General features: G+C 61.2%; 112 protein-coding genes, 1 tRNA gene and 2 rRNA genes (2 of these 115 only partly in view). 63 read left to right on the forward strand and 52 right to left on the reverse strand.

Annotated features, from left to right (window positions below):
• Both LCH97_RS16670 and rrf read left to right on the forward strand, forming a co-directional pair.
• A 23S ribosomal RNA gene (locus LCH97_RS16670) occupies positions 1-1990 on the forward strand; it begins 901 nt to the left of the window's first position.
• Positions 1991-2095: 105 nt separating this feature from the next.
• A 5S ribosomal RNA gene (gene rrf / locus LCH97_RS16675) occupies positions 2096-2208 on the forward strand.
• Between the two features lie 140 nt (positions 2209-2348).
• Here rrf and LCH97_RS16680 read toward each other — a convergent pair.
• Complete coding sequence (locus tag LCH97_RS16680; RefSeq protein ID WP_227302626.1) at positions 2349-3137, reverse strand: ABC transporter substrate-binding protein; 789 nt, start codon at positions 3135-3137, stop codon at positions 2349-2351.
• Positions 3138-3641: 504 nt separating this feature from the next.
• Complete coding sequence (gene metE, locus LCH97_RS16685) at positions 3642-5921, reverse strand: 5-methyltetrahydropteroyltriglutamate--homocysteine S-methyltransferase (protein ID WP_227302627.1); 2280 nt, start codon at positions 5919-5921, stop codon at positions 3642-3644.
• A gap of 101 nt (positions 5922-6022) precedes the next feature.
• Here metE and LCH97_RS16690 point away from each other — a divergent pair, with 101 nt between their 5' ends.
• Positions 6023-6946, forward strand: a complete 924-nt coding sequence (locus tag LCH97_RS16690; protein ID WP_227302628.1) for a LysR family transcriptional regulator — start codon at positions 6023-6025, stop codon at positions 6944-6946.
• Between the two features lie 73 nt (positions 6947-7019).
• Here LCH97_RS16690 and LCH97_RS16695 read toward each other — a convergent pair whose 3' ends face one another.
• The 5 genes from LCH97_RS16695 to glnA form a co-directional block, all read right to left on the reverse strand.
• Positions 7020-7538 carry a GNAT family N-acetyltransferase gene (locus LCH97_RS16695; RefSeq protein ID WP_227302629.1) on the reverse strand — a complete coding sequence of 173 codons (519 nt, stop codon included), beginning with the start codon at positions 7536-7538 and terminating at the stop codon, positions 7020-7022.
• Complete coding sequence (gene ntrC, locus LCH97_RS16700; RefSeq protein WP_227302630.1) at positions 7535-8998, reverse strand: nitrogen regulation protein NR(I); 1464 nt, start codon at positions 8996-8998, stop codon at positions 7535-7537. Before ntrC ends, LCH97_RS16695 begins: the two co-directional genes overlap by 4 nt.
• A gap of 18 nt (positions 8999-9016) precedes the next feature.
• Positions 9017-10069, reverse strand: coding sequence for a nitrogen regulation protein NR(II) (glnL, locus tag LCH97_RS16705; protein WP_227302631.1), 1053 nt, complete (start codon positions 10067-10069; stop codon positions 9017-9019).
• A gap of 185 nt (positions 10070-10254) precedes the next feature.
• Entirely contained in the window at positions 10255-10746 is a 492-nt protein-coding gene (locus LCH97_RS16710; RefSeq protein ID WP_227302632.1) for a DUF4124 domain-containing protein, read from the reverse strand.
• A gap of 153 nt (positions 10747-10899) precedes the next feature.
• Positions 10900-12318: a type I glutamate--ammonia ligase gene (gene glnA / locus LCH97_RS16715; protein WP_017510235.1), complete on the reverse strand. Its 1419-nt coding sequence runs from the start codon at positions 12316-12318 to the stop codon at positions 10900-10902.
• Positions 12319-12643: 325 nt separating this feature from the next.
• Between glnA and LCH97_RS16720 the strand changes: the two genes are divergently transcribed.
• From LCH97_RS16720 to LCH97_RS16745, 6 genes are all read left to right on the forward strand, one after another.
• A complete protein-coding gene (locus tag LCH97_RS16720; protein ID WP_227302633.1) occupies positions 12644-13093 on the forward strand; it encodes a rhodanese-like domain-containing protein in 450 nt (149 codons plus the stop codon).
• A 100-nt stretch (positions 13094-13193) separates the two neighbouring features.
• Positions 13194-14015, forward strand: coding sequence for a shikimate dehydrogenase (gene aroE / locus LCH97_RS16725; protein WP_227302634.1), 822 nt, complete (start codon positions 13194-13196; stop codon positions 14013-14015).
• A 3-nt stretch (positions 14016-14018) separates the two neighbouring features.
• The gene (gene mtgA / locus LCH97_RS16730) at positions 14019-14702 is read left to right on the forward strand and encodes a monofunctional biosynthetic peptidoglycan transglycosylase (RefSeq protein WP_227305405.1); all 684 of its coding nucleotides are present in this window, start codon (positions 14019-14021) and stop codon (positions 14700-14702) included.
• Between the two features lie 406 nt (positions 14703-15108).
• Positions 15109-16551 (forward strand): magnesium transporter, encoded by a 1443-nt coding sequence (gene mgtE, locus LCH97_RS16735; RefSeq protein WP_227302635.1) that lies wholly within the window; start codon positions 15109-15111, stop codon positions 16549-16551.
• Positions 16552-16554: 3 nt separating this feature from the next.
• The gene (prmC, locus tag LCH97_RS16740; RefSeq protein WP_227302636.1) at positions 16555-17370 is read left to right on the forward strand and encodes a peptide chain release factor N(5)-glutamine methyltransferase; all 816 of its coding nucleotides are present in this window, start codon (positions 16555-16557) and stop codon (positions 17368-17370) included.
• Between the two features lie 8 nt (positions 17371-17378).
• Positions 17379-18092 (forward strand): phosphatase PAP2 family protein, encoded by a 714-nt coding sequence (locus LCH97_RS16745; RefSeq protein WP_227302637.1) that lies wholly within the window; start codon positions 17379-17381, stop codon positions 18090-18092.
• A gap of 69 nt (positions 18093-18161) precedes the next feature.
• Here LCH97_RS16745 and LCH97_RS16750 read toward each other — a convergent pair whose 3' ends face one another.
• Positions 18162-18641: a peptidylprolyl isomerase gene (locus LCH97_RS16750; RefSeq protein WP_227302638.1), complete on the reverse strand. Its 480-nt coding sequence runs from the start codon at positions 18639-18641 to the stop codon at positions 18162-18164.
• A gap of 140 nt (positions 18642-18781) precedes the next feature.
• Here LCH97_RS16750 and LCH97_RS16755 point away from each other — a divergent pair, with 140 nt between their 5' ends.
• Together LCH97_RS16755 and LCH97_RS16760 are read left to right on the forward strand one after the other, a co-directional pair.
• Positions 18782-19903 (forward strand): cupin domain-containing protein, encoded by a 1122-nt coding sequence (locus LCH97_RS16755; RefSeq protein ID WP_227302639.1) that lies wholly within the window; start codon positions 18782-18784, stop codon positions 19901-19903.
• Positions 19904-20135: 232 nt separating this feature from the next.
• The gene (locus LCH97_RS16760) at positions 20136-20381 is read left to right on the forward strand and encodes a hypothetical protein (RefSeq protein WP_227302640.1); all 246 of its coding nucleotides are present in this window, start codon (positions 20136-20138) and stop codon (positions 20379-20381) included.
• A gap of 17 nt (positions 20382-20398) precedes the next feature.
• On the opposite strand, the gene LCH97_RS16765 is transcribed toward LCH97_RS16760, so the two are convergent.
• Entirely contained in the window at positions 20399-20662 is a 264-nt protein-coding gene (locus LCH97_RS16765) for a hypothetical protein (protein WP_227302641.1), read from the reverse strand.
• A 28-nt stretch (positions 20663-20690) separates the two neighbouring features.
• Here LCH97_RS16765 and LCH97_RS16770 point away from each other — a divergent pair, with 28 nt between their 5' ends.
• Positions 20691-21311 (forward strand): DedA family protein, encoded by a 621-nt coding sequence (locus LCH97_RS16770; RefSeq protein WP_227302642.1) that lies wholly within the window; start codon positions 20691-20693, stop codon positions 21309-21311.
• Positions 21312-21376: 65 nt separating this feature from the next.
• On the opposite strand, the gene LCH97_RS16775 is transcribed toward LCH97_RS16770, so the two are convergent.
• On the reverse strand, positions 21377-21703 hold the full coding sequence (locus LCH97_RS16775; protein WP_017510248.1) for an FKBP-type peptidyl-prolyl cis-trans isomerase: 327 nt from the start codon (positions 21701-21703) through the stop codon (positions 21377-21379).
• A gap of 142 nt (positions 21704-21845) precedes the next feature.
• On the opposite strand from LCH97_RS16775, the gene LCH97_RS16780 reads away from it, so the two are divergent.
• From LCH97_RS16780 to LCH97_RS16830, 11 genes are all read left to right on the forward strand, one after another.
• A complete protein-coding gene (locus tag LCH97_RS16780; RefSeq protein ID WP_227302643.1) occupies positions 21846-22625 on the forward strand; it encodes a DUF2189 domain-containing protein in 780 nt (259 codons plus the stop codon).
• Positions 22626-22632: 7 nt separating this feature from the next.
• Complete coding sequence (locus tag LCH97_RS16785; protein WP_227302644.1) at positions 22633-23586, forward strand: D-2-hydroxyacid dehydrogenase; 954 nt, start codon at positions 22633-22635, stop codon at positions 23584-23586.
• Positions 23587-23735: 149 nt separating this feature from the next.
• Positions 23736-25046, forward strand: coding sequence for an NAD(P)/FAD-dependent oxidoreductase (locus tag LCH97_RS16790; RefSeq protein ID WP_227302645.1), 1311 nt, complete (start codon positions 23736-23738; stop codon positions 25044-25046).
• Entirely contained in the window at positions 25043-25801 is a 759-nt protein-coding gene (locus LCH97_RS16795) for a DUF1365 domain-containing protein (protein WP_227302646.1), read from the forward strand. Before LCH97_RS16790 ends, LCH97_RS16795 begins: the two co-directional genes overlap by 4 nt.
• Entirely contained in the window at positions 25801-27021 is a 1221-nt protein-coding gene (locus tag LCH97_RS16800; protein WP_227302647.1) for a cyclopropane-fatty-acyl-phospholipid synthase family protein, read from the forward strand. The genes LCH97_RS16795 and LCH97_RS16800 overlap by 1 nt, the downstream gene beginning before the upstream one ends.
• Positions 27014-27526 carry a chalcone isomerase family protein gene (locus tag LCH97_RS16805; RefSeq protein WP_227302648.1) on the forward strand — a complete coding sequence of 171 codons (513 nt, stop codon included), beginning with the start codon at positions 27014-27016 and terminating at the stop codon, positions 27524-27526. Before LCH97_RS16800 ends, LCH97_RS16805 begins: the two co-directional genes overlap by 8 nt.
• The gene (locus LCH97_RS16810; protein ID WP_227302649.1) at positions 27523-28755 is read left to right on the forward strand and encodes an MFS transporter; all 1233 of its coding nucleotides are present in this window, start codon (positions 27523-27525) and stop codon (positions 28753-28755) included. Before LCH97_RS16805 ends, LCH97_RS16810 begins: the two co-directional genes overlap by 4 nt.
• A complete protein-coding gene (locus LCH97_RS16815) occupies positions 28752-29297 on the forward strand; it encodes a DUF3833 domain-containing protein (RefSeq protein ID WP_227302650.1) in 546 nt (181 codons plus the stop codon). Before LCH97_RS16810 ends, LCH97_RS16815 begins: the two co-directional genes overlap by 4 nt.
• On the forward strand, positions 29294-30067 hold the full coding sequence (locus LCH97_RS16820; RefSeq protein ID WP_227302651.1) for an SDR family oxidoreductase: 774 nt from the start codon (positions 29294-29296) through the stop codon (positions 30065-30067). The genes LCH97_RS16815 and LCH97_RS16820 overlap by 4 nt, the downstream gene beginning before the upstream one ends.
• A complete protein-coding gene (locus tag LCH97_RS16825; protein WP_227302652.1) occupies positions 30064-30477 on the forward strand; it encodes a nuclear transport factor 2 family protein in 414 nt (137 codons plus the stop codon). The genes LCH97_RS16820 and LCH97_RS16825 overlap by 4 nt, the downstream gene beginning before the upstream one ends.
• A 46-nt stretch (positions 30478-30523) precedes the next feature.
• Entirely contained in the window at positions 30524-31435 is a 912-nt protein-coding gene (locus LCH97_RS16830; protein WP_227302653.1) for a MerR family transcriptional regulator, read from the forward strand.
• Between the two features lie 78 nt (positions 31436-31513).
• On the opposite strand, the gene LCH97_RS16835 is transcribed toward LCH97_RS16830, so the two are convergent.
• Complete coding sequence (locus LCH97_RS16835; RefSeq protein WP_227302654.1) at positions 31514-31990, reverse strand: DUF1841 family protein; 477 nt, start codon at positions 31988-31990, stop codon at positions 31514-31516.
• A 53-nt stretch (positions 31991-32043) separates the two neighbouring features.
• Between LCH97_RS16835 and LCH97_RS16840 the strand changes: the two genes are divergently transcribed.
• Positions 32044-32523 (forward strand): glutathione peroxidase, encoded by a 480-nt coding sequence (locus LCH97_RS16840; RefSeq protein ID WP_227302655.1) that lies wholly within the window; start codon positions 32044-32046, stop codon positions 32521-32523.
• Between the two features lie 71 nt (positions 32524-32594).
• Here the strand turns inward: LCH97_RS16840 and trmB are convergent, their stop codons facing one another.
• Both trmB and LCH97_RS16850 read right to left on the reverse strand, forming a co-directional pair.
• Positions 32595-33275 (reverse strand): tRNA (guanosine(46)-N7)-methyltransferase TrmB, encoded by a 681-nt coding sequence (gene trmB / locus LCH97_RS16845; protein WP_017510263.1) that lies wholly within the window; start codon positions 33273-33275, stop codon positions 32595-32597.
• An 82-nt stretch (positions 33276-33357) separates the two neighbouring features.
• Positions 33358-34230, reverse strand: coding sequence for an SDR family oxidoreductase (locus tag LCH97_RS16850; RefSeq protein WP_227302656.1), 873 nt, complete (start codon positions 34228-34230; stop codon positions 33358-33360).
• A 33-nt stretch (positions 34231-34263) separates the two neighbouring features.
• Here LCH97_RS16850 and LCH97_RS16855 point away from each other — a divergent pair, with 33 nt between their 5' ends.
• A complete protein-coding gene (locus LCH97_RS16855; protein WP_227302657.1) occupies positions 34264-35295 on the forward strand; it encodes a CDP-6-deoxy-delta-3,4-glucoseen reductase in 1032 nt (343 codons plus the stop codon).
• Positions 35296-35430: 135 nt separating this feature from the next.
• Positions 35431-36723: an HD-GYP domain-containing protein gene (locus LCH97_RS16860; protein ID WP_227302658.1), complete on the forward strand. Its 1293-nt coding sequence runs from the start codon at positions 35431-35433 to the stop codon at positions 36721-36723.
• Here the strand turns inward: LCH97_RS16860 and LCH97_RS16865 are convergent.
• The gene (locus LCH97_RS16865; protein WP_017510070.1) at positions 36718-36936 is read right to left on the reverse strand and encodes a TIGR02450 family Trp-rich protein; all 219 of its coding nucleotides are present in this window, start codon (positions 36934-36936) and stop codon (positions 36718-36720) included. The two genes, LCH97_RS16860 and LCH97_RS16865, sit on opposite strands and share 6 nt — an antisense overlap.
• Before the next feature lie 103 nt (positions 36937-37039).
• Entirely contained in the window at positions 37040-37834 is a 795-nt protein-coding gene (locus LCH97_RS16870; protein ID WP_227302659.1) for an inositol monophosphatase family protein, read from the reverse strand.
• Positions 37835-37978: 144 nt separating this feature from the next.
• Between LCH97_RS16870 and LCH97_RS16875 the strand changes: the two genes are divergently transcribed.
• The 3 genes from LCH97_RS16875 to LCH97_RS16885 are packed head-to-tail and all read left to right on the forward strand — an operon-like array spanning position 37979 to position 40111.
• Positions 37979-38752, forward strand: coding sequence for an RNA methyltransferase (locus tag LCH97_RS16875; protein WP_227302660.1), 774 nt, complete (start codon positions 37979-37981; stop codon positions 38750-38752).
• A 49-nt stretch (positions 38753-38801) separates the two neighbouring features.
• Complete coding sequence (locus tag LCH97_RS16880) at positions 38802-39659, forward strand: DUF1853 family protein (protein ID WP_227302661.1); 858 nt, start codon at positions 38802-38804, stop codon at positions 39657-39659.
• Positions 39656-40111 carry a flavodoxin family protein gene (locus tag LCH97_RS16885; protein ID WP_227302662.1) on the forward strand — a complete coding sequence of 152 codons (456 nt, stop codon included), beginning with the start codon at positions 39656-39658 and terminating at the stop codon, positions 40109-40111. Before LCH97_RS16880 ends, LCH97_RS16885 begins: the two co-directional genes overlap by 4 nt.
• A 53-nt stretch (positions 40112-40164) precedes the next feature.
• Here LCH97_RS16885 and fnr read toward each other — a convergent pair whose 3' ends face one another.
• A complete protein-coding gene (gene fnr / locus LCH97_RS16890) occupies positions 40165-40905 on the reverse strand; it encodes a fumarate/nitrate reduction transcriptional regulator Fnr (protein WP_026108164.1) in 741 nt (246 codons plus the stop codon).
• A gap of 110 nt (positions 40906-41015) precedes the next feature.
• Between fnr and hemN the strand changes: the two genes are divergently transcribed.
• Positions 41016-42422 carry an oxygen-independent coproporphyrinogen III oxidase gene (gene hemN / locus LCH97_RS16895; RefSeq protein ID WP_017510076.1) on the forward strand — a complete coding sequence of 469 codons (1407 nt, stop codon included), beginning with the start codon at positions 41016-41018 and terminating at the stop codon, positions 42420-42422.
• Positions 42423-42537: 115 nt separating this feature from the next.
• On the opposite strand, the gene bamC is transcribed toward hemN, so the two are convergent.
• Together bamC and dapA are read right to left on the reverse strand one after the other, a co-directional pair.
• Entirely contained in the window at positions 42538-43650 is a 1113-nt protein-coding gene (gene bamC / locus LCH97_RS16900) for an outer membrane protein assembly factor BamC (RefSeq protein WP_227302663.1), read from the reverse strand.
• A 15-nt stretch (positions 43651-43665) separates the two neighbouring features.
• Positions 43666-44541, reverse strand: a complete 876-nt coding sequence (gene dapA, locus LCH97_RS16905; protein ID WP_227302664.1) for a 4-hydroxy-tetrahydrodipicolinate synthase — start codon at positions 44539-44541, stop codon at positions 43666-43668.
• A 170-nt stretch (positions 44542-44711) separates the two neighbouring features.
• On the opposite strand from dapA, the gene LCH97_RS16910 reads away from it, so the two are divergent.
• Both LCH97_RS16910 and fabG read left to right on the forward strand, forming a co-directional pair.
• Positions 44712-46343 carry an ABC-F family ATPase gene (locus LCH97_RS16910; protein WP_227302665.1) on the forward strand — a complete coding sequence of 544 codons (1632 nt, stop codon included), beginning with the start codon at positions 44712-44714 and terminating at the stop codon, positions 46341-46343.
• Positions 46344-46740: 397 nt separating this feature from the next.
• Positions 46741-47481, forward strand: coding sequence for a 3-oxoacyl-ACP reductase FabG (fabG, locus tag LCH97_RS16915; protein ID WP_017510080.1), 741 nt, complete (start codon positions 46741-46743; stop codon positions 47479-47481).
• Positions 47482-47568: 87 nt separating this feature from the next.
• On the opposite strand, the gene cysB is transcribed toward fabG, so the two are convergent.
• Positions 47569-48507: an HTH-type transcriptional regulator CysB gene (cysB, locus tag LCH97_RS16920; protein ID WP_227302666.1), complete on the reverse strand. Its 939-nt coding sequence runs from the start codon at positions 48505-48507 to the stop codon at positions 47569-47571.
• Between the two features lie 111 nt (positions 48508-48618).
• On the opposite strand from cysB, the gene LCH97_RS16925 reads away from it, so the two are divergent.
• From LCH97_RS16925 to ispH, 8 genes are all read left to right on the forward strand, one after another.
• Positions 48619-49323: a phosphoadenylyl-sulfate reductase gene (locus tag LCH97_RS16925; protein WP_017510082.1), complete on the forward strand. Its 705-nt coding sequence runs from the start codon at positions 48619-48621 to the stop codon at positions 49321-49323.
• Between the two features lie 52 nt (positions 49324-49375).
• Entirely contained in the window at positions 49376-51031 is a 1656-nt protein-coding gene (locus LCH97_RS16930) for a nitrite/sulfite reductase (protein ID WP_227302667.1), read from the forward strand.
• Entirely contained in the window at positions 51015-51518 is a 504-nt protein-coding gene (locus LCH97_RS16935) for a DUF934 domain-containing protein (RefSeq protein WP_227302668.1), read from the forward strand. Before LCH97_RS16930 ends, LCH97_RS16935 begins: the two co-directional genes overlap by 17 nt.
• Positions 51519-51750: 232 nt before the next feature.
• Entirely contained in the window at positions 51751-52425 is a 675-nt protein-coding gene (locus LCH97_RS16940) for an OmpA family protein (protein WP_227302669.1), read from the forward strand.
• A gap of 120 nt (positions 52426-52545) precedes the next feature.
• Positions 52546-53481, forward strand: a complete 936-nt coding sequence (locus LCH97_RS16945) for a bifunctional riboflavin kinase/FAD synthetase (RefSeq protein WP_026108168.1) — start codon at positions 52546-52548, stop codon at positions 53479-53481.
• Positions 53478-56258 carry an isoleucine--tRNA ligase gene (gene ileS, locus LCH97_RS16950; protein WP_227302670.1) on the forward strand — a complete coding sequence of 927 codons (2781 nt, stop codon included), beginning with the start codon at positions 53478-53480 and terminating at the stop codon, positions 56256-56258. Before LCH97_RS16945 ends, ileS begins: the two co-directional genes overlap by 4 nt.
• Positions 56259-56268: 10 nt before the next feature.
• The gene (gene lspA, locus LCH97_RS16955; RefSeq protein ID WP_227305408.1) at positions 56269-56775 is read left to right on the forward strand and encodes a signal peptidase II; all 507 of its coding nucleotides are present in this window, start codon (positions 56269-56271) and stop codon (positions 56773-56775) included.
• A 75-nt stretch (positions 56776-56850) separates the two neighbouring features.
• A complete protein-coding gene (gene ispH / locus LCH97_RS16960) occupies positions 56851-57795 on the forward strand; it encodes a 4-hydroxy-3-methylbut-2-enyl diphosphate reductase (protein WP_227302671.1) in 945 nt (314 codons plus the stop codon).
• 82 nt (positions 57796-57877) lie between these two features.
• On the opposite strand, the gene LCH97_RS16965 is transcribed toward ispH, so the two are convergent.
• The 16 genes from LCH97_RS16965 to LCH97_RS17040 form a co-directional block, all read right to left on the reverse strand.
• On the reverse strand, positions 57878-58777 hold the full coding sequence (locus tag LCH97_RS16965) for a DMT family transporter (RefSeq protein WP_227302672.1): 900 nt from the start codon (positions 58775-58777) through the stop codon (positions 57878-57880).
• Positions 58774-60252 carry an NAD(P)H-hydrate dehydratase gene (locus tag LCH97_RS16970; RefSeq protein ID WP_227302673.1) on the reverse strand — a complete coding sequence of 493 codons (1479 nt, stop codon included), beginning with the start codon at positions 60250-60252 and terminating at the stop codon, positions 58774-58776. Before LCH97_RS16970 ends, LCH97_RS16965 begins: the two co-directional genes overlap by 4 nt.
• Entirely contained in the window at positions 60249-60863 is a 615-nt protein-coding gene (locus tag LCH97_RS16975) for a flavin prenyltransferase UbiX (protein WP_227302674.1), read from the reverse strand. The genes LCH97_RS16970 and LCH97_RS16975 overlap by 4 nt, the downstream gene beginning before the upstream one ends.
• Entirely contained in the window at positions 60833-61384 is a 552-nt protein-coding gene (locus LCH97_RS16980; protein WP_227302675.1) for a Gx transporter family protein, read from the reverse strand. The genes LCH97_RS16975 and LCH97_RS16980 overlap by 31 nt, the downstream gene beginning before the upstream one ends.
• Positions 61365-61736, reverse strand: a complete 372-nt coding sequence (locus tag LCH97_RS16985) for a NusG domain II-containing protein (RefSeq protein ID WP_227302676.1) — start codon at positions 61734-61736, stop codon at positions 61365-61367. The genes LCH97_RS16980 and LCH97_RS16985 overlap by 20 nt, the downstream gene beginning before the upstream one ends.
• Before the next feature lie 2 nt (positions 61737-61738).
• Entirely contained in the window at positions 61739-62590 is an 852-nt protein-coding gene (gene rapZ / locus LCH97_RS16990; protein WP_227302677.1) for an RNase adapter RapZ, read from the reverse strand.
• On the reverse strand, positions 62571-63527 hold the full coding sequence (hprK, locus tag LCH97_RS16995; protein WP_227302678.1) for an HPr(Ser) kinase/phosphatase: 957 nt from the start codon (positions 63525-63527) through the stop codon (positions 62571-62573). The genes rapZ and hprK overlap by 20 nt, the downstream gene beginning before the upstream one ends.
• Positions 63520-63978, reverse strand: coding sequence for a PTS IIA-like nitrogen regulatory protein PtsN (gene ptsN, locus LCH97_RS17000; RefSeq protein ID WP_017510097.1), 459 nt, complete (start codon positions 63976-63978; stop codon positions 63520-63522). Before ptsN ends, hprK begins: the two co-directional genes overlap by 8 nt.
• A 110-nt stretch (positions 63979-64088) precedes the next feature.
• Positions 64089-64289, reverse strand: coding sequence for a hypothetical protein (locus LCH97_RS17005; RefSeq protein ID WP_227302679.1), 201 nt, complete (start codon positions 64287-64289; stop codon positions 64089-64091).
• Between the two features lie 29 nt (positions 64290-64318).
• Positions 64319-64639: a ribosome hibernation-promoting factor, HPF/YfiA family gene (gene hpf, locus LCH97_RS17010; protein WP_227302680.1), complete on the reverse strand. Its 321-nt coding sequence runs from the start codon at positions 64637-64639 to the stop codon at positions 64319-64321.
• A gap of 59 nt (positions 64640-64698) precedes the next feature.
• Positions 64699-66102 (reverse strand): RNA polymerase factor sigma-54, encoded by a 1404-nt coding sequence (locus LCH97_RS17015; RefSeq protein WP_227302681.1) that lies wholly within the window; start codon positions 66100-66102, stop codon positions 64699-64701.
• Positions 66103-66107: 5 nt separating this feature from the next.
• Entirely contained in the window at positions 66108-66836 is a 729-nt protein-coding gene (lptB, locus tag LCH97_RS17020; protein WP_227302682.1) for an LPS export ABC transporter ATP-binding protein, read from the reverse strand.
• On the reverse strand, positions 66833-67333 hold the full coding sequence (gene lptA, locus LCH97_RS17025) for a lipopolysaccharide transport periplasmic protein LptA (RefSeq protein WP_227302683.1): 501 nt from the start codon (positions 67331-67333) through the stop codon (positions 66833-66835). The genes lptB and lptA overlap by 4 nt, the downstream gene beginning before the upstream one ends.
• On the reverse strand, positions 67323-67886 hold the full coding sequence (lptC, locus tag LCH97_RS17030) for an LPS export ABC transporter periplasmic protein LptC (protein WP_227302684.1): 564 nt from the start codon (positions 67884-67886) through the stop codon (positions 67323-67325). Before lptC ends, lptA begins: the two co-directional genes overlap by 11 nt.
• Positions 67883-68407 (reverse strand): 3-deoxy-manno-octulosonate-8-phosphatase KdsC, encoded by a 525-nt coding sequence (kdsC, locus tag LCH97_RS17035; RefSeq protein WP_147683046.1) that lies wholly within the window; start codon positions 68405-68407, stop codon positions 67883-67885. Before kdsC ends, lptC begins: the two co-directional genes overlap by 4 nt.
• Before the next feature lie 8 nt (positions 68408-68415).
• Entirely contained in the window at positions 68416-69390 is a 975-nt protein-coding gene (locus tag LCH97_RS17040) for an SIS domain-containing protein (protein ID WP_370630738.1), read from the reverse strand.
• 102 nt (positions 69391-69492) lie between these two features.
• Here LCH97_RS17040 and LCH97_RS17045 point away from each other — a divergent pair, with 102 nt between their 5' ends.
• On the forward strand, positions 69493-71460 hold the full coding sequence (locus LCH97_RS17045; RefSeq protein WP_227302685.1) for a cation:proton antiporter: 1968 nt from the start codon (positions 69493-69495) through the stop codon (positions 71458-71460).
• A 222-nt stretch (positions 71461-71682) separates the two neighbouring features.
• Here the strand turns inward: LCH97_RS17045 and LCH97_RS17050 are convergent, their stop codons facing one another.
• Positions 71683-73857 carry an AsmA family protein gene (locus LCH97_RS17050; protein ID WP_227302686.1) on the reverse strand — a complete coding sequence of 725 codons (2175 nt, stop codon included), beginning with the start codon at positions 73855-73857 and terminating at the stop codon, positions 71683-71685.
• 36 nt (positions 73858-73893) lie between these two features.
• Positions 73894-73967 (reverse strand) — tRNA-Gly (locus LCH97_RS17055).
• Between the two features lie 377 nt (positions 73968-74344).
• Here LCH97_RS17055 and LCH97_RS17060 point away from each other — a divergent pair.
• The 15 genes from LCH97_RS17060 (at position 74345) to greB (ending at position 86575) form a co-directional block, all read left to right on the forward strand.
• Entirely contained in the window at positions 74345-75667 is a 1323-nt protein-coding gene (locus LCH97_RS17060; protein ID WP_227302687.1) for a sodium-dependent transporter, read from the forward strand.
• A gap of 62 nt (positions 75668-75729) precedes the next feature.
• Positions 75730-76728, forward strand: coding sequence for an asparaginase (locus LCH97_RS17065; protein ID WP_227302688.1), 999 nt, complete (start codon positions 75730-75732; stop codon positions 76726-76728).
• Positions 76729-77206: 478 nt separating this feature from the next.
• Positions 77207-77767, forward strand: coding sequence for an AAA family ATPase (locus tag LCH97_RS17070; protein WP_227302689.1), 561 nt, complete (start codon positions 77207-77209; stop codon positions 77765-77767).
• Between the two features lie 218 nt (positions 77768-77985).
• The gene (locus LCH97_RS17075; protein ID WP_227302690.1) at positions 77986-78204 is read left to right on the forward strand and encodes an RNA-binding S4 domain-containing protein; all 219 of its coding nucleotides are present in this window, start codon (positions 77986-77988) and stop codon (positions 78202-78204) included.
• The gene (locus LCH97_RS17080) at positions 78201-78437 is read left to right on the forward strand and encodes an oxidoreductase-like domain-containing protein (protein ID WP_227302691.1); all 237 of its coding nucleotides are present in this window, start codon (positions 78201-78203) and stop codon (positions 78435-78437) included. The genes LCH97_RS17075 and LCH97_RS17080 overlap by 4 nt, the downstream gene beginning before the upstream one ends.
• Positions 78424-79308, forward strand: a complete 885-nt coding sequence (locus LCH97_RS17085; RefSeq protein ID WP_227302692.1) for a 3',5'-nucleoside bisphosphate phosphatase — start codon at positions 78424-78426, stop codon at positions 79306-79308. Before LCH97_RS17080 ends, LCH97_RS17085 begins: the two co-directional genes overlap by 14 nt.
• A gap of 4 nt (positions 79309-79312) precedes the next feature.
• A complete protein-coding gene (locus tag LCH97_RS17090; protein ID WP_227302693.1) occupies positions 79313-79933 on the forward strand; it encodes an L-threonylcarbamoyladenylate synthase in 621 nt (206 codons plus the stop codon).
• Positions 79934-79951: 18 nt separating this feature from the next.
• Positions 79952-80596 carry a site-2 protease family protein gene (locus LCH97_RS17095; RefSeq protein ID WP_227302694.1) on the forward strand — a complete coding sequence of 215 codons (645 nt, stop codon included), beginning with the start codon at positions 79952-79954 and terminating at the stop codon, positions 80594-80596.
• A 20-nt stretch (positions 80597-80616) separates the two neighbouring features.
• A complete protein-coding gene (locus tag LCH97_RS17100) occupies positions 80617-81813 on the forward strand; it encodes a tryptophan--tRNA ligase (protein WP_227302695.1) in 1197 nt (398 codons plus the stop codon).
• A 236-nt stretch (positions 81814-82049) separates the two neighbouring features.
• Entirely contained in the window at positions 82050-82868 is an 819-nt protein-coding gene (locus LCH97_RS17105) for a ScpA family protein (RefSeq protein WP_227302696.1), read from the forward strand.
• 156 nt (positions 82869-83024) lie between these two features.
• Positions 83025-83345, forward strand: a complete 321-nt coding sequence (locus LCH97_RS17110) for a YnfA family protein (RefSeq protein ID WP_017510120.1) — start codon at positions 83025-83027, stop codon at positions 83343-83345.
• Positions 83346-83404: 59 nt separating this feature from the next.
• Positions 83405-83917 carry a GNAT family N-acetyltransferase gene (locus LCH97_RS17115; protein WP_227302697.1) on the forward strand — a complete coding sequence of 171 codons (513 nt, stop codon included), beginning with the start codon at positions 83405-83407 and terminating at the stop codon, positions 83915-83917.
• 75 nt (positions 83918-83992) lie between these two features.
• Entirely contained in the window at positions 83993-84583 is a 591-nt protein-coding gene (gene scpB, locus LCH97_RS17120) for an SMC-Scp complex subunit ScpB (protein WP_017510122.1), read from the forward strand.
• Between the two features lie 101 nt (positions 84584-84684).
• A complete protein-coding gene (gene rluB / locus LCH97_RS17125; RefSeq protein ID WP_227302698.1) occupies positions 84685-85953 on the forward strand; it encodes a 23S rRNA pseudouridine(2605) synthase RluB in 1269 nt (422 codons plus the stop codon).
• Between the two features lie 61 nt (positions 85954-86014).
• Positions 86015-86575 (forward strand): transcription elongation factor GreB, encoded by a 561-nt coding sequence (gene greB, locus LCH97_RS17130; protein WP_227302699.1) that lies wholly within the window; start codon positions 86015-86017, stop codon positions 86573-86575.
• A 69-nt stretch (positions 86576-86644) separates the two neighbouring features.
• Here greB and LCH97_RS17135 read toward each other — a convergent pair whose 3' ends face one another.
• Complete coding sequence (locus LCH97_RS17135) at positions 86645-87082, reverse strand: MarR family winged helix-turn-helix transcriptional regulator (protein WP_227302700.1); 438 nt, start codon at positions 87080-87082, stop codon at positions 86645-86647.
• A gap of 79 nt (positions 87083-87161) precedes the next feature.
• On the opposite strand from LCH97_RS17135, the gene LCH97_RS17140 reads away from it, so the two are divergent.
• Positions 87162-88313, forward strand: coding sequence for a PLP-dependent aminotransferase family protein (locus LCH97_RS17140; protein WP_227302701.1), 1152 nt, complete (start codon positions 87162-87164; stop codon positions 88311-88313).
• 100 nt (positions 88314-88413) lie between these two features.
• Here LCH97_RS17140 and LCH97_RS17145 read toward each other — a convergent pair whose 3' ends face one another.
• The 4 genes from LCH97_RS17145 to minC are packed head-to-tail and all read right to left on the reverse strand — an operon-like array spanning position 88414 to position 91188.
• Positions 88414-89352 carry a LysR substrate-binding domain-containing protein gene (locus tag LCH97_RS17145; protein WP_227302702.1) on the reverse strand — a complete coding sequence of 313 codons (939 nt, stop codon included), beginning with the start codon at positions 89350-89352 and terminating at the stop codon, positions 88414-88416.
• Between the two features lie 2 nt (positions 89353-89354).
• A complete protein-coding gene (minE, locus tag LCH97_RS17150) occupies positions 89355-89612 on the reverse strand; it encodes a cell division topological specificity factor MinE (RefSeq protein WP_017510129.1) in 258 nt (85 codons plus the stop codon).
• 3 nt (positions 89613-89615) lie between these two features.
• Positions 89616-90428, reverse strand: a complete 813-nt coding sequence (gene minD / locus LCH97_RS17155) for a septum site-determining protein MinD (protein WP_017510130.1) — start codon at positions 90426-90428, stop codon at positions 89616-89618.
• 31 nt (positions 90429-90459) lie between these two features.
• A complete protein-coding gene (minC, locus tag LCH97_RS17160) occupies positions 90460-91188 on the reverse strand; it encodes a septum site-determining protein MinC (RefSeq protein ID WP_227302703.1) in 729 nt (242 codons plus the stop codon).
• Positions 91189-91546: 358 nt separating this feature from the next.
• Between minC and LCH97_RS17165 the strand changes: the two genes are divergently transcribed.
• Complete coding sequence (locus LCH97_RS17165; protein WP_227302704.1) at positions 91547-92125, forward strand: phasin family protein; 579 nt, start codon at positions 91547-91549, stop codon at positions 92123-92125.
• Positions 92126-92172: 47 nt separating this feature from the next.
• On the opposite strand, the gene LCH97_RS17170 is transcribed toward LCH97_RS17165, so the two are convergent.
• Together LCH97_RS17170 and LCH97_RS17175 are read right to left on the reverse strand one after the other, a co-directional pair.
• On the reverse strand, positions 92173-92838 hold the full coding sequence (locus LCH97_RS17170; RefSeq protein ID WP_227302705.1) for a hypothetical protein: 666 nt from the start codon (positions 92836-92838) through the stop codon (positions 92173-92175).
• Positions 92839-92846: 8 nt separating this feature from the next.
• Positions 92847-93737 carry a LysR family transcriptional regulator gene (locus LCH97_RS17175; RefSeq protein ID WP_038298095.1) on the reverse strand — a complete coding sequence of 297 codons (891 nt, stop codon included), beginning with the start codon at positions 93735-93737 and terminating at the stop codon, positions 92847-92849.
• A 234-nt stretch (positions 93738-93971) separates the two neighbouring features.
• Between LCH97_RS17175 and LCH97_RS17180 the strand changes: the two genes are divergently transcribed.
• Positions 93972-94526, forward strand: a complete 555-nt coding sequence (locus tag LCH97_RS17180) for a flavodoxin family protein (RefSeq protein WP_227302706.1) — start codon at positions 93972-93974, stop codon at positions 94524-94526.
• 62 nt (positions 94527-94588) lie between these two features.
• Here the strand turns inward: LCH97_RS17180 and ppa are convergent, their stop codons facing one another.
• Positions 94589-95119, reverse strand: a complete 531-nt coding sequence (gene ppa, locus LCH97_RS17185; protein ID WP_017510136.1) for an inorganic diphosphatase — start codon at positions 95117-95119, stop codon at positions 94589-94591.
• Positions 95120-95228: 109 nt separating this feature from the next.
• Here ppa and coq7 point away from each other — a divergent pair, with 109 nt between their 5' ends.
• Positions 95229-95849, forward strand: a complete 621-nt coding sequence (gene coq7, locus LCH97_RS17190; protein WP_026108177.1) for a 2-polyprenyl-3-methyl-6-methoxy-1,4-benzoquinone monooxygenase — start codon at positions 95229-95231, stop codon at positions 95847-95849.
• Between the two features lie 94 nt (positions 95850-95943).
• Here the strand turns inward: coq7 and LCH97_RS17195 are convergent, their stop codons facing one another.
• The 4 genes from LCH97_RS17195 to eat all read right to left on the reverse strand — a co-directional run bounded on the left by LCH97_RS17195 (position 95944) and on the right by eat (position 101248).
• Positions 95944-97353 carry a sodium:proton antiporter gene (locus LCH97_RS17195; RefSeq protein WP_227302707.1) on the reverse strand — a complete coding sequence of 470 codons (1410 nt, stop codon included), beginning with the start codon at positions 97351-97353 and terminating at the stop codon, positions 95944-95946.
• A gap of 226 nt (positions 97354-97579) precedes the next feature.
• Complete coding sequence (gene eutC / locus LCH97_RS17200) at positions 97580-98407, reverse strand: ethanolamine ammonia-lyase subunit EutC (RefSeq protein WP_227302708.1); 828 nt, start codon at positions 98405-98407, stop codon at positions 97580-97582.
• Entirely contained in the window at positions 98404-99783 is a 1380-nt protein-coding gene (locus tag LCH97_RS17205) for an ethanolamine ammonia-lyase subunit EutB (RefSeq protein WP_227302709.1), read from the reverse strand. The genes eutC and LCH97_RS17205 overlap by 4 nt, the downstream gene beginning before the upstream one ends.
• Before the next feature lie 43 nt (positions 99784-99826).
• A complete protein-coding gene (gene eat / locus LCH97_RS17210) occupies positions 99827-101248 on the reverse strand; it encodes an ethanolamine permease (protein ID WP_227302710.1) in 1422 nt (473 codons plus the stop codon).
• A gap of 356 nt (positions 101249-101604) precedes the next feature.
• Here eat and LCH97_RS17215 point away from each other — a divergent pair, with 356 nt between their 5' ends.
• Positions 101605-102582, forward strand: coding sequence for a helix-turn-helix domain-containing protein (locus tag LCH97_RS17215; RefSeq protein ID WP_227302711.1), 978 nt, complete (start codon positions 101605-101607; stop codon positions 102580-102582).
• A 60-nt stretch (positions 102583-102642) separates the two neighbouring features.
• On the opposite strand, the gene LCH97_RS17220 is transcribed toward LCH97_RS17215, so the two are convergent.
• Positions 102643-103494, reverse strand: a complete 852-nt coding sequence (locus tag LCH97_RS17220) for an AraC family transcriptional regulator (RefSeq protein ID WP_255619244.1) — start codon at positions 103492-103494, stop codon at positions 102643-102645.
• Positions 103495-103569: 75 nt separating this feature from the next.
• Entirely contained in the window at positions 103570-104502 is a 933-nt protein-coding gene (locus LCH97_RS17225) for an IS5 family transposase (RefSeq protein ID WP_227301451.1), read from the reverse strand.
• A 118-nt stretch (positions 104503-104620) separates the two neighbouring features.
• Here LCH97_RS17225 and LCH97_RS17230 point away from each other — a divergent pair, with 118 nt between their 5' ends.
• Positions 104621-109579, forward strand: coding sequence for a hemagglutinin repeat-containing protein (locus tag LCH97_RS17230; protein ID WP_255619245.1), 4959 nt, complete (start codon positions 104621-104623; stop codon positions 109577-109579).
• Between the two features lie 157 nt (positions 109580-109736).
• Positions 109737-110549, forward strand: a complete 813-nt coding sequence (locus LCH97_RS17235; RefSeq protein WP_227302714.1) for an ABC transporter substrate-binding protein — start codon at positions 109737-109739, stop codon at positions 110547-110549.
• 54 nt (positions 110550-110603) lie between these two features.
• Here the strand turns inward: LCH97_RS17235 and cysN are convergent, their stop codons facing one another.
• On the reverse strand, positions 110604-110677 hold the final stretch of the coding sequence (gene cysN, locus LCH97_RS17240) for a sulfate adenylyltransferase subunit CysN (protein WP_227302715.1). The gene runs 1360 nt beyond the window's last position; only the last 74 of its 1434 coding nucleotides appear in the window; the start codon falls outside the window, past its right edge; it ends in the stop codon at positions 110604-110606.

Consider the following 110677-nt stretch of genomic DNA (forward strand, 5'->3'; position numbering starts at 1 on the left):
CAAACTCTGAATACCGGAAAGTGCAAGCATGGGAGACAGACGGTGGGTGCTAACGTCCATCGTCAAGAGGGAAACAACCCAGACCGCCAGCTAAGGTCCCAAATGATCAGTTAAGTGGTAAACGAGGTGGGAAGGCCTAGACAGCCAGGATGTTGGCTTAGAAGCAGCCATCATTTAAAGAAAGCGTAATAGCTCACTGGTCGAGTCGTCCTGCGCGGAAGATGTAACGGGGCTCAAACTGATAACCGAAGCTGCGGATGGGCACATTAATGTGTCCGTGGTAGGGGAGCGTTCTGTAGGTCTGTGAAGGTGGTGGTGTAAACCCTGCTGGAGATATCAGAAGTGCGAATGCTGACATGAGTAGCGATAAAGCGGGTGAAAAGCCCGCTCGCCGAAAGCCCAAGGTTTCCTACGCAACGTTCATCGGCGTAGGGTGAGTCGGCCCCTAAGGCGAGGCTGAAAAGCGTAGTCGATGGGAAACGGGTTAATATTCCCGTACTTTTATGCAGTGCGATGTGGGGACGGAGAAGGTTAGGTTAGCGGCCTGTTGGAATAGGTCGTTTAAGCCGGTAGGCTGGTGCGGTAGGCAAATCCGCTGCACCTTAAGGCCGAGAGGTGATGACGAGGGTCTACGGACCTGAAGTAACTGATACCACGCTTCCAGGAAAAGCCACTAAGCTTCAGCTGCATAAGAACCGTACCGCAAACCGACACAGGTGGGCAGGATGAGAATTCTAAGGCGCTTGAGAGAACTCAGGAGAAGGAACTCGGCAAATTGACACCGTAACTTCGGGAGAAGGTGTGCCTCTGTTGGTGTAGGACTTCGCGTCCGAAGCTAGTAGAGGTCGCAGAGAATAGGTGGCTGCGACTGTTTAACAAAAACACAGCTCTGTGCCAACACGAAAGTGGACGTATACGGAGTGACGCCTGCCCGGTGCTGGAAGATTAAATGATGGGGTGCAAGCTCTTGATTGAAGTCCCAGTAAACGGCGGCCGTAACTATAACGGTCCTAAGGTAGCGAAATTCCTTGTCGGGTAAGTTCCGACCCGCACGAATGGCGTAACGATGGCCACACTGTCTCCTCCTGAGACTCAGCGAAGTTGAAATGTTTGTGAAGATGCAATCTACCCGCTGCTAGACGGAAAGACCCCGTGAACCTTTACTGTAGCTTTGCATTGGACTTTGAACAGACTTGTGTAGGATAGGTGGGAGGCTATGAAGCTGGAACGCTAGTTTCAGTGGAGCCGTCCTTGAAATACCACCCTGGTGTGTTTGAGGTTCTAACCTTGGTCCGTGATCCGGATCGGGGACAGTGCATGGTAGGCAGTTTGACTGGGGCGGTCTCCTCCCAAAGTGTAACGGAGGAGTTCGAAGGTTACCTAGGTACGGTCGGAAATCGTGCTGATAGTGCAATGGCAAAAGGTAGCTTAACTGCGAGACCGACAAGTCGAGCAGGTGCGAAAGCAGGACATAGTGATCCGGTGGTTCTGAATGGAAGGGCCATCGCTCAACGGATAAAAGGTACTCCGGGGATAACAGGCTGATTCCGCCCAAGAGTTCACATCGACGGCGGAGTTTGGCACCTCGATGTCGGCTCATCACATCCTGGGGCTGTAGCCGGTCCCAAGGGTATGGCTGTTCGCCATTTAAAGTGGTACGTGAGCTGGGTTCAAAACGTCGTGAGACAGTTTGGTCCCTATCTGCAGTGGGCGTTGGAAGTTTGACGGGGGCTGCTCCTAGTACGAGAGGACCGGAGTGGACGAACCTCTGGTGTACCGGTTGTGACGCCAGTCGCATCGCCGGGTAGCTAAGTTCGGAAGAGATAACCGCTGAAAGCATCTAAGCGGGAAACTTGCCTGAAGATGAGACTTCCCTGGAGGCTTGACCTCCCTGAAGAGTCGTTCGAGACCAGGACGTTGATAGGTCGGGTGTGGAAGCGCTGTGAGGCGTTAAGCTAACCGATACTAATTGCTCGTGAGGCTTGATCCTATCATTTGAGTTGCTTTGTTGATGATGAAGCGCTGGTTGATACAAGAAAATTCTACCGGCTGGAAGGTTTCCAGCCTGGCTTCTTCAAGTTTGTGACAGTTTATGTCTGGTGGCCATAGCGAGGTGGTCCCACGCCTTCCCATTCCGAACAGGACCGTGAAACGCCTCAGCGCCGATGATAGTGCAGATTCCTGTGTGAAAGTAGGACACCGCCAGACGCCCCATACCGAAGCCCAGCTCATACGAGCTGGGCTTTTGCTTTGGTGCCGCGAAAACACCGCATGCACCCCGCGGCCAACCTTGGCCGCAGCCTGCCCACCCAACATAAAGCCCGCTTTCGCGGGCTTTATGTTGGGGGTCAGAAACAGCCAGTGTCTTTGCTTTCTGCATAAATGTTGACCCACTTTTTTAGCAATGCCGTTGAGGCGCCGTTATCGGCCATTTTTCTCAAGGCCTTGTCTATTTCTTTGATCACCTCGTCAGGTACGTGCTTACCGAAACCGATGTGAATCTTACTGACCGAAACCGGTTGAGGTAGATCCACAATAATGTTGGCGAGTTGCCGTTGCTTGAGATAAGCGACACCGACATACCTGCCGGTGATGAAGTAGTCGATACGGCCTAGTTCGAGTTTCCTGAAATTGCTCGCCATATCTTGTGCACTTTCTACCGTAAGGTTGGCCGCCAGATACTGGTCAAAGCCATCGCCAAAAATGTCACCCAAGCTGATGCCGCCACGATAGGGTTTAAGGCTATGCCAGCCCTGATAGGGTATGTTTTGACCTTTACGGACAAAAATGGCAATAGGGTTTTCGAAAGCGGGATTTTGGCTGAAGCGTAGATAGCGGGCGCGCTCGGCATTGATGCGCAAAGGCAGGACAATGTCTATTTGGCCATTTTCGGCACGTTGCAACACCCGCTTCCATGGGTAAAGTTGAGGGCGTAGTTTGACCTTTGCAGGCAAGATCAGTTGAAGCTGTTCTACGCTGGCACCGGTCAGGCCCTGATTGTCGCGGCACCAGTGATAGGGAGGGTAGTCGGGATTGCCGGAGTAGCTCAGTACTATAGCGTCTGCCGCACTTGCCACCCAAGCAGAGCATGCCAGGGTGGACAGTACGATGGCACGACTCACCAAGTTAACACCCATCAAGCCTCCTTCGGTTTCTCCTGGCGAGGGCTGGTCGTTATACGCCAGACCATGCAAAGAGCTGATGCTATTTCAGCATGCCTCGGCTGATTATAGTGAACACTTGCCGATATTGGCTGCGGGGATGCTGATTGGTTAGGCGGGTGTGGAAAGGCTTTGGAGGTGTGGTGGACGTCGAAGCGGGCGTATACGGTAGGCAAGATGCGGCACTACTGGCGATGCGCTATCCGTACCTTGTCGTGTTGGGCGCAGTGGCCAATGTTGGCTTAACGGCAGACTACGTGACCGTCTGCCTTCTGTTGCATGAGGCGACCAGCTAAATGCTTGTCAACGCAAGCAAACTGGCTGTGAGTGTGTCAAGCACAGGCATGGATCAGCTGCGTGCTCGCCATCAATAAGGCCCCCGTTTGCATGGCAAACGAGGGGGCGCTGTAAACGGTAAGGTTTTTTCCTCCGACCTGTAGACTGCCCTTTTTGGCGCAGGCTACAGGCTCGGTGGCGTGTCTATACGGTAGTGGCCAGTTTGCTGCGCAGGCGCTGTGTGACGGTCACCATGCGTTGCAGTGCTGCTTCGGCTTCGGGCCAGCCGCGGGTTTTCAGGCCGCAGTCCGGGTTGACCCACAGCCGTTGCGCGGGGATTACATCCAGTGCCTTGTTGAGCAGTTTCTCCAGTTCGTGTTCGGCTGGAATGCGCGGGCTGTGGATGTCGTACACGCCGGGGCCGATTTCGTTGGGGTAGGCAAAGCTGGCAAAATCACGCAGCAGTTCCATGTCCGAGCGCGAGGTTTCTATGGTAATCACGTCGGCGTCCAGTGCGGCGATGGCCGGCAGGATGTCGCCAAACTCCGAGTAGCACATATGGGTGTGAATCTGCGTGCTGTCATCGACGCGGGCGCACGACAGGCGGAACGCTTCGCCAGCCCAGGCCAGGTAGGCATCCCAGTCGGCACGCTTTAGCGGCAGGCCTTCGCGCACGGCTGGCTCGTCGATCTGGATCACTTTGATGCCGGCGTTTTCCAGGTCCAGTACTTCGTCGTTGATGGCGAGCGCAATCTGGCGGCACACCTCGCTGCGCGGCAGGTCATCGCGGACAAAGCTCCACTGCAGGATGGTTACCGGGCCGGTGAGCATACCTTTCACCGGGCGCGGGGTCAGGCTTTGGGCGTACACAGACCAGGCCACGGTCATGGCTTGCGGGCGGGCGACGTCGCCAAAAATCAGCGGCGGTTTCACGCAGCGGCTGCCATAGCTTTGCACCCAGCCGTATTCGGTAAAGGCAAAGCCTGCCAGCTGTTCGCCAAAGTACTCCACCATGTCGTTACGCTCGGCTTCGCCGTGCACTAGCACATCGATATCCAGTGCCTCCTGCTTGCGGATCACCAGCTCGATTTCGGCTTTCATGGCTTGTTGGTAAGCGGCGGCATCGAGCTCGCCGCGTTTGAAGGCGGCACGTGCGCTGCGGATCTCGGCGGTCTGCGGGAACGAGCCAATGGTGGTGGTAGGTAGCAGCGGCAGCTTCAGCCAGGCGGCCTGGGCAGCGGCGCGTACCGGGTAAGGGCTGTGGCGGCGGTCGCTGTTTGCCGGCAAGCTGGCCACGCGTTCGGCGACATCGGCACGGTGGATACGCGGGTGCTGGCGGCGTTGCTGGCTGGCAAAGTCGCTGGCGGCCAGCTCGTTGCTGATGCTGTCTTGCCCTTGCTGCAGGCCGCGTTTGAGCAGTTTGAGTTCGTTGAGCTTTTGTACTGAAAACGCCAGCCAGCTCTTCAGGTCTACATCCAGCTGCACTTCCTGCGCCAGATCTACCGGGGTATGCAGCAGGCTGCAGCTTGGGGCCAGCCATAGCTGATCGCCCAGCAGTTCGCGCAGCTTGGCGGCACTTGCCAGCGTGGCGGACAGGTTATTGCGCCAGATATTGCGGCCATCAATCAGGCCTGCCGACAGCACGCGGCCTTGCGGCCAACCTTGCAGCAGGGTGGCCAGCTGTTCCGGTGCACGCACCAAGTCCAGATGCACGCCGGCTAGTGGCAGGCTGTGCAGCAGGTCGGCATGCTCGGCCACGCTGCCGAAGTAGGTGGCCAGTAGCAGCTTGAGCGGCGTCGCCGCCAGCGTTTGATAGGTGATGTGGAAGGCGGCGAGCCATTCGGCCGGTAGGTCCAGCGCCAGGATGGGTTCGTCCAGCTGCACCCAGTCCACTTTCGCGTCGTTCAGCGCGCCCAGCAGCGCCTGGTAGCTGCGCAGCAGGGCCGGCAGCAGGCTGAGGCGATCGAAGTCGGCGCCTTTGCACTTGCCCAGCCACAGCAGGGTAAGCGGGCCGACCAGCACCGGCTTGGCTTTCAGGCCCAGCGCCTGCGCTTCGGCTACTTGTGCCAGCAACGGGGCGGGGTTGGCCGCAAAGGGGGTATTGGCGTGCCACTCCGGTACCAGGTAGTGGTAGTTGGTATCGAACCACTTGGTCATTTCCAGCGCATGCTGGCTGGCATTACCGCGTGCTAGCTCAAAGTACTGTGCCTGGCTGAGGTTGGCCGCATCGAAGCCGAAGCGCGGCGGGATAGCGCCAACCAGAATTTGCGCATCCAGTACGTGGTCGTACAAGGAGAAGTCGCCTACCGGGCTCAGGTCGACGCCGGCGCCTTTTTGCAGCAGCCAGTGGCGCTGGCGCAATTCGCGTGCGCCTTGCTGTAGCGCTTGCTCGCTGACGTCGCCACGCCAGTATTGCTCCAGCAGGAATTTCAGTTCGCGCTTGGCGCCGATGCGGGGAAAACCTAAAAGATGAACTTGGCTCATGTGGAATGCCTTTCGTGATGAATGTTGTGCATTCAGCATGCGGCAACTACAATCATGAAGCAATTTCATTATTTTAACGTTGATCATTAAGGTGGTTCATAATGCAAAGCCAGCTGGAACTCCGCCATCTAAAAACCCTGCTGGCGCTGGCCGAGTGCGGCAGCGTGTCGCAGGCGGCCAAGCGCGTATTCCTGACGCAGTCGGCGCTATCGCACCAGCTCAAAGCGCTGGAAGAGGCTTATGGCCTGGCCTTGTTCGAGCGCAAAACGCAGCCGCTGCGCTTTACCCCGGCTGGCGAGCGCTTGCTGGCGCTGGCGCGCGACGTGGCCGCGCGCGTGACGCAGGCCGAGCGCGACCTGGCACGGCTGCGTGAAGGCGAGGCGGGGGAGCTGCGCATTGCAGTGGAGTGCCATACCTGTTTTGACTGGCTGATGCCGGCGATGGACGCCTTTCGCCAGCACTGGCCGGCGGTGGAGCTGGATATCGTGTCCGGCTTTCACGCCGACCCGGTGGGTTTGCTGCTGACGCGGCGTGCCGACCTGGCCATTTGTTCGGAGGCGGAGCAGCAGGATGGTGTGGTCTACCAGCCCTTGTTTGCCTACGAGATGGTGCTGATCATGGCGAAAGATCATCCGCTGGCCGCCAAGCCGGTGTGGCAGGCCGGGGATTTTGCCGACGAAACGCTGATCCACTACCCGGTGCCGGATGTGATGCTGGACCTGGTGCGCAAGGTGCTGAAGCCGGCAGGGGTGAACCCTGCACGGCGCACCTCGGAGCTGACGGTGGCCATTATCCAGCTGGTGGCCAGCCGCCGCGGCGTGGCGGCCATGCCGTTCTGGGCGGTGAAACCGTATCTGGACCGCGGCTATATTGCCAGTGCGCGCATTGGTGATGCAGGTTTGCAAAGCGAGCTGTACGCGGCATTACGCCAGGATGATGCGGGGCTGGCGTATATGCATGATTTTCTGCATACCGTGCGCGAGCAGAGTTTTGCCACGCTGCCCGGCTTGAGCGTGCTGGCCTGAGGCTAGCCTGCCACCAGTAAAAACGGCACGTCCGCAAGCTGCGGCGTGCCGTTTGCGTGTTGGCTGCCAATGGCTACTGGGCACCTAGCAGCTTGTAGAAATAGCGGGTGGTATGCAGGCTGCCATCCGGGCTGGCGGCGTAGGCCGGAATGTCACCGGCGTGTACCCAGCCCAGCTTGGGGTAGAGGCTGGCCGCTACCGATGTGCTATCGGTATCCAGCACCAGCGTGCTGCAGCCGGCAGCCCAGGCTGCGTGTTCCGCCTGCTGCATCAGCTGGCGCGCTATACCCTGGCCGCGTGCCGTGCTGTGTACCATCAGTTTCTGGATTTCGCCACGGTGGCGGCCGTTGGCCTTACCGCATAGCGCCAGCTGGATGGTGCCGATAACCCGGCCTTGATCTTCTGCCACCCAGCAATGCAGCAGCGGGCCCAGCGCAGCTGCGACAGCTTGCCAGTAGTGTTGTGCTTCTTCGTGCGCTAGCGGTGCCAGAAAGCCCACCGAGGCGCCACCGTGTACGCTGTCTTGCAGTAGCGATACCAGTGCGGCCAACTGTGGCTCAGCGATGCTGTACAAAGGGCGGATGGTGATCATTCGTGCTCCAGCCCCAGCTCCTGGATTTTGCGCGTAAGCGTGTTGCGGCCCCAGCCCAGCAGCTGTGCAGCTTCGACTTTACGCCCGCCGGTGTGTGCCAGGCCGCTCTTGATGCAGGTGCTCTCGAAGCGAGCGGTCAGGTCGTCGATGATGCCGGTTTCCCCTGCGGCCAACCTTTGGCTGACCTCGCGTGCCAGCAGCTGCAGCCAGTCGCCCTCTGCCTGTGCGGCTGCAGCAGGCAAGGGCGTGGCGGGCTGGGCGCTGGCCTCGGCGTCATGGCTATGGCTTGACGGCACAACCTCGACAGGCAGGCGGAACTCTAGCGGCAGGTCGGCGCTTTCCACGGTCTGGCCCGGCGCCATCACGGTAATCCACTGGCACAGGTTTTCCAGCTGGCGCACGTTACCGGGGAAGGCGTACTGGCGCACAAAAGCCATGGCGCTATCGGACAGGCGCTTGGGCTCCACACCCAGGTTGGCCGCACTGCGCGACAGAAAGTGGCGTACCAGCAGCGGGATATCTTCGCTGCGTTCGCGCAGCGGCGGCAGGCGCAGGCGGATCACGTTCAGGCGGTGGAACAAGTCCTCGCGGAACTGGCCTTGCTTGACGCGCTCCTCCAGGTGCTGGTGGGTCGCGGCGATGACGCGCACATTGGCCTTGATCGGCGTATGGCCGCCTACGCGGTAAAAGTGGCCATCGGACAGCACGCGCAGCAGGCGGGTTTGCAGCTCGGTGGGCATGTCGCCGATTTCATCCAGAAACAGCGTGCCACCTTCGGCCTCTTCAAAGCGGCCGCGGCGGCTGCCTACGGCGCCGGTAAAAGCACCTTTTTCGTGGCCGAACAGCTCGGATTCCAGCAGGTCTTTCGGAATCGCCGCGGTGTTCAGCGCGATAAACGGTTTGCTGGCGCGTACCGAGTGGCGGTGCAGCGCCTCGGCTACGCGTTCTTTACCGGTGCCGGATTCGCCGGTAATCAGCACCGTCACGCTAGACTGCGACAGGCGGCCAATGGCGCGGAAAACGTCCTGCATGGCCGGCGCCTGGCCCAGCAGGGCCGGCATGGCTTCCGGGCTTTCGCCGACAGCGTCGCCGCTGCGGCTTTCGGCTAGCGCGCGTTCGATCAGCGCCACCGCCTGGTCTACGTCGAACGGCTTGGGCAGGTACTCGAACGCCCCACCCTGAAAGGCCGAGACAGCCGAGTCCAGGTCGGAATGCGCCGTCATGATGATGACCGGTAGCGCGGGGTAGTCGGCTTTGACTTTGCCCAGAAATTTCAGGCCATCGGTGCCCGGCATGCGTACATCACTGATGATGACGCTGGGGATGGTGTCGTACAGGGCGTTCAGCGCATCGTCGGCGCTGGCAAAGCTCTGGTAGGCGATATTGCTGCGCGAGAGCGACTTTTCCAGCACCCAGCGGATGGCTTTGTCGTCGTCGATGATCCAGACCGTTTGCGTCATGTTGGCTCGCCTTGTGGTTTATTGATCGGGGCCGAACGGCATCAGTACCGTGAAGCAGGTGTAGCCCGGCCGCGATTCGAATTCGATGGTACCGCCATGCTGGTGCACAAAAGTTTGCGCCAGCGTCAGTCCCAGCCCGGTGCCCTCTGCCCGGCCTGTGACCAGCGGGTAGAACACATGGTTGCGGATTTCTTCCGGAATGCCGGGGCCGTTATCGATGATCTGCAATTTTAGTGCCAGGTTGTGACGCTTTCGCGCCAACGTGACCTGGCGTGCCACGCGGGTGCGAAAAACCAGCTCGCCGTTGCCTTGCATGGCTTGTACCGCGTTCTTGCCGATATTCAGTACCACCTGGATGAGCTGCTCTTTATCTGCGGCCAACATGGGCAGGCTGATGTCGTAGTCGCGCTTTACCAGCAAGCCTTGCGGGTATTCGGCCAGGATGATGCTGCGCACGCGCTCTAGTACTTCGTGAATATTCACGTCGTTGGCAATGTGGCGACGGTGCGGTGCCAGCAGCCGGTCTACCAGCGACTGCAAGCGCAGGGCTTCTTCGCGAATCACGCCTGTGTACTCCAGCAGCTCGGGGCGATCGGCGATTTCGTGTTCCAGTAACTGGGCGGCACCACGGATGCCACCCAGCGGGTTCTTGATTTCATGCGCCAGGTTGCGGATCAGCTCGCGGTTGGCTTGCTGCTGCAGTAGCAGGCGCTCTTCGTTGACGATGCGCAGCTGTTGCTCGATAGGCCGCATTTCTACCAGCGCCAGGCGTACCGGCCCGTCGATCGGTGTCACGGTGAGGCCGATATGCAGCGGGTGGTCGCCTTCCGGCGAGATTTCCAGGTCGTGCTCGATGAAGCTGCCAGCGTGATCCAGCGCCATTTGCACGGCGTTTTTCAAGGCACGCGGGTGGTGGAAGTGCTCGTATAGCGTGTGTTTTTTCAGCCCTTTGTGGCTGATGCCCAGCAGGTTTTCACTGGCCGGGTTGGCATAGTGAAGCTGGCCGTTGCGCTCGACAATCATCACCGGCGTATCGAGCAGGTCGAGTCCGGCATACGGGTGTAGGGGCATGGTGTTGGTCCGGTTTGCCTGTAGGGCTACCTGCGCCAGGGTGGCGCGGGTATGACTGTTGCCTTAGCAAAAGCCGCGCCCGTGAGCCGGGCGGGTTGTTGCCGGTGCGGACACGCTATGTGCTACAAAACGGCGCACAAACAGAAGTGTTCGGGTGGGGGCATCGTTCTGGTGAGTTTACTGCACTACTTTGGTGCGGTGCTATTGCCTAGTTCTTTATTCAGCGCATCGATATTGCGTTCGCGGTCGGTGACCGCGTCTTGCAGGCGTTGTAGCTGCGCTGCGGCGGTGCCTGGTTTGCGGCGGGCTTCGCTCAAAGCGGTGCGCGCGTCGCTCAGGGCTTTTTGTTCGTTCTCCAGCTCGGTTTGCAGGATACGGCGGCGCCCCTCGTCGCGGTTGCGTTGCGTGCCGGCGTCTACCGACGGTACGGCTACGTTGGCCGCAGGCGCGCGTTGGCGTACCGAGCCGTTGCGTGGCGTGATGCTGCCACGCGTACCTCCATCCGTGTTGGCCGGTGTAATCGAGATGGCCTGGGCCCCTGGCTGCGGCATATTGGTAAACGTAACGTGCCCGTCTTTATCAACATAGCGATAAATGGTGCTGGCCTGAGCTTGGGGTAGGCTGCAAAGGAGCAAGATGAACAGAGTACGACGCATGGGGAAATAGGCGATAGTCATTGCAAACGCATGATAATTCAATCTCTTGCCGCTTGGCAGTGCCAATGCAAAAAAGCCGGAGCTGGCTGCGTGCTGCGGTTTGCCAGGCCTTGAGTAAATGAAAACCCCGCACCGTTGCCGGTGCGGGGTTGCAGCGTACGCGGGTCGAATCGCTTACAGGCTGTAGTACATCGCAAATTCTACCGGGTGGGTAGTCATGCGGGTCAGGTTCACTTCCTTCATCTTCAGGTCGATGTAGGCGTCGATCCATTCGTTCGAGAACACACCGCCACGGGTCAGGAACTCGCGGTCGGCGTCCAGTGCGGCCAGGGCTTCATCCAGCGAGGCGCACACGGTCGGGATCAGTTTGTCTTCTTCCGGCGGCAGATCGTACAGGTTCTTGTCTGCGGCATCGCCTGGGTGGATCTTGTTCTGGATACCATCCAGACCAGCCATCAGCAGGGCGGAGAAGCACAGGTACGGGTTAGCCAGCGGGTCCGGGAAGCGTGCCTCGATACGGCGGCCTTTCGGGCTTGCTACGTGCGGGATACGGATGGAAGCGGAACGGTTCTTGGCGGAGTAGGCCAGTTTTACCGGTGCTTCGTAGTGCGGTACCAGACGCTTGTAGGAGTTGGTGCCCGGGTTGGTGATGGCGTTCAGTGCCTTGGCGTGCTTGATGATACCGCCGATGTAGTACAGGGCGATGTCGGACAGGCCTGCGTAGCCGTCACCGGCAAACAGGTTTTTGCCATCTTTCCAGATGGACTGGTGCACGTGCATGCCGGAACCGTTGTCGCCAACGATAGGCTTAGGCATGAAGGTGGCGGTTTTGCCGTAGCTGTGGGCGACGTTGTGTACCACGTACTTCAGGATCTGGGTCCAGTCAGCGCGCTGGGTCAGGGTGCTGAACTTGGTACCGATTTCGTTCTGGCCGGCAGTCGCCACTTCGTGGTGGTGTACTTCTACCGGTACGCCCAGCTCTTCCAGCAGTAGCACCATGGCCGAGCGGATGTCTTGCGAGGAGTCTACCGGTGGTACCGGGAAGTAGCCGCCTTTCACGCCAGGGCGGTGGCCGGTGTTGCCGCCTTCGAATTCTTCAGCGGAAGCCCAGGCAGCTTCTTCTGCCTTGATCTTCACGAAGCAGCCGGACATGTCGGTGCCCCAGGTGATGCTGTCGAAGATGAAGAATTCCGGCTCCGGGCCAAAGAAGGCGGTGTCGCCAATGCCGGAAGCTTTCAGGTAGGCTTCGGCGCGTTTGGCAACCGAGCGCGGGCAGCGGTCGTAACCCTTGCCGTCGGCCGGGTCGATCACGTCGCAGCTCATGAATACGGTCGGCTCGTCGAAGAACGGGTCGATTTTGGCGGTAGCGGGGTCGGCCATCAGCAGCATGTCGGAGGCCTGGATGCCTTTCCAGCCGGCTATGGAGGAGCCGTCAAACGCGTGGCCGCGCTCGAACCACTCGTCAGCGTCTTCCAGCAGAACGTGTGCCGGAATGGTTACGTGCTGCTCTTTACCCATTGTGTCGGTAAAGCGCAAGTCGACAAATTTTACGTCGTTTTCGGTAATGAGCTTGACTACGTCTGCAACCGCCATGGATATCTCCTAGAGAAAAGCTAAGTGCATCAAACGAGATGGCACAAATACAGGTGTGCCGGACTAAAAGCATGAACCGTGCCAGCCATCAGGCGCGGTTTAGGGTACTGCATTCACCCGCCTGGCGTGCCAGTCTAGGCTATTTGCGAGCTATTTTGGTGCGTGCGCTAATTTGGTGCGCGTTTTTGGTGCATGGCAACGCTTGCCTGCCTGCTTGCCACGCTGCATGATGGCCAACATTATTATGCAAATCGTGCCGTGATGTCGTGATGACAATCAATAGACAGCCGTGGCCCTGACCCCATCCCTATTGAAGGAGAGCAAAATGACTGTCGAAACCATTCTGTCCACCGCCCGTAACCGTGGTGGCGAGCTGGGCCTGGCTTATAGCGGTGCGGTATTGCCCGCCGAGGCCTGGGCGCTGCGCCAGGGCTTGCCTGGTGTGGTGATGGTGGACGTGCGTAGTGCTGCAGAGTGGCAGTTTGTCGGTGTGGTTCCCGACGCGGTGCGTATCGAGCTGCGCAGCTACCCCGGCATGGTGCCCAATGCCGCCTTTGTCAGCCAGCTGCAGCAGCAAGTGGACAAGGCCGCGACGGTGCTGTTTATCTGCCGCAGCGGCGCCCGCTCGGACGAGGCAGCCAGGTTGGCGGTAGAGGCTGGCTATGCGGAGGTTTATAACGTGCTGGAAGGTTTTGAAGGCGATCGTGATGCACAACAGCACCGCGGCCAGCTCAATGGCTGGAAGGCCGCCGGCTTGCCATGGATTCAGGGCTGACAGCGCGGGTTGCAGTTTCCTGTCCGACAAGGCAAAGTGTGCTTTCGGCCAAGCGGCTGCCACCGGCTTGCCTGACTTACCCTATATAGAGAAGTGAATCATGACTGATCGTTACGCTGTAATTGGCAACCCTATTTCGCATAGCCAATCGCCTTTCATCCATAACGAATTTGCCAGCGCCACCGGCCAGGCTCTGCAGTACGAAAAACTGTTTGCCGATATCGGCAAATTCGACGAAGTGGTATCTGCGTTTGTCGCTGCGGGTGGCCGCGGCCTGAACGTGACGCTGCCGTTCAAGGGCGATGCTTTCCGTTTTGCCCAGGAAGTCAGCGAGTGCGCCCGCCTGTCCGAGGCGGTCAATACCCTGAGTTTCCGTGATGGCAAGATTTACGGTGACAACACCGATGGCGTGGGCCTGGTACGTGACATCGTCGACAACCTGGACGTCGCCATTGCCGGCAAGCGCGTACTGCTGCTGGGGGCGGGTGGCGCGGTGCGCGGCGTACTGCCGACGCTACTGGCAGAAAAGCCGGCTACCCTGACCATTGCCAACCGTACCGTGGCCAAGGCCGAAGCGTTGGCCGCACAGTTTGCCAGCCTGGGCCAGATCGAGGCGGCAGGCTATGAGGCGCTGGCTGGCCGCCAGTTCGATATCGTCATCAATGGCACGTCCACCAGCCTGCAGGGCGAGTTGCCACCTATGCCTGCCGGCATTTTTGCAGCGGGCGCGCTGGCTTACGACATGGTGTACAGCCGTGGTCTGACGCCATTCCTGCGCCGCGCCCAGAGCGAGCAGGCCGGTATGCTGGCCGATGGCCTGGGCATGCTGGTGGAGCAGGCGGCCGAGTCGTTCCGCATCTGGCGTGACGTGCAGCCGGAAACGCGCAAGGTGACCAATATGCTGCGCGAGGTACTGGCCTAAGTGTTGCGCTGGACCTTACGCATCGGGGCGGCCCTGTTGGCCGCCCTTTTTCTGTACAACCTGTGGATCTTCGGCCACATCGTGTACTGGCGCAGTTTTAACCCGTCGGCCAGCGCGTTCATGACCGAGCAACTGGCGCGGCTGCAGGAAGACGACCCCGAGGCCGAGCTGCGCCACAAATGGGTACCGTACGAGCGCATTTCGCCCAACCTCAAGCGCGCGCTGATCGCCTCTGAGGACGCCAAGTTTGTCGACCACGAAGGTTTTGACTGGGATGGTATCGAGGCGGCGTTCGAGAAGAACATGAAACAAGGGCGCATCGTGGCCGGTGGCTCGACCATTAGCCAGCAGCTGGCCAAGAACCTGTTCTTGTCCGGCCGCAAAACCCCGTGGCGCAAGCTGGAAGAGGCCATGATCACGGTGATGCTGGAGGCGGTGATGGACAAGCGACGCATCTTCGAGATCTACCTGAACGTGATCGAGTGGGGCAATGGCGTGTTTGGTGCCGAAGCTGCAGCGCGTTACTACTACCGCACGCCCGCATCGCGCTTATCTGCCGGCCAGGCCGCCAAGTTGGCCGCCATGGTGCCTAACCCGCGTTATTACGATGAGCACCGTAATGCACCGGGCCTGGCGCGCAAGACCCGCATTATTTTGCGGCGCATGCCGATGGCGGATACGCCGTAGCTTTATGCAGCCTTATGGTATGTGGACTGGCCTCGCTTGCGGGGCCAGTTTGCTTTTGGCCGTTGCAGCAGGCCTGGCGACCATGCCGCTATCGGTGTCGTACCACCGCCTGGCTATGAGGGCGTGTATGGCAAGCTTTTGCCTGCTGCCCGATACGTACAAGGCAAGCATTTTTCTTATTGAAGCCACCTTGCCGGATGGCTGGTTTTCGCCCCCGCCTGCGCTGGTTGCCCGCAGCATCGCATGCTACAATTCCGCCTCTTTCGTGATAGCTGCGCAGGAGCGCGGTGTAACTCATGGACTTACCCAGTTATTACTCATCTGATTTAGCCATTCAGGCTCACAACTAGCCTCGCCTTTTTGCCGGATGCAGCGTCATTCCCGCCAAAGGCGGAAGGAGACGTGCATGACGGTTGTCGACAAGAAACAACCCACCGATCGTCTGCAGGACAGCCTCACCCAGGTGCAGCGCCTTATCGAGCGCCATCGTCTGGTGGAGGACCTTGTGCATCGCCAGGATATGCCGCGCCATGACCTGGTGGAGTCGCTCGTTCACAAACAAAACCTGGCCGAGCTGGAGCACAAGCTCGAAGCCTTGCACCCGGCGGATATCGCCTACATTCTGGAAGCCCTGCCACTGGAAGACCGCCTGCTGGTGTGGAATCTGGTGCATAGCGACGACGAAGGCGACATCCTGCTGGAGGTGTCTGACGCTGTCCGCGAATCGCTGATCGAGTCGATGGAGCAGCACGAGCTGGTGGCCGCTGCCGAGCAGCTGGACGCCGACGAGCTGGCCGACCTGGCCGCCGACTTGCCGCGCCAGGTGGTGTACGAGGTGATGGGTGGCCTGGACGAAGAAGAGCGCCAGCAGCTGCAGTCGGTACTGTCGTACGAAGAGCACCAGGTCGGTGCCCTGATGGACTTCGAGCTGGTGAAGATCCGCGCCGATGTTAGCTGCGAGGTAGTGTTGCGCTATCTGCGCCGCTTTGACGAGCTACCCAGCCAGACCGACAAGATTTTTGTGACCGACGAAGACGGCGTGCTCAAGGGCGTGCTGCCGGTGCGCAAACTGCTGGTGTCCGACACCGACGCGCTGGTGGCTGACGTTATGGCCACCGAGGTGGTGAGTTTCCGCCCGGAAGAAGACGCCGCCGACGCCGCGCTGGCCTTTGAACGCTATGACTTGGTAACGGCGCCGGTGCTGGACGAGCACGGCGTGCTGATTGGCCGCCTGACGGTAGACGAGATGGTGGATCTGATTCGTGAAGAATCGGAAACCGAAGCGCTGAACCTGGCCGGTCTGAAAGAAGAGGAAGACCTGTTTGCCCCGGTGATCGACTCGGTTAAAAACCGCTGGGCCTGGCTGGCCATTAATCTGTGTACCGCCTTTGTCGCCAGCCGTGTGATTGGTGCCTTTGAGGGCAGTATCGAAAAGCTGGTCGCCTTGGCCGCACTGATGCCGATTGTGGCGGGGATTGGCGGTAACTCCGGTAACCAGACCATCACCATGATCGTGCGCGCCCTGGCTATGGGCCAGCTGCAGCCGGGGCAGGCCAACCGCCTGTGGCGCAAAGAGCTGGGTGTATCGGTGATTAACGGTGTGGTCTGGGGCGGAGCGCTGGGCGTGCTGGCCTGGATGCTGTACGGCAATTTCTCGCTGGGCTTGGTCATGTTGGCCGCTACCACGCTGAACCTGATGCTGGCGGCGTCCATGGGGGTGCTGATTCCCACCATGATGGAGCGTTTCGGCAAAGACCCCGCGGTGGGCAGCAGCGTGCTGATTACCGCGTGTACCGACTCGGGCGGCTTTTTCATTTTCCTCGGCCTCGCCAGCCTGTTCTTGCTGTAAACCATGCCTACGCTAAACGAAGTATTACGCCATTTTGACCTGCCACGGCTGGAAGCGCGGCTCTTGCTGGCGCGCGTCAGCGGGCTGAGCCACAGCGCCATGGTGTCGGCAGGCCCCGAGCTGCTGCCGGATGCGCAGTGGCAAGCGTTTAGCCAGCTCGCCCTGCGCCGCCTGGCGGGTGAGCCGGTGGCCTATTTGCTAGGCGAGCGCGAATTCTATGGCCGCTGCTTTGCGGTATCGCCGGCGGTGCTGATTCCTCGCCCCGAAACCGAGCATCTGGTAGAGGCTGCGCTGGACAAGGTTGGCCGCAAGGCGGCTGCCCGTGTGGTAGATCTGGGCACCGGTAGCGGCGCCATCGCGGTAACGTTGGCGCTGGAAGCCCCTGGCTGGCAGGTGGCAGCGGTCGACCTGTCGTCCGACGCATTGGCCATGGCGCGCCGTAATGCCGGGGCGCTGGGTGCGCGCGTGGCATTTCACCACGGTAGCTGGTTTGCCCCGTTGCCTGTGGATGCGCAGTACGAGCTGATTGTCAGCAACCCGCCGTATATCGACGCCGCCGATCACCATCTGGGTGAAGGCGACGTGCGTTTCGAGCCGCGCATGGCGCTGACCGACGGTAACGATGGCCTGGACTGCCTGCGCGCCATCGCCGCTGGGGCACCCGCCAGGTTGGCCGCAGGCGGCTGGCTGATGGTGGAGCACGGTTACGACCAAGGCCCGGCGTGCCGCGAGCTGTTCGAGCAAGCCGGCCTGCTGCAGGTACACACGCTGCAGGATCTGGCCGGTCTGGATCGTGTCACGCTGGGTTGCAAGCCATGAGCAGGGGCATGGCCGTGGTGTTTGGGGCATTGGCGCTGCTGGTGTGGCTGACCGGCGTGAACCAGCCATTATTCATTACCCTGCATCATGCTCTTGCCGTCGTACCGGGCATCGTATGGCGGTTGCTGAGCATGGCCGGCGAGTGGACGCTGGTGATTGGCGTATTGCTACTGTTGGCCGCCAGGCAGCCTGCCTTGTTGCCGCGCATGCTGGCGTTGGGCTCGGCGGGTATTTTGGCCAGTATCGCCTTGAAAGCAGGTTTTGATGTGCTTCGCCCGCCGCTGGTCTTGCCTGCGGGTACGGTGCATCTGCTGGATGTGTTGCCGGGTAACCGCTCGTTCCCTTCCGGGCACGCTGTTGCCGTGGGGGTGTTGGCAGGTGCGCTGATGCCACGTTGCTCGCTCCCTGCGCAGCTGTGCTTGGCTTTGCTGGCGGTGTTGGTCTGCCTGTCGCGGCTGGCGATAGGGGTGCACTGGCCGCTGGATGTGCTGGCCGGTGCCGCTTGCGGCTTTGCCTTGGCTCATCTTGCCGGGCGGGTGCGCAAAAGTAGCTGGCCAGATGCCTTGTTGTTACAGGCAATAAAAGCGCTGGCACTGGTGCTGCTGGTCGTTACGGTGTGGAAACTGGGGCAGGCGAGGCCGAACGAGGCTTATGTACTTTATAACCTGATCACGCTGGCACTGTGCGCGGTGGTGTTGCGCGGGAAAATGCCCGCTGTTTGAAAAAGGCGGGGCGCAAAAAAAAACGGGGCGTGCGCCCCGTTTTGTCATCTGCCTGCCATGTGCAATGGCTTAGTGATGGTGACCGTGCTCGCCGTGGGCGTGGCCGTGGGTGATTTCGTCCGGGGTGGCCTGGCGAACTTCTGCCACGGTAGCCTGGAAACGGATGGTCAGGCCGGCCAGTGGGTGGTTGCCGTCCAGAACGGCTTTGCCGTCGGCTACGTCAGTCACGCGGAACAGGATAACATCGCCGGTTTCCGGGTCGTCTGCTTCGAACATCATGCCGACTTCAACTTCTTCCGGCAGAACGTCCAGCGGCTCTACGCGCACCAGCTCTTCTTCCGGCTCGCCAAAGGCATCGTCCGGGGTCAGGGTGACGGTGATGGATTCACCCACGGCTTTGCCGTGCAGTGCTTCTTCCACCAGCGGGAAAATGCCGTCGTAGCCGCCATGCAGGTAAGCAATTGGCTCTTCAGTTTTGTCGAGCAGGGTGTTGTCGGCGTCGTACATTTCGTAGTGAATGGTTACGACCGAGTTTTTAACGATTTGCATGAGGCGGTACCGTCGTAGAGAAAAGAAAGGGAATCTTGATGCATCGCAGGCCGGCAAGCCTTGGGCTGCAGCAAAATCCGGCGCGAAACAGATATCCCCGTATTGTAAACCATTGCCTGAATGCGTAACGAGAATCTGCCATGAAACCAATCGAACTTCTGGGCGGCATGACCGCCGAGACCTTTTTAAAAGAGTACTGGCACAAAAAGCCTTTGCTCATCCGCGGTGCGTTGAAAGATGTCGGCGAGCATGTGGATTACGCCTGGCTGGCCAAGCTGGCTGCCGATGAGGACGTGGAATCGCGCCTGATAGAGTACAAGCAGGGCAAGTGGCACCTGGAGCGGGGCCCTTTTCGTGCCGGCCGCTTGCGCCGCCTGCCGGAAACCGACTGGACCATCCTGGTGCAGAACGTCAACCACCACCTGCCGCATATTGCCGACATTTTGTGGCGTTTCGATTTCATGCCGTACGCGCGGCTGGATGACCTGATGATCAGCTACGCGCCGCCTGGCGGTACGGTTGGCCCGCACTTCGATTCTTATGATGTGTTCCTGCTACAGGTGGGTGGGCGCAAGCGCTGGCAGATTTCGTCGCAAAAGGACGAGTCTTTTATTGAAGATGCACCGATCAAAGTATTGAAAGACTTCCAGGTTGAAGAGGAATTCATCCTAGAGCACGGCGACATGCTGTACCTGCCGCCCAAATGCGCACATTACGGCGTGGCGCTGGAGCCGGGCATGACGTACTCCATCGGTTTCCGTGCGCCATCAGCGCAGGAAATTGCCACCGAGTTCCTGGTGTACCTGCAAGACCGCATTTGTGTGCAAGGCCGTTATGCCGACCCGGACCTGCAGCAACAGGCAGCGCCGGCACAGATCAGCGATGCCATGGTAGAGCAGGTCAGCCAGATGCTGCAGCAGATCAGCTGGGATAAAAAAGTGGTGGCCGACTTCCTGGGGCATTACCTCACTGAACCCAAGCCGCACGTGTTTTATGAGGGGGCCGAGGACGAGCTGGATGAAGACGACTTTGCCGAACAGGCCAGAGCAAATGGCATTGTTCTGGATTTGAAAAGCCAGATTCTTTATGTTAATGACATGCTGTACTGCAACGGACAGCTGTTGGAATGCGAACCCGCGCAGTTGGCCGCATGGCAGAAACTGGCGAATACCCGCCAGCTAGATCCTGCCGGATTGTCAGACAGTATGATGCCTTTGTTGTTCGAGGGTTATCTGTCGGGTTGGTGGCATATCGCGGCCTAGTGTCATCCTGCTGTCGCATGAATGAGGCAAGGTAAGTGATCGTAAACGAAGATTTTTTATCGAAAACACGGGGTTTTGCCTTGGTGAAATGTTGCGATGCAGCATCGCCGATGCAAATATCCGCAATAAATTAGCGTTTACCCCCTTCCCAACAATTTTATTCGTGCTAGAATTTGCGCACTGACAGTATCTACACTGCTTTCTCTGTCTGGAATTTTTTTGAGAGAGAGTAGTGAACCAGACGTCTTGTTCAACACTTACTTTCAAAGGTAATACACAAATGAAACAGTCGCTCATCGTTGCTGCCCTGCTGGCCGTTGCTCTGTCCGCTTGCGGTAAAAAAGAAGAAGCTCCAGTTGAAGCTTCCGCTCCTGCTGTTGAAGCCTCCGCTCCTGCTGTTGAAGCTTCCGCTCCTGCTGCTGACGCTTCCGCTCCGGCTGCTGACGCTTCCGCTCCGGCTGCTTCCGCTGCTCAGTAATCACGTTTTTTACGTGCTTACATGAAAACCGGCCTTCGGGCCGGTTTTTTCTTGCCTGTCGTTTCTGTCTTGTTTCTTTCCGCGTTTCTTGCGTTGTCTTTGGCAAAGACAGCTTGTGTCGCCGCTGCTCTGTCGTAAAATATTTTCATACAAAATGGATTTTGCCCGTCCGGGCCCGTTTCGGCTGTGCCTCGATCTTGGTGGCAGGCCGCTTGCTGGGGCTGTGATATGATGGCTGCCGTTTTGAACCGCTGCGCCGGGGGCCGGTCGAAGTGGCTCACTTAATCTTTTCCAGCACCTCAGGCAGACATGGATATCCTGCAACTCCTTCTCGACTTCTTTACCGGGTATGGCTACTTCGCCGTATTCATCGTGTTGTTGGTCTGTGGTTTTGGCGTCCCCATACCTGAGGACATTACGCTAGTCGCCGGTGGCATCATTTCCGGCCTGGGCTATACCAATGTGCACTGGATGTTTGCGGTGGGTATGGCGGGTGTACTGGCCGGCGATGGCATCATGTTTGCAGCGGGCCGTTTGTACGGCGAGCGCGTGCTGCGTTTCCGCCCTGTGGCCAAGATCATGACCCCCGAGCGTTTTGCCGCTACCCAGGAAAAGTTTGCCCGCTACGGTAACTGGGTGCTGTTTGTTGCCCGTTTTCTGCCTGGTCTGCGCTCGCCCATCTTCCTTACTGCCGGCCTGACGCGGCGTATCCCTTACTGGCGTTTTCTGATGATGGACGGTTTTGCCGCGCTGATCTCGGTGCCGGTGTGGGTGTATCTGGGGTATTTCGGCGCGCGTAACCGCGATTGGCTGATGCACATGGTGCACCGTGGCCAGGCCGGTATCCTGATTGCCTTGGCGCTGGCCGGGGTGGTGCTGGGTGTACTGTACTGGCGCAAGAAGCGCCTGGCAGTAAAGGCGGATGCCTGAGTTGGCCGCATGCATGAAAAACGCCCCGGGCTAAAGCGGCGGGGCGTTTTTCATGGCAGGCCGGCTTAGCCTACCTGTAGCAGTTCCACTTCGAATACCAGGGTGGCATTCGGCGGGATAACGCCGCCAGCGCCGCGTGCGCCATAACCTAGCTCGGATGGAATGGTCAGTTTGCGTTTGCCACCTACTTTCATGCCCAGTACACCCTGATCCCAGCCCTTGATCACGTAGCCTTCGCCCAGCGGGAAGCTGAACGGCTGGAAACGGTCTTTGCTGGAGTCGAATTTGGTGCCGTCAGTCAGCCAGCCGGTGTAGTGCACGGTGACTTCTTCGCCTGCGACTGCTTCTTTACCTTCGCCTGTCACCAGATCTTCGATGATCAGTTCTGCCATTGTGATGCCCTTCGTTACCGCATTGATCAGGGTGCGTATTCTATCAGCCATGGTGCGGGCTGTGGGTGACTGCTTTTGTATATGCCAATCAGTATCTTATAAAAAAGTATTGGCTAACTGACAGAAGCACTAAAGGGGTGGAATGATGACGCTACTTTGTCTGGCGACGCGGCAGCATATTGTGGTGCAGCGCCAGGGTTTGGCCGCTCCTTTGCGCTGGCTGAAACTGGGGTGGCGTGATTTGCAGCGCACGCCTGCCGATGCCTTGTTATACGGTGCAATGTACGTGTTGATGGCCTATGGCCTGGCGTACCTGCTGCAGTATTTTCCGGAAATGGCCCTGGCTTTGGGGTGTGCCTGCTGGCTAGTGGGGCCGTTTCTGGCTGCCGGGCTTTACGATATCGCCAGGCAGCAGCAGGCTTTTAATGGTGGCCGCGTGATGCTGCTGCATAGCGTGCTGGCCTGGCGTGCCAACCCGGGGGCGTTGGCGCTGTATGGCTGTGCGATGGCGCTGTTGTCGTGTGCCTGGGGCGCCAGCTCGATGCTGCTGTTTGCCTTGTTTGACCAGGGCCGGCTACCCCGGCTGGATGCCCTGCTGCCGGGCTTGCTGCAGGGCGATAACCTGGCGCTGTTATTGAGCTGGGGCGCCATATCGCTGCTGTTTGTACTGTTCGTGCTGGCGCTGAGTATTTGCACCTGCGCCATGTTGCTGGACAAGGAAATAGACGTGGTCACGGCCATGCAAGCCAGCCTGCAAGTCGTTGGCCGCAACGGGGTGACGATGGTGGTATGGGCCGCTATGATCGTGGCACTTGTTGCGATAGGCTTGGCCAGCCAGTTTGTCGGGCTGCTGCTGGTGGCCCCGCTATTGGGCTTGTCCAGCTGGCATGCCTATCGCGCCCTTATTTCCTACGAATGCTGAACCCGCCATGACCCCTTTGCGTATTGTGTTTCTGGATCGTGACAGCCTGCCTGTGCCGCTGCCGGCTTTCCCGTTTGCTCATCATTGTGTCGAGTATGCGGCCAGTGGTCGTGACGATATCGTCGCCCGTTGCGCCGATGCCGATGTGGTCATCACCAATAAAGTGCCGTTCGACGCGGCTACCCTGGCAGCGCTGCCGCAGCTGAAAATGCTGGCGATTGCGGCTACCGGCTACAACCACATCGATATCGACGCCTGCCGTCGCCAAGGCGTGGCGGTAGCCAATATCCGGCATTACGGTGACGACACGGTCGCCGAGCACGCTTTCATGCTGATGATGGCGCTGATGCGCAATCTGCCGGCCTACCAGCGCGATGTGGCGGCTGGAGTCTGGCAGAACGCGCCGCAGTTCTGCCACTTTGGCGCACCTATCCGCGATTTGCAGGGCGCGACGCTGGGTATCTTCGGTAGTGGCGGCATTGGCCAGGCCATGGCCAGCCGCGCGCGGGCTTTTGGCATGCAGGTACAGTTTGGCGAACGCAAGGGCGCGGGCGTAGTGCGTGATGGCTATGTGTCGTTCGATACCTTGCTGGCGACCTCCGACGTGATTTCGCTGCATTGCCCGCTGAATGACAGCACGCGCAACCTGATCGCCCAGCCCGAGCTGATGGCGATGAAGCCGGGTGTCATCCTGGTGAATACAGCCCGCGGCGGCCTGGTGGACGAAGACGCGCTGGTGGCTGCCTTGAAATACGGCCAGATCGGTGGCGCCGGTTTCGATGTGCTGTCGGTAGAGCCACCGCGCGAGGGCAACCCTTTGTTAAAAGCGCGTCTGCCGCATCTGATTGTTACACCGCACGTGGGCTGGGCCAGCCGTGAAGCCATGGGCAGGTTGGCCGCACAGCTGGTGGCCAATATCGCAGCCTGGCAGCAAGGCCAGCACCAGAACAGGCTGGATTAAGCAACAAACTCTGTAGACCCGGTAGCGACAAAAAACCCGCAAAGCGGGTTTTTTTATTGAACTAATCTATTTTGTACAGTACAAAGCATAAACAAAACCACAATTATCCGGTGTTGCCTGTCGGTAGCACCAGACACAAGGAAGTCAGCATGCACATTGCAGTAGCGGGAGCGGGCATCGCAGGCCTGTCGGCAGCTTGGTTACTGGCCCGTAGCGGCCATGAAGTTACCCTGTTTGAGGCGGGTAGCTATGCCGGTGGCCATAGCAATACGGTGGACGTCACGTTGGATGGCGTGACTGCCCCGGTGGATACCGGCTTTCTGGTGCACAACGACCGCACCTATCCCAACCTGATTCGTCTGTTCGCCCTGCTGGGGGTGCCGGTGTATCACACCGAAATGACGTTTTCGGTAGCGCTGGACCAGGAAAAGCTGGAATGGGCCGGCAGCGACCTGTTTACCCTGTTTGCCCAGAAGCGCAACCTGCTGCGCCCGGCGTTCTGGCATATGCTGCGCGACATTCTGCGCCTGCACCGTCAGGCCCCGGCCTTGCGTGACGAGGCGCGCGCCACTGGCGACACGCTGGGCCAGCTGCTGAACCGTCACGGCTACGGCCAAGCGCTGCGCGACTGGTACCTGCTGCCTATGGGCGCGGCCATCTGGTCCAGCTCCACCCGCGATATGGCGGCCTTTCCAGCCGCGACTTTCTTTGATTTCTGTCTGAACCACGGCCTGATGCAGGTGCTGGACCGCCCGCAGTGGAAAACCGTGCGAGGCGGCTCGCGTGTCTACGTACAGCGCATGCTGCAAGACTTGCCCGGCCTGCGGCTGGATAGCCCGGTGCAGCGTGTACAGCGCGATGCCCACGGCGTGACCGTGCATAGCCGCCACGGCGAGGAGCGCTTCGACCACCTGGTGCTGGCCTGCCACAGCGACCAGGCGCTGGCTCTGCTTGCCGACGCCAGCCCGGCGGAAACCGACGTACTGTCACGGCTGCGCTATCAGCCCAACCGCGCCGTGTTGCACACCGACGCCAGCTTCCTGCCCCAGCGCCAGCAAGCCTGGGCGGCGTGGAATTACCGCGTTGGCAGGGCAGGGGAGAGCGATACGCCGGTAATGGTGAGCTATCTGCTTAACACGCTGCAGCAGTTGCCGTTCCAGCAGCCCGTTATCGTTACGCTGAACCCCTACCGCCAGCCGCAGGGCGTGCTGGCCGAGTTCGACTACGCCCACCCGGTATTCGACCGTGATGCCATTGCCGCACAGCAGGCGCTGGCGCAGATCCAGGGCCGCCAGCGCACCTGGTTTGCCGGTGCGTGGGCCGGCTACGGTTTTCATGAAGACGGCCTCAAGGCCGGCATGGCCGTGGCCCAGGGGTTGGGAGCTACCGTGCCGTGGGACATCAGCCAGCCGGTGGCCGCGCATGCGCCGCTGCCGCAGCTGGCCGGTGCCGCAACATGAGCGTGCAGCTGTACGCCGGGCAGGTATGGCACGGCCGCCGCCGCCCGGCGCAACACCAGTTTGCCTACCGCCACAGCTGGGTTGCGGTGAGCCTGCCCGAGGGGGACGTAGCGCAACACCGCCTGGCACCCGGCGTGCGCTGGCTACGCCGCCGCCACGGCCCGCGTGATGGTAGCGCCCTGTGGCCGTGGCTCACGCAAAGGTTGGCCGCAGCCGGCTTTCACGATGCCAGCCGCATCGAGCTGCACACCCTGCCCGGCGTGCTGGGCTACGCCTTCAACCCGGTGAGCTTTTACCTGGTATTCGACCGCACCGCCGCGCTGCGGGCGGTATGGGTGGAAGTCAGCAATACCTTTGGCCAGCATCATGACTACTGCGTACACCACCCGGACTGGCGCCCGCTACAGGCGCGCGACAGCTTTACCGCGCCCAAAGCGCTGCATGTGTCGCCGTTTTTCCAGGTGGAAGGCAGCTACCGCTTTCGCTTTGCCCGCCAGGCTGACGGCTGCTTCAGTGTACGCATTGCCTATAGCCGCGATGATGCCAACACCGACTTTGTCGCCACCCAGCAAGGTTGGCCGCAGCCGCCGGGTGCCGCCAGGGTATGGCAGCTGGTGCTGGGCTGCGCCACGCTGACCTTTGCCGTGTGGGCGCGCATCCACTGGCAGGCGCTGCAGCTATGGCGCAAACGTGTTCCCTTTTTTGGCAAACAAGGCGTGCCCGCCACGCCGCCCACCGATTCCCGGAGTGTGTGATGACGACCCTGAGCCCTTCCCTGAACCCGCAGGCGCTGCGCGCGCCATGGTACGCCCGCCCGCTACTGGCTGGCCTGAGCCGGCTGCTGTACGGCCAGCTATTGCTGGTGGGCCCGGATGGCAGCCAGCAGCGGTACAGTGGCCGCCACGCAGGCCTGGATGCCGCCCTGCACATTCACGACTGGCGCGCCCTGCGCCGCATTGCCCTGGCTGGTGACATTGGCCTGGCCGAAGCCTGGCGCGATGGCCAGGTCAGCTCGCCCGACTGGGTAGCGCTGATGCGCCTGGCGCTACAGAATGAGGCGGCGGTCGAGCAGGCCATCCACGGCAGCTGGCTGGGCAAGGTAGGCTACCTGCTGCGCCACCTGACCCGCGCCAATACGCGCAAGGGCAGCCGGCGCAATATCCACGCCCATTACGACCTGGGTAACGAGTTTTACAAGCTGTGGCTGGACCCCAGCATGAGCTACTCCTCGGCGGTATTTGACGGTAACTACCGCCAGAGCCTGGAATCGGCGCAGTGGGCCAAGTACGAGCGCATCCTGCAGCGGCTGGATGCCCAGCCCGGGGAGCGTATTCTGGAAATCGGCTGTGGCTGGGGCGGCTTTGCCGAGTACGCCATCCGCACCCGTGGTGTACACCTTACCGGGGTGACGCTGTCTACCGAGCAGCTAGCCTGGGCGCAGCAAAGGTTGGCCGCAGCGGGTATGGCACAGCAGGCAGACCTGCGCCTGCAGGACTACCGCGATATTGACGGCGAGTTCGACCATATCGTGTCCATCGAAATGCTGGAGGCGGTAGGCGAGCGCTGGTGGCCGTCCTACTTCGCCACCCTGCGCGCGCGGCTCAAGCCCGGCGGCAAGGCGGTGGTACAGGTGATTACCATTGGCGACGAGTACTTTGCGCGCTATCGCAGCAGCACCGACTTCATCCAGCAGTTCATCTTTCCTGGCGGCATGCTGCCCTCGCCCGGCCAGCTGGACCAGCATATTGCCAATGCCGGCCTGCGCCTGAGCGACCGCTACACCTTTGGTGCCGATTACGCCGAAACGCTGCGCCGCTGGCTGGCAGACTTCGACGCCGTGCAGCTGCGCGTGCGCGCCCAGGGATTTGACGAGGCTTTTGTGCGGCTGTGGCAGTTTTACTTCTACTACTGCATTGCCGGCTTTGACGCCGGGCGCACCGATGTGTGCCAGCTGGAGATGACACGTCATGTCTAGATGGGTGGCTACCGGCGCCTTGCTCGCCGGCTTGATGGTAACGGAGGTCGTCATGGCCCTGCCTGCAGAGCTCGCTAACCTGCGCCCGCTGGGGCAGGGCAATTTGCGTTGGTTCGGTTTCAAGCTGTACGACGCCACGCTGTATACCCAGCAGGGCCAGGCGTTTGACTGGGCGCGGCCGTTTGCCCTGTCGCTGCGCTACGCCCGCGATATCCCGTCGGCCAAGATCGTGCAGGTCAGCCTGGAAGAAATGCAGCGCTACGGCCTGCCGGAAAACCGCCGCGCCAGCTGGCGCGATACCTTGGCCGCCGCTATTCCCGATGTGCAGCAGGGCGACGAAATTGTCGGCGCATTCGATGGCAACAGCCTGCGCTTCTGGCACAACGGCCGCCACACACGCACGGTGGACGACCCGCTGCTGGCGCGCACCTTCTTCCGCATCTGGCTAGACCCGGCCTCGCGCGCCCCCGCGTTGCGCGAGCAGCTGCTGAACGGCCGCGGATGACGCCCCTGCAGCTGGCGCTGGCGGGTGTGGCCGCCATGCCGCTCGCCATGCTGGCTTTGCCGGTGTACTTGCATTTGCCCGCGCTGTACGCCCGCGACTTTGGTATGGCGCTATCCAGCCTGGGCTTGCTGTTGTTTGTGACGCGGCTGCTGGACACCGTGCTGGACCCGCTGCTGGGGCAGTGGCAAGACCGCCTGGGGCGTGGCGCGCTGCGTCTGGCGGCAGGGTTGGCCGCCATCGCCGCCGTAGCGGGCTTTGCCTGGCTGTTGTGGCCGCAGCCTGGCTGGCCGCTGTGGCTGCAGCTGTCTGGTGCGCTGCTGCTGGTGTACCTGGCGCACGGCTGGCTCACCATCGCCCTGCTGCGCTACGGTGCCGCGCTGTGGCCCACGCCTGCCGGCCGGGCGCGTGTGGCCGCCTGGCGCGAGGGCTGGGGGCTGGCGGGTGTGCTGCTGGCGGCAGCACTGCCCGCGTGGTGGGCCGGCAGTATGGGCGAGCTGGCGGCCATGCAGCGCTTTGTCTGGGTGCTGCTGGCCTTGGTACTGCTGGCAGGGTTGGCCGCAGCCTGGGCGCCACGGCTACCGGTGCAGGCCGTACCCGAGGTGGCCGGGCAAGCCGAGCCTCCCTGGTGGCGTGATGGCGCACTGCGCGCAGCGGGTGTCGTGCTACTACTGAATGCGGTGGCCATGGCCATACCGGCGACCTTGCTGAATTTTTACGTGGCCGATGTGTTACAGGCCAGCGCGCAGGCCGGCGTATTTTTGCTGGCCTACTTTGTGGCGGCGGGCGCGTCGCTACCCGCCTGGGTGTGGCTGGCCGACCGCATCGGCAAGGTGCGCGCCTGGCGAGCCGGTATGGCGCTGGCCCTGCTGGGTTTCATGCCGGTGCCGTTGTTGGCCGCGGGGGATAGTGCCGGCTTTACGCTGGTGTGTGTGCTGACCGGCGTGGCGCTGGGGGCAGATCTGGCCTTTGCCAGCGCGCTGGTGGCCGACGCATTGGGTGCCCGCGTACAGCAGACGGGCGGTGTGGTATTCGGCGCCGTGTCCATGCTCAACAAGCTGGCGCTGGCCGTGGCTGCCGGGGTGGCGCTGCCGCTGGCGCAGTGGGCGGGCTATGTGCCCGGCCAGGTGGCCGGAGGCCTGATGTGGGTGTACGCGGCCTTGCCGGCACTTTTCAAATTGATGGCGTGGGGGGGCTTGCGATACCGGCCGCCCATGCAAGGAGCAGCATGATGTGGAAACGATGGGCTTGGCTGGTGGCCGCGATGGCGGCATTGGCACTGGGTGGCTGCAGCACCGCCAGTATCGACGACTACCGCGGTACGCGGCCAACGTTTGACCTGAAAAGCTACTTTGACGGCCCGGTAACGGCGCAAGGCACCTTTCAGGACCGCAGCGGCAAAGTCATCCGCCGCTTTACCGTGCAAATGAACGCCAGCTGGCAGGGCGATACCGGCGTGCTGGACGAGCACTTTAGCTACGACGACGGCGAAAAGCAGCGCCGGGTGTGGGCGCTGAAAAAGCTGCCAGACGGCCGCTACACCGGCACGGCGGATGATGTAGTCGGCCAGGCCAGCGGCCGCACCGAAGGCTTTGCCCTGTTCTGGGATTACACCCTGCGCCTGCCGGTAGACGGCACCGTGTACGAGGTGCGCTTCGACGACTGGATGTACCAGCTGGACGAGCGCACGGTGCTGAACCGCTCGGTGATGAGCAAATGGGGCATCAAGCTGGGCGAGGTCACGCTGTTCTTTCGCAAAGGGGCACAGCCGTGAGCCTGAACCCCAAGCTGCGTGATTGGCACGGCCAGCGCGTGTGGCTGGTGGGCGCCGGCCATGGCATAGGTGCGGCGCTGGCGCAGGCGCTGCAGCAGCAGGGCGCACACGTGGCGCTGTCCGGCCGTACCGAAGCCGCGCTGCACGCCGTAGCGGCCGGGCAAGAGCGCATGCAGGTACACGTGATGGACGCCACCGTGCCGGACGACTGGCAGCGCGTACGCGACGCCTTGCTCGCCAGCTGGGGGCGCATCGACCTGGTGGTGATGCTGGCGGGTGATTACACCCCGCTGCGCGCCTGGGAGCTGACACCGGAAGCCGCGCAGCGCATGGTGAACGTCAACCTGCTGGCCAGCCTGTACGGTGTGGCGGCCAACGTGCCGCAGCTGATGGCGCAGCAGGGCGGCGGGCTGGTGCTGGTAGCCAGCGTGGCCGGCTGGGCCGGCATGAGCAATGGCCTGGTATACGGTGCTACCAAAGCGGCGGTAAACCACCTGGCGCAAACGCTGTACCTGGACCTGCACCCGCACGGCGTGGGCGTGTACGTGGTAAACCCCGGTTTTGTCACTACGCGGCTTACCGCACAAAACGACTTTGCCATGCCCGCGCTGATCAGCCCGCAGCAAGCCGCCGACGCCATATTGCGCGGCCTGGCGCGTGGCGAGTTCGATATCCATTTTCCCAAGCGTTTCACGCGTGCGCTGAAGTTGGCCGCACACCTGCCATACCGCCTGTATTTCTGGCTTGCACACAAGGTAACCGGACTATGAATCCTGCACTTGCCCGCCACCTGGACTGGTTTGCAACCCTTTCCCCCGCCACGCTGGACGAAATCGACGCGGTATACGCCGACGGTGCCAGCTTTCGTGACCCCTTTAACGCCATCAAAGGCCGGTCGCAGATCAAGGCCTTGTACGCAAGCATGTTCCGCAGCCTGGCCGAGCCACGCTTTGTGATTGGCGAGGTTATCGGTCAGGGTGACAAGGCCTTTGTTACCTGGGATTTCACCTTTGCCATGCTAGGCAAGCCGCAGTGCATCCACGGCGGCACCTTGTTTGTACTGGGCAGCGATGGCCGCATCGTGGACCACCGTGACTACTGGGACGCCGCCGAGGGCTTGTACGAAAAGCTGCCATTACTGGGCGGCCTGCTGCGCTGTCTGAAACGGCGCGTGGCATAATGCCCGCCTTTGTTAATGTCTTGTCGCTTGCGGCCCTGTACAAATCATGAACGAACTGCCCGAAAACGACGCCACCGGCCTGCCCATTGCCGCCATCGAGCGAGAGACCGGCATCCCCAAAGACCTGCTGCGCATGTGGGAGCGCCGCTACGGTTTCCCGCAGCCCGCGCGCGACGCCGCCGGCGACCGCCTGTACTCGCAGGCCGATCTGGTGCGGCTGAAACTGATTCGCCGCCTGCTCGACCTGGGGTTTCGCCCCGGCAAGCTGATGGCCATGAGCGACGCCCAGCTGCAAGCCCTCACCACCGAGCACACGCCGCAGCGCCAGGTATCCGACGTATGCCAGGGCTTGCTGGGCGCGCTGCAAAGCCACGATGCGCAAGCAACGCGGGCCTACTTGCGCCACCGCATGCTGGAGCTGGGGCTGCGCCGCTTTGCCTGCGACTTTTTGCCCGAGGCCAACCAGCTGGTAGGCGATGCGTGGATGCGCGGCGAGTTGCAGATTGCCGAAGAACATTTGTACTCCGAGGCGGTAAGCCGGGTGATGCGGGAAACCCTGGCGGCCATTCCGGCCGGTGCCATGTCGCCCCGCGTGATGCTGACCACGCCACCGGGCGAGTTGCATGTGCTGGGCCTGCTGATGGTGGAGGCGCTGCTACGCCTGGCCGGTTGCGACGCCATCGCCTTCGGCGCGCAGATGCCGCTGCAGGACGTGGCATTTGCCGCAGAAAAGCACCAGGTGGATATCGTGGTGCTGTCGTTCTCCGGTGCGTACGAGGGCAGTGTGCAGGCTGTGGCCGAACAGCTGCGTGCACTATTGCCTGCCGCGACGCAGCTGTGGCTGGGGGGCAAGGGCTGCCGCGGGCTGCGCCAGCTGCCGCAGGGTGTTACCCATCTGCAGGAACCCGGCCAGCTGGACGAGCTGGTAGCGCAGTGGCGCGCCCGACCTGCCGGCTAGGTTTGCAAAACCGTAGCGGCTTGACCATAACAAAGGGACCGGCGTGCGGTCCCTTTGTTGTATGCCAGACAGTCTGGCTTAGTCGTCCATGTCTTTCAGGTTCAGGCGGCGTTCGTCTTCCGGGTCTTGGCCCAGTTTGCCGCGAATACAGGACAGGTACACGTTGACATCCGGCCCGCCGCCGTAGCGCTGCGCCTGCCAGATCATTTCGCCCAGGCAGTCGATCACCTCGTGCTGCGCGTCGTGTTCGCTGCCGGTTTTGGCGAGCAGTTGCTGGTACAGGGCACGAATGCCGAAAGGCTGGTCGATGGACAGCTGTTCTTCTACCGCCAGGTGCATGCTCATGTGCATGAAGGGGTTGGTTTCACCTTGCTCCGGCAGCCATTCGCGCTCGCCGTACTGCTCGGGGCGGCTAAGGATGGTGTGGTACTCGGGGTGGGCGGCGATCACGCTGGCGAGCAGCTTTTCCAGGTCGCTGAGCGGGTGGCCGGCTTGCTGTTTTTGCCAGGTATCAAAAAAGAAACGGCGGGCATCCTGCCGGCTGGGTGCAAACATGATTGTTGACTGATTTGTTCGGGAAATCAGCATTATACGGAGACACACGCACCATGACCACGCTTGCCAGTTTTGCGGCCAACCTGGCCGATGGCCGCCCGCAGCCCCTGGCCGATTACCTGGGCCAGGTGGTGCTGGTGGTGAATACCGCCAGCGAATGCGGCTATACCCGCCAGTACCAGGGCCTGCAAGAGCTGCAGGCCGCCCTGGGGGCGCGCGGCTTTACCGTACTGGCTTTCCCGTGCAACCAGTTTGGCGGCCAGGAGCCGGGCAGCGCCGACGACATCGCTACCTTTTGCCAGACACGCTTTGGCGTGAGCTTCCCGCTATTTGCCAAAGGGGACGTCAACGGCCCGGCCGCCAGCCTGCTGTGGCAATGGCTCAGCGGTGTGGAAAGCGGCCACCCGCACCCGGTAAAGTGGAACTTCACCAAGTTCCTGATCGATCGCAAAGGCCGGCTGGTCAAACGCTACGAGCCAGCGGCCGAGCCGCACGAGCTGCTGCCGGATATCGAGGCGCTGCTGGGCGGCTAGCCCCCGCACGGCATGCAATAAAAATGGCCAGCCTATTGCCAGGCTGGCCATTTTTTCATGCGTACCCAGGCTTACTTGCGGGTAAAGATGATGTCCCACACGCCGTGGCCCAGGCGGATGCCGCGGGCTTCGAACTTGGTCAGCGGGCGGTAGTCCGGGCGCGGCGCGTACGCTTCGGCAGTGTTTTGCAGGTCGGCGTTGCCGTTGAAGACTTCCAGAATCTGGATGGCGTAGTCTTCCCAGTCGGTGGCGGCGTGCAGGTAGCCGCCCGGCTTCAGCTTTTTTACCAGCTTTTCTACCAGCGGGGCCTGGATCAGGCGGCGCTTGTTATGGCGCTTTTTGTGCCACGGGTCGGGGAAGAAAATATGCACGCCGTCCAGGCTGCCGTCGGCCAGCATATTGTCCAGCACTTCTACCGCGTCGTGGCGCAGCAGGCGCAGGTTGGTGAGCTGCTTTTCTTCGATCAGCTTGAACAGGTTGCCTACGCCCGGGCTGTGGACTTCTACGCCCAGGTAGTCGTTATGCGGCATGTTGGCCGCAATCTCGGCGGTAGCGCCGCCCATGCCAAAGCCGATTTCCAGAATCTTGGGCGCGTCGCGGCCAAAGGCCTGGGCCAGGTCCAGTTGCTCGGGGCGGTATTCGATACCCCAGCGCGGCATGCCTTCATCGATGGCGCGTTGCTGGGAAGCGGAGAGGTGGCCCTGACGCAGTACAAAGCTGCGGATGGCGCGCTTGAAGCCTGGATTTTCCATGGTGCGAACTCAAAAACTGCAAAAAGATCGCGATGTTACCGAATCTTGCGCCTGCCGGATAGCACGGGTTGCTTTGCCGCCACTATGGCGCCAGTGTGCGCAGCAGGTGGCTAACGGTGGGGTAGTGCAGGCAGCCGGGCAGCTCGCGCAGCACACGGGCGTTGCTCAGGCGGCGCGACTCGGCCATGAAAGACCACAAGCCGGGCGAAACCTGCTGCTGCACCTGGGCGCGTGGCAGGCGCGGCGCGCGTGGCAGGCCCAGGGTGTTGGCCAGCTGGTCGTACCATTCGCCTACCGGCAGGGGCTGGCTATCGCAGGCGTTGTACACGCGAATGCCGCTGCGGCGGCGCTGCAGGGCGGCGGCGCACAGACGCGCCAGGTCGCTGGCGTGAATGTGGTTGCTGATGCTGTCTTCGCTGGCGTTGATCAGCGGGGTGCCGTTTTGCAGGCGGGCCAGCGGCAGGCGCTCGGCGGCGTAGATGCCGGGGGCGCGCAGAATGGTGAGTGCGGTGCCGTGCTCTACGGCAAAGGCGCGCAGGCAGCGTTCGGCGTCCACGCGGCGCTGGGCGCGCGGGGAGCTTGGCCGCAGCGGGGCGGTCTCGCTCAGCCACTTGCCATCGGCATTGCCGTACACGCCGCTGGTGCTGATATAGACGATTTGCTGTGGTAGACTCCCCGTTTTTGCCAGCTGCGACAAGACCTTGCGCATTCTGGGGTCTATCCTGCCCTGTTCTGGCGGCGGTGCGGTGTACAGCACGGCGTCGGCCAGCCCGGCAATGCGCGACAGGCTGTTTTTGTCGTCCAGGTCGGCCAGCAAGGGGCGGGCTCCAAGCGCGCGCCAGGCGGCGGCCGCTTCCGGGCGGCGTATCAGTGCAATGACTCGCCAGTGTGGCGTCAGCAGGGGGAGGGCGCGCAAGGCGACATCGCCGCTGCCCAGTATCAACAAGGTTCGCATGCCGGCCATTTTAGCGAAGTTTAAGGGAAGAAGATGACGTGTCAGGTAAAGGTGCTTCCAAGCGGCCATTCTTTTGGCGTAGAAGCGCATGAAACCATTCTGGAAGCGGCATTGCGCCAGTCTGTCGGCCTGCCGTACGGCTGCCGCGATGGTGCCTGCGGCGCTTGCAAGGGCAAGGTTGTAGAGGGTGAGGTAGAACACGGCGGTGCGCAGGACAAGGCGCTGTCGGCCGCTGATCGTGCCCAGGGCATGGCGCTGTTCTGCTGTGCCAAACCCAAGGGCGACCTGACCATCGAGGCGCGCGAAGTAGCGGGTGTCGGTGATATCCAGATCAAGACCCTGCCGTGCCGCGTGGAAAAAATCGACAAGATCCACGACGTGGCCGTGCTGAAGCTGAAGCTGCCGGTGTCCGAACGCCTGCAATTCAAGGCTGGCCAGTACATCGATATCCTGATGAAAGACGGCAAGAAGCGCAGCTTCTCCATTGCTAACGCACCGCACGACGACGCGTTCATCGAGCTGCATATCCGCCACCAGCCTGGCGGCTCGTTCTCCGACTACGTGTTCAACACCATGAAAGAGAAAGAGATTATGCGCTTCAAGGGCCCGCTGGGCTCGTTCTTCCTGCGCGAAGATTCCGATAAGCCCATCATCATGGTGGCCAGCGGTACCGGCTTTGCCCCGATCAAGGGCATTATCGAGCACGCCATTCACCAGGGCATTAACCGCCCCATCGTGTTCTACTGGGGCGCCCGCACCCCGGCCGACCTGTACCTGGCCGAGATGGCAGGCCAGTGGCAGGCACAGCACGCCAACATCACCTTTATCCCGGTGGTGTCGGACGCGCTGCCCGAGCACAACTGGCTGGGCCGCACCGGCTTCGTGCACCAGGCGGTGCTGGACGACTTCGATAGCCTGGCCGGTTATCAGGTGTACGCCTGCGGCGCGCCGGTGATGGTAGAGGCCGCGCATACTGCCTTTATCGGCGAGCGCAGCTTGCCGGCAGACGAGTTCTTCTCGGATGCTTTCTTCCTGTCCAAGGACATGGGTAGCGCCAGCAAGTAAGCAGCTTGCCGTGCGTATGCAGCAGCCCCGGTCGGCCCCGTGCCCACCGGGGCTTTGTCATGGAAACGATATTTCGCTGGGCGACTGTCTAAAAGTTTGCTTTATTGAATAGTTGCGGAAAATCGGGCGAATGACATGCATCGCGAGTCAGATTCACTGTTGACGCTGGAAAGTGTCAACCAGCATTTCCTGGCCAACCTGCAGTCAGCAGACAAGCAGGTCGCCGTGCATGCCAGCCAGGATATCCTGGCGGCCAACGGTACCAAGCTGCTGGCGCGTGGTGCCCGTATCGATAGCCGCAGCAGCGAGCTGCTGGCCAATCACCGCTTGCGCCAGCCGCTGGAAACCCAGCTGCAGGTCGATACCTCCAGCTTGCTGGCGCACCTGCGCGAGGGGATGCAGCAGTTGCTGGCCGACGACCCGCTGCTGGCCGCCTGGCTGGAGCAGGGCCAGCGCGCGCTGCAACGCGAGCTGGTGGTGCTGTCCTTGCCCCCCTTGGCTGCACAGGCTCTGCAGCTGATCGCCAACCGCTTTCCCGACGTGTTCCGCCACAGCCTGCGCGTGGCCGCACTCGCGTGGAGCCTGGCGCCGTCGCCACGCGATGCCCAGCTGCTGCTGGTGGCCGGCTTGCTGCACGATGTGGGCTATTTGTATCTGGACCCCGCTATCTGGCAGCAGGGCGGGCCGCTGTCGGCCGACGCCTGGCGCCAGTTCGATGCCCATCCGCTCATCGGTTATGTGTGGGCCAGCGAGCTACGCGCCGTGCCGCCGGAGGTGGCCAACCTGATCTTGCAGCACCACGAGCGGGTGGACGGCAGCGGCTACCCGCGGCAATTGCGTGGCGAGGCGGTGGGCCACAACGCCGAGGTACTGGCGCTGGCCGAGATGGCGGCCGGTATCTTCGAGCACGCCCGCCAGCCGGTGGGGCAGCTGCAAGTGGCGTTGAAATTGTTGCCCGGCCAGTTTTCGGCGGCGGTGCGGGTGCCTGCCCAGCTACGGGCAGCGCGCTTGCCGCGCGAAAGCGGCTTGTTACAGCCGGTAGACGCGCTGCAGTCGTCGCTGCACCAGCTGCTGCTGCGTTTTGCACGGGTGCACGAAGTGATGCAGCACATCGAGTCGCAGACAATGGGCGAAGCCGGTTGGCAGCTTTTTGGCCACCTGGCGATGCGGCTCAACAGCATCCAGCGCGCGTTCAATAGTGTTGGGCTGGACATGCTGACCAAGCACGCGCCCGAAGGCGAGGGCCACGAGCCGCTGTGGCAGGAGCTGGCGTGGGTGATCAACGAAACCAACTGGCTGTCGCGCCACCTGTCGCGCGACCTGACCCGGCAGCGCCTGAAGTTGGCCGCAGCCGAATCCGAGCTGTTCGAGCCGCTGGTCGTGCTGTTTCTTGGCCTGACCAGCAAAACGGTAACGGCCGGCTTATAGCCAGCCTGGCTGCCACTGTGCCGTGTCGCCCAGCTCGCGCCAGGGCAGGGTGAAGTGGCGGCGCGATAGCACCGCCTCCAGCGTGACGCGCAGCGGTTTCTGCGCGTCGTCGGCGTCGTATTCCACCTTCACCACCAGAAAGTGTTTTTCGCGCTCGCGCGGGGTGACAGCAGTCCATTTGCTGCCTTGCAGTTTTTTATGGTTCACCGGCATGGGGCCTCCTTGCTGGTTTCGATAAGGCGAAGTCCGGGTGGTTCCCGTAACGACAACGCCCCCGGCTGCAGGCAGCGCGGGGGCGTTTACGGATAAGGGCGACTTAGGCGCTCTTCACGTGCGGGGCAATCAGCGGCAGCAGCTGGCCCAGTACTTTTGGCGGGGCAGCCACGATGTCGCCGCTTTCGAACCAGCCGTCTTCACCGTGCATATTGGTGACGATGCCGCCAGCCTCTTGCACGATCAGGCTACCCGCAGCGATGTCCCATGGCTTCAGGTTGAATTCGAAGAAACCATCCACGCGGCCGCAGGCCACGTTGCACAGGTCCAGTGCGGCAGAGCCTTCACGACGGGCGCCGGCGGTTTTGCCGATCACGTCTTTCAGGATGGCCAGATGGGTGTCCAGCATGCTCTGGTCTACTACCGGGAAACCGGTGGCGATCAGGCATTCGTTCATGTTGATGCGTTTGGAGACGCGGATACGACGGTCGTTCAGGAACGCGCCCACGCCACGGCTGGCGGTGAACATATCGTTGCGGTTCGGGTCGTAAACCACAGCCTGCTGGATCTGGCCGCGGTGTGCCAGCGCGATGGAAATGCAGTATTGCGGATGGCCGTGGATGAAGTTGGTGGTGCCATCGATCGGGTCGATGATCCACTCGTACTCGGAGGTGCCCAGACCGCGGCCGCCGGACTCTTCTGCTAGAATCGCATGCTTCGGATAGGCATCCAGAATGACATCAATGATGGCTTGTTCGGCAGCTTGATCAACTTCGGACACGAAGTCGTTGTGTTTTTTCTTTTCAACACGCACGGTATCCAGGTTCAGCGATGCACGCTGGATAACGTTGGCTGCACGGCGAGCGGCTTTTACCGCGACATTGAGCATTGGATGCATTGACGGCCTCTAAAATCATACAAAACAAGCGCAGCCCCTTCGTGGGGTGCGCGCTTGTCGTAAACTGTCTGGGTTAAGGAACGATAAACACCGCTTTCGCAGCGGTGTTTTTGAATAGCCCGCGATTCTACTCAAAATTACCCGATGAATAAACCCCAAGTACCTGATTTTTTAAAGAACATTCGCGTCGTGCTGGCGCGCCCCAGCCACCCGGGCAATATCGGCTCGGCGGCACGGGCCATGAAAACCATGGGTCTGACCCGCTTGTATCTGGTTGAACCGAAAGTGTTTCCCAGCGAAGAGGCCAATGTACTGGCCTCGGGTGCGGTAGACGTACTCGAGCACGCTACCGTCGTGAGTAGCCTCACCGAAGCGCTGTCGGATGTGACAGTGGCCTGCGCGCTGACCAGCCGCCGCCGCGAGCTCACCACCCCGCTGTCCACCCCGCGCGAGACCGCGCCGGAGCTGATCGCGCGGGCACGCGACGGCGAGCAGGTGGCGCTGGTGTTCGGCAACGAAACCTTCGGCCTGTCGATCGAAGAGGTGGAAATGTGTAACCGCCTGGTGACCGTGCCGGGCAACCCGGACTACTTCTCGCTGAACCTGGCCATGGCGGTGCAGGTGATGACCTACGAGCTGTTCAGCCACACCGGCGTGGACGTGAACTACCTGAAAGCGGAAGGCGAGGCCGCCAGCATGGCCGAGGTAGAAAGCATGTGCGGCCACCTGGACAACACGCTGGAAGCCATCGGCTACTACGAGCGGCGCAACAGCGAGCGTCTGATGCGCCGCATGCGCGCGCTGTTCAACCGCGCAGGCGTATTGCGCGAGGAAATCGACATTCTGCGCGGCTTTTTCAAGCAGGTGCAGCGTGTCGCCGATGGCAGCCTGCCACCGCGCGACAAGCAGGGCGAATAAACCATGCTGCCCGGCTTGCTGCAATGTGCGCAGTTGCGCAGCCTGCGCGGTGCGCGACCTGGCCTACCTGCTGACCGCGCCGCCGCCCTGGCTCAGCGGGGTGGAAATCAGCCGCCAGCGCCTGCTAGGGCCGCAAGGTTGGCCGCAGCTGCTGGCGCTGGATGCTGACCCCACCCCGCTGCTGGCGTGGCTGGCAGCCCGCCCTACGCGCCGCCTGGGGCTATACGCCGAAGCACTGCTGGGGTACTGGTTCAGCCAGGCGCCACACATCGAGCTGGTCGCGGCCAACCTGCCGGTACGCGATGGCACGTTAACGGTAGGCGAATTCGACTTTCTGCTGCGCATTGATGGCGAGCCTTGCCACCTGGAAGCCGCCAGCAAATTCTACCTGCAGCTCGATAGCGCCCCGCACGCGCTGGTGGGGCCGGGCCTGCGTGATGCCTGGTGGCTGAAATACCGCAAGCTGGCCAGCCAGCTCACCTTGGCGCAGCACCCCGCAGCCAGGTTGCCGGATGGTTTCGCGCAGCTTACTGCCAGCAGCCGCCTGAGCGGCTGGCTGTTCTTCCCCGCCGATACGGCACCCACGCATCCTGCTATCAATACTGCCGCTTGCCGCGGCTGGTGGTGCCGGCGGCAGGATAGTTGGCCGCAGCAGCACCCGCATAGCCGCTGGCTGGCGCTGCCGCGCTTGCAATGGCTGAGCCCGGCGCAAGCAGATGAAGCGGCAACGCAGAGCCTGGCTGCCATGCGTGCGCAACTGGCGCAGGCGGAAGGACCCTGGCTGTTGGCCGAGTTGTTGCCGGATGATCATGGGGTGTGGCAGGAGGTGGCGCGTGGCTTTGTGGTGCCAGACAGCTGGCCAGCGCCAGAGCTGCTGGGCACCTTGCTGCCAAGGTTGGCCGCATGAAGACACTCCTGGTGCTGTGGAGCAGCCAAACCGGCAATACTTTGCAGCTGGCCAAGGCGGCAGCCGCGGTGGCGATGCAGGAAAGTAGCGTGACGGTGCGCGTCATGCCCGCCCTGCAAGCCGGCATGGACGAATTGCTGGGCTGCGATGCGCTATTGCTGGCCACGCCGGAGAACTTTGGCTACATGGCCGGCGCACTGAAAGATTTCTTCGACCGCACCTATTACCCGGCGCAGGGCAAGGTGGCCGGCCTGCCGTACGCTATCCTGATCAGCGCCGGCAACGATGGCCTGGGTGCACAGCAGGCCATAGAGCGCATTGCCCGTGGCTACGGCTGGCGGCAGGCCTATCCGCCGCTGCTGGTACGCGGGGTGCCACAGGCTGCTGACCTGGCCGCTGCGGCCGAGCTGGGCGCCACCCTGGCGGCCGCGCTGTCTATCGGCATGCTGTAGCCACAAACAAAACGCCCCGTGACGGGGCGTTGGGCATTCAGTGCGTGGGCGGCTTAGTGCTGGGCTTGCGAACAGCCTGCTACCAGCTGCTTCAGTTCTTCCGGCTTCACCAGCTGGATATGTTTATGGTCTACCACCAGCCAGCCTTGTTGCTGGAATTTGGACAGGGTACGGCTGACCGTTTCCAGTTTCAGCCCCAGGAAGCTGCCGATTTCTTCGCGGCTCATGCGCAGGATGAAATCGTTGGCCGCAAAGCCACGGGCTGATAGGCGTTGTGACAAGTTCAGCAGAAATGCTGCCAGGCGTTCTTCAGCCTTCATGTTGCCAAGCAGCAACATGACAGATTGATCACGCACGATCTCACGGCTCATCAGGCGGAAAAAGTGGTGCTGCAGGCTGGGGATGTCACGGCCGAGGGTTTCCATGCGGTTGAACGGCAGCTCGCATACTTCGCTGTCTTCCAGTGCAATGGCGTCGCAGCCGTGCAGGTTGGACGAAATGCCGTCCAGGCCCATCAGCTCGCCCGACATGTGAAAGCCGGTAACCTGTTCGCGGCCGTCCTGGCTCGAAACACAGGTTTTGAAGTAGCCGGTACGCACGGCGTACAGCGAGCGGAAACCTTCGCCAGAGCGGAACAGGTACTCGCCACGTTTCAAGCGTCGGCTTTGACGGATCACGGCGTCCAGTTGCGCCATCTCATCGCGGTTCAAGCCCAGTGGGAGGCACAGTTCTCGCAGGCTGCAGTTGGAGCACGACACTTTTAGTGCGTGCAAAGAGTGTGTGTGGTCAGTCATAGAGTAGGTTTTCGCCAAGCAAGCGGGCTTGCTTGATACGCGTCAAAGCAGAAAAAGTGGCAATTGCGCAAATTTACCAGCCCACCACCGGTTTTCCAACCAGATTAATTATGACACCCACTATAAATTTCACGCCGACGCAGTGTGTATTCGATAGAGAACTCATCGAAAGGCTGGAAGGTTCAGGCCCGCGCTACACCTCCTACCCGACTGCCGACCGCTTTCATGCCGGCTTCGGGGTGAGTGATTACGAGCAATGGCTGGCCCATCGTGCGATTGGCGCCAACCATCGGCCCATCTCGCTGTACGTGCATGTCCCTTTTTGCAACACCATTTGCTACTACTGCGGCTGCAACAAGATCATTACCAAAGACAAGACCCGCGCCGACGCTTATCTGGATTACCTGGAGAAGGAAATCCGTCTGGTGGCCGAAAAGCTGGGCAGCCGTGAAAAAGTGATCCAGCTGCATTTTGGTGGCGGTACGCCCACCTTCCTGTCCGACGAGCAGCTTGACCGCGTGATGGGCATTATCCGCCAGCACTTCGAGCTGTTGCCGGAAGGCGAGTTTTCTATCGAAATCGACCCGCGCAAGGTTGGCCGCGACACGGTCCTGCACCTGGCACGGCTGGGTTTCAACCGCATGAGTATCGGTATCCAGGATTTTGACCCTGTGGTGCAGGAAGCGGTGAACCGCATCCAGAGCGAGGAAGAAACCCGTGTGGTGATGGATGCCGCGCGTGAAGCCGGCTTCAAGTCGATTAGCGTAGACCTGATTTACGGTCTGCCCAAGCAGACGGCGCATTCGCTGGAAAACACGGTGAGCCGCGTGATTGCCATGTCGCCAGACCGCATCGCGCTGTACAACTACGCGCATCTGCCCACGGTATTCATGCCACAGCGCCGCATCAACGAGGCGGATTTGCCCTCGTCGGCTACCAAGCTGGACATCCTGCAGAACTCGGTACAGCAGCTGGCTGAGGCCGGTTACGTGTTTATCGGCATGGACCACTTTGCCAAGCCGGACGACGAGCTCACCCGTGCCTTGCAGCAGGGCCGCCTGCAACGCAATTTCCAGGGCTACTCTACCCACGCGGACTGCGACATGATCGGCCTGGGCGTGTCGTCCATTGGCAAGGTTGGCCCCTGTTATACGCAGAACGAAAAAGAGCTGGATGCGTATTACGCCGCGCTGGACGCCGGCCACCTGCCAGTGCTGCGCGGCATGACGCTGACGCAGGATGACATCTTGCGCCGTAGCGTGATCCAGGCGCTGATGTGCCGCTTCTCTTTGTCGATAGAGGCGATAGAACAGACTTTTGCTATCAATTTTGCCGATTATTTTGCCGTCGAGCTGCCGCAGATCCGTGCTTTCCAGAGCGAAGGTTTGCTGACCTTTGATGGTGACTTCCTGATGGTGGCACCCAAGGGGCGCTTCCTGATTCGCAATATCGCGATGATTTTCGACCGTCATCTGCGCGAGCGTGAAACCAAGGCGCGCTATTCCAAAACCATCTGAGCCAGCCCTGGCAAGATAAAAGCCGACAGCCCCGGATGGGGCTGTCGGCTTTTTTATGGGCCAGCACAATGAAAAGCCCGCCACAGAGGGCGGGCTGGCAGGCGGGGTATACGGCTTATTTCAGCTCGTTAACCATCTGCTGCAGCAGGGCTTCCAGGCCCTTGTCGGTGACTACGGCATTGTCGGCAGTGCGCAGCTCTACACGTACTTGCTGTTCGCCTTGGCGGGTCAGCTGTACGCGCAGGTTTGGCACGCTGGCCTGGTCACCCGGCTTGCTGTCTTTCCAGAAAGCCAGCTTGGAGAACAGGCCACCGCTGCTTTGCGCGTTGGCTTTTTGCACGTCATCGCTGCCTGGCTTCACGAAGTAGGCACCCAGCGTGCGGTCACGGTCGGTAATGGCCAGGCCGTTGTGTTCCAGCACCAGGCCGACACGGCGCCATGCGCGGTCGTAGCTGTCGTCCAGCTCGATGCCGCCTTTTACCAGGCGTGCGCGTGCTGTGGTGGCAGCTTGTTCCTGGCGTACGGTTTTGGCCGCGGTAGCTTCATCCATGCCCAGGCGCACCAGGAAGCGGCTCAGGAATACGGCTTCGATTTCCGGGTCGGTCGGGCGAGGCTGCCAGCGGGTTTCTTCCTTGGCCTCGTTGATGTAGATCTCGTACATGCCGCGGTGGCTGAAGAAGACATCGGTACCGTTGGCCGTTTTCTCGATGCGGATACGGAATTTGTCGCGCTCCGGTGTAGAGAACACGCTACCCAGGCCCACTGTTTCCAGCAGGCCGCGTACAGTGGTAGCGCCGAGCTTGGCGCGGTTTTCCGCCCAGTCGGTTTCCATGTAGCCGATATCGGCTTCTTCGTTCTGGATGACGAAACCGTTATCCAGCCAGAAAGCTTTCAGCAGTGGCCATACTTCGGCCGGGCTCTTGCCCGGAATGCTGACCCAGCGCTGGGTGCCGGCACGCTCAACAGCAGCGTTCTTGGCCACAGGAGCCTGGGCGGCAGGTGTCGCAGCAGTATTTGCCGCTGTGGCCTGGCTGCTGCTGCCCGTATTTACCTGGGGAATAGGGTAGCGGTCTTGCTGGGCAGGCGCGCTCAGGTCGGGCGGCACTTCCAGCGTGGATTTGGGTTTCGGGCTATCCGACTTGAATTCGTATCTCAGGTCGGGGTTGCTGCTGGCGCATGCGCTCAGCAAGCCTGCGCACAGCAGGCCGGAGATCAGTGTCTTGTTCATTGCTGGCTTCATGGTTTACAGGACATTGGCCTGTTTCATGGCGGCTTCGACGGTGGCGACGGCACCCTGGCTCAGCGGAGTCAGCGGCAGGCGCAGGCCAGCCGGCATCAGGCCGAGGCGATGTAGCGCCCACTTGGCGGGGATAGGGTTAGGCTCGCAGAACAGCTGCTTGTGCAGGCCTTGCAGCTGGTCGTTGATGGCGCGGGCTGCGATGGTGTCACCGGCTCGGGATGCCTTGCATAGCTGGCTCATCAGTTTGGGCGCTACGTTGGCGGTAACCGAAATCACACCGTGGCCGCCGCACAGCATGAAAGCCATGCCGGTGGCGTCGTCGCCGGAGTACAGCGCCAGGTTGGCCGGGGCACGCAACACCAGGTCGCAGGCACGGCCGATGTCGCCAGTGGCGTCTTTCAAGCCGACGATGTTGTCGATTTGCGCCAGACGCAGTGCGGTGTCGTTACTCATGTCTGCCACGGTACGGCCTGGCACGTTGTACATGATTAGCGGCAGGTCTACCGCCTCGGCAATGGTGCGGTAGTGCTGGTAGATACCTTCTTGGGTGGGCTTATTGTAGTAAGGCACCACGGACAGGCTGTGGCTGGCGCCAGCCTGTTTGGCCAGCTGGGCCAGTTCGATGGCTTCGGCGGTGGAGTTGGCGCCGGTGCCGGCAACCACGGTCACGCGGCCGGCGGCATGCTGGGCTACAGCCGCAACCACCTTGATGTGTTCTTCCACGCCCAGCGTGGCGGATTCGCCGGTTGTGCCCACGGCCACAATGCCGTCGGTACCGTTATCGATGTGAAAGTCTACGAGACGTTTGAGCGATTCGAAATCGACCTGGCCGTCCTCGAACATCGGGGTGACCAGAGCAACAAGGCTGCCGGTAAGCATAGCTTCTGCCTATATGTAATGGATTAAGTAAGGTGTTTGATTGTAGCGGAATTCCGCTATTGCGGCGCAAGCAATGCACGTTGGCCGCAACACGCTGATTGCAAGGGTTTTTGTGCTAAAATACACGGTTTTCCGGTACACATTCAGAGACTGGCAGAGGAATTATCCGCGTGATTACGACAAGCAACATTACCATGCAGTTCGGCGCCAAGCCGCTTTTCGACAAAGTTTCGGTCAAGTTTGGCGAGGGCAACCGCTATGGCCTGATCGGTGCCAACGGCTCCGGTAAATCGACCTTCATGAAAATTCTGGGTGGCGACCTGGAGCAGACCAGTGGCGAAGTGGCCATTGAAAACGGCCTGCGTCTGGGTAAGCTGCGTCAGGACCAGTTTGCTTACGAAGATCAGCGTGTAATCGATGTGGTGCTGCAAGGTCATACCGAAATGTGGGCGGCCATGAGCGAGCGTGATGCCATCTACGCCAACCTGGAAGCCACCGAAGACGACTACATGCACGCGGCCGAGCTGGAAGCCAAGTTCGCCGAGTACGACGGCTATACCGCCGAAGCGCGCGCCGGCGAGCTGCTGATGGGTGTGGGTATTCCGGTAGAGCAGCACTTCGGCCCGATGAGCGAAGTGGCCCCAGGCTGGAAGCTGCGCGTGCTGCTGGCTCAGGCGCTGTTCTCCAACCCGGATATCCTGCTGCTGGACGAACCGACCAACAACCTGGACATCAACACCATCCGCTGGCTGGAGCACGTGCTGAACGAGCGCAACGCTACCATGATCATCATTTCGCACGACCGACACTTCCTGAACTCGGTGTGCACCCACATGGCCGATCTGGACTACAACACCATCCGCATCTACCCGGGTAACTACGACGACTACATGATCGCGTCCACCCAGGCCCGCGAGCGCCAGCTGGCTTCCAACAGCAAGGCCAAAGAGCGTATCCAGGAATTGCACGAGTTTGTGGCGCGTTTCTCGGCCAACAAGTCCAAGGCCCGTCAGGCCACCAGCCGCCTGAAACAGGCCGATAAGCTGAAGGCAGATATGGTGGAGGTGAAACCATCCAGCCGTCAGAGCCCGTTCATCCGCTTTGAAATGGACGACAAGTTCAAGCTGCACCGCCAGGCCGTAGAAGTCGACAGCCTGAACAAGGCCTACGACAAGAAGGTCTTGCTGAAAGACCTGAGCTTTATCCTGGAAGCCGGCGCACGCCTGGCCATCATCGGCCCGAACGGTGCCGGTAAATCCACGCTGGTGAAACTGCTGGCTGGTGCATTCGAGCCGTCGCTGGCTGAAGGCATTACTGCCGATTACGGCCAGATCAAGTGGGCTGAAAAAGCGCAAGTGGGCTACTTTGCCCAGGATCACGAAGCCGAGTTCGCCAGCGATAGCACGCTGACCGACTGGATGCGCGAATGGGGCCAGGAAGGTGACGACGAGCAGATCATTCGCGGTACGCTGGGCCGCCTGCTCTTTGGCAGCAACGACGTGGACAAGCCGGTACGTGTGCTGTCTGGTGGTGAAAAAGGGCGCATGCTGTACGGCAAGCTGATCCTGCAAAAGCCGAACGTGATGATCATGGATGAACCGACCAACCATATGGATATGGAGTCGATCGAAGCCTTGAACATGGCGCTGGAAAAGTACAAAGGCACCCTGATTTTCGTCTCGCACGACCGTCAGTTCGTGAGCTCGCTGGCCGACCACATTCTGGAGCTGGATGGCAAAGGCGGTTTTGACTACTACACCGGCAACTACGAAGACTACCTGGCCAGCAAAGGCCTGGAGTAAGCCGGCACGGCCTGATGCAAACAAAAAGGCAGCCACGGCTGCCTTTTTTCATGCACACAGGGTGTGTTTGTTGCTAAGCCTGGCTTGTGCGCGGGTGTGGTGTTCGTGGCCTCTGGCGACAAGTGGCTGTTTTTTAGGTGGTTTTTTTTGCATTGCGATAATCGCGCCACAGCCGTGCCAGCCCTGATGACAGTCTATAGAGCGTTTGCTTTACCGCCGGCGAGCGCTTGCGTTATATTGCAGCGCAAGATGGTTGTGCGCTGCAAAATGCGGCAGCACAACCGGCATAACAAGACAAGACAGACAATAAAAACAGGGACTCGGCCTTGAGGGTCGGTGGTGGAGCAATATCCGGTCGACAATCGGGTCGCCTGCAACTGAATGCAAAGGAAGAATTATGCGCTTGAAAGGGAAAGTCTCCATCATTACCGGTGGTGCCAGCGGTATCGGTAAAGCTACTGCCGAAAAATTCATCAAAGAAGGCGCGATCGTTGCCGTGTGCGACATCAACCTGGATGCCGTTAATGCGGTGGTAGAAGAACTGAAGGCCGCCGGTGGTGAAGCGGTAGGTTACAAAGTGGACGTGACCGACCGTGCCCAGATTGCCGACATGGTTGGCGCGCTGAAAACCCAGTTTGGCCGTATCGATGTACTGGTGAACAACGCCGGTATCGTGATGGATGCCCAGCTGATCAAGATGACCGAAGACCAGTTCGACAAGGTTATCGATATCAACCTGAAGGGCGTTTACAACTGCACCAAGGCCGTGGTGGATACCATGATCGAACAAGGTGCCGGTGTGATCCTGAACGCGTCGTCGGTAGTGGGTGTGTATGGCAACTTTGGCCAGACCAACTACGCTGCCTCCAAGTTTGGCGTAATCGGTTTCGTGAAAACCTGGGCTAAAGAGCTGGGCAAAAAAGGCATTCGAGCCAACGCCGTATGCCCTGGCTTTGTGGCCACGCCTATCCTGAAATCCATGCCGGAAAAAGTGATCCAGGCGATGGAAGACAAGGTGCCGATGAAGCGTATGGCCCAGCCGGAAGAGATCGCCAACGTGTACGCCTGGCTGGCCTCCGACGAAGCCAGCTACATCAACGGTGCTGCCATCGAAGTAACCGGTGGCCTGACACTGTAAGGTTGGCCGCAAGGCTAGCAATAAAAAACCCGCCAGGTTGGCGGGTTTTTTCATGGTGGCTGGCCAGCTGTTGGCTGCGCGAGGGACTTATGCCTCGTCATCACCGTGGTGCAGCGCGCTGTCTACCTCTTTGCGGTGCAGGTGCGGTGCAAACAGCTCGACAAAGGTGTAGGCGTAGCCGCGCAAGTAGGCGTCCTTGCGGATGCCGATTTTGGTGGTGGACGGCTCAAACAGGTGACTGGCGTCCAGCGCTTGCAAGCCGGTATCGCGCTCGGGTTCGAACGCCATGCTGGCGATAATGCCGATACCCAGGCCCAGTTTGACGTAGGTTTTGATTACGTCGGTATCGATGGCGGTGAGTACCACATTCGGTGTTTTGCCGGCATCGGTAAACGCCTGGTTGATACGGGAGCGCCCGGCAAAGGCAAAATCGTAGGTAATGATGGGGAAACTGGCGATGTCATCCAGCGTGAGCGGCCGGCCCAACGACAGCAAGGGGTGGCCTTCTGGCGCCACGATACTGCGGTTCCATTCGTAGCAGGGCAACATGGCCAGCTCTTTATAGAGCGAAATGCCTTCTGTGGCGATGGCCAGGTCGGCCTCGCCAGAGACCACCATATCGCAAATCTGTGTCGGGCTGCCTTGCTTGATCGACAGGCGTACCTTGGGGTAGCGGCGCACAAATTCGGCAATCACGCCAGGCAGGGCGTAGCGTGCCTGGGTGTGGGTGGTGGCGATGGTGAGCGCACCTTCGGCTTCTTTGGAGAACTCGTCGCCCACGCGTTTCAGGTTTTGTGCCTCGCGCAGGATGCGTTCGGAGATACGCAATACCTCTTTGCCCGGCTCGGACACGGCCACCACGCGCTTGCCGTTACGGATGAATACCTGAATACCCAGCTCGTCTTCCAGCAGGCGAATCTGTTTGGAAATACCGGGCTGCGAGGTGTGCAGTTTTTCTGCCGCCTCGGAAACGTTCAGCCCCTGTTTGGCCACTTCCACCAGATAGCGCAATTGCTGGAGTTTCATGTCTTGATCTCTTAAAACTGAAAGTAATTAAATACTAACACAATATTCTTTTCCGATTTAAAGCCTTTGGCTAACATGGCATCCTCTGTCCGTATGCCCAGGAGGCACCCGATGAGCCTTGCCGACAAGCTAGCCCAGACCGAAGCCCTGCTGCAGGAAATTGCCCGCACGCATGGCAAGGTGGCTTTGGCCAACAGCTTTGGCGCCGAAGATATGGTGCTGACGCATCTGATCGCCAAACTGTCACTCCCCATTGCCATTTTCAGCCTGGATACCGGCCGCCTGCCGCTGGAAACCTATGACCTGATGCAGAAAGTGGGCGAGGCCTACCCGGCTTACCCTATCCGTGTGTACTACCCGGACGCCGCCGCGCTGGAAGCTTACGTTAACGAGAACGGCATCAATGCCTTCTATAACAGCGTAGAGCAGCGTAAATCCTGTTGCCACATCCGCAAGATCGCCCCGCTCAAGCGCGCCTTGTCCGGCCTGGACGCCTGGATTACCGGCCTGCGCCGCCAGCAATCGCCGACCCGGCAAGACCTGGGCGACCGCGAGCACGACGCGGACAACGGCCTGATGAAGTACAACCCGCTGATCGAGTGGACAGAAAAAGACATCTGGGCCTACATCCGCGAGCACGGCGTGCCTTATAACGCCCTGCACGACAAACATGTGCCCTCCATCGGCTGTGCCCCCTGTACGCGCCCCATCGCCATGGGCGAGGATATCCGCGCCGGCCGCTGGTGGTGGGAAAACCCCGAATCCAAAGAGTGTGGCCTGCACGTGAAAGCCAGCCCGCTGAAACGCCCCGACTAATACGGAGACGTTGGCCGCAGTATGCGGCCAACCTTGATCAAGAGAGCACGGCATGTACAAGTACGATGAAGTCGATTTCCGTCTGGTGCGCGAGCGGGTAGAGCAGTTCCGCAGCCAGACACAGCGCTATCTGGCCGGCGAGCTATCGGAAGAAGAGTTCCGCCCGCTGCGCCTGATGAATGGCCTGTATATCCAGCGCCACGCGCCCATGCTGCGTGTGGCCATTCCCTATGGCCATTTCTCCAGCCTGCAAATGCGCAAGCTGGCGCACATCGCGCGCACCTACGACCGTGGCTATGGCCACTTCACCACGCGCCAGAACATCCAGTTCAACTGGCCGGAACTGGCGCGCGTGCCGGATATCCTTGCCGAGCTGGCCGACGTGGAAATGCACGCCATCCAGACATCCGGCAACTGCGTGCGTAATACCACCACCGATGCCTTTGCCGGTGTCGCCGCTGACGAGCTGATCGATGGCCGCGCCTACTGTGAAATCATCCGCCAGTGGAGCACGCTGCACCCCGAGTTCGCCTACCTGCCGCGCAAGTTCAAGATTGCCGTATCCGGTAGCCAAGACGACCGCGCCGCCACACAGGTGCACGATATCGGCCTGCACGTGGTGCGCAACGACGCCGGCGAAGTTGGCTTCCGCGTGCTGGTAGGCGGTGGTCTGGGCCGTACTCCGATTGTTGGCAAGGTAGTGCGCGAGTTCCTGCCGCCGCAGCATCTGCTCACTTATCTGGACGCGGTACTGCGTGTGTACAACCGCTATGGCCGCCGCGACAACAAGTACAAAGCCCGCATCAAGATTCTGGTACAGGCCATGACCGTGGAGGCGTTTGCCGCCAAGGTAGAAGATGAGTGGCTACACCTGAAGGACGGCCCGTCCACGCTGACCGATGCCGATGTGGCGTACTACGCTGGCTTCTTTACCGACCCTGCGTACGAAACGCTGGCGGCCAACCCGGCCGAGTTCACCGACAAGCTGGCCGAGCCTGCCTTTGCCCGCTGGATAGAACGCAACACCCGCACCCACAAACGCGCCGGCTATCGTTCGGTAGTATTGTCGCTGAAGAAAACCGGCGTACCGCCGGGCGACATTACCGCTGACCAGATGGATGCAGTAGCGGATATGGCCGATCGCTTCGGTTTTGGCGAGATTCGTTCCGCGCACGAACAGAACCTGATTCTGCCGGATGTGAAAGAAAGCGATCTGTACACCGTGTGGCAGCTGGCGCGCGAGCACGGCTTTGCCACGCCGAACATCGGCTTGCTGACCGACATTATCTGCTGCCCGGGTGGTGATTTCTGCGACTTGGCCAATGCGCGTTCCATCCCGGTGGCGGAGGCCATCCAGCGCAAGTTCGATGACCTCGACTACCTGTTTGACCTAGGCGATATCGACTGCAACTTCTCCGGCTGCATGAACGCCTGTGGCCACCACCACATTGGCAATATCGGCATTCTGGGGGTCGATAAAAACGGCCAGGAGTGGTACCAGATCACACTGGGCGGTAGCCAGGGCAATTACACCGCCATCGGCAAAGTGATCGGACCTTCTTTTGCGCAAGCCGACGTGCCTGCTGCATTTGAAAAAATCATGACCTTGTATGTAGAGCAGCGCCAGGACGGCGAGCACTTCATCGAAACTGTTCGCCGTATCGGTCTGGACCCGTTCAAGGAGCGTGTGTATGCAAAATCTCATTAAGAATCGTGCAGTGGTGGATAGCGACAGTTGGCGCTTGGTACGCAGTGCAGACGAAGAATTTTCGATAAAAGAAGATGTCATTTTGCCGCTGGCTGTCTATCTTGAGCGTAAAGACACAGCACATGAAGGCCGGATGGCGGTATGGCTGGCGCCCGAGCAAGATGTGGCAGAGCTACAGCCCCATTTGTCTGCGCTACCCCTGATTGCCATCGACTTCCCGGCGTTTTCTGATGGGCGTGGTTACAGTCATGCCCGTTTGTTGCGTGAACGCCATGGCTATCAGGGCGAGTTGCGCGCTATCGGCGATGTGCTGCGCGACCAACTGTCGTATATGGCCCAGGTCGGCTTTGATGTATTCGCGATCCGCGCCGATCGCGATGCCGCTGCAGCCTTGGCCGGGCTGGATGATTTCAGCGAGCAGTATCAAGCAACGGTTTTGCAACCGGTACCACTGTTGAGGCGGCGTGTGTCGTTAATTGTTGCTTGAGTGCAACTTCGACTTATTTGTTTCGATAAGATTTGCCTGAAAGGTGTTGTGTTTTTGCGTGAACTTTGGGTACTTGGCGTTGACATAGTCTAAGCTGCTTACCTATAGTCACAGAAAATGTCTTACCAATTGTGCTGATTTTTCGACATTCGTTCTGTGGTGCCACGCTTAATCAGGTTGTCACGGCCTGTTTAAACAATGGCGGAACGCGTTTCAACAAAGAGGAAGTAAAATGAAAAAATCGATCAAGCTGAGCGCTCTGCTGGCTACCCTGCTGCTGACCGGCAATGCTTTTGCAGCTAACGAAGGCTACGCCAACAACCAGTCCGGCTCCCCGGTAGTGAAAAACGGTTACGGCGAATGCTGGCGCTTGCCGACCACTTACGACAAAGCGCGTGATGGTCTGGTTGAGTGCGGCGATCGTGAAGCAGCCAAGCCGGCCCCGGCCCCGGCTCCTGCTCCAAAACCAGCTCCGGCCCCAGTTGTCGTAGCACCTAAGCCACAAATCGTTATCAAAACCGTTAGTCTGTCCGCAGAAGGCCTGTTCGGTTTCAACAGCGCACAAATCGTTGCCGGTAACCAGCAACTGGAAGCGCTGGTTTCCAGCCTGAAAGCTGACAAACTGCTGAAATCCGTAGCAGTTGAAGGCCACACCGACTACCTGGGTTCCGACAAGTACAACCAGGCACTGTCCCAGAAACGTGCTGACGCTGTTAAAGACTACTTCGTTGCTGCTGGTGTACCGGCCGACAAAGTAACTGCAGTAGGCAAAGGCGAGTCCGAAGCCAAACTGACTGCAGAATGCACTGCCAAGAAGTTCAAGAAGCGTGCAGACCTGATCGCTTGCCTGGCTAGCGACCGTCGCTTTGACGTGACTGTAGAAACCGCCAAGGAAGTTCAGCAGTAATCTGCTGATCTTGCTGCAAAAGCCCCGGCTAGCCCGGGGCTTTTTTGTTTTTCGCTATGGCTGGCAATGTTGGGGTTGGCTGGTTAAAATCGGATGTTTTGATCTGTTATCGAGCCGCCCATGCGTGCGTTTTTGGGGAACCCCCGCCGTTTTGCGTTACCCCCTTGTGCCCTGACTATCGGCAATTTTGACGGTGTCCATCTGGGGCATCAGCGTATGCTGGCCCGTTTGCGGGAGGAGGCGGCCGCGCGTGGCCTGCCTTCTGCCTTGTTGACATTCGAGCCGCACCCGCGCGAATTTTTTGCACGCCAGCAACCACCGGCACGCTTGGCTGTGCTGCGGGACAAGCTGCAGTTCCTGGCGCAACAGGCGCAGCTTGACTATGTATTTATCTACCGTTTTAACCATGCGTTCTCCCGCATGCCTGCCGGGCAGTTTGTCCAGCAGGTTTTGCTGGACGAGCTGCAGACCCGCTATTTGTTGATCGGTGATGATTTCCAGTTTGGCGCGGATCGCAAAGGTGACTTTGCCCTGCTGCAGCAGCACCCCGGTTTTGTGACCGAGGCCATGCCCTCAGTGCTAGTGGCTGGTGAGCGTGCTTCCAGTACGCTGGTGCGCGACAGGTTGGCCGCAGGTGATCTGGATAGCGCGGGTCGGCTATTGGGCCGCCCGTATCAGATCAGCGGCAAAGTCATGCATGGGCAAAAGCTGGGCCGTACTATCGGCTTCCCGACGGCAAATGTGCACCTGCCGCACCGTAAGCCCGCCCTGGAAGGCATTTTTGTGGTGCAAGTGGATACCCCGCATGGCCGTCTGGGCGGGGTGGCAAGCCTGGGTAAAAACCCGACGGTGACCACGACTCAGAACTACAAGCTGGAAGTGCATCTGTTTGATTTTCATGGCGACTTGTATGGCCAGCGAATTTCGGTGCACTTCCTGAAAAAACTGCGCGATGAAGCGCGCTACGATGATTTTAACGAGCTGGTGGCACAAATCGAACGCGATGCCGCCAGCGCCAAAACCTATTTGACCAGTTTGCAACGAGATCAGGCATGAGCATCGACTACCGTAAAACCGTCAACCTGCTGGATACACCGTTCCCTATGCGCGGTGATCTGGCCAAACGTGAACCCGCCTGGCTGAAGCGCTGGACCGAGCAGCAGCGTTACCAGAAGCTGCGCAAAATGGCGGCTGGCCGACCCAAGTTCATCCTGCATGATGGCCCACCGTACGCCAACGGCGACATTCACATCGGCCATGCGGTTAACAAGATCCTGAAGGACATCATCGTTCGTTCCAAAACGCTGTCCGGTTTTGACGCGCCTTATGTACCCGGCTGGGATTGCCACGGCCTGCCTATCGAGCTGATGGTAGAAAAGCTGCACGGCAAGGATATCCCTGCGGCCAAGTTCCGCGAGCTGTGCCGCGAATACGCGCACGAGCAGATTGCCCGCCAGAAGAAAGACTTCATCCGTCTGGGCGTACTGGGCGACTGGGACAACCCGTACCTGACGATGGACTTCAAGACTGAAGCCGACATCGTGCGCACCCTGGGCAAGATTTTTGAAAACGGCTACCTGATGAAGGGTGAAAAGCCGGTGCACTGGTGTATCGAGTGCGGCTCTGCCCTGGCCGAAGCAGAAGTGGAATACGAAGACAAAACCTCCCCGGCTATCGACGTCGGCTTCCGCGTGGTGGATACCGACAAGTTGGCCGCAGCCTTTGCCGCGGCCAACGTAGAAGGTGCCATGGCCGTGATCTGGACCACCACGCCGTGGACCCTGCCGGCCAACCAGGCGGTATCGGTCAGCGCCAAGCTGGTTTACCAGTTGGTGGAGTGCGCCAAGGGCAAGCTGATCCTGGCCAAGGACCTGGTGGAAGCCACCATGAAACGCTACGGTGTGGAAAGCTACACCGTGCTGGGCGAAACCACCGGCGACAAGCTGGAACTGCTGCGCCTGGCGCACCCGTTCTACGCCCGTGAAGTACCGGTGATCTGCGGTGACCACGTAACTACCGATGCCGGTACCGGCCTGGTACATACCGCCCCGGCGCACGGCCTGGAAGACTTCCAGGTGGGTCAGGTCTACGGCATTCCCGTGGACAACCCGGTAGCCGACAACGGCCGCTACAAGTCCACCACCGAGCTGTTTGCCGGCCTGTCGGTATGGGAAGCCAATCCGAAAGTGATCGAAGTGCTGCAAGAGCGCGCTGCACTGGTACATCAGGACAAGCTGTTCCATAGCTACCCGCACTGCTGGCGCCACAAAACCCCGATCATCTTCCGCGCTACGCCGCAGTGGTTCATCGGCATGGACAAGGCCGGTAACGACGGCCAGGTACTGCGCCAGCGTGCCAAGCAGGCGGTGGATAGCACCGAGTTTTTCCCGGCCTGGGGCCGTGCCCGACTGGAAGCCATGATCGGCAACCGCCCGGACTGGTGCGTATCGCGCCAGCGTAACTGGGGCGTGCCGATGACTTTCTTTATCCACAAGGAAAGCGGCGAGCTGCACCCGCGTTCGGCCGAGCTGCTGGAGCAGGTAGCGCTGCGTATCGAGAAGCAGGGCATCGAAGCCTGGTTCAGCCTGGATGCTGCCGAGCTGCTGGGTGACGAGGCGGCCAACTACCGCAAACTTACCGACACGCTGGACGTGTGGTTTGATTCCGGCTCCACCCACTTTGCCGTGCTCAAGCAGCGCGCCGAGCTGGCGTGGCCGGCCGACCTGTATCTGGAAGGCTCCGACCAGCACCGCGGCTGGTTCCAGTCCTCGCTGCTGACCGGTTGCGCCACCATCGGCCGCGCGCCTTACCAGCAGCTGCTGACCCACGGTTTTGTGGTAGACGGCAAGGGCTTGAAGATGTCCAAGTCCAAAGGCAACGTGGTGGCACCGCAAAAGGTGAACGACAGCCTGGGCGCCGACATCCTGCGCCTGTGGGTCGCGTCGACCGATTACTCCGGCGAGCTGGCGATCTCGGACGAGATCCTCAAACGTGTCACCGAAAGCTACCGTCGTCTGCGCAATACCCTGCGCTTCTTGCTGGCCAACCTGTCGGACTTCAACCCGATGGAACACGCTGTGCCGTACGAGCGCCTGAGCGAGATCGACCGCTACGCGCTGATGATGGCCAAGGAAATGCAGGAGAAAATTACCGGCGAACTGTACCCGCGTTATGCCTTCCACCACTCGGTGCAAGACATCGTGAACTACTGCTCGGAAGACCTGGGCGCGTTCTATCTGGATATCCTGAAAGATCGCCTGTACACCACGGCCGCCGATAGTGCCGCACGCCGTAGCGCCCAGACCGCGCTGTACCACATCACGCGCAGCCTGTTGCTGTTGCTGTCGCCTATCCTGTGCTTTACCGCTGACGAGGCGTGGGAAGTGCTGCTGGGTAGCGATGAGGAAACCCCGCTGTTCCACGTATGGCACGAGTTCCCGAACCCGACCGTGGGTGCCGAAGAAGCGCTGGTTGCCAAATGGCAAGCCATCCGTGCCTTCCGTGCCCAAGTGAACAAGGAAATCGAAGCACTGCGTAGCGCCGACCAGTTGGGCTCTTCGCTGCAGGCCGAGCTGGCTGTCACCGCCGGTGGCGAGCTGTACCAGCACCTGGCCAGCCTGGGCGATGAGCTCAAGTTTGTGCTGATGGTGTCGCAGGTGAGCCTGACCGAAGCGGCCGAGACTGGCATCAGCGTGACGCCGTCCAGCCACGAGAAGTGCGATCGTTGCTGGCACTACCGTGCCGACGTGGGTACCCACGCTGGCCACGGCCATGTGTGCGGCCGCTGCGTAGACAATATCGACGGCGCAGGCGAGGCTCGTCTGCATGCTTGAGCAAGGCAAAATGGCCGGGGCGGCAGCCCCGGCGGCTGAACAGGCAGCCAGTGTGGCCAAGTGGTTCGTGCTGGCGGCTGCCATCATCGTGCTGGATCAGCTGACCAAGGTGTACTTCAACGGCAGCTACCAGTACGGCGAGCAGCGCGAGGTGATTCCGTCGCTGTTGAACTTCACCCTGCTGTATAACCCTGGTGCCGCGTTCAGTTTTCTGGCCGACGCCGGTGGCTGGCAGAAGTTCTTCTTTAGCGGCCTGGCGTTTGCCGTATCCGGCTGGCTAGGCTGGCAGATACTGCAGCGCCAGTTCGGCAGCCTGATGAACGTGGCCGCCGCCTTCATCATGGGTGGGGCGCTGGGTAATGTGATAGACCGCCTGCTTCACGGCCACGTGATTGATTTTATCCAGGTGCACTGGCAGCAAAGCTGGTACTACCCGGCGTTCAATATTGCTGACAGCTTCATCTGCGTGGGTGCCGTGCTAATGGTGCTGGACAGCTTCAGGCAAACCAAACGCTGAGCCAGCCTGGCCGCATGCGGCCAACCCTGGCTAACAGGCCGCCACAGGCGGCCTCTTTCATGAAAAGGATTACCGATGACGAAGACCATCATGCTGGCTAACCCGCGCGGCTTCTGTGCCGGGGTGGACCGCGCCATCGCCATCGTCGAGCGCGCGCTGGAAAAATACGGTGCGCCGATTTATGTGCGCCACGAAGTCGTGCATAACCGTTTCGTTGTGGACAACCTGCGTGCCAAAGGGGCGATCTTCATCGAAGAGCTGAAAGACGTGCCGGCCGGCAGCACGCTGATCTACTCGGCCCATGGTGTGCCGCTGTCGGTACGCGAGGAGGCCGAAGCGCTGGGCCTGACCGTGTACGACGCCACTTGCCCGCTGGTGACCAAGGTGCATGTCGAGGTAAAACGCATGCACCAGGCCGAGATGGAGATCATCATGATCGGCCATAAAGGCCACCCCGAGGTGGAAGGCACCATGGGGCAGGTGCATAGCCGCATGTATCTGGTGGAGTCGGTAGACGATGTGGCCACGCTGCAGGTAGCCAACCCCGCAGCGCTGTCCTACGTGAGCCAGACCACGCTGTCGGTGGACGAAACGCGCGATATCATCGCCGCGCTGAAGGCTCGCTTCCCGGCTATCCACAGCCCGAAGAAAGACGACATCTGCTACGCCACGCAAAACCGCCAGGATGCGGTAAAAGTACTGGCTGACGAGTGCGATATCGTGGTGGTGGTGGGCTCGCCCAATAGCTCCAACTCCAACCGCCTGCGCGAAGTGGCGGCGTTGAAAGGCGTGGATGCCTATATGGTAGACAACGCCAGCCTGCTGCAAGCCGCGTGGTTTGACGGCAAGCAGCGCGTAGGGGTAACTGCCGGTGCCAGCGCCCCGGAGGTGCTGGTTCAGGCGGTCATCGAGCAGATCAAGGCCTTTGGTGCCGACACGGTGAGCGAGCTGGATGGCGTGGAAGAGCACATTACCTTCGCGCTGCCGCCGGGCCTGCGCGACGCCAAGCCCGCAGCCTGATATAGCGCTAGCAGGATGAAAAAGCGGCCAACCCGTTAAAGGTTGGCCGCTTTTCTTATGCTGCCGTGGCGCAGGCCAGGGTTCAAGCGCGTGCCGTGCGCAGGCCAGGGATAGGTAGCTTTTGCAGTAGCAGCCCGCCCAGAATCAAGCCCAGGCCGGTGAGGGTGCTGGGCAGGATGGGCTCGCCCAGCAGCGTGCTGATCAGCATCAGCGACAGGATGGGCGACAGGAAGATCAGGTTGGCAATGCGCGCGGTACTGCTGGTGAGCTTCATGGCCGAGAGCCACAGCACAAAGGTAAAGCCCATTTCCAGCGCGCCAACATAGGCGGCGCCCGCGATGCCTTGCCACGCTACCGGGGTCAGCTCGCCAGTGGCGGCGCACCATAGCAGGGTTAGCGGTAGCGATAACAGGAAGTTCAGCGTGAGGCCCATTACCGGCTCGCGCTCGTCTTTGGCGTTGAACAGCCAGTAGCCCGCCCATAGCAGGGTGGACAGCAAGGCAAAGCCGACGCCGGCCAGGTTGCTGAAATTCAGCGCCAGCGGCGCGCCGCGCGTGGCGATGGTCAGCACGCCGCTATAGCACACCAATGCTGCCAGGCTGTCCTGCAGCTTGAGTTTTTGCCCCAGCACCGGTACGGCCAGCAGGGTCATGGTCAGCGCCCAGGTGTAGTTGATGGCCTGGGCTTCTTGCGCCGGTAGCAGGTCGTAAGCCTGGAACAGGATCAGGTAGTAGGCGAACGGGTTCACCGCGCCCAGTATGGCGCTGCGGCGCCAGTGCTGGCGCAGGGCGGCGGGAAGGGTGGCTAGCCGGCCCTGCCAGCCCAGTATGGCCAGCAGCGACAGCAGCGAGAACACGCTGGCGTACAGCACCAGCTGCGCCGGGCTGAGGTGCGCCAGGCTGAGCTTGAAGGCGCTGGCCACGGTGGACCAGGCCAGTACGGCGGATAAACCAAAAACGTAAGCTTTGTGTTGCGAAGTCAAAATGCGGGGGCTCCTGCCTGTTTCAGGCGCTGGTTCAGTTCGTGGCTCATTAGTTGCAAGGTGGTGCTGGCACTCAGGCCGATGGGGCCACCTTGCGCGGCTTCGTACTGTTCGCCCGCGCAGGCGTGCAGGTCGGCCGCCAGATGGGCAGCATCAAGTAGGGACATGCCTTGTGCCAGCAGGGCGCAAATGGCGCCACCCAGCAAGTCGCCCTGGCCGGCTACGGCTAGTGCCGGGCTGCCGTGTACCAGCAGGCGGTAAGGTTGGCCGCTACTGGCCAGCAGCGTGCCGCTGCCTTTGAGCAGAACGTTGCAGGCAAACTGCCGCGCAAGCTGCTGGGCGGCGGCGATGCGGTCGGCCTGGATCTGCTCGGTGCTGCAGTCCAGCAGGCGCGCGGCTTCGCTGGGGTGCGGCGTGAGCAGCGTAGGGTAGCTGCGCTGGCGCAGGCGTGCCTGTAGCTGGCTGTCGGCAGCCAGCAGGTTCAGCGCATCGGCGTCCAGTACCAGGGTGTTGTCGTGCAGCAGCAGCGCGTCCAGTGCCTGGTGCGCTTGGTCGCTTAGCCCCAGGCCGGGGCCGATCAGCATCACGTTGGCCGCAGGCACATTCATGCCGTCTTGCCAGGGGCGCAGCATCAGCTCGGGGGTGGCCGGGTCCAGTAGCAGTGCGTCTTGCGTATGCACAAATACTTTGCCTGCCCCCAGGGCCAAAGCAGCACGGCCAGCCAGAATGGCGGCGCCACTCATGCCGCGGGCACCGCCAATCACACTGACGCTGCCGTAGCTGCCTTTGTGGCTGCTGTGGCGGCGCTTTAGCGCTAGCGCCGAGGGCACGGCAATGCTGCCGCTGGCTTCCGGGTAGTGGGCAGGCGGGCAATCCAGCAGGGCAATACTGGTGTGGCCGCAGTAGTCGCGCCCTTGGCCGGTATACAGGCCAGGCTTGGGGCAAAGCAGGCTCAGGGTATGGCTGGCGCGTAGCGCGATGCCACGAGGCTGGCCTGTCCAGGCGTCCAGGCCACTGGGGATGTCGATCGCCAGCTTGGGGCAGGGCAGGCTGTTTAGTCGGCGAATCAGATGCAACCACGCGCCGCCGAGTGGCCGGCTCAGCCCGACGCCAAACAGGCCGTCCAGCAGCCAGGCGGGTGTGGTATCGCCCAGGGTTGGCCGCACATTGCCGCCCAACGTTTGCCAGCGTTGCAAGGCGGCTGCGACGGCAGCGTTTACCCGCGGCTCGGGTAGCAGGACTTCTACTGCGTAGCCGGCTTGTTTCAGCAAGCAGGCCGCCAGGATGGCGTCGCCACCGTTATTGCCGGGGCCTGCCGCCACCAGAATGGCCGCAGCGGGCTGGATATGCGCCTGGCACCATTGGGCAATGGCTTGGGCGGCGCGTTGCATTAACTGCAGGCCTGAGGCCTCTGCGTTTTGCTCCAGCTGCCGTAGTGCCTGCAAGGACAGCAGGCTGTGTGCTGGTGTGATCATGCGCGGTCTTCTCCCCAGCGTGGCAGCAGGGTATGCGCGACGCCGACTTGGTCCATGATGCGTGCCACGACAAAGTCCACCATGTCCTGCACGCTTTGCGGGTGGGTATAAAAGCCGGGGCTGGGCGGCAGGATGCACACGCCCAGCCGTGCCAGCTTCAGCATGTTTTCCAGATGAATGGCCGAGAGTGGCGCCTCGCGCGGTACCAGTACCAGCTTGCGCTGTTCCTTGATGCTGACATCGGCGGCACGCTCGATCAGGTTGTCGCTGCTACCGGCTGCGATGGCAGCCAGCGTACCCATCGAGCAGGGGCAGACCACCATGGCATCTGCCGGGTTGGAGCCCGATGCGGGTGGCGCAAACCATTCTTCACGCCCGTAGACGCGCAGCAGGCCTTCGGCTGGCTGGTATTGTGCTTCCAGCCAACTCTGAAAGGCGGCCGGGCGTGACGGCAGGGTCAGGTTCATTTCCTGCTGTGCCACTACCTGGGCTGCCTGGGAATACAGTACCCATACGCGCACGCCGGCTGCGAGCAGGCACTCTATCAGGCGCAGGCCATAGGGCAGCCCGGAGGCGCCGGTCAGGGCGACGGTAATGGTTTGGCTTGGCATGGGGTGAGTTGCTCCAGCAGTTTCAGGGCCAGCAAGCCGGTGGCCATACTGGCCAGCAGGCTGCTAAGCATTAAAGGGGGTAGCAGCTGCCAGACCGCATCGTTGGGGATGAGCCATAGCCGCGCTAGCAGTAATTGTCCTGCAAGATGGGCCATGCCGGCCAGCATACTGTGGCTCAGCACACTGAAATAGCGTGCCGGCAGATGGCTGGCCAGTCCCAGCATCAGCACGCTGCTTGCGCCGCCCGCCAAGCTTAGCCAAAAACCGGGGGTAAACAGGCTGCCCAGCATCAGTCCGGCGGCCACGATGCGCAGCAGGCTCACCCATACGGCGGCACGCCAGCCTAGCTGGTACAGGGCAATCAGGGTAACGATATTGGCCAGGCCGGGTTTGATGCCGGGCAAGGGCGAGGGGATCGCCACCTCCAGTAGCGACAGAGCCAGGCCGACTGCGGCCAACCTGGCCAGCTGCAGGTCGTAGGCGCTGGGCTGTAGCGCGGTGTCAGTATGCCAGCGAGTCATGGCCGCTATCGCCTTCCAGGGTAATGGCCGTGCGGTTGGGCAGGCAGAGTGCGGTACTGCCCGGGCCGCTTAGCCAGCCTTGCTGTACGCAATACTGGCGTGGGCTGGGGTCGGCAGCGATGCGCGCCCGCCCCTGGCGTATTTCGACAATGGTTGGCCCCAGCGGGCCTTGCAAGGTAAACCGGCTATCGAGCCGCAGCGGCCAACGTTGTACCAACTGGCCATTCTGGTACAGCAGCACGTGGCTGGCGCGGCCGCTGTGGTACCACAGAAAATAAAAGCTGCCGAAGCAGCTTAGGGCCAGTATGGCCGCAACCAGCACGTCACCTGCCTTGAACAGGGCCAGATGCACGGCTAGTGGTCGCCGCTGCGGCCACCTAGCTGGCGGTGACGGATCAGCACCTGCTCGTCAGCAAAGCTGGCAGCCAGCCGTTCGGTAAGATAAACCGAGCGGTGCTGGCCACCGGTACAGCCGATGGCGATAGTGACGTAGCTGCGGTTGTCCTGTTTGAAGCGTGGCAGCCAGGTGGCCAGGAAAGTGCGGATATCGTCTTCCATGGCTTGTACTTCCGGCTCGCCGGCAAAGAAGTCGCAGATGGCTTGGTCGCGGCCGGTAAGCGGCCGCAGAGCCTCTTCGTAGTAGGGGTTAGGCAGGCAGCGCACGTCGAACACGAAGTCGGCATCCAGCGGGATGCCGTGCTTGAAGCCGAAAGATTCGAACACCACCGTCATGCGGCTGCCGTCGGCGCCGGCCAGCAGCTTCACATAGCCCCGTAGTGCATTGGCTGACAAGTGGCTGGTGTCGATACGGTGGCCAAGCTCGCCGACATGTTCGAGCATCTCGCGCTCCAGGCGGATGCATTCTTCTACGGTCAGGTGGCCATTGGACAGCGGGTGGCGGCGCCGTGTCTCGGAAAAGCGCTTGACCAAGATATCGGTACTGGCTTCCAGGTAGAGCAGGCGGACGTCGATATCCAGTGCCCGCAGCGCCTTGATGGCATTAGGCAGGGCGGCCAGGGTTGGTGCCGATCGCGTGTCTACGCTGATGGCTATCTGGCTGTGGCCGTGTTCGTGGTACAGCGCAATGGCGTCGGCCAGCATGGTGGGCGGCAAGTTGTCCACACAGTAGTAGCCACTGTCTTCCAGTACGCGCAGTGCAACAGATTTGCCGGAGCCGGATAGGCCACTAATCAGAATCAGCTGCATGTTCCTGGTCCCGTAGCAGATTGGTATGGCGGTCGATGAACTCGCGCGTGCTGTCTATGCCGCGCAACTGCAAAATGTAATTGCGTACGGCGGCTTCTACCAGTACGGCTAGGTTACGGCCGGCTGCGACGGGCAGCACAACCTTGCGTACCGTCACGCCCAGAATGTCCTGGGTCTCGGACTGGATGTTCAAGCGGTCCAGCGCTTGCATGGCCTGGTCGTTGGCTTTCATCAGGTGGATGATCAGCTTGAGTACTTTCTTGGGCCGCACGGCGGTTTCGCCAAAGATGGTACGAATGTTCAGGATGCCCAGGCCGCGCACTTCCAGAAAGTCGCGCAGCAGCGGTGGGCAGCGGCCTTCCAGCGTTTCCGGGCCAATGCGGTAAAGCTCTACCGCATCATCGGCTACCAGGCCGTGGCCGCGCGAGATCAGCTCCAGTGCCAGCTCGCTCTTACCCATGGCCGAGTCGCCCATGATCAGCACGCCGATTTCCAGCACATCCAGAAACACGCCATGCATCACCGTGGATACCGCCAGCGCGCGTGCCAGATAAATGCGCAGCACGTCCATCAGGTAAGGGCTTTCCAGCGGCGTGCTCATCAGTGGCACATTGTGCGTCTGGCAGTAGTCGTGCAGCAGTTTGGGTACGGCTTGGCCGTTGGCGACAATCACCACAGCCATGGTCTTGTGGAACAGCTGGTCCAGCGCGGTGCGGGCTGCTGCTTGTTCCAGCTTGTTCAGGTACTCCACCTCGGCCAGACCCAGCACTTGCACCCGGTTGGGGTGGATAAAGTTCAGGTGGCCGACCAGAGCCTGGGTTGGCCGCTGTTCTTCGTTAGAGATCAGGTTGTCAGAGCCGGCGCGGCTGGCGACCCAGCTCAGGCTCAGCTTGTGCTGATTGTCCTGGTACAGGCGGCGCACACTGATATTAGGCATGGGTGGCGTTTCCGGTGAGCAACTCGTGCAGGGTTAGCGCGTCGCAGCTGGCCATTTTTTCGCGCAGGCTACGGCTGGAAAACAGCTGCGCCAGCTCGGACAGCACCTGCAGGTGCAGGTCGGTAGCCTGCTCGGGTACTAGCAGGACAAACAGCAGGTTGACCGGCTTGCCGTCTGGCGAGTCGAACGGAATAGGGCTGGCCAGGCGTATAAACACGCCGGTGGCCTCTTTCAGGCCTTTTACCCGGCCATGCGGGATGGCTACACCCTGGCCCAGCCCGGTAGAGCCCAGCTTTTCGCGGGCAAACAGACTGTCGAAGATGTCGCTACGGGCGATGCCATGGCTGTTTTCAACCATCAGGCCTACCTGTTCGAAAAGGCGTTTCTTGCTGGATACATCTACATCCGCCAGCACGTTCTGCTGCGGAAGAATCTTGCCAATCAAGCTCATGATTTACATTTGCCGGAAAAAACCGTCGGCCATTCTACGCCGAGTCGGCTGTTTGCAATAGGGCAGGGTAAGACCCGCCTGGGTCGGATAAGTGCCGCTGCGTATCACGCTCATATTGTCTGGCGCCCGGGTTCTGCCTGCCCCGGCACATCCAGGCTGCTCACGCAGATGATGCGGTATGGTTGGCGAATCTGGCGGCCCGGACCGAGCATGCGCATTTTGCCCTGTTTACCCTCTGGTGAAGCATGGAAATCGGCAAGACAGGCAAAAAAATGACCATATTGCGACATGAAAACAAAAACGGGAGCCATCTGGCTCCCGTTCTATTCATCGTGCTGGTTTACAAGGTGGCATCGACCTGCTGGGCATTAACCCGGTGCTCGCCTTGTTTTTCTTTGAACTTCAGTACCTGACGGTCCAGTTTATCCATCAGTGTGTCGATGGCGGCGTACATATCGGCTTCTTCCGATTCGACATGAATGTCTTTGCCTGCCAGATGAACATTGACCTCCGCTTTTTGTACCAGTTTATCAACCGACAGCGTCACGCTAACGCCAATGACATTATCTACGTGGCGGGTGATGCGTTCGAGTTTGCTCTCGATGTACTCACGAATCGATGGGGTAACTTCGAGGTGTAGACCGGTAATTTTGAGGTTCATACCCTGACTCCTTCTGTTAACAGTGCGGTCGGGCTGGCCGCACCGGTGTTTTGGCACTTCTATAAGGCCTTGCGAAGGCTAACTGGCGGAATCTGCATAGCTTCACGATACTTGGCAACCGTACGTCTGGCAACCTGAATACCTTGTGCCGTGAGCTTGTCGGCGATGGCGCTGTCGGAGAGCGGTTTCTTGCCGTCCTCGCTGTCGATAATCTGGCGTATCAGCGCCTTGATGGCGGTGGCAGAGCATTCGCCGCCACTATCCGTTTCCAGTGCATTACCAAAAAAGTATTTCAGCTCGAACAGCCCGCGGCTGCACAGCAGATACTTCTGGGTGGTTACCCTGGAAATGGTGGATTCATGCAAACCCAGCTCATCTGCAATGTCTCGCAGGATCAACGGGCGCATGGCCACTTCACCGAGTTCAAAGAACGCTTGCTGCCTCTCAACTATAGATTCCGACACTTTCAGGATGGTGTCAAACCGTTGCTGAATGTTTTTTACCAGCCATCTGGCCTCTTGTAACTGGCCCGAAAGATTATGGCTACTGTCGCGCTGCTGCAGCATGTTTGCATACAGCTGATTTACTTGAAGTTTTGGCAGCGAGCCCCGATTCAGCTGGGCTACCCAGCGGCCACCACGGCGCACTACATGGATATCCGGCGCGACATAATGTGTCTCGCCCTGGTCAAAACCACTGGTTGGCCGTGGTCTCAGCGTGGCAATAAGACTATGCGCAGCGCGTAATTCGGCCTCGCCCACGCCCAGGATTTTCTTCAGCCTGGTGTAGTCTCGGCTACCCAGCAACGCCAAGTGCTCGCCGGCCAGCAGACGCGCCAGCGGGAGTGACGGCGTGTGCGGTGGCAGGTTGCCCAGCTGCAGTGCCAGAAATTCCCCCAGGTCACGGCTGCCTATGCCCATGGGTTCAAATTGCATCATGAGCTTGCGCAGGGTTTCCAGTTCTTCTGCTTCGACATCCAGCTCCAGCGGTAGTTCAGCGGCAACGTCTTCCAGCGGAGTTTGCAGATAGCCGTCGTCGTCCAGCTCGTCAATCAGCAATGCCAGCAGCGCGCTATCCCGTTGCCCCAGCTGGGTTTCGCGCATCTGTGCCGTGAGGTGCTCGCGCAGGGTGGGGCGGCATGGGGCGTTGAGGATAGGGTCGAATTCGTCGTCCCCATCGCGGCTGCCACCGCTGCTGCCGCTGCCCCAGTCGGTGAGCTCCATACTGTCTTGTTGGCGATCTTCTGCGGTGTCGTTGCTGCTTTCCTGGGGCGCGGGGGCATCGCCTTCTGCTGGCGGGCTGTCGCTACCGTCGCTGCGCTCCAGCAGCGGGTTTTCCAGCAGATAGCGCTCCAGTTCGCTGGACAGGTCTAGCGTGGACATTTGCAGTAGCTTGATGGACTGCTGCAGTTGCGGTGTCAGGGTGAGTTGCTGGCTGACTTTGAGCTGGAGGGTTTGTTTCATTTCGCTTACAGGTGGAAATGCTCGCCCAGGTACACCTGGCGAACCTGTTCGTTGTTAACCAGTTCGTCCGGCAGGCCTGATGCCAGCACGCGGCCTTCAGAAATAATATAGGCGCGGTCGCAGATGCGCAGGGTTTCACGCACATTGTGGTCGGTAATCAGTACGCCGATGCCGCGCTCTTTCAGGAAAGAAATGATTTTCTGGATATCAATCACCGCGATGGGGTCAACACCGGCAAATGGCTCGTCCAGCAGGATGAAACGCGGCTTGGTGGCCAGCACACGGGCAATTTCCACGCGGCGGCGTTCACCGCCCGACAGCGCCATGGCATTGGTTTCGCGCAGGTGGCCGATGTTGAGGTCGTCCAGTAGCAGCTGCAGTTCGTTATCCAGCGCTTCACCCGACAAGCCGGCTACTTCGAGCACTGCCTGGATGTTCTCTTCTACCGTCATCTTGCGGAAGATAGAGGCCTCTTGCGGCAAGTAGCCTAGGCCCAGGCGTGCCCGTTTATGGATGGGCAAGTGCGTGATGGTTTCACCGTCCAGCAGGATTTGGCCAGCTTCGGCCGCGATCAGGCCTACCACCATGTAGAAACTGGTGGTTTTACCCGCGCCGTTGGGGCCTAGCAAACCGATGACTTCACCGCTGGCGATGTCCATCGAGACATCCCGCACCACAGTGCGCTTCTTGAAGGTTTTTTTCAGGTGCTGGATGCTCAGCCGGCTTTGGCTCATGGTTTTTCCTGCGGCTGAAGGATGATGGTGACACGGCCGCTGCCATTGCTGGCACTCTGGCCTTTGACCTGGTAGATCTCGGTGACGGTGTTGTAGCTGATCTGTTCGCCGTTCACGATATCCTTGCCACGCTTGACCTGGGCTTTACCGGTAAGAATGACGGTGTTGTTGGCCGAGTCGTAGTCCACGCGGCTGGCGTTGCCGTCCACGAATTCGTTCTTGCCGTCCAGTTTCTGGCGGAAGTACACCGGGCTGCCGGTTGCCAGCAGTTTCTGGCGGCCACTGGCATCTTGTGTGGCGACGGTTTTTTGCGCGCGCAGGTTCAGCGTACCCTGGGTAATGATGACATTGCCCTCAAATACATTGATACCTTGCTTTTGATCGAGTGATGCGCTGTCGGCATTGACTTCGATAGGTTTGCTGCTGTCGGCTTTTTCGGCAAATACCGGGTTGCATACGGTGCCGAGTGCCAGCAACAGCATCAGGCTATGGCGCATAGGAAATCCTTACTTGAGATAGCAGTTTCAGCTGCCCGGCCGGGTGATTGTAGTAAAAGCCAACAGCATTGATGCGCGACTGGCCATCGTCGATCGTCACGGGCGCCCGGTTGCTGAGAATGCCGCTTTGGCTATTGACCAGCAGTGACGGCGTTTGCAAATGAACAGCGGCCTGTTGGCCGTACGGCTGGCGCAGCACGTTCACATGGCCATCAAACTGCCCCAGGCCGGTACTGCGGGCGTATCGCCCCTGGTCAGAGCGCAGGGTGTAGTCCAGTAGCCCCTGGCGGAACTGTTTCAGGTCGGGTTGCTGCATGTACACCAGCTCGGTTTGCGGTAGCTTCCACATTTTGCTGGCGTTCAGGCGTTGCACAGGTACGCCTTGCTCGTCAAAGCGGGTGATCTTGAGCTGCTCAATGGTGTACTCGGGCTGCGACGGGTCGAGTTGGTGTTGTTCGGGCGAGCGCCATTGCGTGAGCACATTCAGCCAGAACGACAGCAGGCCCAGAGCCAGCATCAGCCCAAGGGGAAACAGTTTGGCGGCACGGTTCATTCGAGGTAGCTGGCCATGACGCGGTCAAAGTTGCCCTGGGCTTGCATGATGAGCTCGCACAGCTCGCGCACGGCGCCACGGCCACCACGGTTGCCTGTGACAAAGTGGGCGTGCTGGCGGACAAAACTGGGCGCATCCGGTACGGCAACGGCCAACCCGACGCGGCTCATTACCGGCAGGTCGATCACGTCGTCGCCGATATAGGCGCAGTCTTCAGCGGCGATACCGGTTTTGGCCAGCAGGTCGGCAAAGGCGGTGCGTTTGTCGTGCACGCCTTCGTAGTAGTGGTCTATGCCCAGGCCGCGTACGCGGTGTGCCACGCTGGGGGCGGCACGGCCGGTGATGATGGCCAGCTGTACGCCGGTGGCTTGCAGCATTTTCAGGCCGTGGCCATCCAGCGTATTGAAAGCTTTGAATTCTTCGCCACTGGCAGTAATGAAAATGCGGCCGTCGGTGAGCACGCCGTCTACGTCCAGGATCAGCAGGCGGGTGCGTTTGGCCAGGTCAGTCATTTTTTGCATGGTAATCCTTACACCACGCCTGCCTTGAGCAGGTCGTGCATATTCAGTGCGCCAATCAGCGCGCCGCTGCTGTCTACCACCAGCAGGCCGTTGATCTTGCGCAGCTCCATTTCCTTGGCTGCTTCGGCCGCCAGCAGGTTGGCCGCAATGGTGCGGGGCTGCTTGCCCATGACGTCGTCGATGGTGAGGCCGGCCAGGTCCAGCGAATGATCCAGCGTACGCCGCAAGTCGCCATCGGTAAAGATGCCCGCCAGGCGGCCGTCTTTGTCCAGTACCGCCGTCATGCCCAGGCCTTTGCGGGTCATTTCCAGCAGGGCGTCTTTCAACGACGCGCCACTGTGTACCACCGGCAGGGCATCGCCACTGTGCATCACGTCGCTGATGTGTACCAGCAGGCGGCGGCCCAGGCTGCCACCGGGGTGGGACAGGGCAAAGTCTTCCGGTTTGAAATCGCGTGCGTCCAGCAGGGTTACCGCCAGGGCATCGCCCATAGCCAGTGCCGCGGTGGTGCTGGTAGTGGGTGCCAGGCCCAGGGTACAGGCTTCCTTGTCTACCGCCACGTCCAGATGCACATTGGCTTCTTGCGCCAAGGTAGATTGTGGGCGGCCGGTCATGGCAATGATGGCGATCCCCTTGCGTTTGAGCGCAGGCAGCAGGGCGATGATTTCGTCGCTTTCGCCCGAGTTGGACAGCGCCAGAATGACATCACGCGTGGTGACCATGCCCAAATCGCCATGGGCGGCTTCGGCAGGGTGCATGAAGAAAGACGGCGTGCCTGTACTGGCCAGCGTGGCGGCGATCTTGCGGCCAATATGGCCGGACTTGCCGATGCCGGTGACGATCACCCGGCCCGGGCAGGCCAGTACCAGGTCGATGGCGGCCAGGAAGGCGTCGCCCAGGCGCTGTGCCATGCTGACGATGGCATCCGCTTCGATGTGTAGCACCTCGCGCGCCAGCGCCAGCTGCTGTTGTTTTTGCTCAATATCCATAGTCACCAATTATATCAGCTTATAATCGTTCGACCTTACCTGGCGGGTGCAAGTTTTGCTTGGCCTGTTTTTTGTCGCGAGGAGCACTCCCCCACGATGCATTCCCTGTTTCCCATAGTAGTGGTGTTGCTGGTAGCCGTTCTGGCGGTTACCGCCTGCCGTAGCTTGCGCGTACCGCCCATGCTGGGCTATCTGGTGGTGGGCTTTCTGGCCGGCCCCGGCGTGATGCACCTGATACCGGAAGGCCCGGAAACCGAGTTTCTGGGTGAAATCGGCATTGTCTTCATGATGTTCTCCATTGGCCTGGAGTTCTCTCTGGCCAAGCTCAAGGCCATGAAGCATCTGGTGTTCGGGGTGGGGCTGGCGCAGGTGGTGGTAACCCTGTTGCTGATAACCGGTGCTGTCGGCTGGCTCACTGGCAGTACGCTGGCCGGCTTTGCCATTGGCGCCGCGCTGACCATGTCGTCTACCGCCATAGTCAGCAAGCTGTTGGCCGAGCGCCTCGAGCTGGCGCAGCCGCATGGCCAGCTGGCCATGGGCACGCTGCTGTTCCAGGATATTGCCGTCGTGCCCTTGCTGATCCTGCTGCCTGCTTTTGCGGCCAACTCGGACCACCTAGCGGCAGACTTGGGCATGGCGGCGGTGAAGGTGCTGCTGGTGCTGAGTTTGCTGCTGGTGTTTGGCCAGCGCCTGATGCGGCCGTGGTTTCACCTGGTAGCGCGCCAGCGTTCCAGCGAGCTGTTCATGATTAACGTGCTGCTTATCACCCTGGGTGTGGCCTTCATTACCCAGCAGGCGGGTTTGTCGCTGGCGCTGGGCGCATTTGTGGCCGGCATGCTGATTTCGGAAACCGAGTACCGTTTCCAGGTGGAAGAGGACATCAAGCCGTTCCGCGACATTTTGCTGGGCTTCTTCTTTATTACCGTGGGGATGAGGCTGGATGTGGGCGTGCTGTTCGAGCAGTCCGGTGCCGTATTGCTGATGCTGGTATTGCTGCTGCCGGTCAAGCTCTTGGTGGTGTTTGGTCTGGCGCGGGTAATGGGGCACCGCGCCAATGATGCACTCAAAGCGGGCCTGGCGTTGGCGCAGGGTGGCGAATTCGGCTTTGTGCTGTTGTCGCTGTCCGGCAGCCTCAAGCTGCTGGAGCCGGCTATCGAGCAAGCCGCCATCGCCGGCATTTTGCTGTCCATGCTGGTAGCGCCGTTCCTGATCCAGTACGCCGACCGCATCAGCAAACGCCTGATCAAGCAGGACTGGGCGCTGATGTCGGTAGACCTGCACCAGATTCTGGTGCAAACCATGAGCAAGAACGAGCACGTGATCATTTGCGGCTATGGCCGTAGCGGCCAGTACCTGGCTCGGTTGCTGGAAAGCGAAGACATCTCCTTTTTTGCGCTGGATCTGGACCCCGAGCGCGTGCGCGAGGCAGGTGAGGCGGGCGACCCGGTGGTGTTCGGGGATGCCGCCAAGCGCGAAGTACTCACCGCTGCCGGTGCGCTGCGCGCCAAGGCAGTGGTGATCACCTTTGCCGACACCCACGCTTCCGAGCGCATCATCGACGTGGTGCGTCAGCTGCGCAGCGATCTGCCGGTCATTGTGCGCACTATCGACGATACCGATATCGAGCAGCTGCGTCATGCGGGGGCAGACGAAGTGGTATCCGAGGTGATGGAAGGCAGCCTGATGCTGGCCTCGCACGCGCTGGTGGTGCTGGGGGTGCCGCTGGGGCGCGTGCTGCGCCGTATCCGTACCGTACGTGAAGAGCGCTACAACCTGTTCAAGGGCTTCTTCCGTGGCGCCAGTGACGAGATAGATGGTATCGACGATAGCCAGATGTCACGCCTGCATAGCGTGCAGCTGATCAGCGGGGCCCACGCCATCGGCTCGCCGCTGGGGGCGATCAAACTGTCTGATCGGCAAGTAGAGGTCAAGGCCGTGCGCCGTGGCCACACGCGCTACACCGAGCTCACCCCGGATTTCGAGTTATGTGAAGGCGATGTACTGGTGCTGCTGGCCAAGCCAGAGCAGCTGCTGCTGGCCGAGACCTTGCTGCTGCAGGGCTGATGGGTAGCCACGCTGGTATTGGCGTGTTGAAACAAAAAGGTTGGCCGCAATACTGTGCGGCCAACCTTTTTTCATGATGCATGGCGCCTGCCATCGTGTTTGCCGTATGTCGGGCCGTGCTACAGAGATATCGGTACTAGCTGGCTCGTTGTTGATAAAACAAGCCCTGCTTGCGTGGCAAACAGGGCTTGTCAGCTATCGCCAGGCTTGGCGGTTGGGGGCTTACTTCTTGCTGCCCGGCAGGATGGTGGTGATCTGCTTGGTCAGTTCTTTTTTCAGCGCCTGCTGCTTTTCACCTTCGGTCTTTTTGCCTTTGACCATAGCGTTGAAGTCCAGCGAGTAGGTGGGCTTGTTGATCTGTCCGGTGATTTTCAGCGGGACATTGATACCGTTCAGCTGCTTGAAGGCTTGCGGGTTGGCGCGCACGTTCAGCGTGTAGTCCACAATGCTCTGCGTCAGGTCGAACTTGCCCCCGCCGTTGACATTCACCAGCGAGGAATCCAGTTTCAGGTCCTGGTTGCGCGCAATGCCATTATCCAGCTCGAAACCGGCCGACAGCGCCGAGAAGGTGGTTTTCTGGTCGGCTTGCGCCACCATGCTGTTGTTGTTCCAGTCTTTCAGCTCGCCCGGCAGGTCGCGCAGTGCCGACACCAGGTCAATGCCGGTGAGCGCGCCTTTTTCCAGACGCACGGCCACTTTGCCGCTCAGCGTATTGCGCAGGGCGGCCAGCGAGGTGCCGTGGGCATTCAGCTGTACCCAGCCATTGCCGGCGCCTTCTACCCGGTTAAAGTCGAACAAGTCCAGCATCAGCGGCTTGATCTGCATACCGATCAGCTGTTGCGATAGCTCGACGCGCGGCTCTTTGTCGCGCAGCAGCTTCATGCTGCCTTTGAGCTTGCCGTCGTAGATCTCGGCGCCCAGCTGGTCCAGCGTAATGCTTTCCGGCCGCGCCTTGATATCGGCGGTAATGCCCTTGATACGGAAGCGCCCCATGGCCAGCTCGCCCACCGACAGCTTGCCGTCCACATTCAGGAAATCCATCCAGTCCAGGCGGAAAGGCGAGCCGTTCTGGAACAGCGCAACTGCTTTTTCGGCCTGGTTTTCCGGCAGATAGCGGTTCAGGTCCAGCTTGCCTACGGTGAGCGTGGCTTCGTGGCGCGGCTGCATGAAACCGTATTGCGTGGCGGTGGCCGCCAGCGCGGCACCATCCAGCTGGCCGGCTACGCGCAGGTTCAGCCGGCTTTCTGCCAGGTCGCCGTCCAGCGCGCCTTGCAGCGATGCCTGTAGTTGGCCGCGTGGCAATACTGGCGTTTTCAGATGGGCGGTCAGTACCAGCGGCTCCAGGCGCAGCTGGTGGTAAGCCGCCAGGCTGAGCGGCGCGCGCAGGTTCATGCTGATGGCGTGCCCGCCTACCGACCAGGCAAAGTTGCCTAGCATCTGGTCTGCATAAGCGCCTTCCCGATTGAGCTTGATCTCGGCTAGCTGGCTGGAGAAGCGGTACTGGGTGCGTGCGTAATTTACCGAGCCGGTAATGGCGGCGGCCGGAGTGGTCAGTTCGGTGAGACTGGCGCTGATTTGTGGCAAGCGCGCTTCGGCATGACCCTTGGGTAGCGAGGTGTCCAGCGTCAGCTTGATGTCTTCACCGCTGGCCAGCAGGGTGCCAAAGTTCAGCTTCAGGCGGCCTTCGGCACCCAGGCGCACTTCGCCCAGTTTGTCGGTACTGCTGATAGCCAGTGCATCGAGCTGGTCGATACTGACCTGATCGTCCTGGCGGGTGAACGGTGCTTTGGCCGCCACGCTGACGACCTGGCTGCCGCTGACCAAACGGCCGCCAAATGACAGGCGGGCGTCGGATTTTAGGCCTTCTATGTCCAGGCTGCCTTCTTCCAGGCGGCTCAAGCGGCCATTCACACGGTCCGACAGGTTGATGCTGGTACCGCGCAGCGTCATGGTGTCGAGATCCAGCTTGAATTTGCTGGTTTTACGGCGGCGTAGCAGGTCGGCAAAGTTCATATTGCCGTCGCTACTGCGCACCAGATTTATCTGCGTATCGTGCAGTGCCAGATGGGTGATTTCCAGCTCGCCAAACAGCAGGGGCAGCCAGGCCAGGCGGGCTTCCACTTCGTCAATGCGCGCAAAGGTCATACGGCTGCCCGGCTCGCTGATTTCCAGCTTGCCAATGGCCAGGCCAGGCGAGGGGAACAGCATGGGGGAAATTTTACCGTTGATGGTCACGGTGCGTTGCGTGTCTGCCAGCGAGTTTTGCAGGTTGTTGCGTACGCTTTGGCTATCGAAACGCAAGAAAAACAGAATCAGCCCGATGGCCAGCAGCGAAACCAGGGCAACGAGACTATAGACAGCGGTTTTGAGCCATAGCCGGCCAGAGTTCCATTTCATGGGCATTGGGTCTGCGGCGTGATTGATAAGGCAGGATGGAGCGGGTGAAGGGAATCGAACCCTCGTCGTAAGCTTGGGAAGCTTCTGCTCTACCATTGAGCTACACCCGCACTCAGGTGAAGCGCGAGTATACGCATAGCCGCGGGGCTAGGCAAGGCTGTGGCTGACGCAAAAGCGGCAACATGGTATTTTATGTACTGTATTTCGTATACAAAACCGCCAGGCAGGCTGTGCCGCTGGCGGTTCTGGCTTTTTAAGGGCCAGTGCGTTCCGCCCGCCTGCGCGGTGACCGCGGCCAACCTGGCCGGCACGTCGCCCGCACCCAGGGCCAGCCTACCCGGCTGCTGCAGGACCTTGCCCAAGCTACCCGCCTTGGCAAGACCGGCAACGAGCGTGTGAATCGCCATGATGCTTACCGGCATTGTGGCGCTTGCGTGGGGTGCTTACCGGCAGCCCTGTTTCGTTACCGTTTGGAAGTGAAGTCTGTATGTCTCGATCTCAATGGGGCTCGCGCCTCGGTTTTATTCTTGCTGCGGCGGGTTCCGCCATCGGCCTGGGGGCCATCTGGAAGTTTCCGTATGTGGCAGCCACCAACGGTGGTGGTGCATTCCTGTTTATTTATCTGCTGATTTGTCTGTCGGTAGGCCTGGCGTTGATGCTGGGTGAAATGGCGCTGGGCCGTGCGGCCAACAGCAATGCCATTGGCAGCTTTCGCCAGCTTGGCGGCCGCGCTTGGCCGTGGGTGGGCTTTACCGGCGTGCTGGTGTGTTTCCTGATTTACTCTTTTTATAGTGTGGTGGGTGGCTGGACCATCGCCTACATCGGCAAGTCGCTTGGCGGCAGCATCCTGACCAGCGACGCCAAAGTGCTGGGCGATACGTTTAATGGCTTTATTACCGACCCGGTGCAGCCGCTGATCTACCACGGTCTGTTTGCCGGCCTGACGCTGGCGGTGGTACTGGGCGGCGTGCAGAAGGGTATCGAGAACCTGTCCAAGTTTCTGATGCCTGCGCTGTTTGTGCTGATGCTGGTGCTGATCGTGCGCGGCCTCACGCTGCCTGGCGCCATGGATGGCCTGCTGTATTTCCTGACGCCGGATTTCAGCAAAGTCACCGGTAATATGTTGGTAGACGCCATGGGCTTGGCGTTTTTCTCGCTGTCGCTGGGTATGGGTGTGATGATTACCTACGGCTCTTACGTTGGCCGCGACACCCCGCTGCTGGGCTCCTCGCTATGGGTGATTGCGCTTACCGTGATGACCTGCTTCCTGGCGGGCTTGATGGTGCTGCCTGCGGTGTTTGCTTTTGGCTTTGACCCGTCCGCAGGCCCGGGCCTGACCTTTATCACCATGCCGGCGGTGTTTGCGCAGATGGCCGGTGGCCAGCTGTTTGCCGTGCTGTTCTTCTGCTTGCTGCTGGTGGCGGCGCTGACGTCGTCGGTATCGCTGCTGGAGGTGGTGGTGAGTGCGGTAATGGACGAGTTCAAGCTGCCGCGCCGCCGTGCTGCGCTGCTGGTATCCGCAGGCGTGTTTTTGCTGGGCATTCCGGCATCGCTGTCGCTGGGCATCTGGAGCGAATACACCGTGTTCGGCAAAGGGTTTTTCGACCTGCTGGATTACGTCACGTCTAATGTGCTGATGCCTTTGGGTGAAGTCTTGCTGGCTGTTTTTGTCGGTTGGCGCGTATGGCCGGTAGTGCAAGGCCAGCTGGCCGCTGGCAGGCAGACCCCGGTGTGGCTGCGGGCCATGCGCGGCTTCTGCCGCTACGTGGCACCGGTGTTGATTCTGGGCATTCTGGTACACAATCTGTAATGCACATCCAAACGGCGTTACCCTGCGGGGTACGCCGTTTTTCATGATAAGGAGCATGGCGCATGAGCAAACTGTTGATTCTCTATACCGGTGGCACCATCGGCATGGCGCCCACCCCCGCTGGCCTGGCACCTGTGCCGGGCTACCTGCCGGCGCAGCTGCAGCGCCTGGCGCGCGAAGGCGTGAGCTGGGACGTGGTGGAGTACCCGCAACTGATCGACTCGTCGGCCATTACCGTGGCCGACTGGCAAAAGCTGGTGGCCGACCTGGCTGCCGCTTACGAGCGCTACGACGGTTTTGTGGTGATTCATGGCACCGACACCATGGCCTACACCGCCAGCGTGCTGGCCTTTGCGCTGGAAAACCTGGCCAAACCGGTGATTGTGACCGGCTCGCAGCTGCCGCTGGGCCACCCGCGCAGCGACGGCTGGGGCAACCTGGCCGACGCCATCGAGGCGGCGTGCCAGCCGGCACTGCACGAGGTTGCCATCGCCTTTAACCGCCTGCTGCTGCGCGGCTGCCGTGCGCGCAAGGTAGACGCCGCCAGCTTTGCTGGTTTCGATAGCCCGAACGCTACGCCGCTGGCCCGCTTTGGCATTCACGCAGACTGGGACACCGCGCAGTGGCGCCGTGGCAGTGGCGCCTTCCGCGCCGTGCAGCCGCAGCCGGCCAGCATCCGCAGTGGCTTCTTGCTGCCAGGCAGCATGGCCGGTGATTTTGGCCGCTGGTTGGCCGCAGATACCCCGCAGGCCGCCATCCTGCATAGCTACGGCAACGGCAACACGCCGGCCGACGCCGCCCTGCTGGACGGCGTGCGCACCGCCAGCGCGCGCGGCTGCCTGGTGGTGAACCTGACGCAGTGTGGCAAAGGCGCGGTAGAGGTGGGCGCGTACGCGGCCAGCCAGCCGCTGGCGCAAGCCGGTGCCTTGGCCGGTGGCGACATGACGCCGGAAGCGGCCAACGCCAAGCTGCTGTATCTGTTGTCGCAAGGCCTGTCTGCACCCGCTTTGCGCCAGGCCTGGGCGGCGAACCTGCGTGGTGAAGTTACGCAGGCTGATTAAAAAATGGTCAGCTCTGGAAAAGCATTGTGCCTCATAGGCTTAGCACATCTGTCCACAGTCACCCCACAGCGCTTTCCAGCGCTGGCGTGCATAAAGCACGGTGGGTGATTAAAAAATAGTCATCCGCGCTTTGTGCCTGCCGTATCAATGACTTGTCTGTCTTTTCCACAGCCCGCCCACACCCTTGCTCCCACAGGGTGTGGGCGTTTTGCCGTGTTACCCGGCTTGGGGCTGTTTATCAAGGTGCGGGTTGGGCACTGGCAGCCTGGTGTGCAGGGTTCTGCTTAAAAAATAGGCTGATCCGTGTTTGTTTCTATAAATCATGGGCTTGTACCACTTTTCCACAGTCCGCCCACACCCTTGCTCCCACAGGATGTGGGCGTTTTTACGCATACTGTGGATAGCCGGCCCTGTGGCGTTGGCCTGTGCTGCAGGCGGGTAACAGGGCAGGGCGGTTGCCGCGTATAATAGGTGGGATATGTCTGACGTTTGCCCCCCCGTACGCATTGCCATTGTCGGCCCGGAATCCTGTGGTAAAAGCACCTTGGCCGCGCAGCTGGCCAAGCGGCTGCAGCAACACGGCGTGGCGGCGGTAGCGGTAGCCGAGTACGCCCGAGCGTACTATGCCACCCGGCCCTACCAGCCCAGTGCCGCCGATATCCTGGCTATTGCCCGCGGCCAGCTGGCCGCCGAGCAAGCCGCCTGCGACGCCGGTGCCAGGGTACTGCTGTGCGACACCACGGTGCTGACCTGCCGCATCTGGGCCGAGGTGGCCTTTGGCCAGGCCGAGCCGGCACTGCTGGCGCTGAACCAGCCGCACGGCTACGCGCTGACGCTGCTGGCGGCACCCGACCTGCCGTGGCAGCCGGACCCGCTACGCAGCCACCCCGATAGCCGTGACTGGCTGTTTGGCCTGTACCGCACGGCGTTGCAGGCGGCGGATGTGCCGTATCAGCTGGTGGCGGGGCAGGGGGCGCAACGCGAGGCGGCTGCGTGGGCGGCACTACGGTGTGCATTGCCGCAGCTGCCTGTTTTTTAGGCAGCATTGGCTTTCGCCTTACCGCTCAGCCAGTTAGCTGTGTTGTCCACAGCCGGTGCACAAGCCTGTCCCGCTGCGGTGTGGAAAGTAAAAACGGGCTGATGAAAAAATAGTCAGCCAGAAAATGGTAATAACAAACAAAGGCTTGTGGCGCTTGTCCACAGCCGGCACACAGCCCTGTCAAAAGGTGGTGTGTACAACCTACTGTGAACAGAACCATGAACGAAGTCTACGAACTGAGCGGCGACTACATCCCGCTGTGCGACTTGTTGAAAACCTGCGGGGTGTGTGACACCGGCGGCATGGCCAAGCACTTTATTGCCGAGGGCAACGTGCTGGTAGATGGCCAGGTAGAGCTGCGCAAGACCAACAAGATTCGCGTCGGCCAGCTGGTGTCCGGCGACGGCTTCACCATCAAGGTGGTAGCCGCAGCGTGAGTACCCTGCAAGCCATCGGCCCCGAGTCGTTCGACGACGACTTCGACCCGCAGCCAGAGGCACCCGATACGCCGGACGATTACGCCTGCTGCCATAGCGGCTGTCAGCCTTGTGTCTGGGATATTTATGATTCTGCGGTCAGCGAGTACCGCCAGAAGCTAGCCGCCTGGCAGCTGCGCGAAGTCGCACGCCAGGCCCGCGCGGCAAACAAAGGCCCCGATGAACAGCATTGATCTGCACTTTCACTCCACCGCCTCCGACGGTGGCCTGGCCCCGGCCGAGGTGATCCGCCGTGCCGCCGAGCGCGGTGCCACCCTGCTGGCGCTGACCGACCACGACTGCACCGCCGGCCTGGCCGAGGCGGCCGCCACCGCATCTGCCTGCGGTGTGCCTTTCCTGAATGGTGTCGAGGTGTCGGTGAGCTGGCAGCAGCGCCATACCGTGCACATCGTTGGCCTGGGCATCGATGCGGCCAACCCGGTGCTGCAAGCCGGGCTCAAGTCCATTCGCGACGGCCGTGTGGAGCGTGCGCGCCAGATGTCGGCCTCGCTGGAAAAAGCCGGTATCCACGGCGCATTTGACGGCGCCATGCAGTTTGCCGGCAACCCGGAAATGGTTGGCCGCACCCACTTTGCCCGTTTTCTGGTGCAAAGCGGCGAGGTGAAAGACGTGAAAACCGTGTTCCGCAAATACCTGACCAACGGCAAGCCCGGCTACGTACCGCACGAGTGGGCCAGCCTGGAAGACGCGGTAGCGTGGATACGCGCGGCGGGCGGTATGGCGGTGATTGCCCACCCGGGGCGCTACGATATGGGGCGCACGCTGATCGAGCGGCTGATTCTGGACTTCAAGACCGCTGGCGGCGAGGGCATAGAAATCGCCAGCGGTAGCCATAGCCTGGACGACATGATCAAGTTTGCCCTGCACGCCCAGCGCCATGAGCTGTACGCCAGCGCCGGCAGCGATTTTCACGCGCCAGGCGAGGGCGGGCGCGACGTAGGCAGCACTCAGCCGCTGCCCCCCATTTGCCAGCCGGTCTGGCTACCGTTGGCCGCGCGTATCCAGCAGCCTGCGGCCAACCCTGCAGCCAACCTAGCGAGCTAATGCCATGTCCCAGTTTTTCATGATTCACCCGGAAAACCCGCAGGCGCGCCTGATTCGCGAAGCGGCCAAGATTATTCGCGACGGCGGCGTGGTGGTGTACCCCACCGACTCCTGTTACGCGCTGGGCTGCCACCTGGGCGACAAGAAAGCCATGGAGCGCCTGCTGGCCATCCGCCAGATCGACCTCAAGCACCACCTGACGCTGGTGTGCGCAGACCTGTCCTCGCTGGCCAGCTACGCCCGTGTGGATAACGCGCAGTTCCGCCTGCTGAAGGCGGCTACGCCGGGCAGCTTCACCTTCATTCTGGAAGCCAGCCGCGACGTACCCAAGCGCACGCTGCACCCCAAACGCGCCACCATCGGCCTGCGCGTGCCGGACCACGCGGTAGCGCTGGCGCTGCTGGAAGAGCTGGGCGAGCCCATTTTGTCCTGTACGCTGCAGCTGCCGGGGGACGACGCGCCACTGACCGACCCGTACGAGATCCGCGAGCGGCTGGAACATCTGGTCGATCTGGTGATCGATGGAGGCTGGTGTGGCACCGAGCCCACCACTGTCATCGACATGACCGACGGCGTGGCGCTGATTCGCCAGGGCAAGGGCGACCCCGCGCGCCTGGGTCTGTAAACCTGCAAGGACCGCATCTTGGAAGAACTCAACCTGATCCAGAAGATTTCCGTATACGCACTGCCGGTATTGTTTGCCATTACCCTGCACGAAGCCGCGCACGCCTACGTGGCCAAGTACTGGGGCGACAACACCGCCTACAATCTGGGCCGCGTATCGCTGAACCCGCTGCGCCACATCGACCTGGTGGGCACCATCCTGCTGCCACTGATGTGCCTGGCGGTAGGCGGTTTCCTGTTTGGCTGGGCCAAGCCGGTGCCGGTGCGCTTTGGCAACCTGCGCAATGTGCGCGCCGGCATGCGCTGGGTAGCGGCTGCCGGCCCGCTGGCCAACTTTGCCATGGCAGTGCTGTGGGTACTGCTATTCAAGCTGGCCGTGGTGATGAACAACAGCTACAGCGAGCCGCTGGCGCTGATGAGCCAGGCCGGTATCGGCATTAATGTGGTGCTGATGGTGCTGAACCTGATGCCGCTGCTGCCGCTGGATGGTGGCCGTATCGTGGAAAGCCTGCTGCCGCCGGGCCTGGCGTACCAGTATTCCCGCCTGGAGCCGTACGGCATGTGGATCCTGCTGGCGCTGGTATTTACCCGCACGCTGTCGCCCATCCTGAGTCCGTTTATCGAAATCGTACTGAACCTGCTCTACCTGCTGGTAAGAGCCTGACCTTTTTCTGAAAGCCATACATGTTTGCCAACCGTATCCTTTCCGGCATGCGCCCTACGGGCAGCCTGCACCTGGGCCACTACCACGGCGTGATCAAGAACTGGGTAGAGCTGCAGCACAGCCACGAATGCTTCTTCATGGTGGCCGACTGGCACGCGCTGACCACCAACTTTGACGACGTTTCCATCATCGGCAAGTCCATCAACGAGATGGTCATCGACTGGTTGGCTTCCGGCGTAGACCCGGAAAAGTCCACCATCTTCGTGCAGTCCAAAGTGCCGCAGCACGCCGAGCTGCACCTGGCACTGTCCATGGTGACACCGCTGGGCTGGCTGGAGCGCGTGCCCACCTACAAAGACCAGATGGACAAGCTCAGCCACAAGGACCTCACCACCTACGGCTTCCTGGGCTACCCGCTGCTGCAGGCCGCCGACATTCTGGTATACAAGGCCGGCCTGGTGCCGGTGGGCGAAGACCAGGTGCCGCACATCGAGCTGACCCGCGAAGTAGCGCGCCGCTTCAACCACATGTTCGGCCGCGAGCCAAACTTTGAAGAGCTGGCCAAGGCTGCCGTCAAAAAAATCGGCAAGGCCGGCAAACAGTTCGAGCAGCTGCGCACCGCCTACCTGCAGGACGGCAACGCCGAGTCGCTGGAAAAAGCGCGCGAGATCTTGGCGCAAAGCCAGAACCTGGGCGGCGCCGACCGCGAGCGCCTGATGGGCTGGCTGGAAAACAAGGGCAAGATCATTCTGCCGGAGTGCGAGGCAAAGCTGACCGCCGCCTCCAAAATGCCGGGCCTGGACGGGCAGAAGATGTCCAAGTCCTACGGCAACACCATCACCATGCGCGAAGCGCCGGAGGCGGTAACCAAGAAAATCCGCGGCATGCCCACCGACCCGGCACGCGTGCGCCGCACCGACGCCGGCAACCCGAGCCGTTGCCCGGTATGGCAGCTGCACGAGGTATATAGCGACGGCACCACCAAAGAATGGGTGAAAGCCGGCTGTACCAGCGCCGGCATCGGTTGTCTGGACTGCAAGCAGCCGGTGATCGACGCCGTGGTGCGTGAGCAGCAGCCGATGTTCGAGCGCGCCGAAAAATACCTGAGCAACCCCAAGTTGGTGCAGGAGATTCTGGCCGAAGGCAACGCCCGTGCCGAGCAGGTGGCGCGCGCCACCATGAACGACGTGCGTCAGGCCATGGGGCTGGGCTACTAAGCGCTAGCCAGGGTTGGCCGCAGCCACATGCGGCCAACCCTGTCACGCGACAAGGCCGCTACCGGCACACGCCGGCAGCGGCCTTGCCGCATTGTGCTTGCGAAACGGCTGGCCGAGTATGCCGCCACCTGCCGCGTGGCCAGGCAAGCTGGCGTACAATAGCGGCCCATGGCGTAGCACGCCTGTTTAACCCATGCACACCGTCTGCCACGCCCCGGCGGCAGACACGAGACACCATGACCGACACCGACTTCCAGCTTACGCCCCCCGCCTTGCCCGCCAGCGTGCCCATCGCCCACGTTTTCGGCCAGCCGGTGCTGGAAGTGCCGCAAGACCTGTTTATCCCCCCCGACGCGCTGCAGCTGATTCTGGAAAGCTTCGAAGGCCCGCTCGACCTGCTGCTCTACCTTATCCGCAAGCAGAACCTGGACGTGCTCAACATCCCCATGGCTGAGGTTACCGCGCAGTACATGGGCTATATCGATGCCATGCGCGACGGCCGGCTGGAGCTGGCCGCCGAATACCTGCTGATGGCCGCGCTGCTGATCGAAATCAAATCGCGCCTGCTGCTGCCGCGCCCGCCGGTAGAAGGCGAAGACGACCCGGACGACCCGCGTGCCGAGCTGGTGCGCCGCCTGCTGGAGTACGAGCAAATGAAGCTGGCCGCGCTGGCGCTGGACAAGCTGCCGCAAGCCGACCGCGACTTTGCCTGGCTAGCCGTGCTGGTAGAGCAGTCTGCCGAGCAACGCCTGCCCGACGTCAGCCCGCTGGACCTGCGCCAGGCCTGGCTGGCCATCCTGTCGCGCGCCAAGCACAACCGCCACCACAAGGTAGAAAAAGACGAGCTATCGGTACGCGAGCAAATGAGCTGGATCCTGCGCTACCTGGACGGCCGCGACTACGTGGCGTTTGAAGAGCTGTTCGACATCCACAAAGGCGTCGCCCACCTGGTGGTGAACTTCATCGCCGTGCTGGAGCTGGTGAAAGAGGGCATGATCAAGGTCAGCCAGGACGAACCGTACCAGCCCATCTACGTGCGCCTCGCGCTGGTGTAGCGATAGATACCCCTCATCCGGATAAGGCAGCATCGCATCCGGGGTATCTTCTTGCGGCCAACCTTACTGTTGCTGCCAATCACACCCATGGCGCTAACTATGGCAACGCCACGCGCACGCATTACTGAAGCACTACCCACTCAAACGAAAGCCCCCATGCGTACCTTTGCCCTGTTTGTTGTGACCGCGCTAGCCGAAATCATCGGTTGCTATTTGCCGTGGCTGTGGCTGAAGCAGGGCGCGTCGGCGTGGCTGCTGCTGCCGGCGGCGGCCAGCCTGGCGCTGTTTGCCTGGCTGCTCACGCTGCACCCGGATGCGTCCGGCCGCATTTACGCCGCCTATGGCGGGGTGTACGTCAGCGTGGCGCTGCTGTGGTTGTGGGCGGTGGACGGCGTGCGGCCAACCCTGTGGGATGCCGCTGGCGTAGCACTATGTCTGGCAGGGATGTTGGTGATCATGCTGGCGCCGCGTAGCTAGCTTGCTAGCCCAAGTGGATAAACGCTACGATATCGATAAATGGCCAACAGGTGACCATCATGCGTATCGAAGCCGCCAGCGTGCTGCACAGCCATGCTTACCCCGCGTATTTCCAGCAGTGCCGCGCTGCCGGTTGCAGCCATTACCGCGATAGCGATGACAGCGCGGCGGTGTTTTACCAACGCGTGCTGGACCGAGCCGCCGGACGCCATCTGCCGCCAGGCGAGCTGCCTACCCAGACCTGGTTTGCGCTGGACGCGCAGGGCGGCATTTTGGGCACCATCCGCCTGCGGCACGGATGCACGCCGTTCATTCTCGATCACAGCGGCCATATCGGTTACGAAGTGCACCCGGCAGCACGGGGGCGTGGCGTGGCCGGCAGCCTGCTGGCGTACGTGCAGCGCCACGGCGCACCGCAACTTGACGGCGGTTGGCTGATAACCTGCGACGATGACAACGCCGCTTCGCAACGCGTGATCAGCCGCGCCGGTGGCGTGCTGCTCACCGCCACGGCGCAGGGGCCGGGCGAGGCGTGGCTGCGCTACTATCATTTGCCGTCGCGCAGGTATTGAAACAGCCGTACCGGCGGGCAAAAAATCGTGTAAAATCCGCGCCTTCCGTTCTGCTTTGCCCGTTTCGTGGCTGTCATGTCCACCATTACCGACCTCAATTACCTGAAGATCGTGCTGGAAACCGCCCTGCTTACCGCGCAGGAGCCGTTAACTGTGGGCCAGCTGAAAAAGCTGTTCACCGAAGACGTGAAAGCGGCCTTGATCAATGACATCCTGGACGAGGTGCAGCAAAACTGGAAAGGCCGCGGGGTAGAGCTGGTGAAACTGGCTTCCGGCTGGCGCTTTCGCGCTCGCGCCGAATTTACCCCGTACCTGGCACGGCTTACGCCGGAAAAGCCGCCGCGTTATTCGCGCGCGGTCATGGAAACACTGGCCATCATCGCCTATAAACAGCCGGTTACCCGTGGCGATATCGAAGCCATACGCGGTGTATCGGTGTCTACCAGTGTGATGCAGACCCTGCTGGAGCGGGGCTGGATCGAAGTCATCGGGCACAAGGACGTGCCCGGACGCCCGGGGCTATACGCCAGCACGCACAAGTTTCTCGACGACCTCGGGTTTCATACCCTGCGTGATTTGCCGCCTTTGGCCGAGCTGTCCACCCTGGTGGTCAGCGAGCCGGCGCCACCGGACGAAGAGCCCCTCGCTGATGAGGCGCCCCAATAAGCGCATCGCCCACACCGGCCCCGCCGGGCAAGGCCATGCCGGGAAGGTAGTACTCAGCCTGCGCACGCAGCTGCCTTCCGCACAGCTAAACAGGAAACACCATGTCTAAAGGACAACGCAATACCTCCCGCCAACCCGTGGCCCGCGTACGCGGCCAGGAAAGCGGCCAACCTCGCCAGCCCGATATGGGCCGCAGCGGTGGCGGCAGCAAGCCGTCCGGCCGTGGCAAACCCACCGGCAGCTTTCTGACCCCGCGCAACGCCCCGGCTGCGCCGCAGGGCAAACCGGCACCGGCTGCGCGCCGTGAAGCCGCGCCGATCAACCCGGAAGGCCGTCGCGCCCCGGTAAACTACGATACCCGCCGCGCCGCGCCCGTACGTGGCGAGGCCGCGCTGCAGCACGAGCGCCGCTTTGGCAATAAAAACGCCGCCATGCCGGCTACCGATGCACCGCAGCCGGAATTCGGCAAGGCCCGCCGCGAAGGCCCGGCCCCGAAAGTACAGCGTGCCAAGAAGCTGGCACTGCGTGCTCCTAAGCAGGAAATCGTCGACCGCTCCGCCCGCCTGCGCGAAACCCGCGTGGACTACAGCAAGATCGAGCCGATCCGCCTGCAAAAAGCGTTGGCCGCATCCGGTGTGGGCTCGCGCCGTGAAATGGAAGAGTGGATCGAAGCCGGCTTTATCACGGTAAACGGTAAAAAAGCCGCGCTGGGCGACAAGGTTGGCCCGCAAGACCGCGTCACTGCCAAAGGCAACCCGATCAAGCTGAAGTGGGCCGACCGCCTGCCACGCGTGATCATGTACCACAAGCAGGAAGGCGAAATCGTTACCCGTGACGACCCGGAAGGCCGCGTCACCGTGTTCGACCGCCTGCCGCAAGCCAAATCCAGCCGTTGGGTAGCTATTGGTCGCCTGGACGTGAACACCTCCGGCCTGCTGCTGATTACCACCAGCGGCGAGCTGGCCAACCGCATGATGCACCCTAGCTTCGAGTTCGACCGCGAGTACTCGGTACGCGTGCTGGGCGAGCTGACCCGCGAGCAGATGCAGGAAATGACCAAAGGCGTGGAGCTGGAAGACGGCCCGGCAGTGTTCCAGCGCGTTAGCGAAAAAGGTGGCGCGGAAGAGGGCGCCAACCGCTGGTACAACGTGGTGATCCGCGAAGGCCGTAACCGCGAAGTGCGCCGCATGTTCGAACACTTCGGCCTTACCGTCAGCCGCCTGATCCGCGTGCGTTTTGGTAACATCGGCTTGCCTCCGCGCCTGAAGCGTGGCCAGTACTACGAGCTGAACGAGGCGGAAGTGGCAGCGGTAATGAAATGGGCGGGCCTGACGGCGACCGGCCAGGCCAAAACCGGCAAGCGCGACTAGACATCACGCTGATAACGCCTCCGCTGTTGCGGGGGCGTTTTGTTTTTGTAACGAGGTAACCATGAGCAAGGCCTTTACCCGAGAGCAGGACGAAGACGCCGACGACGATCTGCCGGCAGAGCAGCGCCTGCCTGCGTCAACCAAGAACTACATTACCCCCGCCGGCTGGGAGCGGTTGCGCCAGGAGCTGAACCAGCTGGTGAAGCACGAGCGCCCGCACATGACCCAGGTGGTGAACTGGGCGGCCAGCAACGGCGACCGTTCGGAAAACGGCGATTACCTGTACGGCAAGCGCCGGCTGCGCGAGATCGACCGCCGCATCCGCTTTCTGACCAAACGGCTGGAAATCGCCGAAGTGGTGGACCCGGAGCGGCGCGAAGCCTGCGACCAGGTATTCTTTGCTGCCACGGTGGACATCCTGCGCGGCAACGGCAACGAGCAGACGCTGAGCATTGTCGGCGTGGACGAGATCGACCTGTCGCGCGGCCATATCAGCTGGATTTCGCCGATCGCCCGCGTGCTGCTGAAGGCACGAGAAGGGGACACCGTGTATTTCCGTGGCCCGGATGGCGAGGAAGAGATCGAGATTCTGGCGGTGCGCTATCAGCGCATCGGGGATTAAGGCTGTCTATTGTATGCAGTAGTGGGAGTCGTGCAGGGTGGCTGGCGCGGTAGCCAGCGGGTTGGCCGCTCAGGTTTGCGGGCGGGCCATGACCTGGTTTACCTTCAGCCAGCCTTCGGTGGCTTGCTGGCCGGCTTCGCCAAAGGCCTGCAGCAGCAGGCGCGCCTGCTCGCGATGCAGGGCTTCTTCCAGCTTGCGGCCTTCTTCGGTCAGGCGCAGTTCTTTCACGCGCTTGTCGTGCTCGGCGGTGCCGGCTTCTACCAGATCCATTTCCATCAGCTGGCGTAACGGAATATTGATGGCCTGTTTGGTCACGCCCAGACAGGCCAGCAGGTCTTTTACCGACAGCCCGGGGTGTAGCGCCACAAAAAACAGGATGCGGTGGTGCACGCGTGCCAGGCCGCGTTTGGCCAGCATTTCGTCCGGCTTGTCGGTAAAGGCCTGATAGGCATGAAAAAACGCCTTCATCGCATCGCGTAACAATGTGTTTGTGGGGGTGGAATTCATGTTGACGTGCTCGTCACAAAGCGTTAATTTGGTCAAACAATTTGACTAAAAACAATACGTGTCTGCCAAGGAGAGTAACATGTTTTCAGAACGCATCGAACGCCTGTCCGGCTCGCTGATCCGCGAGATTCTCGCCGCTGCACAGCGCCCGGAGGTGATTTCGTTTGCCGGTGGCCTGCCTGCGGCAGACTGTTTGCCCAAGCTGGATTTCAGTGGCGTACCGCCACATCTGGCGCAGTACGGCACCAGCGAAGGCGAGCCGGAATTCCGCGCCGCCATCGTACAGGAGCTGGCGCGTATCGGCCTGGATATCGATGCTTCGCAGGTGTTGGTGCTGTCCGGTAGCCAGCAGGCGCTGGATCTGGCAGCCAAGCTGTTCATCGATCCGCACACCCCGGTGATTACCGAAGGCCCGACTTACCTGGCTGCACTGCAGGTATTCAAGCTGTTTGGCGCCGACATTACTACCGTACAACAAGAGCAGGGCCAGCTGCCGCCAGCCAAGCTGGCCGAGGCGATTGCCGCCAGCCAGGCCAAACTGGCCTACCTGATTCCGTCGTTCCAGAACCCGTCTGGTGCGTGCTATAGCGAAGAAACCCGCCGCGGCCTGGCCGAGGTGATTGATGCGGCCAACATGCCGGTGATCGAGGATGACCCGTACCGCGCGTTGTCTTACGATGGCGAAGCCCCGCGCCCACTGGTAACGCACCTGAAAAAAGCGCCGTGGATCTACTGTGGTTCCTTCTCCAAAACGCTGGCGCCAGGCCTGCGTATCGGTTACATGGTGGCTTCGCCCGAGCTGATGCCTTACCTGCTGAAGCTGAAACAGGCTGCCGACCTGCACACCAACCGCCTGGGCCAGTGGTTCAACACCCAGTGGCTGAACAGCGGCGACTACGTTGGCCACCTCAAAGAGCTGCAGCAAAGCTACAAGGTTGGCCGCGACGCCATGCAAACCGCGCTGGAAACCCACTTTGCCGACCTGGCCGACTGGCTGGTACCGCAAGGTGGCCTGTTCTTCTGGCTCAAACTGAAGCAGCCACGCGACACTCGCCCGCTGCTGAAAGTGGCGCTGGAAGAAAATAATGTGGCCTTCATGCCGGGCGAGGCGTTTTACTCCCAGCCGGAAGAAGGTATCGGCCACCTGCGCCTGAACTTCAGCCACGCCTCGCCAGAGCGCATCGAAGAAGGCATCAAGCGCCTGGCTGGCGTGATTCGCGCCGCGCAGTAAGTATTGGGCAGGGTTGGTTGCGGCCAACCTTGGCTGGTAAAGACACAAGGCCGCCAGGCATGCCTGGCGGCCTTGTTGCATCTGAGCCTGCGGGTGCGATTCAGGCGCTGATGGCGTTGTCTTCCAGCATGGTGACGCCGGGCAGGCCGGAGCGGAATACCGCTTGCTGCAGTGTTTCGATGGCTTTTTTGCGGAAGAACTGGCGGCGCGTTACCAGCATCACGCGGCGCTGTGGCGCCGGTGCCTGGAACGGTATCACCGACAGCAGGCCTTCATCGGCAGGCGACACCGAGGTAGCCGGTAACACGGTGACGCCCATGCCACTGGCTACCATGTGGCGGATAGTGTTCAGCGAGCTGCCTTGTACCATCGATGCCAGGCTATTGCTCTGGTACTGCTTGCTGGCCACTTCGCTGCACGCTTGCAGCACCTGGTCGCGGAAGCAGTTACCCTGCGATAGCAGCAGCACGCTCTCCTCGCGCAGGTCGCAGGCCTGGATACGCTCACGCTTTTCCCATGGGTGGCCCTTGGGTGTAGCCACCATGAAGGGTTCGTCGTACAGCGGGTAGGCTTCGGTACCGGGCTCGTCGAAGGGGTCGGCTACGATGATGGCGTCCACTTCACCGCGCTTGAGCATTTCGGCCAGGCGCGAGGTGTAGTTTTCTTCCAGGATCAGCGGCATGTCCGGCGCCAGGATGCGCAGCGCCGGGATCAGCCGCGGCAGCAGGTAGGGGCTGATGGTGAAGATCACCCCCAGCTTCAGCGGCCCGGCCAGCTCGTTCTGGTGCTCGCCGGCTAGCCGTTTCACGGTTTCGGCCTCTTCCAGCACGCGCTGCGACTGCTCGATGATGCGCTCGCCGATTTCGGTGACAGACACCTCTTGCCCGCCGCGCTCAAACAGCGTCACGCCCAGCTCGTCTTCCAGCTTCTTGATGGCGATGGACAGCGTGGGCTGGCTGACAAAGCAGCTTTGCGCCGCGCGGCCAAAGTGGCGCTCGCGCGCCACTGCCACGATATAACGCAGTTCGGTAAGGGTCATGATTAGCGCTGGTGTTCCGGCAGCACGATGTTGACTTCCAGAACCTCGAAGTCGTCCTGGCGTTCTACCTGTACCTTGATGTCATCCAGGTTTACCGAGACATACTTGGAGATTACCTCCATCAGTTCGCGCTGCAGCGCGGGCAGGTAGTCTGGCGCGCTACGGCCGTTGCGTTCGTGCGCCAGGATGATCTGCAGACGTTCGCGTGCGATGGAGGCGGTTTTCTGGCGTTTGCCAAAAATCATATCGATCAGGGACATGGCTTAGCCTCCGAACAGGCGCTTGAGGAAGCCGATCTTTTCGGCTTCAAGGAAGCGCATAGGGCGGTCTTCGCCCAGGAAACGGGCAACCACGTCGGCGTAAGCTTCGGCCGCGTCGCTACCCTTCAGGTGAATGGCCGGGGTGCCGGAGTTCGAGGCTTGCAGAATGGCCTGCGATTCCGGGATCACTCCGATCAGGTTCACGCGCAGGATCTCTTTTACATCGTCCACCGACAGCATTTCGCCCTTGTCCACGCGGCTAGGGGAATAGCGGGTAATCAGCAGGTGTTCTTTTACCGGCTCGCGGCCTTCGATGGCGCGGCGGGATTTGGACGACAAAATCCCCAGGATGCGGTCGGAGTCTCGTACCGACGAGACTTCCGGGTTGGTTACCACCACGGCTTCATCGGCAAACAGCAGCGCCAGCAGCGCGCCTTTTTCGATACCGGCCGGCGAGTCGCACACAATGTACTCAAAGCCCATGTCGCCCATTTCTTTGAGGACTTTTTCCACGCCCTCTTCGGTGAGGGAGTCTTTGTCGCGGGTTTGCGAGGCCGGCATCACGTACAGGTTGTCGCAGTGCTTGTCCTTGATCAGCGTCTGGTTCAGTGTGGCTTCGCCATTGATCACATTGATCAGATCGTATACCACGCGGCGTTCGCAGCCCATGATCAAGTCCAGGTTACGCAAGCCGACGTCGAAGTCGATAACCGCGGTTTTGTGGCCACGCAGGGCCAGGCCGGATGCGAAACTGGCGCTGGTGGTGGTCTTGCCCACACCGCCTTTGCCGGAGGTAACAACAATGATTTTTGCCACGATGGTCTTCCTTGCGTCGTCGTGATTCGTGTTATTCGCCAAGCGCCGTCATGACGAGGCGCTCGTTTTCTAGATAGATTTGGGTCGGTTTGCCCTGGATGCTGTCGGGCAGTGCCTGCTCGATGGTGCGATAGACACCGGCAATGGAAACCAGCTCGGCTTGCATGCCTTGTACAAAGATGCGCGCCTGGGTATTACCACGCGCACCGGCCAGGGCTCGGCCACGCATGGGGGCATAGACATGAATGCTGCCATCGGCAATCAGCTCGGCGCCGACATTCACCGTGGCCAGCACGACCAGATCTCCCCCTTTGGCGTAGATCTGCTGGCCGGCGCGTACCGGGCGATCCACGATCAGGGTGGTGGCCGGCGCAGGGGCCGCCGCCGGTGCGGCGGGCGGTGGTGGCTCGCTGGCGGCTGGCAGCGACAGCTCGCTACGTGGGCTGGCACTGGTATTGACGTAGGCCAGGCCATGCTGGCGCGCGATTTCGGCCACGGCCATATCGCGATGGCGCAGGGCAATAATGCGAATGCCTTTGGCGAGGAACAGCGCGCGGATCTGGTCCAGGTCCAGGCTGCCCGGGGCGTCGATGGCGTCCAGATCCAGCAGAAAAGCTTCGCTTTGCGTGGCGTCGATCTTGTTGCCAAAGCGGGCTTCCAGAGCCGCCTCAAGCTGTGCGCAGTCACCGCTGCGCAACAGTACTGCCAGCAAGTCCAGGCTGGCAGATTTGATATCAAAAAGGTTGGCCGCAGGGCTCATTGTGTGGCTTCGCTACCGGATAGATTTAATTTATCACCGGAGTGTAAAGCTTTGGCGGCAGCCTTTCAACGCATGCATGACAGAATCGTGCACCCTGACGGCAAAACGCAAAACTGCCTGTGGCGTTTTCTGCCTTATGGGTCTGGCTGGGTGTTTGGCGGGCTCGGCATTTAACCTTATTGTCATTTCTGAAGGCCATGATGCGATAAAAGCTGTTGTAAAAAGAGTGTCTTAGGTGCAGTGCAGGTGCAGATCTGCTTGACTTTGCTGCACTGCAATATACAATCCGTATTGCTGCAATGCAGCAACGAGACTAAACGACGGTTTTGCTGCTGAGTTCTCACATTCGAAAAGGATCATGTCCATGTTTACCAACGCACAAGAATTTTCCGCTTTCGGTCAGGCACAGTTTGATAAAGCCGTTCGCCTGTCTTCCATTTTCCTGTCCAGCGCCGAGCGCCTGACCAACCTGCAGCTGGAAATTTCCCGCAAGCTGCTGGCTGCCAACGCTGAAACCCTGAAACAGCTGTCCGCCATCAAGGACCCGAAAGCCTTCGCTGAATTTCAAGCCGGTCTGGCCCAGCCTAGCCTGGACAAAGCGCTGACTACCGCCCGCGAAGTGTACGACGCTACCTTGGTGACCCAGACCGAGCTGACTTCCTTTGTGGAAGAGCAAGTTGCCGAAACCAACAAGCAGGTACTGGATGTACTGGACCGTTTTGCCAAAAACGCACCGGCTGGTTCCGAGCCTGCTGTTCAGGCCCTGAAAAACCTGGTGACCTCCAGCAGCACTGCATTCGAAAATGCTTCCAAAACCGCCAAGAAAGTTGGCTCCGAGTTTGCCGAAGCCAGCGTAGAAGCTGCCGAAACTTCGGCCAAAGCAGCTACTGCTGCAGTAAGCCGCGCTCGCAAGACCCCGGCTTCCCCAGCTGCCTGATTACCCGGCGCTGCATGAAAAAAGCCCGCTTCGGCGGGCTTTTTCATTTATGTACCTGTTTGTGGCAGCAGGCTGTCGAATAGCTTTCTGGCGGGCTCGCCCAGCTCCAGGGCTAGCGCCAGCAGGGTGGCTAGCGTCAGGGCATAGTGGGCTTGCTGCTGCGGTGGCTGGCGGAAACGGTTCAGTACACTATCTGAGTCGGCTGGCAGCTGGTGTACGCCATGTTGTGCCAGGTAATGCCGGCACAAGGCTGCTAGCTTATCTGCCAGCTGTTGCTGTTGGCGTACCAGGCCAAGCCAGTCTATCTGGATAGCGGCGCCTTGCTGCTGGCTGGCGTGTTGTGCCAGCGCCGGGCCGGCTAGATAAAACAGGCTGTCAAATACACGTTTGCACAGGCCTGCCGCGCCTAGCGGGCCGCAGTACAGCCAAGGCTGATCCGGGCCGGCCAGCGCCTGCAGCAAGGGTTGGCATTGCTGGTGGCTGGTCGCGGCGCCTGCTACCAGCAGGGCGGTGGGGGATTGCGGCAAGGGCTGCCAGAGCAGGCATAGCTCAAGGTGGTCGGCGGGCTGGCTGTCGCCCAGTGGCAGTGGGCGGCAATGCAGCGTGATGCCTTGCCAGATAAACGTGTCATGGCCTTGCGGCGCGCAGAGGGCAGCGTGTTCTGCGGGCAGGCGGTGAAGCAGCGTGTCGCGGTCATGACAGGGTACAGGCATGGTAGCGGCTAGTTAAGTTTCCATTCGAATGTCTGCAGCCGCTTGATGAACCACCCCAGGGCCTGGCCGGGCTGGCTTTCTTTCCATGCGTAGTGCAGCTGGACTGGCGCGCGCTTTTCTTCTACTTCCTTGATCACCAGGCGGCCGGCAGCAACATCGTCATGGATGCGGCAAAGTGGCAGGAAACCTACCCCAAGGCCGGCGCGTTGAACAGCAATTTTGTCTTCTACTGTGGCGACTGTCAGACGGCTTTGACCTTCTTGTATCGAAACGCTACGCGGCGGCAAACTGCGTGATGTATCTGCCGCCACTGCCACACGATAACGCCGTATCAGATGCTGCGGTATCGGTTCTTCTGCCTGCGCCAGCGGGTGATCGGGTGCTACGCAGAAGACAAACTTGGTCTTACCCATGCTGCGGGTCTGGAATACCCCGCCCTGGCTGTTTTCTGTGGCACCTATCGCCAGATCGGCTCGGCCGTCCACCAGAGCGTCCCAAGTGCCGCCAAATACCTCGCGCGTGATGCGCAGCTCGGTATCCGCCTCTAGCTGGTTGAACTCTTCCAGTAACAGCAGCACATCATCAAAAAACAGCAGGTCTGACATGGCGATACGCAGCTCGCCCTCCCAGCCGGTGGCGTGCGTTTTGACGCGGCTTTCTATCATGGCCGCCGAGTCCAGCAACGACCGGCCTTCCTTCAGTAGCAGCTCGCCGGTAGACGTCAGCCTGGCTTTGTGGCCGCTGCGGTCAAACAGCTGCACGTTCAGGTCTTGCTCCAGCTTTTGCACACTGTAAGTGATGGCAGAAGGTACGCGGTATAGCTCTTCTGCAGCAGCGGCAAAGCTGCCACGGCGGTCGATGGCGTCTAGCACCATCAGGGCATCGAGAGAGAGTTTCATCTTCAGAATATCTGAAAAAAAGTGTCAGAAAGTTACGCTATATCCATCACCGGCTCAGCAATATACTGCCATTCACAGTTTGCTGCAGTACAAAGCATTGGTTTATCAGCCATTTTTGATATTGGCACGGCCACTTTGCTATTGCCAGATTTTCTGAACTAGCGTGCTGCTGGCCTGCCGGGCTACTGGCATTGCCACACTATGACTTCGTTCTATCTATATAGAGGAAATGCGATGACTACCAAGCTTGCCGTTGTTTATCACAGTGGTTATGGCCATACCGCCAAGGTGGCAGAACACGTGGCCGAGGGCGCGCGCGCCTACGCCGAGGTGGTGCTGTTCAATGCAGACGAGGCCACTGCCCGCATTGACGAGCTGGGCGCATTCGACGCTATCGTATTTGGTGCCCCCACTTATATGGGCAGCGTATCGGCACCGTTCAAAGCCTTCATGGATGCCAGCGCCAAGGTGTGGTACAGCCAGGGCTGGAAAGACAAGATTGCAGGCGGTTTTACCGTGTCCAACAGCCCGAGTGGCGACAAGCTGAACACGCTGCAGCAACTGTCTGTCTTTGCCGCCCAGCATAGCATGATCTGGGTAGGCACAGGCCTGATGCCGGGCGGTACTGTCGGCAGCGATATCAACCGCTATGGCAGCTCCCTTGGCCTGATGACGCGCACCGACAATGCGCCCGCCGACGTGACGCCGGATGCGGCCGACCTGGAAACCGCCCGCCTGTTTGGTGCGCGCCTGGCGCAAAAGGCAGCACAGTTCAAGCGCGGCGCCTGATGCTCTGATACAGACAATAAAAAAGCCGGGATAACCCGGCTTTTTTGCGTGCAGCGGCAGGCTTAGCCTTGCTTGGCGCGCTCGATACCTTCGTTCAGCTCGCGGGTAGCGTCTTCCAGCGTGCCCCAGCCGTTGATTTTTACCCATTTGCCTTTTTCCAGATCTTTGTAGTGCTCGAAGAAGTGCACCATCTGGTCGCGCAGCAGCTGTGGCAGGTCTTCCAGTTTCTGGATGTCCTTGTACATCGGGCACAGTTTTTCTACCGGCACGGCGATCAGCTTGGCATCCACGCCGCCGTCGTCTTCCATCTTGATCAGGCCCAGGGCGCGTACACGGATCAGCACGCCTGGTGGCAGCGGGAACGGGGTGACAACCAGCACGTCTACCGGGTCGCCGTCACCAGCGATGGTTTGCGGTACAAAGCCGTAGTTGGCCGGGTAGAACATGGAGGTGCCCATGAAACGGTCTACACACAGGGCGCCGGTTTCTTTGTCGAATTCGTATTTGATCGGTGCGCTGTTGGCGGAGATCTCGATCACAACGTTGATGTCGTTAGGCATGTCCTTGCCCGGGCTGATCAGGTCGATATTCATACGCGGTGTCCTTGTTAGGGTAGGGTCGATTGAAACAAACCACGGGATTATAACAGCAGCACCGGCAAGGTATAATCGCCACTATTGATGACTGCCATAAGCCAGCATGATGCTAGACAAACTGATTACAGAATTCGACCGTGGCCTGCGCACGCTGTTTGCGCCGGCAGTGAGCAGCCGCCCCCGCCCGGACCACGCGGTAGCAGAGGCCGAGCTGACGGCAGAGGAAAAACAACACACCATCGGCCTGATGCGTGTGAACCACTGCGGCGAGGTGTGCGCGCAGGCCTTGTACCAGGGCCAGGCGCTGACGGCACGCAACCCGGCGGCGCGCGACGCCTTGCGCCACGCGGCGTTTGAAGAGGTAGAACACCTGGCCTGGACCGAGCAGCGCATCCGCGAGCTGGGTGGCCGCCCCAGCCTGCTGGGCCCGGTGTGGTATACCGGCTCGCTGGCTATTGGCGTCACCGCCGGCCTGCTGGGTGACAAGTGGAATTTGGGTTTTCTGGAGGAAACCGAGAAACAGGTCGGTGCGCATCTGGATAGCCACCTGCAACAGCTGCCAGACCAGGACGCCAAGAGCCGCGCCATCGTGGCGCAGATGCGCGACGACGAGCTCAAGCACGCCGACATGGCGCATGACTTTGGCGCCGCAGCGCTGCCGCTGCCGGTAAAGGGGCTGATGAAGCTCACCGCCAAGGTGATGACGGCCACCAGTTACCGTGTGTAGCTGCCTGCCGTCGCAGCCAACAAAAAAGCCCGCAGTCGCGGGCTTTTTTGTTGCGGCCAACTTTGCGGCCAACCCCAAGGTTGGCCGCGCATGCTCAGAAGAACACGAAAGTCAGCAGCACAAAAGTAGGAATCAGGAACAGGCAGGCCCAGCCAATGTAGGCAAAGAAGCTGGGCATGGCCACGCCGCGTTCTTCCACGATGGCTTTCACCATGAAGTTGGGCGCGTTACCGATATAGCTGTTGGCACCCATGAACACCGCACCCATCGAGATCGCCATCAGGGTGTTGGCGCCAGGGCCCATCAGCTGTTGGGCATCGCCACCGGCCAGGTTGAAGAACACCAGGTAGGTGGGGGCGTTATCCAGGAAGCTGGACAGCGCGCCGGTAAGCCAGAAATAGGCACCGTTCACCGGGGCACCATCGGGGGTGGTTACCATGGACACCAGCTCGGCAAAAGCACCGGCCTTACCGGCTTTCAGCATGGCCAGCACCGGAATCATGGTGATGAAGATGGCGGCGAACAGCTTGGCCACCTCCAGCATCGGCCCCCAGTTGAAGGCGTTGGCCTGGCGGCAGCGGCCCGGAGTGAGCTTGAGCGACAGCAGTGTCACCGCCAGCAGCAGGATGTCGCGCACCACGTTCTGCAGTTCGATATCCAGCCCGCCAATCTGCCAGCTGATGCCGGGTTTCCACAGGCCGGACAGCAGCACGGCGCCGACAATGCCGCCCAGCAACGCAAAGTTCACCTTGCCTTCAATGCTGACGCGCGAGTCTGGTGTCGGGTCCGGCAGCGGCGGCAGGTCGTCTTCCTTGTGGTAGTAGTGGCGGTCCAGCAGGTAGAACACCGCCAGCAAAATGGCGCTGGCCAGCGCCATTGGTGCCAGCATGTGCACCATGGTCCAGCCAAAACCCACGCCTTTCAGGAAGCCCAGAAACAGCGGCGGGTCACCCAGCGGTGTCAGCGAGCCGCCGATATTGGCCACCAGGAAGATGAAGAACACGAACACGTGCGTCTTGTAGCGACGGTTATCGTTGGCGCGCAGCAGCGGGCGGATCAGCAGCATGGCGGCGCCGGTGGTGCCGGTAAAGCTGGCCAGCAGCGTGCCGATGCCGAGGAAACCGGTATTCAGCAGCGGCGAGCCGTGCAGGTTGCCACGCAGGTAGATGCCGCCGGCGACGGTAAACAGCGATACCAGCAGAATGATGAACGGCACGTATTCCAGCACCAGGGTGTGGGCCATTTCGTAAGCTGTGCTGCCCAGCCCGTGACTGGCGGCAAACGGCACGATGAATAGCAGCGACCACATGGCGGCAATTTTGCCGAAGTGGTGGTGCCAGAGGTTGGCCGCCAACAGCGGTAACAAGGCGATGGACAGCAGCATGCCGGCAAACGGCAGTGCCCAGGCAATGGCCAGCTCGCCGCCGTTGATGCTGGCCTGCGCAAACGCAGGTAACAGCAGCAGGGCGCCGGCCAGCAAGTGCGGCAGACGGGAGAGGTTCATGGTGAATCCTGTGTTGTCGGTGACGCTGCCCGTTCCGGCGCCGGATGCGTCGTCCTTTATGGTTTGCTCTGTCAGGGGTAACCGGAAGCGCGGCAGTTTACCAGCATCTGCCACTGGCTGGGCTATCGGGGCTTTCCCCTTGCTGTTGCAGAATGTAAACAGCTGATCTGCCAAGCAAAACGGCACCGCGTGCGAAAGCGGTGCCGTGTGCGGGTGGTGGGGAGTATCAGGCTGGCAGTGTGCTTGGCTGGGTGCCGGCCAGCAGTGCCGCCCAGCCGGGCTCGGCGGCGCTGCCGTCTTTCAGCGCCACACCGCTGCCTTGCTGCAAGGCAGCACGGATCAGCCACGCCAGCTTGAACGCGGCCAGCGGGTAGGGCAGGCCGGCCGGGCGCACATTGGAAATGCAGTTGCGCTCCGAGTCCATGCGGCCAACCTTGGGTGCGCTGGTAAGGTAGACGCCCAGGCTGTCCGGTGAGCTCAAACCGGGGCGCTCGCCGATCAGCATTACCACTAGCCGGGCGCGCAGGCACTCGCCGGCGTCGTCGGCCAGCGCCACGCGGGCCTGGCTGGCGATGACGACCGGGCCGACGCTGAGCCCGGCGTCGGCCAGATAAGGCCGCGTGGCTGCCAGCAGCGGCGCGGCGTGGCTGGCGGTGGCCAGCGAGGACAGCCCGTCGCCGACGACGAACAGCACATCGCAGCCGTCCGATTGCTGTGCCAGCAGCTGCGTGCGGCTGTCGGCGTGCAGCCGGCGGCCCAGGTCGGGGCGCTGCAGGTACTGCGCACGGTTGTCCGCAGCCGACTGCACCTGCAGCACGCGGTGGCCTGCCTGCTGCAGCGTGGCGGCCAGTGTGTCGCCATCCAGCGGAGTATGCACTGCGTCGCGTGCCTGGGCGTGCGCCAAGGCAAAGCGCAGCGTTTCGCGGGTGGGCAGGCTGGCACCGGCGCGGCCCAGCGCAATGCGTGCCACCGTGTGCTGGCCCAGCGCCTGCCAGCTGTCTTCGGTAATGGTGTCGGGGTTGGCCGCCGGGCCGGGGAAAGGGATCACGCTCATGCTACGGTCTCCATCAGGCCCAGTAGTGGTGGTTGCTGGCCGTGCGCCTGCAGGCGGCCGCCGCGGGTAATGGCCATGGTTTCCAGCCAGTCTTCGAATTCCGGCGCCCGTTTCAGCCCCAGCAGCTCGCGCAGGTATAGCGCGTCGTGGAACGAGGTGCTCTGGTAGCCCAGCATGATGTCGTCGGCGCCGGGCACGCCGATGATGAAATGAATGCCGGCGGTGCCCAGCAGCGTCAGCAGGGTGTCCATATCGTCCTGGTCGGCTTCGGCGTGGTTGGTGTAGCAGATGTCGCAGCCCATGGGCAGGCCCAGCAGCTTGCCGCAGAAGTGGTCTTCCAGCCCGGCGCGGATGATCTGCTTGCCGTCGTACAGGTACTCCGGCCCGATAAAACCCACCACGGTGTTGACCAGCAGCGGGCTGAAGTGGCGTGCCACCGCGTAGGCGCGGGCCTCGCAGGTTTGCTGGTCTGCGCCCCAGTGCGCGCCGGCCGACAGCGCGCTGCCCTGGCCGGTTTCGAAGTACATCACGTTATCGCCCACCGTACCGCGCTGCAGGCTGCGCGCGGCGTCGTGCGCTTCTTGCAGTACGGCCAGGTTGATGCCGAAGCCGCTGTTGGCGCGCTCGGTACCGGCTACCGACTGGAACACCAAGTCCACCGGCGCGCCGCGGTTTATCAGCTCCAGCGTGGTGGTAACGTGGGTCAGCACGCAGCTTTGCGTGGGGATGGCGTAACGCAGGCGCACCTCGTCCATCATCGCCAGCATGGTGTGGATGGCCTGGGGGCTGTCGGTGGCCGGGTTGATGCCGATCACCGCGTCGCCGGCGCCGTATAGCAGCCCGTCCAGCATGGCGGCAGCAATGCCGCGCGCGTCGTCGGTGGGGTGGTTGGGCTGCAGGCGTACGCCCATGTGGCCGGGCAGGCCCTGGGTATTGCGAAAGGCGGTGACCACGCGGCATTTGCGCGCCACCAGAATCAGGTCCTGATTGCGCATCAATTTGCTGACGGCGGCCACCATTTCCGGCGTGAGCCCGGGCGCCAGTGCGGCCAAGGTGGCAGGGTTGGCCGCGTCCGACAGCAGCCAGTCGCGAAAACCGCCCACGGTGAGGTGGCTGACTGTGGCAAAGGCGGCGGCATCGTGGCTGTCGATAATCAGCCGGGTGATCTCGTCCTCCTCGTACGGGATGATGGCGTGCTGCAGAAACTCGCGCAGTGGCACGTCGGCCAGGCAGTAGCGCGCCGCCACGCGTTCCTCGGCGCTGGCGGCGGTCACGCCGGCCAGCAGGTCGCCAGAGCGCAGTGGCGAGGCACGCGCCAGCAGGGTTTTAAGGTCGGCAAACTGGTAACGGCGCGGGCCGATGGTGATCTGGTACATGCTGCTTCAGGGCCGGCGGCGCCGGCCCTGCCTCCACGGGGTATCAGGATGCTTCGGTGACCAGCACGGGTTTCACGTCCGGCGTGCTTGCTTCGCCGTGCAGCAGTACGTCGTGCGCGGCGGCAGCGCGCTGGCTATGCGTGGCCAGGTAGTAGGCAAAACCGGTAGCCAGAATGGCCAGGAACAGGCCGGTGAGCAGGGTGTTGTAGTACACCAGTGCCGCCAGGCAGATCAGCGCGCAGCCTAGTGCAATGGCTGGCAGCAGCGGGAACAGTGGCGCGGCGTAGGGCCGGGCCAGGCCAGGTTCGCTACGGCGTAGCTTGAACAGCGACAGCATGGACACGATGTACATCACGATGGCGCCGAACACCGACAGCGTGACGATGTTGGCCGTCAGCGGCAGGCCGCCGATCTGGATGAAGCTGTCGCTGAAGATGGCCGCGATGCCGATCACGCCGCCGGCCAGAATGGCGCGGTGCGGGGTTTTGAAGCGGGGATGGATCACCGCCAGCGCCGGTGGCAGGTAGCCGGCTCGGGCCAACGCAAAGATCTGGCGCGAGTAGCCCATGATGATGCCGTGGAAGCTGGCGATCAGGCCGAACAGGCCCAGCCATACCAGCATGTGCAGCCAGCCGCTGTCACCGCCCACGATCACCTTCATTGCCTGCGGCAGCGGGTCGTTGATATTCGACAGTGTGCGCCAGTCTCCCACGCCGCCGGCCATCACCATCACGCCCAGCGCCAGCGCGACCAGGGTCAGAATGCCGGCAATGTAAGCGCGCGGGATGGTACGCACCGGGTCGCGCGCTTCTTCGGCGGCCATGGCGGCACCCTCGATGGCCAGGAAGAACCAGATGGCAAACGGGATGGCGGCAAAGATGCCGCCGATGGCGGTAAGGCTGAAGGCATCGCTACCGGCCCAGCCGTGGGCGGTAAAGTTGGCCCAGTCAAAGCCCGGCGCCACCACGCCCATGAATACCAGCAGCTCGAAGATGGCCAGCAAGGTCACGCACAGCTCGAAGGTGGCAGCAATGCTCACCCCTACAATGTTCAGCGTCATGAACACTAGGTAAGCGCCGCAGGCGATCCACTTGGCGTCCAGCGCCGGGAACTGCACGTTCAGGTAAGCGCCGATGGCCAGCGCGATGGCCGGCGGCGCAAATACGAACTCGCACAGCGTGGCAAAACCGGCCACAAAGCCACCCACCGGGCCAAAGGCGCGACGGGCGTAGGCAAACGGCCCACCGGCGTGCGGAATGGCGGTGGTGAGCTCGGTAAAACTGAAAATAAAGGCGGTATACATCAGTGCCACGAACAGCGTGGTCACCAGAAAGCCCAGCGTACCCGCCTGTGCCCAGCCGTAACTCCAGCCAAAGTATTCGCCCGAGATCACCAGCCCGACGGCGATGCCCCAGAGCTGCCAGCCGCCCAGCTTGCGTGCCAGGCCATGGTTGCTTGTACTCATTGTGATGGCTCCATGCTTGTTTGCTCCCTGCCTGCAGCACCCGCTGTCAGGCCCTCAACGCCATGGTAGAAAGCGCTTGCCCGCAGCCGGTATCGCAAAACGGAAATTGCGTCTGGCGGATGGCTGCCGGATGGACGCATTTGCCGCAATGCAGCAAGCGCCGTGCCGGTGGTTTGCCCAGCTGCAGTGCACATGCCCGCCAGCGCCGGCCCTGGCTGCACCTGGCTGGCGCATGCCGGCTGCCGGGCGTGCACAAAGCTGGCGAATTTGCCGGTTTTGGATAGCCAATGTCATGGCGGCGCGCTGGTGTGAATATTGCTGCTTACCGCTGTGGTTTTTGATAAACGGAGGACGCCATGCACACCCTTACCGGCATGGCCAGCATGCAGCTGACTACCCGTATGGCTGAAGACGCGGCCGATCACGCGGCCTTTATCACAGGCTGGCAGCAGGATTACGCCCAGTTATCCTGCGGGCGCTACCAGGGGCGGCTGGACGAGCTATGCCTGCCGCGGCTACAGCTGTTCCGCGAGTTTTCGTCCTGCGAAACCTGGCAGCACTGCCAGGCCTGGCCCGGCGCCGTGTGGTTCGGCATTGCGCGCCCGGGCAGCGGCGGCCAACTGCGCTACTGTGGCCGCAGCGTGCCCGAATACACCGTGCTTCTGTCACCTGGTGGTAGCGACTTCACGCTGCGTACGCCGCCCGCTTTCCTGATCTACGGCATGGTGCTGCCGTTGGCCTTGCTGGACCTGCACGCCCAGCTGCTGACTGGCCTCGATGCGCCGGCCAGCTGGCGTCGCAGCGGCATGCTGACGCTGCCCGCTACCGCCTACGCCCAGCTATGCCACACGCTGGACAGCATCCTGGATACCCCCGCTGCCAGTGCCGCACCGTCACGGCTGGGGCAGGCCAGCATTACGGCGCTGGTGCAGGCGCTTTTACAGGCGCAGGGCGGGGGCCTGGTTGGCCGCAGCAGTATCCAGCAGCGCCATCTGGACTGGGTGAGTGCCGCCTGCGCACTGGCGGCCAGTCCTGCCGAAGCGCTGCCAACGGTAGACGAGCTGTGCGCCCGGCTGCACGTTACCCGCCGCACCTTGCAAAACGGCTTTCAGGACGTGGTGGCCACCAGCCCCTTGCAATGGTTGCGTGCGCTACGCCTGCACCATGTCCGTCAGGTGTTGCGTAGCGCACCGCACGACGATACCCCCATCAATGACCTGGCGGCCGCCTGGGGCTTTGCCAGCCCCAGCCATTTCAGTTACGACTACCGCCGCCAGTTTGATGAAACGCCCAGCCAGACGCGACTGCTGGCGTGGCAGGGCCGTGGCTCCTAGCCTGGTGCTTGGCCACCGTGCTGGCGGCGCCTGCATCGCGGCTGGCGTGAAGGGGCTGCGCTAACGGCGCGCTTGCTTGAGCCATTGGCTACGGTAACAGGACGGGGTGGTGTTTTCCCAACGCTGGAATGCCCGCGTGAAGGCACTTTGCTCGCTGTAGCCTAGCAGCAGGGCAATCTCGGCCAGCGTCAGCCCGTTATCCAGCAGATAGCGCCTGGCCAGTGTTTGCCGGGTGCTATCCAGTAACTGTTGCCAGTTGGTCTGGTTGGCCTCCAGCCTGCGCTGCAGGGTGCGTGGCGAGATGGCCAGGCACTCTGCCAGTTTGTCTTGTGATACTTCCCCCTCCGGTAGCCGGCGCATGATCAAGGCTTGCAAGTCCTGCAGCCAGTGCTGCTCAGGCTGTCTGGCCAGCTGGCTGTCGGCATGGCTTTGCAGCAGCGACAGCAAGGCATCGTCTGCGCCCTTCATGGGCTGCATCAACTGTGCGGCAGGCCCGGTCAGGCTGGTGTAAGGGCTGTTGTAGCGCACCTCGCAGCCGAAAAAGCGTTCGCAAGCCTCGCGCCGTTCTGCGCTGCTGCTACCGGAAAACTGTACCCGCGTCAGCTGCAAGGGCTGGTGCATGTGCCCGTTCAGCAAGGTCACGATGCCTGCCATCGTCGACTCCTCGTGATCCAGGCACACACTGTTTTTGTGCCAGCTCAGGGTGGCCATATTGTCTGCGATGTTGAAATCGGCAATATCGTTGCCATAAAACAGCCTTTCGTAGCGCAGATAGCTTTGCAGCGCCCGGCCCAGGGTGGTGCTGTAAATGGCCAGATAACCAAGAATACCTGCGTGTTTAGGGGCAATGCCTTGGCCAATTTCCAGACCTGGTGCAATACAGTCCGGTTTTAGCTGACAGGCCTTTTGCAAAAGGTTATTCCATATTCCCAGGGCTTTGTTGCACAAATCAGCCGTAGGTCGAACTACCCCAATCCCCAGACGGATTTATCCCATACGGACCGTTTGCGGCGTGCCCAGTGCTGTGAAGCGATTCAGAATCGCTGCACAGATTTGAAGCTCCGCTACTTGCCGGTCAAAGTCCCGTGACTTAACCCGATCTGCCAGCAATTTGAAACAGTGCATCTTCGTTTCGACCAAGCTGCGGCGATGGTAGCCACTCCACTTTTTCCAGAGCGCGCGCCCCAGATACTTCACCGCTCGTAGCGACTCATTGCGAGCCTGATTGCCCCGTAAATTCCCTTTCCAGAATTGGCCATTTCGACGTGGGGGAATGATGGCTGCCGCCCCACGCTCTGCAATCGCTGCGTAACATAGGCGTGTGTCGTACGCCCCATCCGTGGTGACGGTTACCAGTCCCTCTCCCGCCGGAATTTGCGATAGCAGCTCTGGCAGCATCGTGGCATCTCCAGTGCGATTGTCGGTCACTTCCATTGCCCGGATTTCCAGCGTTTGCGCATCTATGCCCAGATGCAGCTTGCGCCATTGGCGGCGGTAATCAGCGCCATGCTTTTTCACCTTCCACTCGCCTTCACCCATCATCTTGATGCCGGTGCTATCCACCAAGAGATGCAGACAACCTTGCTTTTTCTGTACCGGGATGCGGACTTGCAGGTCTTTCTGGCGGCGGGAAAGCGTGCTGAAGTCGGGGACGGCCCAGTCAAGGCCAGCCAGGCGCAACATACTTTCGACCATACCTGTGGCTTGCCGTAGCGCCAGGCCAAAGAGGCATTTGATGGTGAGACAGAACTGGATGGCAGCATCAGAAAAAGTTAGCTGCCGTCCCCGCCTGCCGGTAGCCGGTGCCAACCAGTTCATGCCTTTGTCGAGCCAGAGAAGGAGCTGCCCTCGTTGCTTGAGGGACTGGTTGTATGACTGCCAGTTGATGGTTTGGTACTTGGGAGGAAGGGGCTTGCTCATGCGGTCATTCTACCGGACGGACGCAAGCACTGATTTGTGCAACAAAGCCGCAGCCGGTGTCATTTCGGCGGGCGGGGCAGAGGTATATAACAGGGGCAATGTTGAAGTGGTCAATATTGTGGCGCCTAATCAGCATGGCCTGTCGCACAATCAATACCAGCAATATAATGTTAATCAGCCCGGTGTGGTGCTGAATAACTCGGTAAATGGGGGGCAGTCGGTACTGGCTGGCCAGTTGGCCGCAAACGGCAAGCTGGGTGGCAATGCTGCCCGTCTTATCCTGAACGAGGTGGTGGGTGCCAACCCCTCCTTGCTGCTGGGCAAGCAAGAGGTGTTCGGCATGCTGGCCGACTACGTACTGGCCAATCCGAACGGTATTACCAGCAAGGACAGTGGCTTCATCAATACCGGCCGTGCCTCGCTGGTGGTGGGTAGCCCGGTGTTGCAGGATGGCCGCCTGGATAGCGTGATGCTGGGTAATGGTGCCGGCAGAAACGGCCGCTTGCAGGTAACTGGCCAGCTGGATGGCGCGCGGGTGCTGGACCTGTTGGCACCCAAAATCGAACTGGATGGCACCATCAGGAGCGAGCAGGCCATCAATGTGCTGGCAGGCCGCAACGAAGTACGGCTGACGCCAGACCAGGGCCTGCAGTTATCGGCCATGCGCGACATGCCGCCAGCGCCACCGCCGCCACCGCCGAAGCGGGAAATCTGCATTTTGCCCTGGCTGTGCATCCCCGATTTGCTAAGCGTGTTTACCCCGCCGCCTAGCCAGCCAGCGGCTGACCCCGGCCCGGCGCAGGTGCTGGATAGCCGGGTCCTGGGCAGCCTGCAAAGCGGGCGTATCCGCCTGTATAACACCGACCAGTCGGCCACCACCACCGTACAAGCCAGCATCAATGCCCAGCAGGGCCTGGCGGCAGACATGGCGGGCAAGCTGGTGATCCAGGGCAGCCATATCCAGGCTGGCGAAGCCGACCTGCGCGCAGGCAGCCTCAAGCTGGCTGCACTGTGCCAGCAACAAGACCAGCAACAGCGCGACTCGACTGGCGGCCTGAAAAACCTGCTACAGCTGTGGACGCTGGATACCGACAAGGCAAGCCATAGCGAACAACTGGCAGGTAGCGAGCTGGCGGTTCGCGGCCAGGCCAGGCTGGAAGCACGGCAAGGGCCGTTGCAAGTGGATGGCAGCAAGCTCAGTGCCGACCGGCTGCAGCTGATCAGCAGCGGTGACATGGACATTGCCGCCGCCAAAGCGACCGACAGCCTGCGGGTAAGGGAAACCAGCTCCGGCATTGACAAAGCCATGCAGGTGGTGGAAACCACGCGTAACGAGTCGCGTGACAAGCTGCTGGCCGCCACACTGAACGGCCGCGATATCGAACTGAAGGCCGGCGGCCAACTCGGCATCAGCGCGGCAACCGTGACGGCAGCTAACGCGCTGGATGTGCAGGCCGGCAAGGTGGTGCTGGGTAGCCAGGTCACCGCCCAGCAGCAAGATAGCAGCAGCCGCCGTACCGACAATATTCTTGCGCTGGGCAGCTTGTCCTTGCTTACCACGCATGAGGAAAGCCAGGCCGACACCCAGCGCACCGAGCAACTGCACGTGAGCAAGCTCACTGCCGGTAACCGCATGTCGCTGGCCAGCCAGGGCGATATTGTGGCCAGCGGCAGCAAGTTGCAGGCGGCGTCGCTGAGCATGCAGGGCCAGAACATTAGCCTGCAGCAGGCAGCGGCGGAAAGCAGCCAGGGGCATAAGGAACGCCGTGCCGACCTGCTGAACCTGTTCAATACCGATACCGCGGCGCGCGAGTCACGCCAACAGCAGGTGGAAACCGTTGCCATCAACGGTAACGACATCAATCTGGCGGCCCGCGGCCAGCTCAGCCTCAGTGGTGCGGCGCAGCGCGAAAGCCGCCAGTCGGAAACCACCTACGGGCTGGCGCTCAAGCAAGACGGCAGTCATTTTGGCCACGACCGCCAGGCCTGGCAGCAAGAGCAGCTGGTTGCGGCCAACGTGGCGGGGCGCAATGTGCAACTGACAGCCGGTGGCCAGATGCAGCTGGATGGCAGCCGCATCACGGCAGAAGGCGACGTGAAGCTGCAAGCCGGGGAGTTGCGCGCCGGTACCGTAGCTACCCGCAATAGCGACAGCGCCGACCGCCACAGCATCGGTTTGCTGCACAGCGTGCGCGATAGCCGCAGCCAGGTAGAAGACAAACAGCATGGCAGTGAGATTCGCGCCGGCAAGCAGCTCACCGTGCAAGCCGGTGTGCTGGATGGCAAGGGCGTGGTGCTGTCTGGTGCCAATGCCACCGTCGGGGGCGGCAAGTTGCAGCTGACGCACGCGCTGGATAGCCAGCAGGCCAGTACCCTGCATCGCGAAGCCACGGGCTTTGACCTGCTGCAAACCACCATGGATAGCAGTGACTCGCTGCACCAGGTCGTCAAGGGCAGCCTGATACAGGCGCGCCAGGGCGACGCCAGCATCAATGCTGATCAGGTCGCGTTGACGGCTAGCCGGGTAGAGGCCAGCGGTAATGCCCGCGTTATTGCCAAAGGCGACATCGTGCTGCAAGGCGCTAGCGAGCAGCACGAGCAGCGCAACAAGACCTGGCGGCCTTCGGCAGACTTTTACGTTAGCCAGGAAGGCACGGACTGGGAAAAAGAGCTGGGCGCCAGAGTGGACCTGAAAGAGGTGCTGGAATCGGTGCTGGACCGCGCGGTAACAGCCGATGAGGACCTGCAGTTCCGCCTGGGCGTGCGCGCCAACGGCAAGACCCTCGAAACGGTGGCGCGGCAAGTTCTGCATCAGGGCAGCGCCGTCAGTGCCGGCGCGGGGCAAGCCTATCTGCAGGCTGACAAGGTTGCCCTGTCCGGTAGCCGTTTGCAAGCCGATGCCGATGAGGCATCCATCCAGGCGCGCGACATCGCGCTGACTGCCGGCAAGTCACAGCGCATCACCGAAGATAATCTGCGCACCGACGGCATTGGCCCCTATGTGTCTGCCGGCGTAAACCGTGTGGCCGCAGGTGTGGATGCCGTTACCTTCCAGTACAACGTGCACGACGAAGACAGCAAGGCCGCCGTCAGCAATGTACGTGGCAAGTCGGTCTGGTTGCTGGGGTCTGAAAAAATCGCCAGCCAAGGCGCACAGCTGCGGGCGGATGGCGACGTATCGGTGTGGTCTGGTTCCGTTCATCTGGAAAACGCCACCGACGATACGCTGCACCAGATTACCCAGCCGCGCCTGGGCGCCGAAGCCGATATCTTCCTGAAATACAGCCCGTCGGTAGGGGCACAGGCTGCCGTATTCGGCAAGCTGGATGTGGCGCGTGACTTTACCACCACGGCGGTTGGCACCCGGCTGGAAGGCGGCAGTATCCAGGTGCGCGGCAACCATGTACGTGACCGCGGTACCCAGTACCAGGCCAACAAGCAGGCGGCGGTGCAGGGCAGGCAGTACAACAGCCTGGACCGTGGTGACGTGCTGATCAAGGCCGGCAACTACGAAAACTTTGCCGCGGAAAACAGCCAGTACAGCACGAGAGACAAGATCAAGGGCCGCTTCGAGCTGCAGGCGTATACCTCTACTTTCCAGGACGTCACCATCAAGGGCATTTTGTCCGGCGGTGCACGCCACGAGGAAAGCGGCAAAGCCCAGGCCGCCAAGAGCATGGTGCTTGCCGATGACCTCACCATCGACGCGGCGCAACGTGTCTATAGCAGCAGTGATGCCCGCCTGAGCGGTAACTACACCGTGAAAGCCGGCAGCGAGGCCATCATTGCGCAGGCCCGTGACCGTAGCTGGCTGGACCGCCAGGGTTTCAATGCCTCGGTTGGTATTGGTGCCAAGGTGTTTCCTGCCGGCATGGGGGCCACGCTGCCGGTCATCAACCTGAAAGGCGATTTCAACACCAAGACCGTGCGGGATGTTAGCGGGGTGGGGGCCGATATTGCTGCGGCCAACCTGGTGCTGACTGGCTCACAGATGGCACTGGTCGAAGGGGCGAAGGTAGTGACACCGGGTGATGTGACCATGCAGGGCGCCCGCACGCACTACGACGCCGCCTACGGCAGCCACCTGGCACAAGGTATCAGCGCGGGGGGCAGTTTCGACTTCGCGCCGCTGGATGGGGCGCTGGGTAGCCTAGGGGTTAGCGCCGATCTGGACTTTATCGATGAAAGCGGCAGCAGTGCCAAGGGCGGTAGCGTGCAGGCCCGCAAGCTGCTGATGCAGGCCGATAGCGCAGGCGAGGCGGCCAGTATCGTGGGTGCCAAGCTGCAGTTGGCCGAGCTGGACATCAGTAACAAGCGCGGCGGCGTCGGTATCGTGGCGGCGCAGTCAGACAGCAGCAAGGCCAACTTTGGCGGTGGCTTCAAGTTCGGCATCGGCATAGACAAAAAGTCGCTGAACAGCCTGACGGTAGGTGGCCGGATCGATGTGGACTTCGACAAGGTGCGCACCATTGACCAGGCGGTGGTGAACAGCCAGCGCATCACGCTGAACAGTGCCCAGGACGCGCGTCTGGTCGGGGCCGACATCCAGGCCGATAGCCTGCAGGGCAAGGTAGGGGGCAATCTGCAGATCCGCTCGCTGGACGAGATGCAGGACCGCAAACGCCTGCTGGTGGATGTTGGCCTGGGCGGCGCCCCGGCCAAGATCGAAACGGCCAAGGACGGTGCCGGCGTAGTGCGTGACGCCTTGCTGGACGGCACGCTGTTCGGCTTCAATGGCCACGCCAACATCGATGCCCAGTACGTTGACTACGTAAAAACGCGGCCCAGCCAGCTGCGCCTGGGCGAGCTGTCGCTACCGGTAGCCGGCAAGGTGACGGTAGACGCCGCCAGCGTACACGCCGGGAAAGGTAGCCATTTCGGTGGCGCGCCGCTACAGAGAACCTCGCAGGCCAACAAGGATCACCGCGCCGGCGTCACGCTCAATGTGTCGACCAATCTGTTCAAGATGGTCAAGCAGGGGGTGGATGATATCCGTGCTGGCAAATTTCCCCTGATCCAGGCGCACTTCAAATGGGAAGACAGCGTCGCCAACGCCGATGTCGACCTGAAACCCTAAACCTGCAACCCGGCACGGCCATGTCTGGCTGAGCCCAGGCCGCCGCCCTGCGGGGCGGCGGCGTCTGTTGATCACCATAGCCCGTTCGTGCGGCCCGTTATTTATTGCCCAGGGCCAGGGGGCAAAGCGCTGCGCGGCGAAGGGCAATAAAGGAAGCATGATGAAACCGCTTGTACTACTGCTGTGTAGCGTATTGGGGGCCTCCGACGCCAAGGCGCAGATATTGTGGCAGCTGGCCAATGGCGAATGGCAGCCTTACCAGTCTGCCGACCTGCCGCAATACGGCTTTGCCTCGGCCGTGGTGCGCGAGGCCGCCGCGCTGGCCGGTATCCGTGTGCATTACGTGTTCTACCCATGGAAGCGGGCCGAAGAAATGGTCAGCCACGGGTTGGTAGACGGTTCGCTGGTGTGGAGCCGCAGCCCGCTACGTGATGCGTTTGCGCTATTTAGTGACCCCATCATCAGCGACCGTGAAGTGTTGATACACCGCATCGACCGCCCGCTGGCCGACTGGCCGCAGCGTGAACGCTGGCATGGTGTGAAGCTGGCCTTGCCGCTGGGGTCGCGCCCGTTCGAAGAGCTGACCCTGCTGGAGCGACAGGGGCGGGTGGAATACCACCGGGTGGAGAGCGCCGAGGCCGGCCTGCGCATGATACTGGCCGGGCGTTTACACGCCATGACGCTGGCGGAAGGGGTGTACCGCCAGCTGCGCTGGCAAAGCGGTATCCGCCAGGAGCAAGTCTGGCTGACTACCTTGCCTAGCCCGCTGGAAACAGTGGCGTTTTCACTGATGCTATCGCGGCGCAGCCCGCGCGCGCCGACGGTGCTGGCGGCTTTTAATCGTGGTTTGCAGCAACTGAAGCAGAACGGTCGTTATGCACAACTGGCGCGCCAATTGCTGCCAGTGGATATCGCGCCGTTGATCATCGATACCAAGCGCCCCGCCGCCCTGGGGCGGCCGACACCTTGAGTGCCGCCAGTAAAAAGCCCACCGCGAGCGGTGGGCTTTTGATCGTTGGCCGCATTACAGCAGCTTGCTGATGTCCTTCGCGTCCCAGTGCGGGAAGTGCTTGCGCACCAGGGCGTTGAACTCGATTT

It is taken from the genome of Vogesella sp. XCS3 (assembly GCF_020616155.1).
In the GTDB taxonomy this organism is placed as follows: domain Bacteria; phylum Pseudomonadota; class Gammaproteobacteria; order Burkholderiales; family Chromobacteriaceae; genus Vogesella.

Coding starts and splice junctions, on each gene's coding strand:
- LCH97_RS16680 (WP_227302626.1), bottom strand. CDS start 3,137: ATGGGTGTTAACTTGGTGAGTCGTGCCATCGTACTGTCCACCCTGGCA.
- metE (WP_227302627.1), bottom strand. CDS start 5,921: ATGAGCCAAGTTCATCTTTTAGGTTTTCCCCGCATCGGCGCCAAGCGC.
- LCH97_RS16690 (WP_227302628.1), top strand. CDS start 6,023: ATGCAAAGCCAGCTGGAACTCCGCCATCTAAAAACCCTGCTGGCGCTG.
- LCH97_RS16695 (WP_227302629.1), bottom strand. CDS start 7,538: ATGATCACCATCCGCCCTTTGTACAGCATCGCTGAGCCACAGTTGGCC.
- ntrC (WP_227302630.1), bottom strand. CDS start 8,998: ATGACGCAAACGGTCTGGATCATCGACGACGACAAAGCCATCCGCTGG.
- glnL (WP_227302631.1), bottom strand. CDS start 10,069: ATGCCCCTACACCCGTATGCCGGACTCGACCTGCTCGATACGCCGGTG.
- LCH97_RS16710 (WP_227302632.1), bottom strand. CDS start 10,746: ATGACTATCGCCTATTTCCCCATGCGTCGTACTCTGTTCATCTTGCTC.
- glnA (WP_017510235.1), bottom strand. CDS start 12,318: ATGGCGGTTGCAGACGTAGTCAAGCTCATTACCGAAAACGACGTAAAA.
- LCH97_RS16720 (WP_227302633.1), top strand. CDS start 12,644: ATGACTGTCGAAACCATTCTGTCCACCGCCCGTAACCGTGGTGGCGAG.
- aroE (WP_227302634.1), top strand. CDS start 13,194: ATGACTGATCGTTACGCTGTAATTGGCAACCCTATTTCGCATAGCCAA.
- mgtE (WP_227302635.1), top strand. CDS start 15,109: ATGACGGTTGTCGACAAGAAACAACCCACCGATCGTCTGCAGGACAGC.
- prmC (WP_227302636.1), top strand. CDS start 16,555: ATGCCTACGCTAAACGAAGTATTACGCCATTTTGACCTGCCACGGCTG.
- LCH97_RS16745 (WP_227302637.1), top strand. CDS start 17,379: ATGGCCGTGGTGTTTGGGGCATTGGCGCTGCTGGTGTGGCTGACCGGC.
- LCH97_RS16750 (WP_227302638.1), bottom strand. CDS start 18,641: ATGCAAATCGTTAAAAACTCGGTCGTAACCATTCACTACGAAATGTAC.
- LCH97_RS16755 (WP_227302639.1), top strand. CDS start 18,782: ATGAAACCAATCGAACTTCTGGGCGGCATGACCGCCGAGACCTTTTTA.
- LCH97_RS16770 (WP_227302642.1), top strand. CDS start 20,691: ATGGATATCCTGCAACTCCTTCTCGACTTCTTTACCGGGTATGGCTAC.
- LCH97_RS16775 (WP_017510248.1), bottom strand. CDS start 21,703: ATGGCAGAACTGATCATCGAAGATCTGGTGACAGGCGAAGGTAAAGAA.
- LCH97_RS16780 (WP_227302643.1), top strand. CDS start 21,846: ATGATGACGCTACTTTGTCTGGCGACGCGGCAGCATATTGTGGTGCAG.
- LCH97_RS16785 (WP_227302644.1), top strand. CDS start 22,633: ATGACCCCTTTGCGTATTGTGTTTCTGGATCGTGACAGCCTGCCTGTG.
- LCH97_RS16790 (WP_227302645.1), top strand. CDS start 23,736: ATGCACATTGCAGTAGCGGGAGCGGGCATCGCAGGCCTGTCGGCAGCT.
- LCH97_RS16795 (WP_227302646.1), top strand. CDS start 25,043: ATGAGCGTGCAGCTGTACGCCGGGCAGGTATGGCACGGCCGCCGCCGC.
- LCH97_RS16800 (WP_227302647.1), top strand. CDS start 25,801: ATGACGACCCTGAGCCCTTCCCTGAACCCGCAGGCGCTGCGCGCGCCA.
- LCH97_RS16805 (WP_227302648.1), top strand. CDS start 27,014: ATGTCTAGATGGGTGGCTACCGGCGCCTTGCTCGCCGGCTTGATGGTA.
- LCH97_RS16810 (WP_227302649.1), top strand. CDS start 27,523: ATGACGCCCCTGCAGCTGGCGCTGGCGGGTGTGGCCGCCATGCCGCTC.
- LCH97_RS16815 (WP_227302650.1), top strand. CDS start 28,752: ATGATGTGGAAACGATGGGCTTGGCTGGTGGCCGCGATGGCGGCATTG.
- LCH97_RS16825 (WP_227302652.1), top strand. CDS start 30,064: ATGAATCCTGCACTTGCCCGCCACCTGGACTGGTTTGCAACCCTTTCC.
- LCH97_RS16830 (WP_227302653.1), top strand. CDS start 30,524: ATGAACGAACTGCCCGAAAACGACGCCACCGGCCTGCCCATTGCCGCC.
- LCH97_RS16835 (WP_227302654.1), bottom strand. CDS start 31,990: ATGTTTGCACCCAGCCGGCAGGATGCCCGCCGTTTCTTTTTTGATACC.
- LCH97_RS16840 (WP_227302655.1), top strand. CDS start 32,044: ATGACCACGCTTGCCAGTTTTGCGGCCAACCTGGCCGATGGCCGCCCG.
- trmB (WP_017510263.1), bottom strand. CDS start 33,275: ATGGAAAATCCAGGCTTCAAGCGCGCCATCCGCAGCTTTGTACTGCGT.
- LCH97_RS16850 (WP_227302656.1), bottom strand. CDS start 34,230: ATGCGAACCTTGTTGATACTGGGCAGCGGCGATGTCGCCTTGCGCGCC.
- LCH97_RS16855 (WP_227302657.1), top strand. CDS start 34,264: ATGACGTGTCAGGTAAAGGTGCTTCCAAGCGGCCATTCTTTTGGCGTA.
- LCH97_RS16860 (WP_227302658.1), top strand. CDS start 35,431: ATGCATCGCGAGTCAGATTCACTGTTGACGCTGGAAAGTGTCAACCAG.
- LCH97_RS16865 (WP_017510070.1), bottom strand. CDS start 36,936: ATGCCGGTGAACCATAAAAAACTGCAAGGCAGCAAATGGACTGCTGTC.
- LCH97_RS16870 (WP_227302659.1), bottom strand. CDS start 37,834: ATGCATCCAATGCTCAATGTCGCGGTAAAAGCCGCTCGCCGTGCAGCC.
- LCH97_RS16875 (WP_227302660.1), top strand. CDS start 37,979: ATGAATAAACCCCAAGTACCTGATTTTTTAAAGAACATTCGCGTCGTG.
- LCH97_RS16885 (WP_227302662.1), top strand. CDS start 39,656: ATGAAGACACTCCTGGTGCTGTGGAGCAGCCAAACCGGCAATACTTTG.
- fnr (WP_026108164.1), bottom strand. CDS start 40,905: ATGACTGACCACACACACTCTTTGCACGCACTAAAAGTGTCGTGCTCC.
- hemN (WP_017510076.1), top strand. CDS start 41,016: ATGACACCCACTATAAATTTCACGCCGACGCAGTGTGTATTCGATAGA.
- bamC (WP_227302663.1), bottom strand. CDS start 43,650: ATGAACAAGACACTGATCTCCGGCCTGCTGTGCGCAGGCTTGCTGAGC.
- dapA (WP_227302664.1), bottom strand. CDS start 44,541: ATGCTTACCGGCAGCCTTGTTGCTCTGGTCACCCCGATGTTCGAGGAC.
- fabG (WP_017510080.1), top strand. CDS start 46,741: ATGCGCTTGAAAGGGAAAGTCTCCATCATTACCGGTGGTGCCAGCGGT.
- cysB (WP_227302666.1), bottom strand. CDS start 48,507: ATGAAACTCCAGCAATTGCGCTATCTGGTGGAAGTGGCCAAACAGGGG.
- LCH97_RS16925 (WP_017510082.1), top strand. CDS start 48,619: ATGAGCCTTGCCGACAAGCTAGCCCAGACCGAAGCCCTGCTGCAGGAA.
- LCH97_RS16930 (WP_227302667.1), top strand. CDS start 49,376: ATGTACAAGTACGATGAAGTCGATTTCCGTCTGGTGCGCGAGCGGGTA.
- LCH97_RS16935 (WP_227302668.1), top strand. CDS start 51,015: ATGCAAAATCTCATTAAGAATCGTGCAGTGGTGGATAGCGACAGTTGG.
- LCH97_RS16940 (WP_227302669.1), top strand. CDS start 51,751: ATGAAAAAATCGATCAAGCTGAGCGCTCTGCTGGCTACCCTGCTGCTG.
- LCH97_RS16945 (WP_026108168.1), top strand. CDS start 52,546: ATGCGTGCGTTTTTGGGGAACCCCCGCCGTTTTGCGTTACCCCCTTGT.
- ileS (WP_227302670.1), top strand. CDS start 53,478: ATGAGCATCGACTACCGTAAAACCGTCAACCTGCTGGATACACCGTTC.
- lspA (WP_227305408.1), top strand. CDS start 56,269: ATGGCCGGGGCGGCAGCCCCGGCGGCTGAACAGGCAGCCAGTGTGGCC.
- ispH (WP_227302671.1), top strand. CDS start 56,851: ATGACGAAGACCATCATGCTGGCTAACCCGCGCGGCTTCTGTGCCGGG.
- LCH97_RS16970 (WP_227302673.1), bottom strand. CDS start 60,252: ATGATCACACCAGCACACAGCCTGCTGTCCTTGCAGGCACTACGGCAG.
- LCH97_RS16975 (WP_227302674.1), bottom strand. CDS start 60,863: ATGCCAAGCCAAACCATTACCGTCGCCCTGACCGGCGCCTCCGGGCTG.
- LCH97_RS16980 (WP_227302675.1), bottom strand. CDS start 61,384: ATGACTCGCTGGCATACTGACACCGCGCTACAGCCCAGCGCCTACGAC.
- rapZ (WP_227302677.1), bottom strand. CDS start 62,590: ATGCAGCTGATTCTGATTAGTGGCCTATCCGGCTCCGGCAAATCTGTT.
- hprK (WP_227302678.1), bottom strand. CDS start 63,527: ATGCCTAATATCAGTGTGCGCCGCCTGTACCAGGACAATCAGCACAAG.
- ptsN (WP_017510097.1), bottom strand. CDS start 63,978: ATGAGCTTGATTGGCAAGATTCTTCCGCAGCAGAACGTGCTGGCGGAT.
- LCH97_RS17005 (WP_227302679.1), bottom strand. CDS start 64,289: ATGGCTCCCGTTTTTGTTTTCATGTCGCAATATGGTCATTTTTTTGCC.
- hpf (WP_227302680.1), bottom strand. CDS start 64,639: ATGAACCTCAAAATTACCGGTCTACACCTCGAAGTTACCCCATCGATT.
- LCH97_RS17015 (WP_227302681.1), bottom strand. CDS start 66,102: ATGAAACAAACCCTCCAGCTCAAAGTCAGCCAGCAACTCACCCTGACA.
- lptB (WP_227302682.1), bottom strand. CDS start 66,836: ATGAGCCAAAGCCGGCTGAGCATCCAGCACCTGAAAAAAACCTTCAAG.
- lptA (WP_227302683.1), bottom strand. CDS start 67,333: ATGCGCCATAGCCTGATGCTGTTGCTGGCACTCGGCACCGTATGCAAC.
- lptC (WP_227302684.1), bottom strand. CDS start 67,886: ATGAACCGTGCCGCCAAACTGTTTCCCCTTGGGCTGATGCTGGCTCTG.
- kdsC (WP_147683046.1), bottom strand. CDS start 68,407: ATGCAAAAAATGACTGACCTGGCCAAACGCACCCGCCTGCTGATCCTG.
- LCH97_RS17045 (WP_227302685.1), top strand. CDS start 69,493: ATGCATTCCCTGTTTCCCATAGTAGTGGTGTTGCTGGTAGCCGTTCTG.
- LCH97_RS17050 (WP_227302686.1), bottom strand. CDS start 73,857: ATGAAATGGAACTCTGGCCGGCTATGGCTCAAAACCGCTGTCTATAGT.
- LCH97_RS17060 (WP_227302687.1), top strand. CDS start 74,345: ATGTCTCGATCTCAATGGGGCTCGCGCCTCGGTTTTATTCTTGCTGCG.
- LCH97_RS17065 (WP_227302688.1), top strand. CDS start 75,730: ATGAGCAAACTGTTGATTCTCTATACCGGTGGCACCATCGGCATGGCG.
- LCH97_RS17070 (WP_227302689.1), top strand. CDS start 77,207: ATGTCTGACGTTTGCCCCCCCGTACGCATTGCCATTGTCGGCCCGGAA.
- LCH97_RS17075 (WP_227302690.1), top strand. CDS start 77,986: ATGAACGAAGTCTACGAACTGAGCGGCGACTACATCCCGCTGTGCGAC.
- LCH97_RS17085 (WP_227302692.1), top strand. CDS start 78,424: ATGAACAGCATTGATCTGCACTTTCACTCCACCGCCTCCGACGGTGGC.
- LCH97_RS17090 (WP_227302693.1), top strand. CDS start 79,313: ATGTCCCAGTTTTTCATGATTCACCCGGAAAACCCGCAGGCGCGCCTG.
- LCH97_RS17100 (WP_227302695.1), top strand. CDS start 80,617: ATGTTTGCCAACCGTATCCTTTCCGGCATGCGCCCTACGGGCAGCCTG.
- LCH97_RS17105 (WP_227302696.1), top strand. CDS start 82,050: ATGACCGACACCGACTTCCAGCTTACGCCCCCCGCCTTGCCCGCCAGC.
- LCH97_RS17110 (WP_017510120.1), top strand. CDS start 83,025: ATGCGTACCTTTGCCCTGTTTGTTGTGACCGCGCTAGCCGAAATCATC.
- LCH97_RS17115 (WP_227302697.1), top strand. CDS start 83,405: ATGCGTATCGAAGCCGCCAGCGTGCTGCACAGCCATGCTTACCCCGCG.
- scpB (WP_017510122.1), top strand. CDS start 83,993: ATGTCCACCATTACCGACCTCAATTACCTGAAGATCGTGCTGGAAACC.
- rluB (WP_227302698.1), top strand. CDS start 84,685: ATGTCTAAAGGACAACGCAATACCTCCCGCCAACCCGTGGCCCGCGTA.
- greB (WP_227302699.1), top strand. CDS start 86,015: ATGAGCAAGGCCTTTACCCGAGAGCAGGACGAAGACGCCGACGACGAT.
- LCH97_RS17135 (WP_227302700.1), bottom strand. CDS start 87,082: ATGAATTCCACCCCCACAAACACATTGTTACGCGATGCGATGAAGGCG.
- LCH97_RS17140 (WP_227302701.1), top strand. CDS start 87,162: ATGTTTTCAGAACGCATCGAACGCCTGTCCGGCTCGCTGATCCGCGAG.
- LCH97_RS17145 (WP_227302702.1), bottom strand. CDS start 89,352: ATGACCCTTACCGAACTGCGTTATATCGTGGCAGTGGCGCGCGAGCGC.
- minE (WP_017510129.1), bottom strand. CDS start 89,612: ATGTCCCTGATCGATATGATTTTTGGCAAACGCCAGAAAACCGCCTCC.
- minC (WP_227302703.1), bottom strand. CDS start 91,188: ATGAGCCCTGCGGCCAACCTTTTTGATATCAAATCTGCCAGCCTGGAC.
- LCH97_RS17165 (WP_227302704.1), top strand. CDS start 91,547: ATGTCCATGTTTACCAACGCACAAGAATTTTCCGCTTTCGGTCAGGCA.
- LCH97_RS17170 (WP_227302705.1), bottom strand. CDS start 92,838: ATGCCTGTACCCTGTCATGACCGCGACACGCTGCTTCACCGCCTGCCC.
- LCH97_RS17175 (WP_038298095.1), bottom strand. CDS start 93,737: ATGAAACTCTCTCTCGATGCCCTGATGGTGCTAGACGCCATCGACCGC.
- LCH97_RS17180 (WP_227302706.1), top strand. CDS start 93,972: ATGACTACCAAGCTTGCCGTTGTTTATCACAGTGGTTATGGCCATACC.
- ppa (WP_017510136.1), bottom strand. CDS start 95,119: ATGAATATCGACCTGATCAGCCCGGGCAAGGACATGCCTAACGACATC.
- coq7 (WP_026108177.1), top strand. CDS start 95,229: ATGCTAGACAAACTGATTACAGAATTCGACCGTGGCCTGCGCACGCTG.
- LCH97_RS17195 (WP_227302707.1), bottom strand. CDS start 97,353: ATGAACCTCTCCCGTCTGCCGCACTTGCTGGCCGGCGCCCTGCTGCTG.
- eutC (WP_227302708.1), bottom strand. CDS start 98,407: ATGAGCGTGATCCCTTTCCCCGGCCCGGCGGCCAACCCCGACACCATT.
- LCH97_RS17205 (WP_227302709.1), bottom strand. CDS start 99,783: ATGTACCAGATCACCATCGGCCCGCGCCGTTACCAGTTTGCCGACCTT.
- eat (WP_227302710.1), bottom strand. CDS start 101,248: ATGAGTACAAGCAACCATGGCCTGGCACGCAAGCTGGGCGGCTGGCAG.
- LCH97_RS17215 (WP_227302711.1), top strand. CDS start 101,605: ATGCACACCCTTACCGGCATGGCCAGCATGCAGCTGACTACCCGTATG.
- LCH97_RS17225 (WP_227301451.1), bottom strand. CDS start 104,502: ATGAGCAAGCCCCTTCCTCCCAAGTACCAAACCATCAACTGGCAGTCA.
- LCH97_RS17235 (WP_227302714.1), top strand. CDS start 109,737: ATGATGAAACCGCTTGTACTACTGCTGTGTAGCGTATTGGGGGCCTCC.